The following is a 115,343-nucleotide window of genomic DNA, read 5'->3' on the forward strand; positions in this document are numbered from 1 at the left end:
ATTGTGCTTTCTCCTCACTTTGCTTTTACTTCCCATTCGATATGATGCAAATCCGAGAACGACTTTAATCTTTCACTCATAAGATCCAGCGGATAACGATTCATCAATCGCGAGAACACCCAGTTTGCGCCTTTTACAGATTCCACGATGATATAACCCGGTTGCATGGTGATTTTGCGAATTTCGGTCGGGCGTAAGGTTTTGTATCCTGAGAATTTGCGTGTCTCAAGAGTATCGCGAGTAACCGCTAAATAGGGCCGTCTCATGTAGTAGAACAATCCAAGCACAATATAACAGCCGATCGTGACCCAGAACATCGTCGGATCTTGCATGAAGCTATTCGACCAAGGTTGCGCCAAAGTGATGTATAACAAAATCAGCATGAACAACAAAATCGGTACGATATAATTTCTTCCTTTGAACCGGTCAACCTGTGGCGCATTGGGACTAATTGATTTCTTTCCGTCCTTCTTGCGTCGTTTGTTTATTTGTTTTGAATTTTTCAGTACCATTCGTTCCCAAGACCGGGACATGTCGTTCCTCCTCATATTCAACAAAAATCAATGTTTGATCGTTGGCTCATCCACGATTTCGATACGTTCCAGTTCCTGACGGAAATTTTGCTTGAATATTTCAATATATTGCCGACGGAGAATCTCACGCTCTGCAAGCTCGTTTTCATTCAAACCTTCGGTTTTATTTTTACGGGAAAGTTCATTTATTCTGCTAAGCAATTTATCCATGTACATTCACTCTCCTTTCTTTACCTCCTCTACTTTGCCATTTCCGTAGATAGGTTGTCAAGGAGCACAGAACGCAAAAAAAGACCGGAAAACTCCGGTCTGGAAACATTGTCACAAATAGGTTAGGAAAGAATACGGGCAGGGATAATGATCGTCTGTCCTACCTTAACCTCTGAAGTAGATAAGCCATTACGTTTCAAAATGTAATCGATAGCCTGGCGCGTATCAATAGCATCCTTCTTGTACGTCTTGGCAAGTTGCCACAGCGTATCTCCGCTATCGATCGAGACAACTAATTCCCCGCTCGAAGCAGGCGAAACTTCACCTGTCGAAGCGAATGTATGCATAAGCGTTAAGCCGCTGAAGAGGACAAGAAAGGCGAAAAGGAAGAACAAGCTTCTAGCCATCTTCCAGCTAGACGTAACCGAAGCGCGAGGCTGTGCTGCACGTCCCGACTTAATAGAAGCCGAACGGTTATGTATTGAAGAAGCAGGAGTCGAGCCAGCCGTTACCCATGAATGCACCATTAAGATCACCCCAAACGTTTGTTCTGGTGTTATCGTAACACGAACATATGTTTCAAGTCAACAATTTTCGGAACATTTGTTCTGTAGAACGAATGTTTGTGCGAACTCGAGTTCTGTGTTATAATTTGTCATCATGAACTGATACTTAGGGGAGGGCTTGGCGTGTCCAAAATGTCCAATCGCCAAAATTCCATTTTAGAATTCATCAAAAACGAAGTGCGAGACAAGGGATATCCCCCTTCCGTCCGCGAAATCGGCGAAGCCGTCGGCCTTGCCTCAAGCTCCACCGTCCACGGTCACCTTGATCGCTTGGAGAAGAAAGGGTTAATCCGTCGCGACCCGACGAAACCCCGTGCTATTGAAATTCTCGGCGACGATGACGACACCATCTACAGCATCTCGTCCGCTATCCGCCAAGTTCCGCTTCTGGGAAAGGTAACGGCTGGCTTACCGATTACCGCTACGGAAAACATCGAAGACTACTACCCTCTCCCCGTCAACATGGTGGGTGACCAACCCGTATTCATGTTATCCGTTATGGGCGACAGCATGGTTGAAGCCGGGATCCATGATGGAGACTATGTTATCGTTCGTCAGCAGCCTACAGCCGTTAACGGAGACATCGTCGTCGCAATGACGGATGAGAATGAGGCAACGGTCAAGACGTTCTATAAGGAACGCGACCACATCAGGCTCCAGCCGGAAAACTCAAGTATGCAACCCATTCGGCTTCCGAACGTTAGCATCCTTGGCAAAGTCATCGGTTTAATCCGCTCTTTCATGTAAATCGTTGTTTTAGTTCAAAGAGGCGGCCCGCTCAGACTAATGTCTGAGCGGGCCGCCTCCTCGTTCTACAAGGAAATTGGAGTGAACACCTGCTTCCTGACGGTAACCCCTTCTGCACAGGAATTAATCGAATATTTCGAGCAACTACCTCCCGTTGACCCCTTCAACACAGGAATTGATCGAATTTTTCGAACAACTACCTCCCGATGACCCCTGATGCACAGGAATTAATCGAATTTTTCGAGCAACTCACTCCCGTTGACCCCACTAAACAGGAATGATCGAATTTTTCGTGTAACTCCTTGCAGAATACACCACATCACATAAATTTACTTACCTACCTAACAAGAAAAAACCGACCCAGTGCCGCCGTAAAAGCGGACAAAGAATCGGTTTTGAGTGATTCGATAGTATGGACTAGCTTTAATACATAGTCAAGTACTGATCGCGTTCCCATTGGTGAACTTGGGTGCGGTACATATCCCACTCGATTTCTTTAAGCTCGTAGAAGTGGCTTAAAGCATGATCGCCAAGAACGTCGCAAATGACGTCATCGCGCAACAACTCCGAAATAGCTTCCTTGAGATTGATCGGCAAGCTTGGGATTCCCGCGTCTTGACGTTCTTCCTCGCTCATAACGTAAATATTGCGATCAACCGGCGCTGGTATGGACAACTTGTTAGCGATACCGTCCAAGCCGGCTTTCAGCATGACTGCAAGCGCCAGATAAGGATTAGCCGCCGGGTCCGGATTACGAACCTCTATGCGAGTGCTAAGACCGCGAGAAGCCGGGATCCGAATCATCGGACTGCGGTTGCTTGCGGACCAAGCCACATAAACAGGGGCTTCGTATCCGGGAACGAGACGCTTATAGGAATTGACCGTAGGGTTCGTAATAGCTGCGATTCCGCGAGCATGCTTCAGAACGCCTGCCATGTAATGCCGAGCGACATTGCTGAGTCCTATCTTGTCATTGTTATCGAAGAACGCATTCTCGTTGCCCCGGAACAACGACTGGTGACAGTGCATACCGGAACCGTTCATTCCGAACAATGGCTTCGGCATGAACGTAGCATGTAAGCCATGCTGACGGGCGATCGTCTTAACGACTAGCTTAAACGTCTGAATTTGGTCAGCCGCTTTAATGGCAGGCGCGTATTTAAAGTCGATCTCATGTTGACCTGGCGCGACTTCGTGGTGAGAAGCTTCGATCTCGAAGCCCATCTCTTCCAGCATCAAAACGATATCGCGACGGCAGTTTTCACCTAAATCCGTAGGAGCCAGATCGAAGTAACCGCCCTGATCGTTAAGCTCCATCGTAGGGTTGCCTTTATCATCGGTTTGGAAAAGGAAAAATTCCGGCTCCGGTCCAACGTTCATCGTGGAGAAACCCATTTCTTCGGCTTCTTGCAACGTCCGCTTCAAGATTCCGCGAGGATCGCCAGCGAATGGCGTGCCATCCGGCATGTAAATGTCGCAGATGAGTCGGGCGACTCTATTTTCCGTAACCCAAGGGAATACGACCCAAGTACTCAGATCCGGGTACAAATACATATCCGATTCTTCGATCCGCACATAACCTTCGATTGAAGAGCCGTCGAACATCATTTTATTGTCCAACGCTTTTTCCAATTGGCTTACGGGAATTTCGACATTTTTAATCGAACCAAGCAAATCGGTAAACTGCAATCGGATGAAACGAACATTCTGTTCTTTAGCAATCCGGGTAATATCTTCGCGAGTATAGTTCAAGTTCATGACAGCCTCCTAGAATGCTTCATTATTGTCTTATTTGTTCTTGAAGAAACGAGAAAGCTCACCTTGGATGAGGGATACTTGACCTGGCCGCTTGCCGGTCATCAGCTGCTGCTTAAGCATCCTGTGAAGCTGGGAATCGGTCATCTCCCGACGTTTCACTTCGGACATTTCGTTGATAATCGTCCCATCGTTCTCGTCTTGTCCTACCGGATTCATAACCTGCTTAATTCCGGCAATATTTACGCCCTTCTCGATCAATGATTTGATTTCCATCAAACGCTCAACGTCATTAAAGGAAAACAAGCGTTGGTTGCCGTCTGTGCGAGCAGGCTGAATCAGTTCATGCTGTTCATAATAGCGGATTTGGCGGGCGGTCAGGTCGGTCAGCTTCATTACGATGCCGATCGGAAACAACGCCATATTCCTGCGAATCTCGTCGCCCATGTCATACCAACCTTCCAACTTAACTTGTTGTTATTGAAATCATATACATTGTACCCTCGCAGCAAAAACATGTCAAGGAATGTAAGGTTTTTATGTAAGGTTTATGGAGGCGAAACTCACAGATATCCGCGTTTCCGAAACTCTATTAACGCTTGTTTAACGGCATACTTCACATGAGCGTAAGTCAGCCCTCCCTGCATGTAAGCAATGTAGGGTTCACGAACCGGAGCGTCGGCCGACAATTCCAAGCTGCCGCCTTGAATAAACGTTCCGGCCGCCATAATAACGGGATGCTCATAACCAGGCATGTCCCATGGCTCCGGCACGACATGGGCATCCACCGCGGCTGCCTTCTGGATAGATTGCACGAAATGGATCAAGGGCTCCGCCCCGGTGAACCGGATCGCTTGTATGAGATCGGTTCTAGGTCCGTTCCAGCTCGGATGTGTTTCGAAGCCGAGCTTTGCGAACACGGACGCCGCGAAGACGCTCCCTTTGACTGCCTGTCCGACAAGCAGCGGCGCTAGAAATAAGCCTTGATAGATGGAACGCGTCGTTCCCAGCATGGCGCCGACTTCCCCGCCGATGCCCGGCGCAGTCATGCGGAAAGCCGCAAGCTCTACTAGCTTACTTTTACCGGCGATATAACCTCCGCTAGTTGCAAGGCCTCCACCGGGATTTTTGATCAAAGATCCCGCGATTAGATCGACGCCAACCTCCGTCGGCTCCCGATATTCCGTAAATTCGCCATAACAATTGTCCACGAACACGATTCCGTTAGGTTTCATCGCTTTTAAGCGAGGAACCATGTCCCCAATTTGATCCACGGTGAACGAAGGTCTCCAGTCGTACCCTCTCGAGCGCTGAATCGCGAAAACCTTCGTGCGTTCCGTCACCGCCGCCGCTACGCCATCCCAATCCACATTGCCGTCCGCAAGCAGCGGAACGATTTTCGTATGGACGCCCCAATCCGCCAACGAACCCTGCCCATCCCCCGGTTTGCCAATCACTTTATGTAACGTATCGTACGGTTTGCCGGTTACGAACAGAAGCTCGTCGCCCGGGCGCAAGCATCCGAATAAAGCGGCTGATATCGTATGTGTACCCGAAACCAGGTGCGGCCTAACAATGGCTGCCTCTGCGCCGAACACATCCGCGTATACTAAGTCCAATACTTCTCTTCCACGGTCGTTATATCCGTAACCCGTCGACGCGGCGAAGTGAAAATCGCTGACCTTATGCTTCTGAAAAGCTTGTATGACCTTCCATTGATTCCGTTCTACGATTCGGTCGATTAAGCGAAATTGCTGCGAAACCTGTTCCTCCGCCTCTTCCGACCATCGTTCCCATTGCTCCTCAAACTCCGTCATTTCAGTTGCCTGCATGCTGTTCTCCCCATTGCGATAAAAATTTACTCCGTCACGCGGAAATCTTCCAATGAGCGCCCATTTTTGGCCATATCGGCTGCATTCAGTCTGACGGTCAGAAGGAGCCAGTCATCCTCAGTCTCCTGCTCGGTCACTTCGCCGACGCGATAAGCTAATGCTGCCAAATCGCCACGGGATGCCGGAATGCGAAACTGCGCGACATCGCCGAGTATTCTGTCTTCGATAGCTTCGCGCAAACGTTCCATGTCTCGTTCGACGAATGAATTCACTCTGATCGTATCCGATCCGCCGGATAGCATAGATAAGGCTGACGCTGAGCTTAGATCGATTTTATTGTATACGATTAACGTTGGCTTGCCGCCTGCTCCAAGCTCTTGAAGCACCTCTTCAACGACTTTCTGCTGTCTCTCCCGCATCGGCGACGAGGTGTCGACGACATGCAGCAACAGATCCGCTTCGCCCGCTTCCTCTAACGTAGCTCGGAACGCGGCAACCAAATCATGCGGAAGGTTCTGGATGAAGCCTACCGTATCCGTCAAAATAATTTCCTTGCCGCTTGGCAAAATCAAATTACGCGACGTCGGATCCAATGTAGCGAACAGCTTGTCCTCCGCCAGCACGTCCGCCGCGGTTAGTTGCCGGAGCAGCGTAGACTTGCCGGCGTTCGTATAACCGACAAGCGCAACCTGCACGGCGCCGGCTTTACGCCGGCGTTCGCGATGCAGATTGCGGTGAGCCGTAACCGTGTCCAATTGACGCTTGAGCTCCGAGATCCGGTCGCGAATGTGGCGACGATCCGTCTCCAGCTTCGTTTCGCCTGGACCTCGCGTCCCGATGCCGCCGCCGAGACGCGACAAATTTTTCCCATGACCGGACAACCTCGGCAGCAAATAAGATAGCTGGGCCAATTCCACCTGCAGTATGCCTTCGCGGGTTTTGGCGCGGCCGGCGAAAATATCCAAAATAAGCTGCGTCCTATCGATGATTTTCATATCCAACGTTTCTTCGAGATTGCGTACTTGCGCGCCGGAGAGCTCCTGATCGAAAATCGCGGTCGTCGCGCCGGTTTCCTCGGCTAATGCGCGAATTTCCTGCGCTTTCCCTTTACCGACGAAATACTTCTTATCCGGGACGTCTAGATTTTGCATCAGCGAATCGATCACTTCAACGCCGGCCGTATCCGCCAACGACGCGAGTTCATCCAATGAATGCTCCGGGTCTGCGCCCGATCGTTTGACTTTATCGGTCACAAGGCTGACCAGCAACGCTTTCTCCCGTTCTCCGGCCCCTGTTTCGTATGTGCTCTGTCTCAATCGACACTACCTTTCTCTACTTCCGCTTATAGGCTGCGTATGTCTTCCGGACGAAGCGCCATCAGCTCCTGCCGTCCCGGAGAACTAGTCGGATGCTGGGAAAGCAAACGAACCGCTTGATAACGAATAGCTCTCTCCAATACATTACGTACATATCTTGCGTTGCTGAAATCGTAAATCGATTCCGCTTTCTCCTGGGCAAGCAACTGCCGCAGCTTAAACAAAGTTTGCGGAAGCAACGTATAATCCCGTTCCTTCGTCATCCCTTCGGCGATTTGAACGAGTTGATCGACCGTATAGTCGGGAAATTCCATCTGGATCGGGAAACGCGAAGGAAGCCCCGGGTTGGTCAGCAGGAAAGTTTCGATTTCAAGCGTATACCCGGCTAATATGAGCACGAATTGGTTTTTGTAATCTTCCATCGCCTTCACTAAGGTGTCGATCGCTTCTTTCCCGAAATCCTTTTCCCCGCCGCGCGCCAAGCTGTAAGCTTCGTCTACGAACAATACGCCGCCAAGCGATTTCTTGACCAGTTCCCTCGTCTTCTGCGCCGTATGGCCGATATATTCACCGACGAGATCCGCTCGCTCGACCTCTACCAGATGCCCCTTGGCAAGCAATCCCATCCCTTGGAACAGCTTTGCAAGCAGCCGGGCCACCGTCGTTTTCCCCGTACCGGGATTCCCTTTAAAAATCATATGATATACATGGGCCTGCGCCTGCAAGCTGGCTTCGCTGCGATACTGCATAATTTGGAGCAGGGCGTAAATTTCGTATACGAGCTCTTTCACATTGTCTAATCCGACCATCCGGTCCAGTTCCTTCTGCCATTCGATCCAAGGTCCGCTTTGGGGCAATACCCGCGCGCCCCCTACCGGTTCGGTCGTATTCGCGGCACCTGCTGCGGAATAATCCGCATTGCGGAGAACAACATTAATTTGCCGGGACGGCCTCTTCTGCGCTGCCGAAGCTTCCCTAACGTCCGATGTGCTCGCTTTAGCGTTCATCGCGCTTCACCCCATATGGCTTGTGTCGACGAATTTGCCGCAATACCAATGTATTCCGTTCGTCCGATCCCTAGTCATAGGAACAGTTTCGTAACCAACCATTTCGTATAAGCCAATACTTCACGGGTTTCATGATAGGACATCTTAAGTACTTTGGAGTCCGTCACGCTAACTTGAACGGGGCTGTATCCCAGCCTTCTCGCTATATCAGCCGATCTTGAACCATGATAATTATGCGTGATGATCACGGCGGTCTTCCAACCGTTTCGATCCATGATATCCTTGGCAAAAGACAAGTTTTCGTAAGTGCTCCGAGAGAGCCGGTCCATCACGACAGCCTCATCGGGAACTCCTAGTTCAAGCAAATAATTGCGCATCCCTTCCGCTTCGGTTAACGTCGCGCCGTTGTTGTCCAAGCCGCCGGTCACGATGAAGTGACTGAACGCTCCGGCGCGGTACAGTTCCAAACCGCGGTCAAGCCGCTCGCGCAAGCCCGGGCTTGGTTTATTGTCCCACAGCGTAGCGCCCAGCACGATTCCGACGTCGGAATTTTTAAGATTCCCCGACTTAGGGACTCCATTGAAATGCGTAATGAGGTAATAAAGCGACGCGCACCAAACCAAGACCGCCAACAAACCGATGCCTGCAAGCCAAGTGAATACCCTAAGCCACTTCGAACGCCTAGTCCGCACATATGTAGGCGGAGAGGAAGGAATCCTCCCTTTGGTAATGCCGCTCATTAAACGGTTCCTTTCTCCCAACCCAGCTTATCGAGCAACAAGCGCCTATGATTCAAACTCAGGTCAAAGTACGGGAATTTATTTTGGTTGATCAGATCCATGAGACGTCCGGCCGTTTTCTGCGCCATTGCGGAATCGCGCGGGGTGATCTGGCCTTCGTCCAACGCTTCTTCCAGCTCATCCTCGTCTAGCAGCAGTTTCTCGCCCGTCGGCAGCACGACGATGTCCAAGAACAGATCGTCGAACCACGGCACCTGTTGATCCGTCAGCCCTTGGATTTTGCAAATATCGATGTACCACTGAACGACTTGGCCTTTATCATCGAACATCGTCGTCACTACGAAATGCTCTCCTCTTGGAAAATGCTGCATCCAAAGGTACCCGCGATCCGCTAAACACATCCGCCGTCCATTGTATTCCTTCCATAGCGGATCCCGAAGCTCATGAATGCGATATAGGGTCACGAACCCCCTGAAATGCGGCTCATCCATCGGGATGCATGCGTAGCTCTTTTTCAATATGCGCCGCCAATTGGCGCGATCCGAAAATTTACGTTTCATGCCGACTTTCCTTTCCGTCCGTCCAACGTTAGAGTAGAAAACACGTTGCCTGCAAGGCAACTCCATATATTCAAAGCTTACCACAAGTTGCCTTCCCGAACCAGTTGGCACCTTCCCTAACAACGACAAAAAAGCAGCTGATCCTTTATTCCGGATCAGCTGCTTTTATCGCCCGTTCACCTCAAAACCTTAAGGCGAAGGGGAATTGCTCGGTGTTGGACTATCGGTAGGCGACGGGCTCGGAGACGGGCTTGTCGACGGATCCGGGCTTGTCGACGGGTCCGGCGATGGCGATTCGCCCGGAATGATAATATCTATCGGCGGTTCCGATGATTGTTCAGGCGGCGGACTTTCCCCGCCTTCTTCGGTTCCGGGAGACGGTGTCGCCTCCAAGCCGGTCGATACCGTGACCACGATTTGCTCCGACGGCTCGCTTTCCAATTTATTCTTCGCTTGGAACGCCGTTACGTAATAACTAAACGTCTGATCCGGCAATATCGCAAGATCGTCGTAAGCAGGGTCCGCCGTTTCCGCAAGCAACTTGAATTCGGCTTCTCCTTCACCTTTGCGGTACACTTTGTAGGTGATGCCTTCGCCTTCGACCGGCGCCCAGCTCAGTTCGATCGATACGAGTTCAGGCGAGTACACGCCGGTAAATCCGCTGACCCCCTTAAGCTTCTGCACATCCTGAACTCCCTCAGGTTTAGGGAAGTTCTTGCGATCCACCCCTTCGAGAGCTTTTGACATAACCGCTGAGAACATCGCGGCAGCCTGGCCGCTGCTTTTCTTCAAGTAGTGGTCTCTGTCGGTTTTGTCATAGCCGAACCATATCGCGGCTGTCCACTCAGGAGTGTAGCCGACGAACCATACATCGCGGTTTCCGCTTGTTTTGAAGCCCGGGATGCCGGCTTGCGTCGTTCCGGTTTTCCCCGCGATCGGACGGCTGCCGAATTTGGCTCTAACGCCGGTTCCCCCTTGCTGAACGACCCCTTGAAGAATGTCCGTTACGTAATAGGCCGTAAACGGGTTCATTACCTGTTTGGCTTTTGGCGAGTCATATTCATACACCGTATCGCCATTGCTATTCTTGATCGATAAAATGCTATGCGGGTCTTCAAGCTTTCCGCCATTGGCGAACGCACCGTATGCTCTAACCATTTGCAACGGGGTAACTCCATTCGTCAGGCCGCCAAGAGCAACGGACAGGTTGCGGTCGTCTTTGCCGAGCTTGATCCCCAGCTTTTCCGCGAAGGAGAGCCCTTTGCTTATGCCGATCTGATTGAGCAACCATACGGCCGATACGTTTCGCGACTCCTTAATCGCTTGCCTCATCGGAATGGCGCCCAAATATTGATTTTTATTGGAATTCGACGGGCAGTACTTGCCGTTATCGAAGCACTGTTTAACGTCCTGCACGGTCGTCCACGGGAAGAAGTCCCCCGTCTCGATAGCCGGACCGTAATCGATTATGGGCTTGAAGGAAGAACCGGGCTGGCGCTGCTGCGTCACGCGGTTCAATCCTTGCTTCTCGTAATCGCGTCCGCCGACCATTGCGATAAGAGATCCGTCATGCTGATCCATGATAACCATGGAGCCCTGCACTTGCCTTTCGTCTTTGCTTTTCTCGAACCTGTCGTCCTTGGCGAATTCAGCTTCCATTACGGATTGGGCTTTAGTATTGATCGTAGTTTTAATCGTATAGCCTGCGCTAAGCAACTCTTCCTCGCTTAGGCCGGTTTTTTCTTTCGCTTCGTCCACGACATAATCAACATACGTCAAATATTTGCCTTTCTGCCCAGATGATGCTACCGGTTTATACACCGCTGCAGCCGCCTTATCCTTCTCTTCCTGAGTAATGAGTCCTTGATCGAGCATAAGGCTAAGCACGACGCCCCGGCGCTCCATCGATTTCTCGGGATTAGCAATTGGGTTATACACCCCCGGTGCCTTCGGAATACCAGCCAACGTGGCGATCTGCCACAACTCTAATTTGTGAAGATCGGACACTCCGAAATAAAATTTAGCCGCCGTCTTCACGCCATATTGCCCTTTGCCGAAGTAAATCCGGTTCAAGTACAGCTCGAGAATCTCTTGCTTGCTTTTCTTCTGCTCCAAAGCCAGGGCAATGGATGCTTCCGTCCCTTTGCGGAAAACGGTTTTGTCCGCGTTCAAGAACAGGTTCTTCGCCAGTTGCTGCGTAATGGTGCTTGCGCCTTCCACGGCGCTTCTGGCGATAACATCTTTCACTAGCGCCCGTCCGATCCCGAGCAGGTCAACACCGTTATGCTCATAGAACCGCTTGTCTTCGGTGGCTATGAAAGCATCCTGTACCAGCTTCGGAATCTCGCCGAAAGGAACGAACTCCCGATTTCCTTCCGCTACGTACAGCTTAGCGACTTGATTGTCGTTCCGGTCCACGATAACGGATGCTTGATCCAAATTCAATTTATTGATATTCGCGCTCAGTATTCGTTCCCCATTTAGAATAACTAGCAAGTATCCCACGACCGCGCATACGATTGCGAACAACGCTACGAAAAATAACCAGATGAGTGCGGCTTTTTTTCTCCCTTTGCGGGGACCTTTGCCTTTGCCGTTCCCATTTCCCTTAGCTTTACTGGCCTGCTTAACCCGCCCGCCTGTCATACCTGCATTGCCTTGAACTTCAGGTTGGTTCATCTTGTTCTCCCCTTCTATCTAATACTCTCTCTAGTTTATAATTTACCCAAGTCCCGCGGCTTCACCCTGTTGCAGCCGGATATCCCATAAAGAAAGAACAACCCGGTGAAGGGTTGCTCAAGTTCCGGCCTATTCTGTTAGACGTTTGTTGCGATGGAAAAGTTTCGCGTTTCAATCCACGCCCCCACACGGGGAACGACACGACGCCGAATCAGTTGTCAGTTCCGTTGTCTTGCTGCATGAGGGACACATTGCGCTGTGGCATGAACGTGCTTATCGCATGTTTGTATACCATTTGCTGACGGCCCTCGCTGTCGATTACGATGGTGAAGTTGTCAAAGGCGCGAACGACGCCGCGGATTTGAAACCCGTTGGTCAAATAAACAGTGACCGGAATGCTGTCTTTGCGAAGTTGATTGAGAAATGTATCCTGGATGTTAATGGACTTGTTCATTGGCCGTAAACCCCCATCGCCACAAAAAATATTTATGAACAAATATATTCAAGATCAAGCGGAAACTTTCCTGCTATTATAGCACATATCTTCGCGAAAAGTTCGCTGTTTTTTGTTTCGCCTCCGATATCGACCCATTCCAAGGCTTTCATATGGCGAAACCACGACAATTGTCTTTTGGCAAAATGCCTCGTATCCCGCTTGAGAACTTCAACCGCGGAGTCATAATCTGTCTCCCCTGCCAAATATGCGGCGATCTCCTTATACCCGAGCCCTCGCATGGAAACCGCGTCCCGCGGAACGCCTTGTTTAAGCAGAGAACTCACCTCTTCTACCAAGCCATTAGCAAGCATATGATCCACGCGCTCTTCGATTCGGCGATACAAATCCGCGCGATCCATCGTCAACCCGATGATGCAAAGCCGATAAGGAGATGTTTTGTCGTCTCCGCGGGATTGTTCCTGCAAGGAGGATAACGGCTTACCCGTCAGGTGGTACACTTCGAGCGCACGGATAACTCTCCCTTCATCGTTGTAATGGATTTTCGCAGCTGCTACGGGGTCGATGGCGAACAATCGGTCGTGCAAAGCCTGCGGCCCCTGTTCAAGCGCATACGCCCTCATTTCCGCCCGGAACGGTTCGCTGGCGCCTATGTCCTGGAATTGAAACCCGTAGCAGACGGATTCCACATATAATCCTGTACCCCCTACGATGAAGGGTAAACGGCCCCGATTATGGATTTCTTGAATTTTTTGTGTACAAACGCTTTGGAACTCCGAAACGGAAAAAGGGTGCTCCGGCTCGCAAATGTCGATAAGATGATGGGGAACGCCTTCCCTGTCTTCCTGCATCAGCTTCGCTGTCCCTATGTCCATGCGACGATACACCTGCATGGAATCCCCGCTGATGATTTCCGCGTTTAGCGATTTGGCGATTTGCAGGCTGAGCGCGGTTTTGCCTACAGCGGTAGGCCCCACCAATACGAGCAGCGGTGGACGGTTATCCGTCTCGTCAGTCAATGTCTATCACCCCGTAAGCGACCGCTGAAGCTGACACCCGGACAAGGCGAAAGCCAAGCCGCTCGAATTGTCCGCTGTCGCGATGATCTTTAAGCACAACCTTCTTGCGCGCGATTCGAATCGCGTCTTTCACGGCCTCCGCGGACAGCGGTTCTCTTATTGCTTGAGACCTTAGCGGAACAATGGAACTGGACGTCGTTACCGGCTTCTCGAACATCGGATCGAAATAGACGACATCGGCGCTCTTATCTTCCATGCGTTGCAGGATTGACCGATGTTCGCCATGGACGGTCCGAATCGCGCGCATCGCTTCATCGATATCGGCCAAGCCCGTCTCATACGTTTGCAGCCCTTCCCTCACGATCGCGTGAAGAACCCTTGATGCTTCGATGGCGATGACCTTCCCCTGCGTGCCTGCCGCATAACTGAACACGAGCGCATCGGAGCATAGTCCCGCCGTGCAATCCAGCACCGTGTCTCCCTCCGCAACGCCAGATACCGTTAATAACGTATCGTTCCCGCCGGTTCTTAGTCTCTTCAGCCGAACAAGCGCCATACTCGGATGAAAATAAAACGGATGCTGCCCCTCCTGCAAAAGCCGGACTTCTCGTGGGCTCACGACTACGATTTCATCTACGGCCCACATCGCATACAGGGCTCGGATCGTCTTGTTGGAGCGTGGAACATAGGACGCATGCAGCTCATCCGCCAGCCGTTTGGCTCGTTCGACGGTATCCGCTTCAGGGCGTTCCGATGTCGTGACGATCAAGACATCACCCGCTTAAACATTTTTTCGAGCTCGTACGTGCTGAAGCTGACGACGATCGGCCGGCCATGCGGACAAGTATAAGGCTGACGACAAGCGCCTAGCCGCTCTAACAGCTTATCTCCCGATTCTCTCGTCAATGCTTGATTGGCTTTAATGGAAGCTTTGCACGAACACATAATCGCCGCTTTCTCCCTCAGTACGTGCAGATCCACGCTCCGTTCTTGAATGACCCATTCCGCCATCTCCCGAACGACGGCCGCCTCGTCTCCGCCCGGAAACCAATGAGGGACGGCACGTATAATAAAGGTATTTCCACCGAAGTCCTCCATGTATACGCCCGCGCTCTGAAATGCCGCTAAACGCCCTCGAAGGACCGAGCTTTCATCCGGAGCAAACTCTAGAGTTACGGGGAGGAGCAACTCCTGGCTCGCCTCGTCCGGTCGACCAAATTTGTCGTAGTAATACTCGTAATGGATTCGTTCGTGCGCCGCATGCTGATCGATTAAATACAAGCCGTTCGCGTTCTGGGCGACTATGTACGTGCCGTGAAGTTGGCCGATCCAACTGAGCTCCGGAAAATCGGGTACTAGCGGCTTTACTTCCGGTGCGGCAAAAGCGGATTTCCAAATGTCCTCCGGAATCCGATCGGGAGCAATTTCAGGAGCAGGACGCGCAAATCCCCTATCGGTTGAAAATGCGCTTTTTTCGCTCGAGTAGAATGTTTTATCAGGTGTACGTTCATTCCTATCGTTCGAATAACTTGTTGGTGACGTGCCCCAATCGTTGGAGCGTGCTGGCAGATCTGCTTTTGATTCATAGCCCGCTACAGCTTCCCTAACTTGAGCCTCGTCCAATTGAACGGTAGCAGCAGACTCTGCTTGAGCAGGAAGAGAGGCGGGAACCTGAAACCGGATTTGATCCTGAACCCAAGCATTCGGCTTCGCCGTGCGAACGGCCGCTCCTGACGGAATGTAAGCTTGGCTGCTCAACGCTTTCTTGATCGCATCCTCGACAAATGTCCTCAGCTCGTTCTCCTTGCTGAACCGCACCTCCAACTTAGCCGGATGTACGTTCACGTCCACCAGCGTCGGATGCATCTTCAGGTCCAGCACCGATAGTGGATAACGGTGCAGCGGCAACAGCGTATGGTAGGCCTGCATGAGCGGTTGTACGATCGCTTGGCTGCGAACGTATCTTCCGTTAACCAAGACGGTAACCGCGTTACGATTCGCCCGTGTTTCGATAGGAAGCGCCGTTAAGCCTACGATCGAGTAATCAGGGTTCTCTTCTTTTATATCCAGCATGGCTTTCGCCGAGGAGGTACCGTAAATGGCCGCAACCACCTGCCGTAAATCCCCGTTGCCGGGCGTACGGAGCAAATTATTCCCGTTATGGGCGAAAGTAAACGCGATGTCCGGCCTTGCGAGCGATTGGCGGTAAACAACATCGGATAGATGTCCCAGCTCCGTCTGTATCGTCTTCATATACTTGAGTCGGGCAGGCGTATTATAGAACAAATCCCTCACGACCATCTCGGTGCCTTTTGGGGCGTTCGTTTCCCTATTCGCAAGAATAGTGCCGCCTTCGATTTCGACGAATTGGCCTAGCCCGCTATCGTCCGTTGCACTCACGCATTTCACCTTGGCAACGGCGGCTATGCTGGGCAGAGCTTCTCCCCGAAACCCGAGCGTAGCAATCTGGAATAGATCCTTGCTTGTCGCAATCTTGCTGGTCGCATGGCGCTGGAAAGCCAGAAGCACGTCGTCGGCCTGAATACCCGTGCCATTGTCGGCGACGCGGAGCAGGTTGAGGCCGCCCTCTTCCGCGGCCACGTCGATACGGGTAGCACCTGCGTCCACCGCATTTTCTATTAACTCCTTCAGTACGGAAGCCGGTCGTTCGACCACCTCTCCGGCCGCGATCTGATTCGCCAAATGTTCATCGAGGGGGCGGATAATACCCATGCCGACTCACTCCTTCAGGACGACTGCGTCCCTAATCTATAAACTGTTATTTCGCCGCCGAAAGCTTTAACGTTTCTCCCGAACTCGAAAATGTCAAACCCGAATACCACTTGGCTAATAACCTTACGTCTATATTCGATTTACCTTCATTGATCTTCAGGTGATAGTCATTTGTCTTAATTGTATGTGTCTGAGTGCCTTTGACAAGTGAATAAGCATGATTTTTCGTATCGTAAGTCAGCTTCGCGCCAGCTATTGATGCGGCCAGCTTCAGATTGACGTACCATACCGTTTTGTCTTGCCAAGCCACGCCAGTCTGAGCGATCCGTACTCCGTTAACCGTAAGAACGCCTTTGCCGGAAGTTAACGTAACCCTTTGACCGCCCGCTAAACGATAAGCACCGATTAATTGTTCCGCCACGCCTTCTAATACGACGTCTGGCATTAAGCCGATTTTATTGACCTTATGGTCTAGAGGCGTGAAGTACTCTTGAATGGTTACCTTGAGCATTCCGCCGCTCTGTACGGGAATAATGGATTGCACGACGCCTTTGCCGAAAGTCTTGGTGCCAACCAGCTTTGCAACGCCGTAATCTTGCAATGCGCCCGCGAGCAATTCCGAAGCGCTAGCCGAATTGCCGTTCACGAGAATGACGACCGGATAAGATTTGGTATCGCCTTTAACCTCGAGCGGGTGATCGTTGCCATCGCGATCGCGCATATGGGCCAACACGCCGTCCTTGACGAACAAGCTGGCGATTTCTTGGGCCGTGTTCACGTAACCCCCGCCGTTATTGCGAAGATCGAGCACCAGGGAGGTGAGTCCGCTTTGCTCCAGCTCGGCCAATTGGCGTTTAACCTGACTGCCCGCATCGGAAGTGAAGCCGGACAAAGCCAAATAGCCGACGCCGTTTCCGAGCAAGCGAGTCGTCACAATGGGGATTTGCAACGATTTGCGCGGAATGTTGAATGTTAATGTTTTACCGCTGCGGAAAACGCTAAGGGCAACGATAGAGCCCGCTTCTCCGCGAATCGCGTTCTGAATGTCGGCAATGGACTTTCCCTTGAACGACTTGGCGTCCGCGGATACAAGAGCGTCCCCGGGCTGTACGCCTGCCGTTTCCGCCGGACTGCCGGGGATGACGTCCTCTACATAAACGGTTCCCTTCTCTTCGCTCATCACGATGCCGACGCCTACGAACGTTTGCTCAAGCGCCGAATTAAACGTTTTCCACTGTTCTTCGTCGAAATATTCCGTATAAGGGTCATGAAGCGACTCAACCATTTTATCGATTTCCGTAGCGCTAAGATCATCATCGTTAGGCTTACTTAGGTGATACTGTTCAAGGAGCTGGCGAACTTCCTTTATTTGTTCGGCGCTTTCCCCGAATACGGCAGGCGTCCAAATCGTGAATAGGGCAACCGATAACAGCAGCGCGAGCGATAGTCGTAGTTTCCTTAGAGTCTTCATAGATTGTCCCCGCTTTCCGTTAGTTGGTTCCTTGCGTCGTTTAACCACTCAAGCGCTTGCATCGGAGTCATCCTCATGACGTCAAGCTTGCGAAGCTTGTCTAACAGCTTATCGCTGGAAGTCGGCCTCGACGGTTTAGCAGGCTGGGCAGGTTCAGCGAACATCGATAATTGAATGACGTCGGTCGGCGCGGCTGTCGTTACAGACTGGCTGTAAGCTGCAGCCGTTTCCTTCACGGCAAAAAGATTGTTATTCCCGATCTGGAATGCGCCATTATCGTTAAGCAGCGTGTAAGCACGAGACACAATGGTTTCCGGCAATCCCGCTAACTGCGCGCAGTATATCCCGTAGCTGGAATCCGCCGCTCCCGGCACGAGCTTGCGCAGGAAAGTAACGCCGTCGGCGCCTTCCTTGACCGCCATGCACCCGTTCCGTAAGCCGGACAAAGAGCTTTCCAAGTGCGCCAATTCGTGAAAATGAGTCGATACGAGCGCTTTGCAGCCAATGTGGTCGTGTACGTATTCAATAACCGATTGGGCAATAGCCATTCCCTCATCGGTCGACGTTCCCCTGCCAAGCTCGTCGATAATGATCAAGCTTCTTGCCGTTGCCTGCTCCGTCATGACCTGGATGTCCTTCATCTCGACCATGAACGTGCTTTGCCCGCCGACTAGGTCATCAGCCGCTCCGATTCGGGTAAATATGCGGTCGACGAAAGGCAATACCGCGCGGCGAGCAGGAACGAAGCAGCCGATCTGAGCCATCATGCAGATCATGGCCACTTGCCGCATGTATGTGCTTTTCCCCGCCATATTCGGTCCCGTGATCAGCAATATCGAACCTTCCGACGCCGTTAAAGAAGTATCGTTGGAGATGAAGACGCCGTTCTCGTTAACCGACTCGACGACAGGGTGCCTGCCTTCTGCAATCGTCAGGTCATACCCGTCGCCATCGGTCCATTGAGGCCGGCAATATCTTCGTTCCGCGCTCGCTTCCGCGAAAGCTTGCAGGACATCCAAAGCGGCGACGCTTTCCGCTAAACGCTGCAGTCTGGCCATCTGCTCGGCAATTTCATTGCGCAAGGCGACAAAACGCTCATATTCCAAATCAAACATACGGTCTTCGGCTTCTAAGATAAGTGCTTCTTTTTCCTTGAGCTCGGGCGTAACGTATCTCTCCGCATTGGCTAACGTTTGCTTTCGTTCATAACGCCCTTCAGGCAAATTGGTCAGGTTGGCGCGGGTCACTTCCAGGTAGTAGCCAAACACTTTGTTGAAGCCGATCTTGAGCGATTTAATCCCTGTCGCTTCGCGTTCTTGCCGTTCTAATTCGGCGATCCATTGTTTTCCGTTCTGGCTCGCTTCACGAAGCTCGTCCAGCTTCGCATCGTATCCGGGGCGGATGATTCCTCCGTCCTTGAGAGATACGGGAGGCTCATCCGCTATCGCCCGCTCGATGGAATCGGCGATATCCATGCAAGCATCCATGCGGTCCGCAAGTATAGCCAATGGCGCCGAATCGAAACTTTGGCACAGCATTTGGATCGAAGGTATACGTTTGAGAGAATTTTTGAGCGCATTCAAGTCTCTGCCGTTCGCCGTACCATACGCGATTCTCCCCGCAAGACGCTCTAGATCGTAAACTTCGCCAAGCTCGTCGCGAAGCTCCTTGCGTTTAATCCAATCCTGGTTAAGCGCTTCTACCGCGTCCAATCTGCGCTCGGCCTCTTCTCGGTTAAGCAAAGGCTGGTCGATCCAACGCTTTAACAAGCGGGCTCCCATCGCTGTGCGCGTCCGATCTAGGAGGGATAATAAAGAACCTTTGCGCGAACGATCGCGAACGGTTTCCGTTAGCTCCAGATTGCGCCTAGTGAAAGCATCCAGAGACATATAGGATTCCGAGTCGTAAGCTTTAACGGAGCGCAGGTGGGCGAGCGATCGCTTCTGCGTCTCGTCCAAATAAGAGATTAGGCTCGCTACCGCTTTCTGCCGCACAATCTCGTGAACGCTCCAAGACTCGTCCGGAAATTGTTCAGCCAGCTTGGAGAGGTCCGCCGCTTCGCGAACGGTAGTCACTAGACTCCGAGTCGTAAGATTGATTTCGGCGATAATAGCGTTGATCGCTTTTTCATCCCCTACCGCTTCCGAAGGACGATACACGTTAAGAATATTCGTTATCGTATCCCGCGATTCGGCAAACGATGTCACGTAAAGCTCTCCGGTCGTCAAATCGCAGGCAGCGATTCCGAACCGACCGTTAAGCTGCGAGGCTCCCACGATAAAATTGTTGGATGCGTCTCCGAGCATTTTCGAATCCATGACCGTCCCCGGCGTGACGATACGCACGATTTCCCGCCTAACGACGCCTTTCGTGCTTGCCGGATCTTCCACTTGCTCGCAAACGGCCACTTTATATCCTTTGTCGATAAGTTTAGCTATGTATCCTTCCGCGGCATGGTGAGGAACCCCGCACATCGGAATCCGTTCCTCTTGGCCGGCCCCGCGACCCGTTAACGTAATCTCAAGCTCCCGCGAGGCGGTTATCGCATCCTCGAAAAACATTTCATAGAAATCGCCAAGGCGGAAAAACAACAGGGCGTCCGTCGCTTGCGCTTTAACCGATAAATATTGCTCCATCATGGGGGTATATCCAGCCATGTTTGCCTCCTGATATCGTAAGCGGTACATAATAAGTTCAATATCTCATTATAGCAAAATGAATGGAGCCCTGACAGGTTCCGACAAAAAGAAACGGAGTCTCGCTAGGAAAACCCGAACTGCCTACTATCACCACGCTTAAGGAATCGGTATGCGCCACTTTAATCGAATGTCGGCCGACTCATCCCAGCTTTGGCCTTTCGAAATCGACTCGAACAAGAAATCGATCGGCTCCCGATAGTTAATGTAACCCCTCGTTTGTTTGATAGCTTCGTAAATCGTATCCGCTGCCGAAAGAAGCAGTGTTCGATCGCCGATATAGAAAGCATCCCGATTTCGGTCATCATCCAACGGCCGATGGGAAGACAGCTCGCGCGAGTGCTCGGCTGCGACTTTCGCCAGCGCTAACGCTCCCAGAGCGAGGCGCGGGGATACGAGCCAGCTGGGCGGCGTCCGATATTCAAAGCCGCCGTGAGGCTGGCGGCGCACGTCCCCGAGCGAACCATACCGCGGACGTCTCATCGCGGCCATTGGCGGCTCTAGCAAACGAAGCGGGAGTCCTACGGCGCTGTCCAGCGCCCTAAGCCGCTCCCCCGTTAACGCTGCGCCGCTCAAGTGTACGTGACCGCCAAGCGGTAATCCGGGAACGGGCAACGCTCCGGCTCGCCACGATAGCTTTGCCCCGACTGTGCGCTTGGCAGCAACGCGAAGTAGCCGCCGCACATCCGCCGTTACTTGTGCGGGCTCGAATGACGGTCTCGGTCTGAGCTCGACTAGCGGCCAACGCTTCTCGCCGCGAATCCTTATCGAATCGCAGCCCGCATCGCCTTCCGGGGAGAAGTAGCGGGAAGCCGGAACGATACGCCCTTCCGGCGACAATAAAACAAACTCCGGATCTGCTCCAAGCGCGGCTTCTACGCCGTTTGCCGACTCTCTCGACCAATCCGCCGCGAACGATGATATCGAATCCGCAAGTTTGCGTTTCCCCTCCTGCCCGGCAATTTTCATAATCGGAGAGATTCCCGTTACCGTTAACTTCCCCTTATCGTTTAATAAGACATCCACTTGGCCGAAATCGAGGCCGAGCACGTACAATGCACGAACGGACAAGGTTGCCGCCGGCTTCCAGATCGCTTGATCTGCGGAATAAATAGTACGATCAGCGGCTATGCCGCCAATAGATTTAACCCCACTAAATATTTGTCCGCCTCCGGATTTTACTCGCCTTACTTCAACGGCATCCAATCCCCATACGGCTACCGTTATCGGCGTTGCGCTACCGCTTAGCTCGACTGCTCCGACACGCGCCGGCACGCCTTCCCTGCGAAGCCGCCTCTCCACTTCGGCCGTCGTCAAGTTGGACACTTCCGCCGCCCTATCGTTCAATAACCATGGAGACGCGCCAAACTTTGAACCTTGAAACTTTTTCGAAATTCTATCGACAGTTGGCGTCGGTGAATCCGCCAACATAACACAATCATTTGGCATCACATTCGACCAATCGCGTAGCACGGGAATTCCCGCCTGCTCGAACCCGGGAAACTGCCGCTTGCTGCCTTCAACGTACATCCACATCTTCCCTGAGTCACCGTTCATGTGCATTCCTCCTGCATAACAAGGGAAGGGCCGTCCCGCAGGCGGCGCGTAAACGCCGAAGCCGAATGACCCTTCCCTATGTTCGCCTCTGCTACAATCAGGCTTATCCCGCTGCTCCGACAGGGCATTCGCCCTCGACTTTTGTTCCGCTTCTGCATAGACTTAAGTACCGGCCGATGACCGAACCGATTACAAATCGTCTTCCAGTAAATCGGAATCAAGATCTTCAAAATCACCATCATCACCAAGGCCGAAGTCAACGTCTTTCCCATCGTCGCCGAATCCGTCGGGATCGACTACGACAACCACTTTTGTTTCAGCCACCATCTCCACGGCGAATTCCCGTTCGACGCGGATGATTACGGACGAACCATTGGCACTGATCGTTGCTTCCACGCAATTGGGTTCCTGCGTTGCATCCGCGGATACCTCTTCCGTGGAAGAGCGATGTTTCGGGTCTACGTACGATAAGGGAACGAGCTCAACATAGGAGACCGTCTCTTTCGCCACATCGGTTTGCGAGTTTTTGTTGTACGAATACCAGATGTTAATATCGTAAGACCCGATTACCTCAATGCCGTTGCCCGATTTCACCGATTCATACTGGTGATTGATAATCCACGCTCCCAATATACTGGTAGGGTGGTGCGGCGGCGTTACGGTGTGGGTAATCGTCGAGAACTTACGGCCTTTGCCGCAAACCGCCTTCGTGATGATTTCCCTGCGCTGCAGCCGTTTATCCGCAATAGCCATTTCGGTAGACCTCCTCCATACGATCAAGTCACTTAAAGTCTATGCAGGACATTCGTCTAGAGTGACAAAAATGTATTGTTGCATAGAGCCTTTACGTTTCATTGTATGATCGCGGGAGCAGAAATTGACTTCCGTTTTTTCTCGCGGCTTGCGATAGCCAAATATCGGCGTAATTCTCTTGATAGATGAAAGAGCGCGGAGCGAGTTTCGAACTCGTCCCTCGTTGCCGGCAAAGGCATCGAGCGGAAGCTCTTTTCCAATTCGGTCAGCATCCGTTCTGTTTCTCCCTCGTAATACTCGGATTTGACGTCTTCCGTCAGACGGTCGAACAGAACGGCAATAAGCTCGGCCTGCGGAACGTGCCTGGACACGAACGCAACGGATTCCATCATGAGCTGGATCGATTCCAACTGCTGCCTGCGCATTTGAAAATAAAGCTGCCACGGCTCGTCCTGAGGGATGAGCCGATTTTCGCGCGCGCGCTGCGACACCTCGATCCCTTCCTCGATAGCCGATTCCGTCCGCAGCACTTCCTCTCCATCCCACACCAGATCGGGATTTCGCAGATGCATGGCGAGATGCCGGAAAATTTCGGAGAATCCCTCTTCCGTTTTGTTGCGTAACGCAATCAATGCATTGCTTTCCTTAGGCATGTATATCAAGTTAAACACCGTCGCCCAACCAAGGCCGATGACGAGCAGCTCAAGCTCGGTAACAATGGCGTGCAAAGTAACTTCCCCGCGCGCGAATAAATGAAAGACGATGACCGAGCCTGTGATAATACCGTCCTTTAGCCCGGTACGGGCAAGCAAAGGATAAGCCAGTAAAATATAAACGGCAAGCACCCAAATATAGAAGCCGATGAATTCGAATAACGAAGAAGCCAGCAGCAATCCGAATATAGAAGCCATGAATCGCGCGAACACCGCATTGATTCCTCGCCAACGCGTCGTCTCCACGCCCAGGATAGCCAGTAAGCCGGCGGAAAGCGGGTTATCGACGCCGATGAGAAAAGCGGTGTAAATCGCCGTCAGCGCTGCAATTGCCGTTTTTATGACGCGAAAGCCCATGTAGAATCCCCCCGGCAGCAATCGCTCGCGGAAAAAAGGACGAAAAAGAGTTTCCCCTCCTTCGCCCCGCCCCACGAGCTATTCCAAACTATAGATGTCGCAATATTTGTTTTCCAAATAATCGCATAAATAGGACGACTGCAACGGTTGACCGCTAATGCGCTCGATAATTTCCGCCGGCTGCAGCAGCTTTCCGTATTGATACACCTGCTCCGTCAACCATTCCTTTAAGGGCAACAGCTGCCCAGCGGCCACCTGTTGGTCCAAATCCGGAAGCTTCCGACGGGCAATGTCCATCATTTGCGCTCCGTACATATTCCCAAGTGAATAAGAAGGGAAATACCCGAATGCCCCGCCGGACCAGTGAACGTCCTGCAAGACACCTTCCGCCTCGTTCGGGGGAGTGATGCCGAGCGCTTCCGTATACTTCTTATTCCATACCTCAGGCAAGTCCCGAGGCGACAAGTTTTCATTAAACAACATCTTCTCGATTTCGTAACGGATCATGATATGTAGGTTATACGTCAATTCATCCGCTTCGATCCGAATTAACGAAGGCTCAACGACGTTAATTCCCTTATAAAACTGTTCCGCAGTAACTCCATCCAGCTGTCCCGGGAAATGGGCTTGCAAGTCGGGCAAATACCGTTGCCAGAATCCAAGGCTGCGTCCGATCATATTTTCCCACAGACGCGACTGCGATTCATGAATGCCCATCGACGTCCCCGTGCACAGCGTCGTACCCGCAAGTTCCGGTTTGATGTTCTGTTCGTACAAGGCGTGACCGCCTTCGTGAATCGTTCCGAACAGCGCGCTCGTAATATCGTGGGGCAAGTAACGCGTCGTAATCCGCACGTCGCCCGGGCTTAAGCCCGTCGCGAATGGATGAACGCTTTCGTCCAGTCGACCGGCTTCGAAGTCGTAGCCCATATCATTAAGAATATGTTTGCTGAATTTCTTCTGGGCTTCCTTATCGAACGTACCTTCCAGGAAGGAAGTATCCGGCTTAAACGCCGAATTCGCGATTTGCTCGGCTAACGGGACTAACCGTGCTCTTAGCTCACCGAATAATCGATCCAACTCCACCGTCGTAAGACCCGGCTCATACATGTCGAGCAACGTATCGTAAGGGGTTGTTTTTACGCCCCATAGCTCGATAAACTGGCGGTTAAAGGCAATGATTTTCTCCAGATAAGGTACGAACCCCGCAAAATCATTGTTTTCCTTCGCTTCTTCCCAAGCGGACTCCGATTGGGAAGTAAGTACGACGTATTCCCGGTACATCTCCGGCGGTATTTTCCGATTCCGGTCATAGTCCTTGGACGTTTCCTCGACTAATCGGCGGTCTATCTCGTTAAGCAACGCCTTCTGATCCGGCTCATTCAATTTCGCTAGCAGCTCACCCATCTCTGTGGATGTCGACAGCTTAAACGTTTCGGCGGACAAAGCGCCTACCGCTTCGGAACGAAGCTCGATGCCTTTGCGGGGAGCGCCGGTTCTCATGTCCCAATAGACAAGGCCCAATATTTCCTCGTATTGTTTAATTTGACCCGTCAATTCCCTAAATCGCTTTAAGGGGGACGTTTGATCTTGCTCAAGGGTACTCATAGGGGGCACAACCTTTCCACGCTGGATATTGTCTCCTTGATCATACTCTCCGCAATATTTATAATCAACTTACTTGGTTTATTTACGGGCGCTTTTTCCCGGGGTTTAACGAGAGGAGAATCGACCAGATGATCATACAATGGACAGAGGAAGCCGTTAAGGAAGTACAAGCACGTTTCGGAGCGGATGCTAGAATGTGGAAGCTCGTTTCCGATTCGGAAGGCTGCGGTTGTTCCGTTGACGGAGTCGCAACGTTCTGGGCAATCAATGCCCCTGCGAACGGTGATTTGCAGGCGGGGAGCAATTCCTTCGAGGTATGGTACGAGCAACGTCATGAAGTTTTCTTCGACGACTTGATGCGAGTAAGTTATGATTCGGGCAATCGCGCCTTCAAATTGGCAAGCGACGGACAAATTTACAGCAACCGATTGAAATTAGAGGATAAGCGTGCGGAGAACGCCGCTGTGTAAGAAGATTGGAGGAGAAACCTGTGCGTAAAATCGATGAAATCATGGCCTATAACAAAGAGTTCGTTCAAAATAAAGGGTATGAAGAATACTTGACCAATAAATTTCCGGAGAAGCGGATGGTTATCGTAACCTGCATGGATACCCGACTGACGGAGCTTCTTCCCAAGGCGATGAATTTGAAAAACGGCGACGCCAAAATCATCAAAAACGCCGGAGCCATCATAACCGCTCCGTTCGGCAATATTATGAGAAGTATATTGATTGCCTTGTACGAGCTTAACACGAAAGAAGTGTTTATCGTCGGCCACCATGAATGCGGCATGACAGGGATCGATCCGAACAATGTCGTCTCGCACATGAAAGCAAGAGGAGTGGAGGATCACGTTATTCATACCCTGCGCCATTCGGGTATTAACTTGAATCGCTGGCTGACGGGTTTCGACAGCGTTCGGGAGAGCGTCGAGAACAGCGTCGACATCGTTCGCAATCACCCTCTGCTTCCGCCTCGCACTCCCGTTCACGGACTTATTATACATCCGGAGACAGGCGCGCTCGAAGTCGTCATTGACGGGGATCGTTACTTGGAATCTCACGGCTAAGCGCTTTGCGCTTAGCTGATTCCGCTCTGGCCAGCACGACCTCGCTCCGATCTCTCGTCCGGTGCCTGTGAATGACGCTATCCCCAGCCTCCATGCCACGAATTCCCCATGTGTAGCCCAATTCCCGGCAACGCTTCTGTGCGGCTTCAAGCAGTCCTGCGTCTTTGATCGGCAATTCTATATCCGAATAGGCGGCGTCTGGACTGTGCCATTCGCGGCTCGCTCGTTTGATCCTTTCAACCAATAGCGACCCGTCCAAGCCGAGCTTATCGAACAACTGCGCATCTGCTTCCTCCGCCGCTTTTCCCATAAGCTTAACCGCTCCCGTCCAATTGCCACGACGCGCATGGTACAAGCATACCGGGATTCGGATGAGTACCAGCCAACACGTCTTATAAGCGGAATACGGATGCTCTTTCCAATATTCCTCCATAATCTCATGGCATTCGAAATAATCGCGCGATCCATTATATTCCGCTAAATAATGTATATATTCCTCAGGATAGTCGAAGATTAGCATAAGCAACACTCCTTACCATGAACTTTCTAATATTCATTCAGCATACCTCAAAATAGATCAATGAGCATCCCCATTCGAAGTTTCGAGAAAAAATGAAACCGTAACCTCAGTCATACGTACTAAATAATCGTAAGCTATTACAACCCTTTCAGGAGGAATATAATCACCATGTGGAAAAAAGCATTGCTAGTGCTCAGCTTATTCGCTTTCACGATTGCCGTAACGGTACCGGTCGATAGCGCGGACGCAAGACCCCGTTCTTTCAGCGGCGGCAAAAAATCGTTCAGCAATACCCCATCCAAATCCCAAAGCGGTGTGAGCAACTCCACTACGAATAAATCTTCGACTTCGTCAACCGGGACATCGACAAACCGTGGATTGTTCGGCGGCGGCAGCTTCATGAAAGGCATGATGATCGGCGGCTTGGCCGGCATGCTGTTCGGAGGAATGTTCGGAGCCGGCGCATTCGGCAACATGATGGGTTTCCTTATTAACGCTATTGCTTTGGTCGTATTGTTTATGGTCATCAGAGGGATCTACGAAGCGATTAAACGCCGTCGCCAGCCCCAACAACAAGACCCTAATAACAATCGTCGCTGGTAATCGGCAATGCGGTTAAGTATGGATGAAATCGTCAACGCCGTTTGCCTTAACATGGCCGAGCGCCATGAGGTACCCGTAACTTCGGTTGAAGTAGAACTCCTATACGAAGAAGAACAAGGCTTCAGCGCCGAGGTTTGGATTCAAGGACGCAGTCGCTTTATTATTGAAGCTAACATTAAAGAAGCGATTATGCGCTACATGCTCACCGAGTACAACCAGCGAGTTTACCCTTCCCAGATTACGCTTGATGTCGAAGACGAAATGTGGGCGGATATATCGGAATAAAACAAAACCCCGTATCGGCAGAAACCGATACGGGGTTTTAAGTATTATCTCTGCGAAATCAGTTGAACAATTCGTTCCCACCTAGCTGGATGGCTCTCGTCTTTGTATACGGGCTGAAAACCCAACTTCAAATATATTCGGATAGCCGGAAGCCTGAAATCGTCCGTTTCCAGAAATGCAAGCTCGCAGCCCACTTCTCTCATCTTATGCAATGCCGCAATGGTAATGGCGAAGCCAAGTCCTTTGCCCGAATATTCGGGAAGTACGCCTACCATATGCAAATACCAACCCGAATCGTCCGCTTTATCCGTTTGCCAAGCCGTTGCCGTTGCTACAGGCTGCTCGCCTCTACATAGGAATAGAATTCGATCGGGGAATAATAGCGAGTAAGTTCCGATTTTCTGACCGAAGTCCACTTCCCTTGTGTAAGAAAGCCGTATAAGGTCTTCCCAGTTTCGTTCGTCTCCCGGCTCGAAATGCCGAATCCGGTATCCCGTCGGACAATGAAACGCAGGCAAATCGAATAACGTTTCCTTCTTCATGATCAATTTGGATAATGGCCCATCCACGTTCATCTCCATCCCTTCGACTTGAAATCAGGGATCGAGATCGTTTGCCCGCCTCTTTCGACCGACTCCATCGATAAGAAGAAAACAGAACTCCAAGTGACCGCGTCATAGACGTCCACCGCCGGAACACGATCCTCCTGGATAGCCGAAATGAATTCCTCCAGTACGAGAAAATCGCCTCCGCCGTGTTTGGTCTCGGCAGCGAATTTGCCCCACTGCTTCCACCTCGGATGATCGAATTCCGGCTGATAATTGCGCAGCGGTTCCCATAGTTCCGATCCGTCTTCTTCCAACTTCGGCGAACGGTTTTTGAACCAGATAAGATCGTCTTCCTGCGGGTGGCGTCCTGATACATAAGCGCCTTCCGTTCCTTGAAGCACGTAATGCGTCTTATTGTGCGGCCGAACGGACGTCCAATCGACCCGGAGGGAAATAAGCACTTCCTGTTCGGTTTGCAGCATCACGGTCGCGGAATCTCCTTGACGCCAGAATCCCGTCCGCGCCGCCGGATGATCTTTGCCGTAATGCTCGCCGAAATATTGCTGCAGAGATCTCGATTTGGAGACGAAGGCGGTAAGGCTCTTCAAAAGGTCTCCATCGGGCTTATTAAGATCGATCCATTGAGCGATGGGACCTATCGAGTGCGTAGGATAATTCATGCCGTTAAATTGTTGGTGAAGCTTGCCCCGTCAAGTCAGGGAGCCGTCCGGATAATGAATAAGATGCCGCAAATCGTGAATATATCCGCCTTCCAAATACGTAATTTCACCAAACAGCTTTTGTTCCGCCATATGTTTAACCGTCAGATTTGAACGCGAGAAACAATAATTTTCCGACATCATATATTTCATGCCTGATTGCTCTACCGTCTCGATGAGCTCCCATGCTTCCTCCAGCGATTGGATCGCGATGACTTCACTAAGAACATGTTTGCCCGCCTTTAGAGCATCGATGGACTGTCTGGCATGCAAATGCATCGGGCTTAAAATAAATACCGCATCGATAGACGAGTCCTTAAGCATCTCATGATAGTCCCGATAGGTGCGAATTTCCGGAAATTTGTCTTTCCATTGATTCAGCACCCACTCGTTCAAATCGCAGGTCGCGGTAAGATGAATTCGATCCGAGAGGGAAAATAAGGCATTCACGAAACTTGCCCCTCTATTCCCGCCCACGATGGCTAACTTCACAGGTTGACGCCTCACTTCTGGGCCACCCGCTTTCCGACGGTATGAGGACGGATGACGGTAAGCTGAATAGCATCCGCATCTCCTTCCGCATTCGGGAATGGTTCATAATCATATAGGCTTCCGGCAAAAACGGACGTCCAATTTGTTATCTCATCGTTTGCCAAGCTGACGGTTTCTACATTCACTTCGTTGTCATTGACGGTAACGATCCGCACCGCCGGAACATCCGGAATGGCCGCCGTTTGGATGAAATGCCAACGCTCTTTCCTAACAATCGAATGGATGTGGTTATGTCCGTTGAAGTAGAATCCGATACCCGGCCAATTTGCGAGTATCGGCCAAATATCCAATTCAGGGTCCATCGACATCATCTCCTCGGTTGACCTCGCCGTCGTTCCATGCAGCGGATGATGGCCGAATACGAGAAGCGGCTTGTCCGTCTCCCGATTCAGCTGCGATTTCAACCAAACGAGCTGTTCCTCGTCGATCGTTCCGCTCCAGTCCTCCCGGATTTCGCGCGCGGTATCCAGCAATAGGATAATGGCATCCGAATCCTCGATGATTCCGTAACGTTGCTGGCCCGTTAGCGCAATAATGTCCGTTTTCGGATGCGTATACGTATCGTGATTGCCAAGCACATGCAGGAAACGTCGGCGGGGACTGCTGCTTTCGACTTTATTGATTATATATTCGAATTCCGCAAACTCTCCCGCATGAGTCAAATCGCCGATCGAAATGTGATAGTCCGCATCGATGGCTAAAAATAAATCGATAAAACGTTCGAAAAAGGCATCCCGTGCTTCAGCGACCGTTTGATCGAGGTCCGTCAGTTGTTGCGGGTAGTGCAAATCCCCAATGATGGCAAGCTTCATGCTAATGATCCCCCTATCCTTTAATTCCGGAATTCATAAAACTACCGATAACCTGCCGCTGAAAAAGCAAGAAGCCGATCATGATCGGCGCCGATACGATAAGCGTCGCCGCGCTCACGTCGGACCACTGCGCGCCCGATTCGGTCGATTTCGCGAACATCGCCAAACCGACGGTCAGAAGGCGATTTTCCTCGGAGTTGGTCACGATCAGCGGCCATAAAAAATCATTCCAATGAAAACTGACGGATACGATAGCAAACGATACGTAAATCGGGCGAGACAAGGGCACATAAATGGTCGACAAAATGCGCAGCCGCGAAGCTCCCTCTACGCGTGCGGCCTCTTCCAGTTCATAAGGCAACTGCTTAAAGGACTGCCGCAGCAGGAAAACGCCGAAAGCGGAAGCAAAGTAAGGCAGCATGATCCCAACCTTCGTATCGAGCAGCCCCATCTCGTTCAGCACCTGGTAATTGGAAAAAATGAGAGCGTCGGGCGGCACCATAATTTGCACTAAAAACAACATAAACAAGAGGTTGCGGCCAACAAATCGAATCCGTGCGAACGCATACGCAGCCATCGTCAACGTAATGAGTTGGACGACGAGCACCCCTCCGGTTACGAATACGGTGTTCAGCATAAATTGACCGAACGGCGCGCCGTTCCATACATGGACGATATTGTTGAACGTCCATTCCGATGTCCATCCGGATCCGATGGCAGCCTCCTTCGGTAAAAAAGCGGTACGGATGACCCAGACAAAGGGAATTAGCCATATGGCGGCAAAGCCGAATCCGATTCCATACAGAGACAACTTTAACGAATTGTGCATGAACTCTGTCCTATTCGTAATGGATTTTGCGATCCCAACCAAAAAACTGCATGGACGAGACAATAAGCAGCAGCGCAATCATGACTACGGTCATCGCGGCAGCCATTCCCTGGTCGTAGTAATTAAAAGTCGTGTCGTAGATGTAGTACAGCAGCAAGTTGCTCGCGTTATTCGGCCCGCCTTTGGTCATGATCCAAAGATGATCTACAAGCTTAAAAGAATTCGTGATGGCTATGACCGCCACGAACAATGTCGTCGGCATCGTCAACGGAATCGTAATTCGCCGTATGGCCGCCATCGCGCCGACTCCGTTTACAGCAGCCGCTTCGTATAAATCTTTCGAAATTTGCTGCATTCCCGCCAAATAGAAGATCATGAAGTAACCGGCTTCCTTCCAGATCGTCATGACGATCAATGCACCCATCACCGTATCCGGCGTACCGAGTAAATTGACCGGCTGCTCTGAAATCCAAGAAGCGAACCTCGCAAACAATCCAAAATGAGGAGTGTACAAAAACAACCAAATGTTCGCCACGGCGATCATCGGGATCATATTCGGATAGAAAAACGCAATTCTCACAAGCGCCCGGCCTTTCAATGCCTTGTCGGCAAACAGCGCCATAACGAAAGCCAACACGATCGAAGCCGGTACGGTTCCAAGCGCAAATACGATATTGTTGTTGAATACTTTCATGAAGACGTGATCCTTCAACAGGCCCGCATAATTGCCGAATCCGACGAACAACGGTTCCGGCGTAGCTAGATTTTTCTCGTATAAGCTAAGCCAAACGGATTTCAGCATGGGATAATACGTGAACATACCTAGAAACAGAAGCGACGGCAGAACTAACCCCCATCCGAACCCGTTCCGTTTGAGCTTCTCGCTCCATATGGCATTCATTCCTTTCAGTCCTTCCCGATCAGACTCAATAGATTCGGGTACTTAGTGTACACCGTACGAAACGGAATACGTCAGGACAACCGGACAATGGTCATCCTGACGTACGTTCATCGTTTCGACCCGACCCGTATTACTTGTTGAATGGAGCGAGCGCCTGATCGGCTTCTTCCTGAGCTTTCTTGAGCGCGCCCGCCGCATCGATTTGACCGGCTAACGCAGCTTGAACCTGATTAGTAATGGCCGTCGACACCTTGCCATGATTATGGGTCGACAGTTCACGGAAAGCGTACTGCAGTTGATCTCTGGCTACAAGCGCCTGCGGGAAATCCGCCGTATACTTCTTCATCGCTTCCGTATCGTACGCGGATTTCCGGACCCCTACGTATCCCGACGAGCTGCTGAACAGCGCAGCCTGCTCCGGCGCCGTCATGTACTTCACGAATTCCCATGCCGCCGCTTGTTTCTCGGCGGACGTATCCTTGAAGATGTAGAGATTTCCGCCGCCTGTCGGAGAGCCGAACTGCTTCCTGGCTGGCGGGAACGCGGTGCCGAAGTCGAATTTGGCGTTATTTCTTACGTTCGTCAAGTTGCCGCTCGTATGCACCATCATCGCCGTTTTGCCTTGGATGAAATCGGTCGGCACGGTCGCCCAATCGATAACGCCTTCCGGCATCGCCTTGTATTTATGCGACAAATCTAACCAGAACTGCAAAGCTTCGATGTTCTCCGGAGTATTGAACGTCGCTTTTTTGCCGTCTGAGGACATCAGGTTTTGCTTCGGATCGGACGCGTTCTGACGAGCGAACATTTGCAGCATCCAATAGGAGTCGTCGTTGCCTGGAATCTCCAATCCGTTATGGCCGTCTTTGTTCAGCAGCTTCGCATCCTGGACAAGCTCGTCCCACGTCGCAGGCGGCTTCTCCGGATCAATCCCGGCAGCCTTAAACATTTCTTTGTTGTAGTACAGGATGATCGTACTCCGTTGGAACGGGATGCTGTAGGTTTTGCCTTCCGACTGAGTATCTTCCACAAAAGCGGGATAGAAATCCATCATGTTGATATCCGGATCTTTCGCGATAAAATCATCAAGCGGAACGATCGCGTTCGTATCCAGCATGCTGTACAACTCCGTCGACATCATGACAGCCACATCCGGCGGCTGCTTCGCTTGAACGCCCGCCTGAATTTTAACGGTATTGTCGCCGTAGTTGCCCGTGTACACGGGATTCACTTTGATTTCCGGATGCTTTTCCATGAACGTTTTGGCCATCCCGTCGATTACTTTCGTTAACGGACCGCCAACGTTGACCGGATAATAAAACGTTATTTCAACTTGACCTTTCGGCGATGCTGCCGCTTCTGACGAGGGCGGCTCGGATTCGCTGGCACTGGCGGAAGGTTGCGCGGAATTGATGTCCGTTTCCGATGCCGACGAATTTTCGTTCGACTTGCCGCAGCCTGCCAGCGCGATTAAACATACGAGCAACAGCAGCATCGATTTCGATTGCTTTAACATTTGGTTGATCCCCTTTTTCGGCAGCGACTTGGATTAAAGCGCGTAGTGGCGAAAATTCATACTGATGCGATTAGAGCCTACGTCGAGGATATGGAGAATCGCGCCATTAGAAGTAGGCAGAACGGCGATTCCTTGCGCTTCGGTGCCGCTCGGCAAATTGCGATCGAAAGCAACGGTCACGTTCCCGTTGTCCGGATCGATGCGATAGACGGTCTGGGTGCTATTATCCGAAGAAGCGTACAGGAAACCGTTATAGATCTCGGCGCCTTGAATGCGATCGATAGTTTGGGTTAGAGGGACTGTCTTGATCAGGTGCATATCGTCGAGGCTGAATACGTTCAGTACGGCGGCGTTGCTCCATTGGGCCGTATAGACTTGTCCACGCCCGGCATCAACCGCTACCCAAGGAACGCCTCCAATGTGAAGGTTGAGCGGCAGAGCGAATGAAGTTCCCGTGTATTCCAATGTATTCGCATCATAAAGGGCGATATAAGGATGCTCATAATGAGCTCCGTCTTCGATTGGAGCATAGATTTTACCGTCGTAGTAGGAAATATCTCCGATGTGATCTCCTCCTTGGGCGGATATCGCCGCAGGGATCGCCATCGCATTGCGCGCCTTCACGGTTTTGCCGTCAAGCTCCGTACGCAGAAGGCCGTAGGGGGAATTAAAGATCCATGAATTTCCGTCTGTAGCTACGCCTTGGCCTCTATCGAGGGCATCGAGCAACCAAAATGTTTGCTTGGATACTTGATGCCAAGACTCGGTGGCTGCAGTTGCAATTACGGCTGTGCTTCCCGTTCCCGTTGGCGACGCGGATGCTGCAACAGACAAGGAACCGACCGCAACAACTCCAGCGCAAAGCAAACTCAATGTTCTCCCTAATCTCATGTTTCTCTCCTCCAAATAGGTTTATAGCTTGGCATCTCACCGCCTAGCTTCAACCTTATTGTAGGGCTTGCCCTCTACTCTCCTATTGAACAAAATGCCTCTTTCATTGAACAAAACTATCATTCTAACCGAAAGCCTGCATCGCTTGTTTTCGATGAAACCTGATAAGCGTAAAGCTTCGGGGTAAGGCCGGTTTCGCGTTTGAACAATCTCGTGAAGTGTCCTTGATCGGCAAACCCGGCAAGAGCCGCGATTTCCTTTAGGCCGACTTTACCCGAACGGATGAGAAATTTAGAGCGCTCGATTCTTAAACGAATCAAATAAGTATGCGGCGTATACCCGGTCTGTTGTTTGAAAATACGGATAAAATGGGACAAGCTCATATTGGCCATAGAAGCCAGTTCGGTCAGCGGGATTTCCGCATCCAAGCTCTCTCGCATGTATTGAATGACTTGGAAGATTTCCTGATTGGCCAATGTTTTGGAGTTCGAATCCAGTGGAGTAACGACGGAATAATGCTGCAGCAGATGAATCATCAGCATATTCGACAAGGAATCGCTGTATATTTTTCCTTTGCGGCCGCCATTCTGCAGTTCCTCAAGCATCCAAAGCCCAAGCTGCAGCAGCTTGGAGTCTTTCAGATGAAATTTGCGTTCCAATTGAATATGCCCTTCCGCCATGAAGCCGGATTCGAGCGCGACTTGCTCGAGTACGGAAGGAGGAATTTCAATTTTCAGAAAATAAAGCGACGTTCTCCCCCACGGACAAAGGATGTTATCGTTGCACGGAATAATATGTATGGTGTAGTAGTTTTCATAGTATGCCGTGCAATGAATTCCGATTAAATGAGTAGTCGCCGGATTGGCACCGAATGCTTCATATGGACTATACCATTGCGATACTTGAAGCTTATCCCACCCGAACCTATCGCTGCCAAGTACGGGCTCTGTTGTCGTGTAGGACATTTCATCCTTTTCATACATAGCCATCACCCCTTATTTTCCAATTTAACAGTCTTCTATACGCTCCATATCAATAAGCTGTTAAAGCTATGTTAATATGCACTCCGTATTGTTCGATGCAACAAAAAACTTCCGATCTCAGAGTGATCGGAAGTTCAGTTGACTAACCGCTATGGAATTCAGCTACTGCCCTATCCACCGAAAATGGTAAACCCGACCAAGCTTTGCGGGATGTCCAGTCCGTTGCCGGATCAAGCCAGAAAGGATGTTCTGCGGGTAAGCCTAAGGGCAAAAATACAGTTGTACATAAATACAAGCTTCCGGTCGAAATGTAGCTCTCTCCAATGTCCGGTTGGTGACCGCAAAATCCGATCGTTAACCATCCATCATCCGTAAACGTCCCGGGCATCTCAATCATGTTCCGGATGACGGCGGTTAATGCTGAGCGGACTTGAGAAGGTGAAATCGCCTGTGGCAGTTCATTGCGCAACGCTGACATAGCCAAATGTTGAAAGGCGCCAAAGCGGTAAGCAAGCGATCTCCCGATAGCCGGAAACGTCCCTTCCGGGGAAATCAATCGCTCTTGAACTTCTGCATACCGCCGCGCTCTATGGTGAATCGTGCTTCGCAGCTTTTCCCAATCCTCGTATTTGTCCCCTACCCTGTCCACAATCTCAAGCAGCATCGGTTGGATGACGTAACTATTGTAGTAGTCCCAATGAAACTGAGGACCATCGCCGTAAATCCCATCTCCCAAGTACCACTGTTCATGCTGCCGGATCGCATAATCCACCCGCATGGAATCCCAGTCGGATTCTCCAATGGAGAATAGAGCCGTCTCGATGACGGCCGAGAAAAGCAGCCAATTCATGAAAAATGGCTTTCGCGTTCTCGTCTGCTTCAAGGCGGCAATGATATTACTCTTCACTCGTTGATCTAACTTCCCCCATAGCTCCGTGGGTGCTCTCATTATCGCATGCGCCAAGAAAGCGGCGTCTACAATCGGCTGAAAGCCTTCTTTGAAGTTCATATAATCGGGAGAAGCAGGATCCGTTCCGGCATCGATAGCAGAGCGGGCCCATGCAGCACATTGCTCTCTAAGCACACCCTCCTCTCCATCCCGGCTTCCCGTTTCAAGCCACGAAGCGATTTCCGCAAGCGTTCTCCCTAACGCTTCCAAATAAGCGAAGTCGGAACGAACCTCGCCTGATCCATTCATCGACGGCATTTTGATCTTGAGCTCACGATGATGAAGCGCTTCTAGAACAGGCCTTGCGATCCTAAGCATCGTCTGAAGCCAATAAGCGCGATCCGACACATCGTGACCTCCCCGAATCGGGCAATAAATTGCCCCCTTTGCACTCAAAATAAATCACGCCTCGTTCCGACCGTCGACACCGGAAAGGTAGAACTCAAATTCCATCTCCTTGTCCGCCGGAATCAAGTATTCATCATGCACGGGCGCACCCCAGCTGTCATCTCCGCCTACTCCCATCTGCCGGCCAGCCACGGTGACGACCGTGTAATGAACGTTCGGAAGCTCCCATGCATGATCCGCATGCTCCAGCTCGAACGCGGTATAAGGAGACAGATTCAGCTCTAAAGGCGCCGATGGATTAGCTTTAATCTCCAGACCAACACCCCTGCCGTTCGTCAGGCTCACTCGCCGGACACCGGTGCGGTTTCCGGATTCCTGCGGAACCAGATAACGGGATGGCAGGTCGATCACCTGACGCTGGAAAATTCCCAGACGGGCTCCGTGCGCGCGATCGATGTAGTTCTCCTCAGGACCCATGGCATACCATTCCGAATCGTTATAATCGGCTGGCAGCTTGAATGATACGGCCAAAATCGGAAGATTCGGCAGATCCGCAACTCCCTTGTAATGCGTCCGAACCCGGATGCTTCCATCCGAAAATACCGTATACGCGATGTTTACCGCTACCTCCGTACTTATGCTAAACCTGTAATCGAAGGCAACGGTTACACGGTCAGCCTCTTCCTTTAGTTGCAATCCAACGCATTTACGCGTCAAACTGGCGGAATACCAAGCTCCTGACTTGAAGCCTAAGCCTGCTCCCTTGTCGTTATCGGTCGTCGCACGCCAAAACAGCGGCGCCGGCGGGGCGGCAATCATCTCGCGGCTGCCATAGCGCAGCGAAACTAGAGTTCCCGCCTGTTTCGAGAACAGGACGGAGAATCCTTCTCCCGTAACGCCGATATTGACATCTCCTTCAACAAGCTTCAGCTTGCCTGAAGGCTGTTCCCGCGCTGATTTCTCTTCGATCATGAATACAAACTGGCCAAAAGCGACTTCGAATCCCGCTTCAGCCCACAAAGCGGCTTCCTTCAGCGTGAGCGAGGCATGAATGCAGTACTCTCCGCTTTGTCCGTTCACATCCGGCAGTTCGATGGGAACGAGCGCTTCGCTTTGCGGAGCTGCGGCTACATTCGTCTGCCCCGTGTAAACTTCCTTGCCTTCACGGTAAAGCCGGTACTCCAGAAGAAGCCCGTCCGTTCCTACGAACAAATTTTCGTTCATCACTTTAATCGCTGTGAGGGTAGGTTCGAGTTTAATGTTTTGATACAAAAATTTCACTTCCTGCATCTTGGGTGTCGCTTCCCGATCCGCATATACGATGCCATTGCCGCAGAAAGTGTAATCGGTCGGACGATCGTCATAGTCGCCGCCGTAAGCCAAATATTCCTGGCCATATCTGTTTTTCTTAAGCAAAGCCTGATCGATATAATCCCAAATGAAGCCGCCTTGGTACATCGGATATTTTCGTTCCAGCTCCGTGTATTTGTGAAGGCCGCCAACCGAATTGCCCATCGCATGCATGTATTCGCAACTGATATACGGTTTGTCCGGATTGCGCTCCAGGTACAATTCAATATCGGCTGGCTTCGCGTACATGCGGCTCTCCATATCGCTCGTATCATTGAATTTACGGTTATGGAATACGCCTTCGTAATGAACTAGCCGTCCCGGATCCGCTTCACGGAAATAATTCGAGACATTCAAGATGACCTCACCGGCGTAGGATTCGTTGCCGCATGACCAGATCAGAATCGAAGGATGATTTTTGTCCCGCTCCAACATGGAGCGTGCCCGATCCATCACGATCTCCTGCCATTCCGGCTTATCCCCCGGAATGTTCCAGGAAGGCTCAACGGCGCCCATCTTCTGCCATGAGCCATGCGACTCCAGATTCATTTCGTCAATGACGTAAATCCCATATTCGTCGCACAGCTCGTACCATAACGTCTGATTGGGATAGTGCGACGTGCGTACCGCATTGATGTTGTTTCGTTTCAGTGCCGCAATGTCCCACAGCATGTCTTGTTTCGTAATGGCGCGTCCCCGCCGGCAGTTGAATTCGTGACGGTTGACGCCCTTGAAGACGATCCGCTTGCCGTTCAGGTGCATCAGCTTGTCCTTCATCTCAAAACGTCGGAAACCCGCTTTCTGTACGATAGCCTCTACAAGATCGCCCTTATCGTTGCGGATGGAAAGGCAAACCGCATACAAATACGGATGCTCCGCGCTCCACGGTTTGACCTCTCCCGCTTCGAGGGACACGCTGAGTTTGCCTCCACGGAATTCACTTGTTTCCGATAATAACGTCCGGCCTTCGGCGTCTTTCAATTCCAACTTCGCGGTAACGGCCGCCGTTTGGTCCCCAATCAGCTCGAGCTCCGCCTTCAACATTCCTAGCGTGTAAGTATCGTCCAACTCGGCGCGGATGCGCAAATCCCGGACATGCAGCTCCGGAACCGTATACAGGTATACATCGCGGAAAATGCCCGAAAACCGCCAGAAATCCTGATCCTCCAGCCAACTGCCGGTGCTGCGCTGGTACACCTCGACGGCCATCTTATTCGCCCCTTCCCGGATGTGAGGGCTAAGGTCGAATTCGGAAGGCGTGAAGCTGTCCTCGCCGTAACCGACAAATTCGCCGTTCAGCCAGACGTAAAAAGCCGACTCTACTCCCTGGAACGATATATAGACTGGCCGGTTCTTCATGTTCTCAGGCAACTCGAATGTCTTGACATAACTGCCCACCGGATTATGTTCCTGAGGTATTGCCGGAGGCCGAACTCCGTCAAGTCCGTCCCAGGGATACATCGTGTTGACGTATTGCGGCGTTCCCCAGCCCTGAAGCTGAATATGGCCCGGCACCTGAATGTCGTCCCATCCGGCACAGTTATAATCGAGACGGTAGAACGGCTCGATCCGGCTTGCCGGATTCACGGCGTAACTGAACTTCCAGCTGCCGTTCAGCCCATGCCGCATAGGCATCGGCAGTCCGGCCTCCGCTTCTTCCATTGTCGTATAATACCGGTGATCCGAATGCGGATCCAACCGATTTACCTTGAACACGCTCAAGTTGCTAAGCCATTCAAGACTTGGTTTCATTGTTGTCATGGCATGATCCTCCTCTGTTCAACCCATTTAGAAGTTTAACGCAATGAAAACGACAGCTTGATAAAATCCGTCAAAGACGGCGACTTAACAGAAAAATCCAAAGCGAAGCAGTTCACCCGATTTCCAAAATGGTCGACGTGAAGCAGAGATTCAGTCACCCAATCCAACTGTTCCGGATCGAATGCGATCGATAACAAGGAAGGGCCGTCGCGAATGACGAGAATACCTTCACTTGCAAGCTCCGGTGGTTGGAGAACGATGAAACGTTCGGTGATGGACCGGGGACTTTCCGCAAACGTATAACGATCCGCCAACTCCAACCGCAATTCTGTTTTAACCCAAGTGAACGTTCTCACAAGCTGCAGCAGTTGTTCCGTATCATAAGCACTGGACATTTCAATCGCGAACACGTCGTATTCCTCCGATATCGACGCTTCACGTATCGTTGCCATGGCATCCCGCCCCGGTTTTTGACAGGCACCATTGATGATCGGAACGGAATGGCCCTGAGATCCGTTGCAAAGGATATCGTACCTTGCCGGACCGAAATAATCCCGTGAATACTGGCCGCTTCCCAAATCAAGCATGATCGGGTTCCCGTTGACGGCCAATATGAACTGACCGATATCATTATGATTGTGCGGTTCGGCGTTATGGCCGCCTTTGGCGGCAAACGCATACCTGCCGTCACCTAATACGCTTCTTGAAACAAACCATTGCGTATTTTCCATGTAATAGGACATTGCCGGCCAAGGCGATCCCGCCTCGTTGCGAAGCCAAAGCAAATTCCGGATCGCGGGGACCCATCTGCTGCAATGGTCGTCGTTAAAAACGGCACGCAACGAGGCATCCGGCACGTGGACTTCGTCATATAAAGTTTTTAAATAATGGGTGAGACCTAAGTACACCCCGGACTCGGGTACCGAATCGGAGAAGTTGACCACTTTCCGGTCGTCCAAAAAGCATTTCTGCTGGAACAAAGCGATTTGACCGACCTTATCCAGAACGAAAAGGTTAATTCCCCCGGACGTACGTTGCTTCAACAAATCTGCAAAATAGACGAAAAAACCGAAACCATACTGCCAGTAAGAATAACCTTCGGCGCAAGCACCGTCTGTCTCGAAGCCCTGCAAATAGAAGTCCATTGCGCAGATGACCCGCTCCAAGAAGGCGGCTAACCTGTCCGTTTCCGTCAGCAAGTAAATGGCTGCCGCACCGATCGATCCCGCACATACGGAAGCCCAATTGTGCGTTGCCGTTTCCCAGTCATAGGGACCTTTCTTCTCGAAAGGCTCAAACACGCGATTCTCGATTTCCAGTATGACTCGCTCTCGAAGCAACTCCGGCAATCCGTCACCGTATAGCGCCAATATTTCGCTTAGCGCGAATGCCGTTTCGGCGACGAACAAATCGATGGACCACTCGTCTCGATAGTGCGCCGGAAGACACCATGTGGATTCGTCGCATATCGACCGGATGATCTCGCATAGGGCCTCGCGATAAAGGACATGGTCCGGCTCTAGCAAGGACAGGATTCCGAATACGGTCAACCTTTTCCTTCTACGGAAATAGAGCCGCTCATATTCGCTTCTCGATCCCGTTTCCTGAAATAATTTAAACACATGATAATGAAGCTCCGGTATCGTCTCTTGAAGCAGCGATGCGGCTTCTCTCCGGATTTCCCCTATCAAGGATTCATAATCATCCAATTGGGACAACCGTGTAAGCGTGTCTTGAAGAGAGACATTTTGAAGCAAATACCGGCAAGGATCCGGTGTTGCGGCGGACAGTTTGCTTAAAATAAAGTTCTTCTTCATTTCATCCCTCGCGAATGACAAGATTGCCCTCTTGCCGCAAGACAGGAATAGAATCGCCGAATCCAACGGACCATGGGGTATCCAAGGCTTTAAACAAAAAGACCGGTTCAGAATCTGTCCCTTGGAGATCGGGCTGAAGACGTACGGCATACATTTCCCCGTCTTTCACCTCTACCCATTCGCGGCAAAAGATCATCCAAGGCGTGCCGGAGTAATCCTGATATAATGTACCGTCAAGACATTCCCATTCGGAAGGGGTCAGCGGCGCTCCCAACGGCTCAAAAGGATCGGTCGGTCCATCGGCGACAAGAATGCCCGTTCCCCGGCACCGGCCTTCCGCTTTAAAGCTTGCGAACATGTAATAGCGTCCATTCAAAGCATGCACTTCAGGCGCCCAGTAATGTCTATCCGACCAAAAATCGGGAGATGGACGGAACGCCGGTATCGGCCCTTCCCATTGCTTCAAATGGATATCCTTTAAGGGATTAAGGGACATCTAATGTTTCCTCCTCCTTCATTTCTTATCGCCAATGCTTTTGCGATAATCGGTTGGCGTTAACCCGAAATGTCTCTTGAACATTCGGTAATAGTAAGAAGGGTTAGTAAATCCGGTTTTATCCGCGATTTCGGCAATCGGCTTATCCGTACTCTGCAACATCTCGGCGGACTTCTCGATTCTGACCCTGTTGATGACATCCAGCAAAGCGTGCATGGTGACTTGCTTATAAACTCTGCCCAGATAGCTTGGAGAGATGTCCATTTCCCCGGCTATCCCATTTAGGGAAAGATTGGGATCCGCATAATTTTTCTCGATAATATCGTTGATTCTGCGAATTAGATCTTCATATTTCATGCTGCGTTTGCTATCTAACTTCTCGTGAATCTCATCGAACATTTTATCGAAGAGCTTCTCGAGCTCCCATATCGTTTCGAAATGCTCAATTGGCGGTATCGTTAAATCTTTGCCGGCATCGGATTCGATTAACCGATTTTTCAAAAACGCGTGAATGACGCTATTAATCGTGATCGTTAATCGGGATACCGTAGATTGAGCGACGCGAAGAGGAAAAGCGCTAGTCTCGCTCATAATGTTACGACAAACTGCATTGGCCTCTTCCATCCTGCCAGCCATCATGAAGTCAACTAATTTCTTCTCCTTGTCTACCGGAAAAACATAATTTTCCACTCTCACTAATTCGAAATCTTTAGCGCGTATGATCGCTCCATGACCGGCAAAGAATCGGTGATCGGAAGCCTCGTTCGTTTGTTTGAAAGCCGTATGCAATTGAAGCACCTGATCCTGAACGGGCGAGTAGGACAATGAAATGCCGATCTTCAAATGCTCCAGCACCGCTTGGCGGATTTGGAGGAGCAACGAATTAAGATAACCGTCATTGTCGAATTCAACGTCCGACGATTCGCCGACGATAAGCAGTACGCGGTCGCCTTCCAACTCGACGGTCTCGACGGAATAAGCTTGCATGGCAATCTCGGAACCGATATTCATCATGGCATACTTAAAAACCCGGAGATCCGAGCCCTTTTCTTCCGAAAATTCACGAAAGCCGTCTATCCGTAATAAAATAAGCCTGTACCTTTTTTGAAAATCGATGGATACGCCCCACTCGGCCATCTTGGAGCGCAATGATTTCATATTGATGGCTTCGGTCCCCAGAACCAAGCTTCGCAGAAACTGCTGGCGAATCGTATATAAGTTGTTCCTCTTCTCGCTCTCGAGCATATTCATCCGGTTGGCCATGTGGCCAAAAGGGACGTAAAGCTTGCGGGAAAGGAACCACGATAGGAATAAGCCTGCCACGATAATCCCGCCGGCAATCCAGATCGTCGTCCATAATATCGTGCTAACATTTTTCGTAATTAATTGGTAAGGGGTCACGCGAATGTATCGCCATTCCAGTGAATCCGGCCCGGTATAGGAAATAAACGACTTTACCCCTCCGACCTTCGCGATTCGGAAACCTGCGTCATCCGTTTCCAGAACCGGTTGGAGTATGGATTCGGAAATGCCGGGCTGAAGCTCCTGCTCCTCCCCGCCAAGGAGAACTCCGCGGTTGTCGATAATAAAGGATTGTCCCGCATTATTGGTCTTGCGATTTCCGATATCCTTGTTAATCCAATCGGCCGATATGTTCACGATAATGGCGGAGTTGACGCTCCCCTTGGCGCCGATCGCATCGTAGCATAAATAGGTGTAAACGCTTTTTTTCGCATTGTTGGCGTCCCCCGTTTTGTAAGTGCGCGGGATGGGGGTAAAAGGCTTATACTGTTTATAATTATTGATTAAACTTAATATAGCTTTGTCGGTTAGTTCATTTTTGGTGAGCAGGCCGTTTTGTCCGGAATTAGAGGCAATGTAGACGTTCGATGATTTGGGATTATATACATAAATCGACTCGATATAGGGCATGGAGTTCAAATAATTGGACAATTCGCCCATCGCCCCAATCGTATCGTAAATATTCGGATCCGAATAAAACAACAGCTTAGTAACGTTAATATTCCGGTAAATCTGAAACGTAAGCGATTGGGCGCTTTCCGTCATATTAAGAACTTCGCGGCTTGTTTGGGTTAAATTGTTCAAATCGGATTGGTAAACCTGATTAAGAACGATCCGGTTAAAAAACACAATTAAGACGGTGGAGGATACAGTTAGTGTCAAAGCGGTACACAAAACGATGCTAAGCAGTAGCTTGCTGTAGAAATTGCGACTTACACTTTCTTTTATTGGACGCAATCCGTTCACCACCTTACTAGAGGGTCGCATTCAGAATAAGAAAAGACCGGGTCCTAAGTCGCCATTAGGAGCCCGGCATTCCTATATTAAACCATAACTTCGCGAATTATTTAATGCCTTTGCTTGCGGTATACGCTGCCCACTGTTCTTTGTAAGAATTTTGCACTTTCTCGAGTCCGGCATTGTTCGCTTTGTCCATCGCCGTTTTAATTCCTTCGTCGATATTTTTAACAAGACCGGCGTACAGCGGGTAGAAATATTGCTTCTCCACTTGCTCCAGAGCTGCCCTTTCCGGTTGATAAGTAGAATAATCCTCAACAAATCCAGTAAACAAATCCGGTTTTGCAACCGCATCAAGCCTATCGAAGATTTCTTTTACGCCATCATAACTCTTATCGAACAACATGTATTCCGGATTTCTCCAAGCCCAACCTTGCATGCCTTCACGCGGGAAGCCGTTGGACGTGCTGTCGCCGACCATTTTGTAGTAACCGTCTTCCACCGTATAGTTTTTGCCTTCGATTCCGTATTCCGTCAATTGATTGTAACGTTTATCGGTAACAAGCTTCTCATAGAAAGCAAGCGCTCGCTCCGGGTTTTTGCTGCTTTGAGGAATGGCAAAGCCGTTATGAATCGGATGCACCGGCGTTGCGAAACCTCTTGTTTCGGCGTAAGGCGTGTAGCCGAGCTTCCACTCCGGGTGCGTGGACAGCATTTTAATCATCGTATCGTTATAGCGATTTGGATTGTCGCCGAGAATGGCAGCAGCTTTACCGCTCGTAATCGGATCTTGCAGCGTGTCTTTAACATTCAGAACGTTTTTCGGGAAGTATCCTTTTTGCTGCCAGCGTTGAATCGTTTCCAGATCCTTCTTCTGTTCATCGGAACCCCAGTAGGAATAAACTTCCGCCGGTTTGCCGTATTTAATGCCGATTCCGTAAGGAAGAGGTCCGCCAATCGTATCGTCGTTGATCTCCCGGAAAACATCCATAAAGTTCGTCTTGACATCGGAGTTCAGCGACAACGGTTGAATATTGGGTTCATTTTTCTTGATACCGTCTAGATACTGTTCAAAGCTAGCAATGTCTTTGGGCACCGGAAGATTGTACTTCTCGCGAAGATCTTCGCGATAGACGAATCCATTGTTTACGTATTCTTTATATGTTGCAGGAACCGTGTAAATTTTGCCGTCAATCTTAACCGCTTCCCACATATCTTGAGGAACGAATTGTTGCAGCTTCGGAGCGGCTGCGGGAAGAAGCTCGTCAAGCGGCAGGAATGCTCCGCTCTTGGCGTAGGATTGATATTGCGTCCAGTCCGCAGTAAAGATTAGATCCACCGGCTGACCGGAGGAAAGGAGCAGCTTATACTTCTGATCCCAGTCGGTCCATGAAGTGAAGTTGAATTGAACCGTTGCATTGAGCTCGGCTTCCGCCATTTTGTTGATCTCGGCTTGAATGGCCGGCAAATCTTTAGGAGCATCGCCAAGCATATAGAATTGAAGCTCAACCTTTTTTGAAGTGTCTAATCCCGTGCTGGATGACTCCGCAGGCGCCGATGCGGACGCAGATGGGGATTTCGATGTTTCATCGGACGGAGAAGCGCTGGAACTGGCGTTATTGCCGCTATTAGCGCACCCTGCTAAAACCGATACGAACATAATACTTGCCAAGATAGAAGTTAAGATCTTTCCTTTCTTTTTCATGTGAATCCTCCCTTTTAATTAGTATTTCATATATGTCAGCCGTTGTGGAGTAGTTTGCCCACAAAGGTACTAACCTTTAACCGCGCCTATCGTTAAACCCTTGACGAAATAACGCTGAACGAACGGGTAGAGAAATACGATAGGTCCTGTTGCGATAATGGCCATCGCCATCTTGGTCGATTCCGTCGGGATATCGCCGCCAAGCGAGACTCCTGTGCCCGCACCCATCTGGGTAATGAACTGAATCGTATTGATGACGTTATATAAATAAAACTGGAGCTGGTACATATCTTGTTTGTTAATGAACAGCGACGATAGAAACCAATCGTTCCAATAGGCTAGCGCGAGAAACAAACCGACGGTAGCGATGCCGGGCATCGACAATTGGAGCACGATTCGATAGTAGATCTTAAAGTCGTTCGCACCGTCGATTTTCGCCGATTCGATGATCTCGTCAGGCACTGCGGATCGGATAAAATTTTTCATCAATATGATAAGGAACGGAGTCATTAATCCTGGGAAAATCAAAACCGTATACGTATCCATCAGATTGAGGTACTTCGTCATCATGATGTACCAGGGCACCAAGCCGCCGCCGAATAAGGTCGTAAAGTAGATAAAAAAGGAGAAAGCATTGCGATATTGAAAGTCTTTGCGCTGCAGAACGTAGCCGGCCATCGTAATGAACAGCAATCCCAGCAACGTACCCACGACGGTTGTGAGCACCGTCACCCCGTAAGCATTCAAGATATGCTCGGGAAAACGAAAGACGAGCCGGTATCCCTCAAGGGAGAACACTTTGGGGATAAGATGAAATCCGTCCTTGACTATGGAATCGTTCTGGGTGAAGGAAGCGGAAATGACCAGTATGAACGGAAATAGACAGGCGATGGTTGCCAATAGGATTACGGTATACGCAATTGAATGAAATAATCCCGTATATTTTTCGTCTTTGATTTTCAATGTCGTCCCTCCTTAGAACAGCGCATAATCTTCATTGACTTTACGAATGATGTAATTAACGGTAACTACAAGCACGAAACCGAACAACGATTGGTACAAGCCGGCCGAACTCGCCATACCGATATCGAAGGTCACCTTGAGAGAACGATAGACATAGGTGTCGAGTATATCGGTTGCATTGTAGAGGACGCCGTTGTTCCCGATTAATTGGTAGAAAAGATCGAACTGGCCCTTCATGATGCTTCCTAACGCAAACAGCAGAAGTACGACGAAAGTCGGTTTCAACATCGGAACCGTAATGTACCAAGTCCGTTGAAAAATATTAGCTCCATCGATCTTCGCAGCTTCATAGTACTCGTCGCTGATTCCCGTAATCGCCGCTAAATAAATGATCATGCTATAGCCTAGGTTCTTCCATATATAGAAGAGAACGATGAGGATGACCCAAGCCCAAGGCGTGTTGTACACGTCGACGGGTTCGATGCTTAAAGATTTCAACAGCGTATTGAGAAAACCGTTCTCGTAACTGAACACGTTATATACAATGACACTAAGTATGACGAAAGAGATGAAATAGGGTAAGAACATGATGGATTGCGTTAATTTCTTGAACCATTTGATTCTCAGTTCACTTAATAGAATGGCAGTAACAATTGCCAGCACGTTGCCGATAATAATGAATGCAAGATTATAACCGAGCGTATTCAGGGTCAACTTAGTTAAGATGCCTGACTTCCATAGAAATTCGAAATTTTGTAACCCTACAAATTCGCTATTAAAAAGGCTTCTCTTAAAATCGAATTTAGTAAAGGCGTAATAGACTCCAACCATCGGAACATAAGAGTTAATCAGAAAAAAGGCGATCGTGGGCAACAGCATAATGAACAAAATGCGGTTGGTGATGATTTCTTTCAGTAAAGTTCGTTTGGTCGCCATAGGACGTTATTTCCTCCTCAATCGGTCAACTGTGATCCATGACCCTAGTCTAATGTCGATCCAGATTGTCGGGGTAGAGCAACATTACGAAAAAGATGAACAAATACACGAATTTCACAGTGAACAATTTCGTTATTTATGACAAAAGAACAAAAAACGGCGACCTCTTACCGATTGAATACCGGTAATGAGGTCGCCGTAGCGTAAATTATTAATTATATTACCAAGCGTATGCTTTAGGAGCGGATCCGCCCGGACCCGGGAAAATTTCATCCAGTCGAATGAGGACGGGCTCGTCAAGAACGATATCTACGACTCGCAATGCCGTTTGAAGCTGCTCAAGCGTTCTTGGCCCAATGATCGGAGCGGTCATGGATGGCTGAACCAATGTCCAAGCCAGTGCGACGTTCGCTTCGCTCTCGTCGAGCTCTCGGCATAACGCTTCGAATGCGTGCAATTGATCGCGATGCTTCTCCACGCGCTCCGGATTGTTCGCTCTCTTGGAGCCTTCGATCGGTTTGAGGGCATGCCCGCTTAGCAATCCGCCATCAAGCGGACTCCACGCAATTACGCCGATGCCGAGCTCTTCCGCCGCTGGCAATACTTCCAGTTCGGGCAAACGACACAGCAGGCTGTACTTGTGCTGCTCGCTTACCAATCCAAACATGCGGTTCGACTTCGCCTCGTATTGGGCTTTGACCAGATCTCGTCCCGCGAAATTGCTGGAACCGACATATCCGATCTTCCCTTGATGCAGAACGACGCTGAACGCTTCCCAAAGTTCGTCCCAAGAAACATTGCGGTCGACGTGGTGCATCTGGTAGAGCTCGATATGATCGGTTTGCAGCCGTTTAAGGGATCCTTCCAAGTGACGGCGGAGTTTGTATGCCGACAATCCGGACTTATCGTTAGGACCGTCGAATTCCCCATTCATCTCGCCATAGAATTTTGTCGCGAGAACGACTTTCTCCCTGCGTCCTCCGCCTTGAGCGAACCATCTGCCGATAATTTCCTCGGTTCTTCCGGCATTTTTCCCCCATCCGTAAACGTTCGCGGTATCGAAGAAGTTAATGCCGGCATCCAAGGCAGCATCCATGATACGGAACGATTCTTTCTCATCCGTATCGACGCCGAAATTCATCGTTCCGAGACATAACTTGCTTACTTTAAGACCGGATCTTCCTAATGGGCTGAATTTCACTCCATCACACACCTTTGTCATAAATTCCCCCTACCCTATTAATTGTAACGGAATACCCGGTCAAAACAAAATCAGGCGCAGGGTAATGACCCCGCGCCTGCGCTAATCTACAAAGTAAATTTCCGGACGATATTCTGCAAATCTTTAGCGATCCCGGATAATACTTGAGAGGAATTCGTGATTTCTTCGCTCGAAGCCAATTGTTCTTCCGTCGTTGCCGCCACTTGCTGTGCCATCCCTGCGGTTTGCTTGGCAATATTGCCCATGTTGGCGATCGACGCCGCCACTTCTTCGGAGCTTGCGGCAAGCTGCTCCGCGGCTGCGGCCGCTTCTTGGACCCTGCTCGACACTTCGCTCGTGGAGATCACGATTTCCTTAAACGCTTGTTCGGCATGCTCGACCGCTAGTACGCCTTCTTGAACGTCCGCCAAGCTTTTCTTCATCGTGGCCGCTGCCGAAACCGTGTCCTGCTGGATCGAAGCAATCAAATCCATAATGCCTTGGGAGGATTCATCGCTCTGCGAAGCCAATTTGCGTACTTCGCCCGCCACGACCGCGAAGCCTTTGCCATGCTCCCCGGCTCTGGCGGCTTCGATTGCGGCATTAAGCGCAAGCAAGTTCGTACGCGCGGCGATATCGCCGATAAGAGCGGAAATTTCACTGATTTTTACCGACTGCTCTTCGAGCTTGCGAATCGTATGACTTGCATCCTCTACGGATTCATACAGCTTCTGCATTCTATCTGATACTTCTACTATTTTCTCGGAACCGTTGTTTGCGCGAATTGCGGCTTGCTGGGACAGTTCGGACACCTCGCCGGTCGTCTCTGCGATGCGCTGAACGCCTTCTGCCATTTCATCGATGACACGTCCGCATTCTGCAGCGGTATTGGCTTGATCGTCCGATCCGACGGCTACGTGTTGAATGGATTCAGACACATGTCTCGCCGCTTCGGAATTTTGTTCGGAACTGGCATACAACTGCGCAGAAGCGGTTGCCACCGAGTTCGAAGCCGTCTGCATTTGTTTAACCGATAACTGCAAATTGGACACGGTTTTGTTGACTGAATCCATCATCACGCCGAATTCATCCTTGCGGTTAATAACCATCGGTTCTACCTTGAGGTCACCTGCGGAAATGCGGTTCATAATCGCGGTCGTTGCTTTTAAAGGCCTTGTCAGGTTAACGATAAGCGCCCAAGCCAGAAGACCGACAACCAATAAAATCACGATGCCGATATAGAAGAGATCTGCGGAAGTACTGCGATAGATATCATCGCTATCCGTCTGGCTTTGTGTGGCCCCCTCGTGGTTGTATGTAATTAACGAGTCTACGGAAGCTCTTAAATCCGTAAATGCTTTAACGATCTCCTCCGTTGCTTTCGCCACTTCATCTTTGCTGGCTTTTCCCGAAGAGGTAATCGCTAGTCCGGATTGGAATCGTCCCCAAGCGTCCGTAAGCGCTGCATAGTTCTTCTTGTCTTTCTCGCTGGAAACCGTCTCGCTGTATTTCTTAATGCCTTTATCAATGGAAAGTACAAGGGATTTACTTGTCTCGTTCAGCTTTTTCAATTGTTCGGGGTCTTTGGTAGTCAGCGTTTGATAATAATTGCTCAAGTACTGTTCGATGTTCATGTTCACTTGGTTAATCGTCTCGATACCGAACATCCAATTGGAAGTGATCTCCTTAGCGAAATTATCCATTTTCTTGATTTGCGTTAATCCGTTTAACCCAAGCACCGTCACAAATACCAATACGATGAAAAACGATCCTAGAAGTTTTGTCCTAACCGATCTCATGATAATCCCCCTGATGTTTGTCGAATTCACACGATTGCCATTAGTTCACCCATATCTTGAACACTCCCGCCACCTGCATTGTTGCGCTGAAGTGGGGGATTCTTGGGTAATCGTACCTATCGGTCCGAACTTGACCAAGCGATCCCTGCCGTCCCGGCAGTTCAGGCAGTCATCGCTGCCAACTGCAATCCTTCTTTCTCAATGTTCAGGCTGGCGTTCTTATCCCGATCGTGGTGGCTTCCGCATACCGGGCAATCCCACTCCCGCAGCGACAATTCCTTCACTTCCGGATTGCGATGCCCACAGCTAGAGCACAATTGGCTGGACGGGTAATCTTTCGCCACCACGCTGATCGTGCGTCCGTACCATTTTGCTTTGTATTCCAGCATCTTCCTGCACATTGACCACGATACCTCGGATATCGCCTTGGCTAATCTTCCGTTTTGCAACATGTCCGATACTTGCAAATCCTCCAGACAGATCGTTTGGTTTTCGCGTATCCATCGGGTGGTGATTTGATGCAGGAAATCATTTCGGCTGTTCGCGATTTTCTCATGGATCATGGCTACTTTCCGCTTGGCACGGTGCCAGTTGGCTCCTCCTGGTATGCGGCGCGACAGGATCCGCTGCCAGTGGGCCAGCCGTCTCTCCCGCTTTCGCAAATGTTTGGGATTAATCTCATCTTCCCCGCGGCTGCAAACGGCAAATTTCTTCAGCCCAAAGTCGATTCCAATGGCAGTGTCCAGCTTGGGCAGTGGCGCGATGTCCATCTCGCAGACGATGGACACGAAGTACTTGCCCGTTGCGCTCCGTCTTACGGTAGCCGACAAGATACGTCCTTCCACTTCGCGCGATTTCGCAAAACGGACCCATCCGAGTTTGGGCAGTTTCAACTCTGCATCCCGGATCGCAATATTGTCGTTCGTGTATCTCGTGGTGTAGGATTGAACCGGATTTTTGCGGCTTTTGAAACGGGGAGCCTCGTTTTGTTTGCGGAAGAAGCGGTCGAACGAATCCGCCAAATGGCGGACGGAAGATTGAAGAGCAATACTGTCTACTTCCTTGAGCCAGTCAAAGGATTGTTTGAGCGCAGGGATACCTGTCGCACATTTGTGATAGGACAAACCTGTTCCCGTATCGTTGTAAGATTCATTCCATTTGGCGAGAAAGTGATTGTACACAAAGCGGGAACACCCGAACATCTTGTGAATGAGGGTCATTTGCTCGGGCGTCGGATAGAGGCGAAAGCGAATAGCTTTAGGGTGCAACATAAGAGCTTTGTTCACCTCTTCCTACGTAGATATTTCACCTCTCTATTATAGCACGTATGTTCCCATATAAATGCAAATAGCAAAGCTTAACACCGCCGATTCATCCCCCTCTTACTTCGTAGAAGAGGGAGTCTTCTCGGCCATATCATAATAAAAGCTGGGCCAAAAAACTATAATAAATAATAGACTTTCTGTTAAATAAAGGGTTTTCATAAATGGTTATTTATTTCTATTTGCTTATTATCATAAAAAATTCTGAAGTCAGATTGATTGCCTATGTCACTTGGCTAAAGGAATCTATTTCTTAAGACCTACAAACATAGTAAAATAGACATAATAATCAGATCTAGGAAGTGGTTACCTCATGTTTCGATATATGATTGCCAACTTCGCGTTGTTGACAGCATTCCTCTTTCTCTTCAACCAGCTATTCCGCCGTTATTTGAAAGACGGTCCTCGTTCCCTTAGAATTAGGCTGCTTATTGGAGCCATGCATGGGGTCTGCGCCCTTCTCCTCCTGTTATTTAGTTTCAGGGTTAACGAGACTGCCGTTATCGACTTTCGGCATATTATCGTGATCTGCTCCGCTTACTTCGGAGGTTTCCCTGCCTCTTTGGTGACGGCTCTCTTCGTAGTGATCGGCCGAGTATCTTTCTTCGGCGGACTTACCCCTTCGGCCACAACGGCAAGCGTCACTATTATATTGGTGGGCATCGGAAGCGGATTGATTATGCAGTATGTCGGACAATATTGGCGACGCTGGCTTCTCTCTTTGCTGCTTAGCATGACTCTCATTACCATAATGTCATTGCTCGTGTGGGGAATCAATGTGGACATGACTCTCTATTTGACTCTCATCGGTTCGGGCGGACTGCTCTCGGCAGCGCTCATTGCGTTTTTCTCCACTTCCAATCGGCTGGCACAAGAACTGGAAAACAGCGAGAACAGGTATCGCTCCCTGCATACGCTTCAGGAGGCGATTTTTCAATCTGCTGTAGGCACGGCGATTACGGTCTGCGATTCCGAAGGACGGATCACTCATATCAATAAAGCGGCAGAAAAAATGTTCGGGTATCAGGCCGACGAACTGGTCGGCCGGGAAACACCGCTGATCTTCACTGACCCCAAGGAAGTAAGCGCCTATGCCGAGGAATTATCCAGAATAAAGGGTAAACCGTTTAGCGAATCAGACGTGTTTGTTTACTGCGCGATGGAAGAACCCTCGGAGGGGCGGGAATGGTCGCATATTCGGAAGGATGGTTCCCGCTTGACCGTATTGCTTACCGTGTCACAGCTTGTACTAGACGGGGAACCCATCGGTTTTATAGGCACGGCAACAGACATTACGGAGCGGAAAAAGATGGAGGAGACGCTGCATCAGTTGTCATTGCTAGACGGACTTACGGAAATCGCCAACCGCCGCTATTTTGACGAAACGTTGATGAAGGAATGGAAAAGGGCAGAACGGAGCGACAAGCCGTGCGAATTGTCGCTCATCTTGTTCGACATCGATTGTTTCAAGGCTTACAACGATGTCTACGGACACCTTGTCGGAGACGATTGCTTGCGGAAGGTCGCGGCGCTTGCAAAAGGCATTGTCGGACGTCCATCGGATACGGTGGCCCGTTACGGAGGCGAGGAGTTCGTCGTTATCCTGCCGGAGACGAATGTCATAGGGGCGTTGAGGATTGCGGAAAAATTGCGGTTTGCTATCGAAAGAGAAAGCACTCCCCATGTAGGATCGACAGTCAGCGCTGTCGTCACGATCAGCGTCGGTGTCGCTACGTTACAGCCGAATGGAAGCTTTTTACCGGAGCGCTTAATCGCGGAAGCGGATCGGGCGCTCTACTATTCCAAAGCGAACGGCCGTAACAGGGTGACGGATTACCATACGATGGTGAAGAAAAATGCAGACGAATACCGGTCGAGTTAAAAAAGTGGAACAATACGTCCTCGGTGCGGGAAATAAACCCTATAACTAAATACTACCCATTATCACCGTGCGTTGGCAAATGGCCTCGATGTCCTTGATATCATGGCTCACAAGCAGGCACGTCATCCCGGCTTTGCGTAATATATCGTGCAGCTCGCTTCGAATTGTCGCTCTGAGGTCCGCGTCCAAATTGCTGAAAGGTTCGTCCATTAACAATAGAGTTGGCCTTGGGGCAAGCGCCCGGGCCAAGGCGACGCGCTGCTGCTGCCCTCCGCTCAGTTCATGAGGATACCGCCTCTCATACCTGGTCAGTTGCACCAGCTCCAGCATCTCCCGCGATCTGGCATCACGTTCCTTCCTGAACAACCGGTGCAGGCCGAAACCGATATTGTCCGAAACCGTCAGATGCGGGAATAAAGCGTAATCCTGAAACACCATCCCTACGCCGCGGGTTTCAGGCGGTACGAACGTCGCATCGTCGACCACCGTTCTCTCCGAGATGGTAATGGAGCCGCCTGAAGGTGACTCCAGCCCGGCTATGAGCCGCAGCAAAGTGCTTTTTCCGCTTCCGCTCGGACCCAGAACGCCTACAATTTCTCCTTTCCTCATCGAAAAAGAAAATCGCTCGATCACTGACTTCTGATTGGAAGAATATGTGAATGAAAGATTAGTGATCTCGACGATATTCATAGCTCCAACTTCTTCCCTATTTGATGAAATAAAATGACGGAGATCATGCTCACACTTATAATGAACAAGGCAGGCACCGATGCTTCATAAATGCGTTCGTCGCTGGCATACTGGTACGTCTTGGTGGCCAGAGTCTCAAAATTAAAGGGGCGGAGCAGCAGAGCAAGCGGCAATTCTTTCATGATCTCCACAAATGTCAAAATGATGGCGCTAAGCAGCGATCCTTTGATCAGAGGAAGCTCCGCCTTGAAAAACGTTCGGGTCATGCCAAGACCGAGTAGGCGGGATGCCTCCGTATATTTCATTCCGATTTTCTCGTAGCCGGCTTCTATGGCATTATAACCCGTCGCCATGAATCGAACGACATAAGCAGCAATCAACATTACAATCGACATGCTGAGCACAAGCGGAGCTTGTCCACGACCCAACATCGCATATATCGGCGCCAATAGGCGATCCAGCCCGATGAACAAAGAGAGCACACCGATGGCGATAATCGTCCCTGGAACGGAATATCCGGCCGTCACCGATCGGGCAAGGACATAAGCAAACGTACCCTTCATACGGTTAACGTTCGCTGTGATAATGGACAATAACAGGATAAAAAACGTTGCAGTGAAGCCTACTCTAACCGTGTTAAAAGTCAACGTATAGAAAGCCGGCGTAAGTACATCACGATAGCTCCATGTCGCCCAAACGATCAATTGCAGGACAGGGATCAAGAACGATATGGAAAAAAAGAATCCGCAAAATAAACACGCTGCCGCTGCACGTATTCCGCGAAGCTTCATTGGCGCCAGCTGTCTGGTTTTGCTTGTGGAAGCGGCATAGTTGCGTCGGTGGCGCAGCATCCGTTCGAAGACGAATAAACCTATCACGCCAGTCATCAGCCAAGCAGCCAGCCGGACCGCGGAATCAACGTCATACATCCCGAACCAGGTTTGGAATATCGCCACCGAAACCGATTGAATGCCGTAATAACTCGATACGCCGTAGTCGCTCAGCACCTCGAATACGACTAGCATAACCCCGCCGACAATTGCCGGCCGCGAGATCGGAAGAACGATTCTAAAAAAAACGGCGGCCGGCCTGCGGCCGAGCAGCCTTGCATTCTCGATATAGGATCCACTCTGGCGTTCTAAAAACGATTTTGCAATTAAATAAACGTATGGAAACAAAAACAGGGTAAAAATGAAAATCGCACCCCGCATGGACATGATTCCAAACCACTTTGGGTCGGGCGTCCACCCGAACTCGTTGCGCAGCGTCGTCTGTACGAAACCGGTATAACTCGTCATCGTGCTGTAGGTATACGCAGCAATGTAGGGCGGAACGGCCAAAGGTAGAGCAAGCGCAAAGCTGAAAAAACGTTTGAACGGAAAATCGAAAGCCGCGACAAGCCAAGCGAGCGTAACACCGAGCAGCATCGTGAACAAGCTTGAAAATAGCACAAGCCAAATGGACTGGATTACATAGTCCCGCAGCAAAAACTGCTTGATTTGCAACCAATTTTCATTTGGCGGTTGAAACAAGGAGATGAATAAAATAATCAGGGGCAGCAAAATAGCTGCGGCCCCGAGAAGGCTGGCGTAAAGCCAGCCGTTTGCATATTGCCGGATGCCTCTAAGCACTTTAACCAAACGCATTCTTATTTCCAACCTACTTTGTTTGCAATCTCGATCGCCTGTTTGTTATGTTCTCCAAGCTTGGCGAAGTCCAACTTTTGTGGCTTAAATTTGCCCCATGATTTCAGCAACTCCGGATTTTCCGTTAAGGGGTTGACCGGGAACTCGAAGTTTTCTTTAGACATCAGCGCCTGCGCTTCCTCGCCCGTCAAATACTCGACAAGCTTTACGGCATTGTCTTTGTTTTTGCTGTTTTTGACCAGCCCGGCTCCGCTGATGTTGATGTGTGTACCTGATGTTTGCTGGTTCGGGAAAAAGACGCCTAACTGCTGTGCGACTTTCACTTCTTCCTGATCCTTGGAGTTCAGCATTTGTCCAAAATAATAAGTATTCATGATCGCTACGTCGCCAGATCCGGCCACGATGGCTTTGGCCTGGTCGCGGTCGCCGCCTTCCGGCGCACGTCCCAGGTTGGCTGCGATGCCCCTTGCCCACTCTTCCGCTTTTTGCTCGCCGTTCAATTCTATTAAAGAAGCGAGCAATGATTGGTTATATAGGCTCGTGGAAGAACGGACAAGCACTTTGCCTTTCCATTTGTCAGCAGCCAAATCTTCATACGTTGAGAGCTGCTCCGGTCTGACACGGTCTTTGGAATAGACGATCACGCGTGCACGGGTGGACAAGCCGATCCACTGGTTGTCTGTATCCCGAAACTGCTTCGGCACATTGTTATCGATCGTCTCTGATTGAAAAGGTTGCAGCACGCCGTTCAGTTTGGCGTTGTTGAGCACGCCTCCGTCCACCGTGATAAATAAATCCGCAGGCGTATTTTGACCTTCCCGCTTCAGCCGTTCGATCAATTCTTCAGCTTTGCCTTTGATAACATTTACTTTAATGCCCGTTTTTTCAGTAAATTTACCGTACAGCACGTCATCTACTTCATAATGCCGTGCTGTGTAGATGTTGACAACCTGTTCTTTCTTCGCTTCCATAGCCCCCGTCTTGGAATCCTGCGGCTTTCCTTGCTCCCCATTTTGCGGTGTCGAGCCGCAGCCTATAAGCAGTCCCAGACCCAAAACAGCCGCCAATACAGATAAAACTTTACGGTGGTGTTGCATTTTTCTATATTCCCCCTTTTTATATGATAATGATAATCATTATCATATATTACGATTTTCATCTTATCATCCGCTCTGGTCATCTGTCAACCATAGGAGGAATGGGGCGAGGGAATAACTTTGAAGCTTGTTGGACCTCTCGAATACCGGACATTAGTTTCTCAAAATCTCCAAGGTCAAGCCAAACTCCTTTACATTCCGGACAAATGTCTATCATTACACCTATAAAAATACGAGTTGGAAACCAAAGCGTTTCATAGGGATCGGCACGTTCTTTGCTTTATCCATACCGTTTGAACATTTTGTCGCGGAAATGTTCTTTAAAAGCCTATAGTTGGGCGGTATTCCGGTACAAACTGCTGAATCTTCCATTTGCGAATCTGCGTCATACAACTTATGCCCAGTTGACACGATTGTTGAGCCCATAAAAAAGAATCATTCCTCATCCATCGAATAAACCCTTAATGTACAAGGGCAAATCGGCTAGCCATTCTTGGAGTTGGGTGGTCGGATCGGTTAAAGGATAAATCAAAAAAAGCAATGGAGCCGTCCGTTCCGACGGCTCCATTGCTTTTTTTGCTCCTAACCGGCTATAGCGGTCGGCTAACTTGTAATCGGATTAAGCCAGCTTGGGAAACAGAGGCCCTTCAATGCGGTCGCCCTTCTGCAGCCCCTGACCATCGGTCGCCACATGAGCTTCCCCGCTGTAGAGCGTGCCGTCCTCAAAGAAGATGATCGCAAGGGCGCGCCGCGGCTTATCCGTGATGTTCGCATGCGCATAGTGAAAAGTCATCCCGTCGTGAAAGGTGCAGCTGCCCGCTTTCATTCGGACGATTGCCGCCGTGTTCCGATCGAGCTCTTCCGCGCCTTTTTGGGAAAAAATATCTTCCGGCGTGACCAGGTCGACCGCCTTCAGATTTTTAATCTTCTGCGATTTCGGAACGAACTTCATACAGCCGTTATTCTCGTCCACGTCGTCAAGCGCGATCCAGATCGAGAACGCGTTTAACGCTTTCGTTTCATCGTTCATTGGCCAATAAGGCTTATCCTGATGCCAAGGCGTCGGCTTGGAGTCTCCCGGCATTTTCAAGAGCGCGTGGTCATGAAACAAACGAACTCCATCGAATCCGGTCAACTGCTTGCCCAAATCGGCGAACCGGTCGCCCAGGACGAACTTTGCCATGCCGCCGTGATCTCTCCATGTGTTCACGCGTTGGTTAAGCACTTTGAAGTAATTGCCCCCGCTTGTGTCCGTTTGCAAAGAGTTGCCTCCCTTGTTACCCATCGTCTCATCCAAGTAACCCCGCAGCTCTTCAAGTTCCCCCGGCGACAAAACGTCGTTGATCTGCACGAAGCCGTTCTCGCGGTAAAATAGGATTTGTTCGTCGGTTGCCTTCATTTTCGTATTCAACATTTTCAGCAGCTCCTTGTAGTCGATTATGTCTTTACTTTACACCCGATACCGACTACAATCTTGGGGGATATGAGGAATAAATAAGACGATCTGCCAAAATTGGAGGAAGCTAAAATGACTGTCTACGAAGGCCGGCATTTTTTCGACGATCCGCAGTTTCCCTTCTATATAGACCGTTATACGATCAGACGGACAGAGAACATCTTGCCGCACGCCCATGATTTCGTCGAATTCGTCTATGTCGAAAGCGGCTGCGCCGTACACGAATGGTCGGGCAAAAGCCACCCGCTGGCTCCCGGTGACGTGTTCGCAATCGAACCGAATACCTATCACAGCTATATCGGCGCGGAGGACAAGGATACCGTCGTGTACAATATTCTGTTCGAGCGTAGGCTGCTTCAGAACGAAATGGAAGCCTTGCTTCGTTTTCCCGCCTTCATCGACTTCTTCTATCTGGCTCCTTTCTTGCGCAACAACGCATCGTTCGTCCCTTACACCCCGCTTAAGGATTACCAGCGGATTCAAATGGATATCCATCTGCGTACGATCTACGAGGAATACCGCGAACGGCGGGAAGGGTATCAGCTTATTATCAAAAACCGCTGGATCGAGTGCATGGTTTTGTTAAGCCGTTTTCATGGAGAAAACCGTGAGGAAAGCCCTCGTCCAAAGGAGTTGACCAAAGACGATTGGATTGCCTCCATCCGCAGCTTCGTGGAGCAAAACTGCGACCGCGAGCTCTCGCTTACGCAGTTGGCTCGAACGTGCGGTATGAGCGTCTCCTCGTTTACTTCCAAGTTCAAGCAGGCTGCCGGACTCAGCCTGCTGGACTACAAGCATGCCGCCCAGATCCGCCGTGCCTGCCGTCTGCTCGAGGATCGCGACCATAAAATCGCGAGCATCGCTTACGAGACCGGATTCAACGATGTCAGCTTCTTCAATCGCATCTTCCGCAAGCATATGGGCATGACGCCCAAGGATTACCGGAAATCGTGAAGAATCCCAATGCTGACTTACTCGAAAAAAGGATTTAGGATTTCTAATGTAAAAAATGGTTGAGCGGAGGCCTGCATCTGCTCAACCATTTTTCGTGTTTGATCGACTGCTGCTTTTTCAGCCTCAGGCTGAAGCACGACAAATCCCATTTCATGTAACGTTCGCAAATGTTTAGAAGTTTGCGGCTCATTCCGAGGGTTGATAGGATAGAAGGGCTACTCCCGTTGTCGTCGTCTTGACTCCTACAAGCTTCAAGCTTCTTTGACCCTGTTCCGTAAAGAGTCTTTTTCCCTTGCCCAATACGACCGGATGGACCATAAAGCGATACTCGTCGATCAGATTGTGCTCCATCAAGGTGCGAATCAATTGACCGCTGCCATAGATCAGAAATTGTTGATCCGTTTCCTGCTTAAGCTTGGTCACTTCTTGTGCAATGTTGTTCTTGATGAAACTGGCGTTCCATTGGGGCTCTACCAGCGTGGTGGTAGCCACATACTTGGGCATAGCATTCATCTCGTCGGCCCCCTCCCCCTTCATCTTGGGCCACGCTGCGGCAAAACCTTCGTAAGTCACTCGCCCCAGAAGAAGCGCGTCGGTTCCGTAAAACACATCGCGTTGGAAATTAGCCATTTCATCATCCCAATAAGGCATGTGCCAAAGCCCCGGCTCTTCCATGATTCCGTCCAGAGATAGATAGATCGATGCTGTGATTTTTCCCACTTCTCATTCCCTCTTTCCTATTATAGTTTTCTTATGATTTTAATATACTACATAGAGAATATTCCTGTAAAGGAATATTCTGATTTTCATCAACCTACGTCAAACTACCTTTTTGACGCCGGGGATCCGCCGAATGAGCGAGGCTGCCGTGTAGCAGAGAATGACCGCGGAACTGCCGACCAATGCGAACTTGACGATAGGATGCCAATCCAGGTCACGAAGCGTATAGGACACATAGGTCACAAACAGCGCATGAATGATATAAACGAGAAACGCGTTGGCGGACAGCCATCCGGTAGACTTGGTTGCCGAGCCGTTCCAACGCTTGCGAAACCATACGAGCAGTACGTAGGAGATCCCCAGACCCATTAGGGGATCGATTATCGCATAAAAGACCGATTGCCAGCTCATTCCCCCCATGAACGCGGAAATATCGCCTTCCATTGCTCCTCCGAGCGCCATCCCGGCAGACATTATGACGATTAGCAATATGACCGTCGACTTCCACTTTCGGGCCGCGTTATCGGTAAGTTGCTGAAGCCAATTCCCGCGATAAGCCGCAATGCCCGCCATGAACAGGCCGATATAGGCCGGAAAATAGCCCAATTGTAAATTCAGCAATTCGGTTCCGACGGGGTATGCCAAACGCACGATGAAATTCGCTGCCGCGACGATTACGACGTAACCTGCCATCAGGCGCGGCGTCAGTTCGAGAGGTTTACTACGGGATTTGCCTGCGGTCAACAGACGGAATCCGGCATACCCGGCGAAGAACAGCAGCAGCGCTTCCAAATACCATAACGGCCCTACCGCAAATTCGGTTACTCCTTGGAGCGGATGAGAGAATACCTCCTCCTTGATGAAGACGCCTAGCGAACCTTTATACCAGGAGGCTACATACCAGAGTAGAGGAGCGATGAACAGCATGTAGAACAACAGCGGAATTCCGAACCGGAACAGACGTGCCTTCAGGAAATTGAAGCCCCCATGGCGATCATAGGAAGCAGGTGTTACAAAACCGGAGACGAAAAAAAACAATCCCATAAAAAACGATTGGTTGACAGCCGTAAACGTCGACAGCAACGCGTTAACCGCAACATTGTCCTGATGCTCATAATAAAACCATCCACCCGCTCCGCCATAAGTAATCGCTGTATGATGGAGTACTACCAGCACTGTCAAAAATACTTTTAACCGATCAAGATAGATCAACCGCTTCTCCATTTTTCCACCCCCTTTCGATCTCATGCTCCTACGGTAACATCTCATCCCAAAAATCTCACCGAAAGAACGAGGAGAAACCGCGCAAAACTTTTTTCGGTACCGAAGAGGTTTCTTTCTGTCTCGCTGCTTACAGTTGCGGTGCATTAAAGCGGCCGATATAGTAAGGTAAGGTTAGGTTATTCTTAATGGAGAGTTATGGGGGAATCCGATGTGAAACATATTTTATTGGTCGACGATCACCGTACTTTTTTGGTTGGAACTGCCCTCATACTCGAAAAACATGGCTTCTGCGTAACGACTGCGTCTAACGGAGCGGACGCGCTGGAGCGGATGGAACAAACCATTTTCGATCTGTTCGTGTTTGATCTGAAACTGCCGGAGATGAACGGCTTCGAATTGACGGAAGCAACCCTGCAGCGTTATCCGGAAGCCACTATCGTCATATTGACCGGCGAGGACATCTCGGAGCACTACGACAGGCTGATTGATATCGGGGTAACCGGCTTTCTGGAGAAATCTCTCGGCGAACAGGAATTTATCGGCAGTCTTCGATTGGCCTTGCAGCAATTAACGGTTCTTCCCATTCATCTAGCCAGAAAACTAAGAACCAAAGAAAGCCGCTACGTCGGCCAAGTCTTGGAGGCTGGGGGAGCGAACCGGACGTTATCGGATAAAGAAGTGGCCGTCTTGAAGCTGATCGCTCAGGGGCATAAAAATAAAGACATTGCGGATCGGCTTTACATGAGTCAACGCAATGTCGAATATTTAATTTCTCATTTATTCGAGAAATTGGGTGCGGCCTCCCGCCAAGAGGCCGTCATGAAGGGAATTGAGTTAAAGTGGCTTAACCTCAACGTGTAGCCAGTTAGGGTGAGCTCTGAATACTAATCGCGTTTCATCCGCTAGACCGGCACAGAACACCGGACTTTGACCCCTTGACCGGGCTCTGATTGCACAAGAACTTCCCCGCCCATTATGCGAATCCGCTCTGAAATGCCTCTTAATCCGAGTCTATTTGCGGAAGAAAAAACAATGTCGGTTTCCATGCCTTTTCCGTCATCCGAATATCCGATATGTAAAGCCCTTTCCTGCTGCCCGATCTCCAATGTCACCCGGCTCGCTTCCGAATGCTTAACCGCATTGTTGATGAGTTCCTGCACGACCCTATAGATCGCCGTAACTTGCTCGTCGTTGAGTGAAGCGTTTAAAGGCAAAGCATGGAAATCCAGCTGAAAATCAACTCGCAGCCGGGTTTTCTCCACAAGCCTTGAAATCGCGTGCAGGACTCCATGATCGGACAGAAACGACGGCATCAGTTCGCGGCATGTTTCCCTGATCATAAACTCGGCGTTATCCAATCCAAGTCTTATGTGCTCATTGTCTTCATGCAACCATTGTCCGGCTGGCGTCCGATCCAATATGCGACGGATATGAAGCAGTTCCTGCAAAACTTCATCATGAAGATCGGAAGCCAACCGTTTCCGTTCTTTCTCCGCGATCTGCATGAACAACTTGGACAGCCAAGGTGTATTGTCCGCTTGCCTATACTCCATTTCCTTTAATCGACTCTCAAGCAAATGAAAGTATTCATAAAATATCGATACATATTTCGACATGAGCAATAAAGCGAACTTGTCCCTTTCTTCAACTATGATCGAACCGCCATCTACGGCATATACCGCCAAAAAAAGCCTTATCTCGCCCGCGCCCCCCGCAGACCCCAATACCATCGTGGAGGTAATAATCGCTTCTCCGGATGAAAGTCGATTCCCTCTTAATCGCAAAGCTTCTCTTATGTCCTCCTCGTGAGACGAAAGACCATCGGCTCCTTCGAAACGAACAGAACCGTTCGCTTCATCAACCTTCACCAATACAAAGGTGTACGGCTGGAAATATCGCCGTCCTTCCCGGATAACGCTTTGCTCCAGATCGGCAACCCGATAGGTTCGCAGCAGCACGGACAACAGTTGATCCAACCGCTGCCGGGTATCCACTTCCTGCTCCAAGGCGTCGTTCTTCGATTGAAGCTCCTTGGTAACGGCCCGATTGTCATTAATCGTCTGGACGAACCGGCGGAAAAAAACGACCCCAAACACCGTCAATAGCGAGAGCAGAGCCCACGGGAACGTATCCTCCAGGCATTGCTCCCAATACACCATACGGTAACCGAGACTTCGCCCCTGGATATCTTCCAACATATCTTTCAATGGATCAGGCAACAGGACGAGTGCAAACAAGAAGAACCCTGCCGTAATCCACCGGAGTTCCGCTTGACGCTCCTTACGGCGTAATAAAGATAAAAATTGCCATATGCAGAGCGTCATGTTTAAGAATACGTGAACCAAGAACAGTCGGTTTAGGACGATAAGCGTAGAATCGTCGACCGACAGTAACAAAGCCGCAAAAATCATCGCCCAAAGTAATCCACCCGCCCAGAGAAGCACGCTAGTGATTCGGTTATTTACGGTTTTCAGCAGGTAAGCAACAAATAAGAAGGACAGGAAAGTAATTCCGCTTTTGACGACCAGCGAGCCGTATGGAATTTCCGGAAAAGGTCCGAACAATAACACTTTGCCATCCCAATCCCAAAACAGCTGCAGCGATGTCAGAAACGAGATCGTCCCAAGATAAAGATAACCGCGCTCCCGGGGGAGAACGGCAAACATCGCCCAAAAGACGACCGCTACAAAAACAAACAGCAGAATGAATACGGCATCGTCCAAGTGATGGCGCAAACGGTTGAACGCGTCCGATCCGCCTTCAAGCGGTTTCATCAACGCATAGTTGATCAGACCGTTCATCCCGAAGAGTACGAACGCTGCCCCTGCCACTTTCGCCATAGATTTCAACATCGTCATGTGTTTCACCCTATGTGGCTGGATTCTATTTACAAACATATCCTACCATATATTCGTTAATGATTTATTGCTTGAATACGATACAATTTGGGAAGTATATTTGATTCTATAATTGTGAATGGTACAATGAAGTGGGCTTCCAATCATTAACCATTAAAAACAAGGAGTGAATGAATTGGCTATTGACGTTTATCTTAATTTTAATGGAAATTGTCGTGAGGCAGTAGAGTTTTACGAACAGGTATTTGGAACGCAAAAAACAATCTTTATGACCTTTGGAGAAACGCCGCCGAACCCGGATTACCCTCTTCCGGAAGAAGCTAAAAATTTAGTCATGCACACGCGACTTAACATTAGCGGAAGCAATGTTATGTTTTCCGATGTTTTCCCCGGTATGCCTTTTATTCAAGGAAACAACGTAAGCCTGTCGTTAGTCAGCAAGAACGAGGATGAAGTTAAATCCGCATTCAATCAGCTGAAAGTAGGCGGCAAAGTAGTCATGGAGCTTCAAGAAACATTCTGGAGCAAATGCTACGGTAGTTTGACGGATAAATTCGGAATCGAATGGCAATTTAACTACGACAACGGCGAAATGGCCATGTAATTCGTTGAAAAATATATAAAATAAAAGGATGTGGAACTTTTCTGCTAAAGAAAAGGTTCTATATCCTTTTTTGTATCCTGAATTTTCAAAAGAGCTGAACGTTTCGCCTTTGGGCCTTGCAGCTCTTTAGCCAAAATCTCCTCAACCTGAGCTTTCGTCAGCCGAGTTACATTTTCCTGAAGGTGCGACAATTCGTCCATGAACTAAATATTACTTTGACACGCAGAGTAATGTATGATAAATTTACTCCATCAGATAGAGCTATGTGTGATAGAGTACTGTCAGGTAGAGCAATTCTGCAACAAGGAGGATCATGAATGATTCGAAGCGATATTATACGCGGGCATTTAGACGCCATTATTTTGCGGCTCATATACGAAGAAGATCGTTATGGCTACGAAATATCCAAAGAAATCGGATTACGGACGAACGATCGTTTTCAAATTAAAGAAGCTACTTTGTATGCCGTCTTCCAGAGGCTCGAACGTAAAGAGTTGATCGAATCTTATTTGGGCGATATTTCGCATGGCGGAAAACGTCGGTATTACAAAATCACGAAGCTCGGCAAGGCTTATCTGAAGGAAACGGTTGAAGAATGGAATGAAATCAAAGACATTATGAACATTTTCATGGAGGGATTAGGATGAAGAAGATTACAAAACACGTTGAGGAATGGTTTCGCGATATACCGGAGAACGAGCACAACCAGAGAATCAAAGAAGATATTATTCAGAATCTGGAGGAAAAAGTTCAAGATTTAATGCACGAAGGTAAAAGCGAGGAAGATGCGATCAATAAGGCTATCGTAGATTTCGGCGATATCGGAGATATCAAAGCGGAGCTCGGAGTGAATACGGAAAAACCTAGAAATCGGTTTAATTTGCATCTAGGATTTTCCCTCTGGGGGAGCGGTCTTATCATAGCTTTAGTTTTGTTCGCTAACTTCTATTATACGCCTCATATCATTTGGTTTGTTTACCCGACGTTCGCCGTTGTCTGGTGGCCTCTTGCCATGTTCTACAAATGGCTCGGGATGAAGTAAGGAGGCAGCGAAATGACAAATAAGCAATTTGCGTTTGCCGTAACGGGAAGCCTGATTAGCATCTTGTTCTTTATTATCGTTAATTACCTCACGACTCCAGGTACGATTTGGTTCATCTATCCTACATTGGCGCTCATTCAATGGCCGATCAGCATTTACTGTTTCTCTCGCGGGAAAGTAAAAGAGTACTCGCTTGTAACCAGCCTGTTATTGATCTTATATTTGAACTGGGAAAATCAGATGCACTCGCCCGAACACCTTTGGTTCTTGTATCCGGCTTTTGCGATCATATGGTGGCCTATTCTCATGTTTGCGGGCCACTATGCAAGAACGTTATCCATGGCATTGATTGGAAGCCTAGGCGTCATCGTCTCCTACGGACTGCTTAACGCATTGGTCTCTCCACAGTTCCCTTGGGCGATATTTCCCGCTTACGCCGTTCTTTGGTGGCCGCTTGCGATTTATTTCAGCAGTAAAAAAAAGTGGTTTAACTTTTCCGTTTGGGCTGCCATAATGAGCGCCGTTTTCTTCATTACCGCAAATACGATAACTACGACCGACATCTGGGCAATCTATCCCATCTTCGCGCTGACATGGTGGCCGCTCAGCATGCACTATTACCGCAGGGCGCGTTAGAGATGCCCTTCAATGAAAAGGTGAGGTTACGTAACGAACCATCACCTCCGCGCTTTGTTTAAGCTCCTCGTCGCTCAACTGCGGGACGTGATATACGATAAACGGAGGCAAATAACGCATTTCAGTCAACAAGATGGTAGCTTGGAGAGGCAAGAGCAACTGTTCCATCGTATACAAGCTGTCTCCTTCGGGGCTGTAGGATTGTTTCGCTCTTCCCACCGAGACAGCTAGCATGTATTCTTTCTCCCGCAGCTTATTGCCTGTCCCATACCCGAAGCCATACGTATAAACTTCATCCTGCCATTTCTTAAGCAGGGATGGCGTACTGTACCAGTAGAACGGGAACTGAAGCACGATACGATCGTGCTCCAGCAGAAGATTCTGTTCCAGTTCCACATCTATCCTATCGTTCGGACAGCATTGATACAAATCATGCACCGTCACGCTTTTTTCCTGCTCCAATCTCTCTTTCCACGTTCGGTTAGCGCGAGACTCCTGTAAATTCGGATGCGCAACAATGACAAGCGTTTTCATTACAGGTCCCCTTTGACATCATTCCCACGGCATTCTGGCCGGTGATCCGATTTTTTCCATTCGGAATGCTTTCTTCCCTTTTTCCGATAGCTGCTCGTAGGTGTCTCCGGGAATCTGAATGTAGGAACCGCCGCCGTACCAGCTCTTGCTGAAAATCATCGCGAGATTCGTTCTGCGATCACCGGAATGGTTCGGCGTCCCACGGTGCCACATCCGGATATCGCGGATGACGATGGAACCGGCGGTCATGATCACCTTCTCGGAATGCATGTGCTGCGCAGCACGCACAATGTGCAAATAAGGATTAATACTGCCGTCCAGCGTGTCGTGATTGGAACGGTCCGGATTGTGATGCGTTCCGCCGGGCCAAACTTCAAGCGGTCCGTTATCTTCTGTAACATTGACGAGCGGAATGTTGACGACCAGGCTGAATATGGGCAGCGGCACCGATAAATCAGGAAACAGCGGCATGACGTCGGAGTGCACGTTCTGATAGGCAGAACCTGGCATTGCCGTATCCGAAGCGAAATAGGTGCAGCGATTGTCGTCTCCAAGAATACGATCCAGCACCGCCGCAGCGATCGGATTACAAATAACATCCTCATCGATAAACGGCTGAGTGAAGGGAAGAAACATCTGGGCGCGATTCGTTCCTGTATTGTACCCCTTCCGGCTTACGTATTCGTCGAACAGCGGGTCGAACGATCGGCGAATTGTCGCGATCTTCTCATCGCTGAGCACTTTGTCGAAGAGGATGTAACCATTGGCCTTAACTTGTTCCACGGCTATTTCCAACGTTTCCGGGTGCAATTGTTGCGTTGCCAACTCTTGCTCGGTCAACTTGATTTTCACTGTAAGTTCCTCCATTTTGTTGATGATTGAGATTTAGCGCCGTTCAAACCGTTAAAGCTTGGGGAAATACTCATTGTTATAAGGCTGTCCTTCTGCCGGTCTCGGTCCGAGCAGCCGAATGTTATCGACATTGTGTCCCCGGTTCTGATAAACCGTATCCCCAGGCATCAGGTGGGCAACGACTGACAGCCTGGGTAAATCGGAGTGGTTCGGTCCGGAAGCATGAAACGTATAGGCATGATGAAAGCTGGCTTGGCCCGCTTTCAGAATCATCGGCGCTTCATTCCATTCCCGCCCTTCCTGAGCAAACTGCTCCTTCAACGATTCCAAATCCGGATTAAAGAAAGAATCGCTGGTCGGGACGAGTCCCCACTTATGCGAGCCGGGAACGGCCAGCATGCAGCCGTTTGACAGATCTGTATCCTGTAAGGCAACCCATGCCGTCACCAGATTGGTTTTGTCCGTGCATTGCCAATAAGCGTAATCCTGGTGCCAGCCCACATTTCCGGATTTCACGGACTGCTGCTCACCGATACCCGGTTTATAAATAACTTGGTCATACCACAATCGCACCTCGTTCGTTCCCATCAACTGGGCTGCAATTTGCCCGAGCAAAGGATGGGTGACCGCAGCTCTTATTTCATCGTTGGCCCACCAGGCATTATCCATTTTGCGGAGCTGATTGGGATTGCCGTTCGAATGCCATTCCGACAGCGGGAACCCGTCCCCGTCATATTCGCGAGCCCAAATGCGATCATGCGCCTTGCGAAGCTTGTCGATCTGCTCATCGTCAAAAATCCGATCGCTGATCCAATACCCGTTTTCCTCGTAGAACAAGATATCCTCGTCCCGCAATTTGTATCGTTCGTTCATCTCTCATCCTCCGTAATGACTTATGAATGGCATATCGGTTCGCTGAGGCCGCTCTTGTCTATTCCTTGACGGATCCGAGCATGATCCCATGAATAAAAAATCGCTGCAGGAACGGATAAACAAGGAAAATAGGCACCATGGCGATAACCATCTTCGCCGCGTTTAAAGTTTGATTGGACAACCTTTTCAATAGCTCGATTTGTTCGCTGGAAGATACGTTTTGCGTACTCGTCTCGACGACAAACTGTTGAATGTACGTCTGAAGCGGATAGTTCTCCATGTTGCGCATGAAAATCAGCCCGTCGAAAAAGGTATTCCAATGCGTGACTATACTAAATAGCGTAACTGTAGCCAGCGCCGGAGCAGACAACGGAATGTATATCTTCACCAGCATGTACCACGGACCGGCGCCATCCATATAGCCTGCTTCCGGCAGCTCCTTGGGGATACTCCGGAAAAAGTTGATCAGCAAGATGACGTTAAATACGGGTACTGCAGTTGGGAGCACCAATGCCCATAGGGAGTCGAACAATCCCAGAAACTTTATCAAAATGTACAGCGGAATAACGCCCGCGCTGAACAGCATCATCGCAATAAGAAACCACATGTACATGTTCCGGCAACGGAACTCCGACGCCTGTCGTGACAGCGGATAAGCCATCAACACGGTCAGCAGAAAATTGATAACGCCTCCCAGCAGCACCCGATTCACCGATACGATAAAAGAGCCGAGAAAATTCCGGTCATACATGATCGTTTCATACGCAAGGGTGTTGAAGCCTACAGGCCACAACGTTACTTTGCCGGCCGCTGCCACCGCCTTGTCGCTGAATGATACGGCAATGGCATGTAAAATCGGCGCCAATGAAGCAATAGCAATAAGCGCCATGAGGACATACAAAGCGATGATCCATGTGCGTGATGTCCATGTCTTATTCCGAACCATGGATCTCCCCCCTTTTATCCGGTTAAAAAATGCGATAATTTGCAAATCTGCCGGCTAATTGATAGGAGATCACAATCAACACCATGGCGATAACCGATTTCATCAAGCCTACTGCGGTAGCCAAACCAAATTGCGCTTGTACGATTCCGACGCGATACACATACGTATCGATAATGTCTCCCGACTCGTAAACGAGGGGGTTGTACATATTGAATATCTGGTCAAAACCGGCATTCAGTATATTTCCGATGCTTAATGTCGCGAGCAAAACAATCGTAGGCGTAATTCCGGGCAAAGTTACATGCCTTACCTTCTGCAGCCAGGATGCGCCGTCGATATCAGCAGCTTCATACAATGGCGAACTTATTCCCGTCAGCGCCGCGAGGAAAATAATCGTATTAAACCCGAACTCCTTCCATACGTCGCTCGAAATCACAATGAACGGGAAGTAGGCGTTACTGCCAAGAAACATCACAGGATCCATGCCCAGTTGCTGAAGCGTCTTATTGACAACGCCTCCGAGCGACAGAAGGTCGATAATGATTCCAGAGAGTATAACCCATGACAAGAAGTGGGGTAAATACACGATCGACTGCACCCAACGCTTGAAAAGCACATATCGTACTTCATTCAGCAATACGGCAAACACAAGCGGGATCAGGAGATTGGCGACTATTTTCCAGAAAGCTATATTCACCGTATTGAAGAAAATAGATCTGCTGTCCCGCATATCAAACAAGTATTTGAAGTTTTCCAAACCGATCCATGGCGATCTGGAAAATCCAAGCCCAATCTTAAAGTCCTGAAAGGCGACCGCTATACCCGCCATTGGGATGAAGCTGAACACGATAAGCAGGATGATTCCCGGTAACAGCATCAGATGGTAGTGCTTCTGGAAAGTGCCGTGATTCATCGGACTTTACTCCTCTTCAGCGCATGGGCTTATTTCTTGAGCTCTTCGCCGATTTCATTCAGAATCGTATTTCCGCCTTCGGCTTTCCAGTCCTCTACGAACTTGTCGAAAGCGTCCACGTCCAGGCTTCCCATCACGATTTTGAAGAACGTTTCATTCTCAAGTTTGAGCAGGTTCGCCCAACGGCGTTCCATCGTTGGAGTCGTCCCGAAGTATACGGGCTCAATCTTATTCATTTCCTGCTTCAGCACGCCCGCGCCTACCAAATACGCCTGCGGAGCCGCCCAATCATCGGGATTTGCCCTCGGGTTTTCCTTATCCCTAAGCGCCTGCTCGTAAACCAGCTTCATCTCTCCGTCAAGCTTATCCGGTTCGATCTTTCCTGCCAGCGCATCAAGCAGAAGAAGATGTTTGTTCGTTGCGGCTTCCGGATAATCCGTTATCAATTGCAATGGCCATAAGGCGTCGCCCACAATCAGTTTCTTGCCTGCTTCATCCGGAGTGTGCGACACTTCATCATACATGTTGGCATACACCACGGCAGCTTCCGGATGTTTGTAGCCTTTCTTGACGACAACATAAGACTGGGCTGCAGGCAAAGAAGAAATGTTGATCTTGCCTTTTTCGTCAGCAATCATGTAAGCCTGCCAATCTGCGTTTTTATCGTTTTTCACCGAGCCGGTAAGCACCCACGGCGTCCACCATGGGCCGAACATGGTTCCGGATTTGCCGGCTGCTATCAGTTCGTCCGGATTTTTGCGCAAGGCGAATTCCTTGTCGATCAGACCCTCGGCATACATCTCGCGAAGCGTACCGAGCGCCTGCTTCGTTCCCGGCGTAGTGGATCCGTATACGGTATTGCCGGACTCATCCTGCACCCAATACAGCGGGTACGAGTTGAACGCATTAAAGATGCCCTTAAAATCGTGCAATCCGTTAACCTCGGCAGAGAGAGTTGTGCTGTTGCCGGTTAAGCCGACGGTGTCAGGCTTGCCGTTTCCATCCGGATCTTTATCAATAAACGCTCTTAACACCGTTTTCAATTCCTCGATGTTCTTGGGCGGCTGAAGTCCGAGCTTGTTCAACCAGTCCTGGCGAATCCAAAGCATCGAAGGGGCATCCGCCTGAATCCCAACGCTTGGCAGCGCCAGCAGTTTCCCGCCGTAGGTGGACATTTCCAATACTTTGTTGTCGGTTGACTCGTAAAATTTTCGGATTTCCGGCGACACATACTGCTCGTATACTTTCGTCAAATCCTCAAGCTGATCCGCCGCAGCCATCGCCCTGAACGTTTTGTAGTTGACCACCATCATGTCCGGGATATCATTGCTGGCAATGGATAGCTGCATCTTCTGATCGTAGTCCGTATTGGATGCGTACCACAGCACTTTGGTTTGAATATTGGTTTTATCGAATACGTAACGCGTATACTCGTTTTTCTCGATCGTATCGCCTTCCTTAAACGTCATACCCGGGTACACGGACTTGATTACGTTGATTTCAACGGGCTCCGGCATACGGAAGCGATCCACCTGTACGCTTTCCGTCGACTGCTGTCCCGGTGACGGCTCGCCGTCTGCAGTCGTGCTGTTATTGCTCTTATTGCTGCTGCAGCCTGCGAATACAACAGAGGCAATAAGCACCACACCGACGATTTTCCGAATATTCATTTTCAACACCCTTTTTGGATTTATTATTTTGTTTACGCTTTCAATTATAAAAAAAATAACTCCCCATCGGGAGTATCCAGCGTCCTCAGTATAACGCACGATCGTACTTTTCTAGCTCTCATTAATCATAATAGATAACAATTGCATCATGCGTAGCGGATGATTGTGCGCTAAGTAATGGACAATTGTGCACCATTTTGCCGCTCCAGGCGGTATTCGGTCGGCGTCAAACCGGTTTGCTCGCGAAACAGCCTGCTGAAGTATTTCTCGTTGGGATACCCGGTTTTCACTGCGATCCGGTTAATCGGCATGTTTGTCTGCGTGAGCAAATGCTCTGCTGCGGCTATGCGTTGATCGCGGACATATTCGTTATAAGGCTTTCCGATAATGTCCTTGAAACACTGGCTGAAATAACTGCGGCTCATATTCACGGTTCGGGCCATTTCAATGAGGCTGATTTGCTGCGTAATATCTTGCGTTATCAAGTTGGCCGCCTTTAAGATGCTGTCTACGATGGGCCTGGAATACATCGATCTGTTCGTTATTTCATTTATTCTGCTTCTCATTTGTTGCAGCCACTCTATCCACTCATACCAATAGGACAAACTGCCGACGGGCTTGCTGCCTGAGAGCAATTCGGCGGACAGCGTTCGTTCCCATTCCCGTCCGGCGGAGTAGAACAGGCTCTCTAGCTTGGCTTTGGAAAGGCGAAGCCGCTTTAATTCCGTTAACCACTCGTGAAAGACAAGGTTATTATTCACCCAACTGAGTGACGACCACCGGTTATACATGTCATGCACATCGTTATCGAATACCAGCGGCCAGCTTTGCTGCTCTGCAACGATGGATACTTCATATATCCGCTTTCCCGGTTCAAGCTCGTACAGCAACCCCCGGTTCCGGAACTCTCGCAGCCATCTGATGACATCGGCCTTGTCAATGCCTTTGATATCGCATAACCTCACGATAACGATACGGGAATCAATCTTCAGACGTTCATGCAGATCATCGCCAAGTAGCCAGACGGTGTCTCCGAAATCGCGAACCCACAGCCATCCCCCTTGATCCGCTTCAGTTAAGTAATCTCCCGGCTTTACAGCCAGTCGACCAGCCCATTGACTCTCTATCTCCGGCTGCAAGGCTATTAACGCCAACCCGCAGTCGCTTTGAAATTGAATCTCCTCCTTCTCCTCCACTACTCTCCCGTTCATATGCGAACGATTCCCGCTCATCTCGGTTATCCGCCCCATAATACGTTGAAGGATATCTTCCATACTTTCTTTATCGAGTTGTGTCTTCACAATATAATCGATTGCTCCGAGCCTGAGCGACTCCTGGATGTATTCGAAATCCTGATGAAACGTCAGGACAACGAGCCATATCTGAGGGTAGTGAATGCGAACGGTCCTCATCAATTCAATGCCCGACATGACCGGCATCGCCAGATCGGTAATGAGCAGATCGACCGGATTGTCTTTCAGAAGTTGGAGCGCCGCCTCGCCATTGGCCGCTTCGCCGATTACCTTCAAGCCAAACTGCTCCCAGGGCATAAGCACCATAAGCCCTTTGCGAACTAATTTGTCATCATCGACTATGAGCACGTTCAAATGAAGTCAACCCCTTTCGAGATCGGAAGCCTCAGGATCACGCTTGTTCCTCCGCCGACCTTGCTTTCCATTTGCAACGTGGCTTCCGAACCGTATCGCGAGAAGAGAATCCGTTTGACATAATTGATTCCGATTCCGAAGCCCATTTTTTTATATTCTCCTCGTTCATTGTGCAGCAGCATATGAATGGTTTCCTCCGTGAGCCCGTTTCCATTATCCGTTACGGTTAGGACAACATGAGACTGTCCTTCAAGGCCGACCTGCACTTTGATCATCCCGTCATCGCCCAGCCCATGATATAAGGCATTCTCGACAAGCGGCTGAAGGATAAACCTGGGGATTTCCAGATCCCGGACCGTAACGTCGGCTTCTATCTCTACTCCGAATTGGAAATCGTAACGAATTTGCTGCAGGGTCAAATATTCTTTTAAGGCGCCAATCTCTTGTTGAATGGTCGTCTCCTGACCTTGCTTGTCCAGATTGTAATGAAGAAGCTTGTTGAGAGAAGTGGCCAGACGGTCGATTTCATCTTGACCGTTAAGGCGGGCCAGCCAGCACATGGTATCGAGCGTATTGTACAGAAAATGGGGGTTAATCTGGTACATAAGCTTCTCGACCTCAAGATCGGCCCTTCGTTTCTCTTTCTGCTCGACTTCAACAAGCAGCTCCCATATTCGTGTGCGCATTTGCCAAAATTGGTGCAACAAATGATCGAATTCGGGGATGTGCATGCTCTTGATCGGGGAATGAAAGTTGTTGTTCGCAAGCTGTTTAATTTCCTTGTTAAAGTTGGTGAGCGGCACGTATACCATACGCCAAAGCAGCCAAGCGAGCAGCAAACTGCCCAGTATGGAAAGCGCCGAGAAGCCAAGGAATTGCCTGACCCAACCCGATATTTCCTTGTTGTATTCACTCTCCCGAATGACCGAAACCACGCTCCAGCCCTGATTGCTTATATTGCGGAACAAGTAGTAACCCTTATGCTTCAGTGATTTCCCCGGTATATTCCCATCGGGATACGCCATGCCGACCGGATAATCCGTTTTATTCTCGCTGTAGCTGACCATCCCTTTGTCGTTCACGATCAGATGATCGACGCGCATGCCGTATTGATTGTTTTGCAATATTTTCTCGGCTAATTTAAATCCCGTCTCCACGTACACATATACGTCATCCCTGTCCGCGATATTTGCTTTGCGCAATACGGATATGACATTGTTATCATCGAATCGATTGCTTGCTTTATGAGGGCCGTAATAAGTGATGCCGCCATATTGCTGCATAACCGGCAAGCTTTGCAGATCGAAATTTTCTTTGACTTGAAAGTTCTGAAATAAAATTCGATGGTCATTCTTAAAATAATAAAAAGTGAGCCCGATCGAAGGATTAGCAAAATTAATGATGTTCAATTCATTGGTGAGCGCCTTCTCCAATCGCGACTTCTCATAGACGCTCTTGCTGTTCAAGTATTGCTGCAGATCGTTTACGATGCTGCTATTAAACGCGACTTGCTGCGTCACATGGTTCAAATTGGATAACATATTATCCAATGTGAGAGAAACCTGCTGCAAATTATTTTGAACGCCGGACTCGATCTTGTTCTCTAGAATGGAATAAATCGTATAGTACGAGAGAATACCTACCATAGACAAAGGAATCAGCGAGCTTGTGAGAATGACGATAAGGAGCCGGTTCCTCAGCGACAGCATGTTCAATAGTTTGCGACCAGACAATACATTCCTGCCCCCTCACCGGAACACGTATATCGACCCCATCGCTTCAGAAAGCAGCCCCTTCCACGGCGGCTCGTGAATCCGCGTCCGTTGCTCTATTATTTTCACCAGTATACCATCTCGGACATGAAGTCACATCAGGCAGAAATGACTTCAACCCAAGAAAAATTAGGTTTTGCGATTAATCCATTATTCTCCGTTGATCATGTCACACGCACTAGAATCTGCATGTACAAACATTCCTCTCTTCAAATCCAAATACAATGTTAAACATCGTTGTTTCGTTCAAAAATGGCAAACGGACACAGATTAACAATGAGAAACATCTCTATTGCATCGATGGAGAGTCTTTTAGGCTACAAAAAGTATGAATAGGGATATTATTCATTCTACTTGCGATTCCAGATCAGTTTAGCTAGATACCACCCTAACCTAACGGTCCAAAAGGCCGTTTCGCGAGCGGAAATGTATTGTTCATACGTCGAAAAGGTGTAAAAGGCCGTTTCAGTGGACAATCGACTATCGAATGAGGCAAATGGAGCATTGAAACGATCAATTTGGCCTTTACGGCACAACGTAGCTTTGTAAACAGTACTGTAACGGCTTATTTGATCGTTACAGAGGCTGTTGAGTCACTGCTCACCAACGCTCGGTACTCTAAAGATAATATCGAGTTTTCGGATGCCATAATAAACTGGAATACTTTGCTCATGCGTTCTCGGTTTAAATGGCAGGCGCTTAAGGCAGCTTCGTCATACATTTGATCCTATAAACAACAAGGGCTGTCCCGAGAAGATCAATCATGATCTCCTTGGAACAGCCCTTCTTAGGTCATAAGCAAATATGAGACGTATCTACCCTCAATCTTTTTTGTTCGCCGCGATGACGAACATTTCGAAGAAAGAATCATCCTCTTCCATCCGTTCATCTACCGCCTGAATTTCCTCTTCACTCCCGGGCTGGCTCAAGAAATTCAAGGCATAGCTCCAATTGTTTCTTCCATTATTGCTTTGCAGAGTAACTTCATAAGGCTGCTTGTGCCCTTCGACTTCAAAATGGACGTTGCCCACAAAACCTTCTTCTTCGCTTTCGGTCATTTTCGCGCTAAGTATATTCACATTCATACGCTCACCTCCTCAAAAAGATACAATATGTATCCACTATTTACAATTTATATTTATTTTCCAGTATAAAACAACAACAAAATAAAGAAAACGTTTCCTAACTACTTGACACGATACATTTTGTATCATAAATTACTTATAGATACGTTATCTGGTGTCAAGGAGATACTTATTATGAATATGGGAGAACGTCTGCGAGAATTGCGACTTCGCCGTAAAATCTCACAGGAAGAAGTCGCCCGCCATATCGGAATTACCCGTTCGGCTTATAGTCATTATGAGATAAACAACAGACAACCCGTTTACGAAACATTGATCAAACTGGCTGCTTATTTCGACGTGTCGTTAGATTATATTATCGGCGGCACGCAAACGAAAGCCAAATCTGAGCTCCCCGTCACATCGGACGCTAAAGAAATTTTATCATTGCTGCAGCACATGAGCCAGGAACAAAGAAAAAAATCGATTAATTTGATTACCGACTTGATTCGCCAAGAACACAGAGTCGACGGCAGCGGTTAGCTGGACATAGGCAAAATCATTTCAAACACGCTGCCGCCCTCCTGTGCGTTGTAAGCCCTGATTTCTCCTCCGTGAAGCTCCACGATTTCTTTGGCGATCGACAGTCCTAATCCGCTGCCGCCCGTAGAAGAATGCCGCGATTTGTCTTTCTTATAGAACCTATCGAATAGGTAAGGCAAATCTTCGGGATCCAGCCCCGCCCCGCTATCCTCAACGACAATCTCCACAGCACGTTGATCCGGTAACGTCGTCATCGTTATGGCGATGCTTCCGCCTTGCGGCGTAAACCTGACCGCGTTATAGAGAAGGTTCGCGAATACCCGATCCATCCGGCGAATATCAATCGATACCGTCGTGCCCTGACTATAATCGCCTGCAAGCTCGCAATGAAACGAAATCTGTTTGGCCTGCATTTCCAATTCGTATTGTTCCATTAATCTTTCTTTCCAATCGGTCAGCGGAATATCCTCGAGTGTAAGCTCAACCTTGCGGGCTTCGAGAACCGAAAGATCGAACAAATCCTGTATGAGCGAATTAAGGCCTTCCACCTTCGTCAGCATAAGACGGATCGTATTATCTCGCTGCTCGGGCTCGGAAATGACTTGATCTCTCAACGCTTCCAAATAACCTTGCAGCAACGTAATCGGCGTCCTAAGATCGTGGGAGATGTTGCTGACCAATTGCGTGCGGGACTTCTCCATCCGTTCCAACTCGATCGTCGCGTTTTCCAAAGTCACATTGGATCGTTGCAGTTCGTCCGTACGTTCCGCAATCCGCTCCTCCAAGGAGTTGTTCCATTCGGTTAATTCCGCCGACATGAGTTCCGCACGTTCGTAGGTGAGAGAAAATCTTAAAGAAATAATGAATGAGTTCATGACAATGAGAAACAGCAATCCGAATGGAACGAGATCAGTAGATCGCCACCAGCCGTTATAGAACAGCATGTCGTTCACTATGGTCAAAACCAAACCCGCCACGCCGATTAACGCAAGTTTTGCTCCCTCCCGATGCCTAAGCCCCGATAAGACTAACCCCGCCAATACTCTCACGCTGAACAATATAATGTACAATTGAAACGCCAATATCCATGATGTAAAAATCAAAGGCGGGACAGTTAGAACGCATAAGATTAACAATGCAGCGATTGCGCTTGAAATCTTAAACCAGATCCGCTTGATTTCGAGCGGGTACATCGCTTGAAAATAACCAAACCCTGCCCAGCCGCTCATAACGAAAGCGATATATTCAAATCGGGTTGCCAGGTCCCAATTAAACGCTTGTATCCACTGTACGATATATCCTTCTCCGATAAGTCCCATCCGAAGCCCGACGAACAAGCACAGCAAGGCGAACATCATGTTCGCAACCTCTTTGCGCCTGAGTATATACAAGCCCAAGTGATAAAATCCGATCATGATCAAGCAACCGAGTATGATTAATTCTTGCGCGGCATGGCGGATTTGCAGCTTCTGAATGTGATCGGCATTACCCATGACAAGCGCCGTTCGGATTCCTCCGCGTCTATGATCGAAGTTGGCAACGACGAGCTTAAGATCGGTTTGGCTATTTTGCGCTTTGAAGTATACGGTAGCCGGAAGCTGGAAGGGCAACGTTTCACTAGCGCTTTGACTAATATGCCCACGGGTAATTACGATTTGATTATCAATATACAGCTCATATGCCGTAGAGATATTAGGCAGCCGAATGGCCATCATGTCTCTTTGGCTCTCATGCAGGATGCTTAAACGATAAATTCCGTACCCCTGATCTTGCAGCGGGAAGCCGTTTCCCGTCTTCATACTGCCCCACGTCCCTGGGACCTCCAGAGTGGAAAGCACCGAGCTTGATTTCGGATTATCATTCCCCGAGGGCGGAAACCATTCGAATTTCCACTGGCCGTCCAGCGGAACGATGCCGTCTTCATTCCAAGACCACTCTCTTAAGTCGATGACTCCCTGCTCCGCTTTAGGCATTGGACGAACGTTGGAAGAAGCCATGCAGCCGCTGGTGACGGCCAATAGGCTCAGCGTAACAATCATCCATTTACTCCATCTCCACAACGGTGCTAACGCGAAACGGGACTTCACATTTTCCTCTCCCCTGATAACTCTGAATCAACCTGTCGCAATAAGCATTCGAACGTCATTGTAACGGTGCATTGATTACTCGTCAACGCTTTCGTTATAATAAGTCATCAAGACTCTTCAATATGGGGGGAAAATAATGAAGAGTTCGGAAGCCGCTATACTCGTCGTAGACGACGAACGGGAAATAACGGGGTTGATAACCCTCTATCTGCAAAGGGAAGGATTCACCGTTCATACATCGGATAATGGGGAAGATGCCCTGCGAATAGCGGAGACGCTCATTCCCGATTTAATCTTGCTGGACGTTTCTCTAGGCAGAACTGACGGAATCGAAGTATGCCGAACGCTGCGCCAAGGCGTATGCGCGAATGTCCCTATTTTGTTTCTGAGCTGCAAATCGGAGGATCGGGATATCGTCCGCGGATTGTCCGAGGGCGGCGACGATTATATTACGAAGCCATTCAGCCCAAGCCAGCTTGTGGCAAGAGTGCAAGCGCATATTCGCAGGCGCAGAACACGCGAAAGAGTTAACGAGGAACAAATCGTAAACATAAACTTTCCCGGGCTTGACATTGATTTTCGAAGCATGGAGGTACGTCTGGAAGGCGAACTAATCTCTCTTTCGGCCAAAGAATTCGAGCTCTTATGCGTGCTTGCCCGACAGCCGAACCGGGTTTTTCCTTTGGAAGAGCTTTACCAACGCGTATGGCATTCCGATAGTATGGGAGATACGCGTACCCTTATGGTTCACATCAGCAATTTGAGAAAGAAGATGGAAATCGATCCTTCCCGCCCGCGATGGGTACAAACGGTCCGCGGCTTCGGCTACCGCTTTTGTCCCGACAACAACTGCGAAGAACGATCCTCTATCCCCAATTGACGACAAAAGGACGAATTCACACTTATGGAAATGGCACGCGATTGGCAAGATTACGAACTATTGGACACCGGCAATGGAGAAAAGCTCGAGCGATGGGGAGATGTAATCCTGCGACGCCCCGACCCGCAAATTATATGGCCTCTTAAGTCGGAGAACGCGGAATGGAAGCAAGCGGACGGTCATTATCATCGCAGCGGCAGCGGCGGCGGACAATGGAGCTATAAACGCACTCTTCCGGATAGATGGAGCATCTCTTACGGCCCCTTGAAGTTCCACATTAAACCGACCAGCTTCAAGCACACGGGCTTATTCCCGGAACAAGCGGTTAACTGGAGCTGGATGATGGATAAAATACGCACGGCAGGACGCCCTATCCGGGTGCTTAATCTGTTTGCCTACACTGGCGGGGCAACCGTTGCCGCTGCTTCTGCAGGCGCTGACGTATGCCATGTAGACGCTGCCAAGGGCATGGTTCAATGGGCCAAGGAGAATGCCGAGTTATCCGGCCTTGGATCGGCGCCAATCCGCTACATTACGGATGACGTATTCAAATTCGTGCAGCGCGAAGAACGGCGCGGCCGTCAGTACGAAGCCATCATTATGGATCCGCCTTCCTATGGCCGGGGACCGAACGGCGAGATGTGGAAATTGGAGGAAAACCTATTCCCCTTTCTTGAATCGTGTATGTCGATTTTATCGGACAAGCCGCTATTCGTCCTTGTAAACTCCTATACGACGGGACTCTCCCCAACCGTGCTTAACAATTTGCTCCACCTTTCGTTCCGTCGCAAGTTCGGCGGGAAGCTGGACTGCGGAGAAATCGGTATACCTATTACCCGAAGCGGCATGACGCTGCCTTGCGGAATTTACGGACGCTGGGAAAGCGAAACTTGATTGGCAAGCAGCATGCTGAGGGATGTGTGATGAAAGTATGAAACGGTTATTTTCTTTGATAAGCATTGGGCTGTCAGCGATGTTGCTGACAGCCTGTTTGAACGTCCCGCCTTCCGACACGTCTTTATCTCCGTCGCCCGTACATTCCGAAACCCTCATCGCAGCAAGTCCTTCCCCTTCTTTGGAGCCGATTAACGAACCTGAACAAAGCGAAGCGACTTTACTGGCCGTTGGAGACGTTATGGCTCATATGCCGCAGCTGCCGGCTTATTATAATAGCGCCAGCAAACGGTACAGTCTTTCATCCTGGTTCACTCAAGTAAAACCGATCCTTCGGCAAGGAGACTGGGTCATCGGCAACTTAGAGACGCCCATTGCCGGCCGGGATTTGAAATATTCCGGTTTTCCGCGCTTTAATGCGCCTATTGAATTAGCCGAAGCGGTTGCCGATGTCGGCATTCAACTGGTGTCCACCGCCAATAATCATGCCATGGATCGGGGGTTCCCTGGTGTAGCGCGCACGCTGACCAATGTAAGGAAAGCCGGTCTGATCCCCGTAGGAACGTCGGCTTCCGCACAAGAACAGCAGCGGATCGTGATCGAGGAAAGAAACGGAATTCGCATGGGTTTCTTAGCTTATACGTACGGCACTAATGGGATACCCGTCCCGGCAAACAAAGCTTTCGCAGTTAATATGATCGATGTGGATGTCATTAAAGAAGATATCGCGCGACTGCGGCAGGCCGAGGCTGATATCGTGACCGTATCCTTGCACTTCGGCGTAGAGTACCAGCGGCTTCCCAATAAAATTCAAACCGGAGTTGTTCGCGAATTATTTAAATCCGGAGCCGATATCGTTCTTGGTTCGCATCCCCATGTCGTTCAGCCGTACGAAGAAATCGACATACCGGCTTCCGAGAGCCATGACGGATTGGCGCACCGAGGCATCGTTATTTACTCATTAGGCAACTTCATATCCAACCAAAAGGGCAATTGGAAAGACGTCGGACTCATTTTCGGCGTTCACTTGATCAAAACCCACCATTCCGACGGTACCTCCTCTACCAGGTGGGACAAAGTGACGACAGAGCCAACCTGGGTGCATATTTTATGGAAAAATCAAAAACGCTATTATACGGTCATCCCTCTAAGAAGCGCATTGGCGAATAAAAATATTCCGAATCTGACCGCCAAAGACTATGACAAGATGAAAACTCTATTGAAGGGCATCGACAGACATCTTCTTAAGTTTCACGGTTAATGATTGGATTTAAGGAACGCAACATTACCATCAGTTGTTAACCGCACAGAGTGCCGCTATCATGAAATCGACATCTCGCAACCCAAGGTCTTTAGCCGAACACCAAAAACGCCCCTGACGGCTGCCTAGTCAGGGGTGTTGCTGCTTATTTAGATCGCTGAAGTTTCAACACTGTTATCCTGTGACTCCTTGGATGGCTCCGATGTCGATGGTTTGGTCTCTCTTGTGCCGGCGACCTTGCTGATCAAGTAAACGAGCAGCTGCCGATTGTGGCTGGATACGTTGTCGAGTGACCGATTAACGATTGCGCTTCGTACGGCTAACCCTCGTTCTACTTCCGATCGTCCTAAATCCGTCATCGTGACCCACACGATGCGGCGATCTCCCTCGTCCCTGTTCCTCTCGACAAGTCCGCCCCGTTCCATGCGGTCAAGCAGCGTCGTAATCGCCGCCGGCGTCGTTTCCAAGTGCGGAAGCAGCTCGGAAGGTTTCATAGGCTCATGCTCCAGCATCAACTCGAGTACCTCCAGCTGTCCAGCCGTAAGCTGCGGAGCTAATTCCGCTTCCATCTGCGCGTTCCATTCCTTCGTGAGTTTCGTCCAGCTTTTCACAAATTCCGCCGCATTATCCATAGGTATGCCCCTTTCTTCCCGAACATTGCCTTCTCTTTTATTATACTCAGGGGCTATGTCGAAAGATAGATTAATGCAATTAAATATTTACGACATAAATCCGCACGATAGTGAACCTGACGACATTTCGTGACATATACTAGTTACGAAATATGGGTAAATGCGGAGAAACATGCTTGGCTAGGAGGCGAGGGCTATATCCTCTACAGAACAAAAAATTAAAATGATCGGCCAAATGGCGCAGGATGCCGGACTAATAGAAGACCCTCAGTGGCTGGAACGGCTCAATGAGCCGGCGCCTCTGTGGGTCGTGTTGGATCTTTTGTTAAGATGGATGGATCGAACGGAGCCCAACGGCGGCCCTTACGACTGAAAGGTAAGGGTTGTTTACGTGGATAGCGGCTTTTTGAAAGCTTCCGCGAGAACGTCTCCGCGTTCCACGGCCGTCATCAGCTTGCCCTGCCCTTTGCGGTCATCGATCGGAGCACCCTCCGAGGTAAATTCCGAAACGGACCCGCTTGCAGTCAAAGCAAGCAAATTGACGGCTTCTTTGACATGGAATGCGGCGATCAGCTTTGTTCCGTTCGGGCGTACCCGTTTGCCTTCTTTGAACTCGAACGTCTGAATTCCTTTGCCGCCTCTTCCTTGCTGCGGGTAATCCAGCAGCAACGAACGTTTGGCATAGCCATAGTCGGATAGAACGAGAACTTCCCCTTCGTCTCCCGCAACCGGGACAGCATCGGCCAACTGGTCGCCTTCTTTAAGAGTAATGCCTCTAACCCCGCCGGCGACCCTTCCTTGGGGGCTAACTTCGCCCTGGTTAAAGCGGATGCTCATGCCCTGCTCGGTGACAAGAAGAAGATCATCCGGATGGTCTGATCGAAGCACCTTGATGATCTCATCGCCGTCAGCTACTTTGCAGGCGGCGATAGCCGTGCTCCGGCTCGTCGTGTATTCGAACAATGGCGTTCGTTTCACTTGACCGCGTCTCGTGACGAAGACGAGCATAGGTCCGCTCTCACCCGCTCCTCCATCGCCTGAAGGCGGCGTAAGCTCAGCCGTCTTTGCCGTTATGATTCCGACTATCCGATCATCCTTGGCAAGCGGCAGAAGATTTACGATAGCCGTACCGGTTTCCTTCCATTTGAATTCCGGAATTTGATGGACGGGAAGCAGGAAGAAAAAGCCTTTCTGAGTGAAGAGCAGAAGCGGATCCAACGTATTAAGGCCCATGCTCCATCGGATGACGTCGCCTTCTTTCACGCCGGCGCTGCCCAATTCCCCGCCAGACCGCGTGAACGACAGCAAGCTGGTCCGCTTAACGTATCCATCCCTGCTAAGCGTAACGAGAACCTCTTCGGCGGGTACGGTTACTTCGAGATTCACTTTAATCTCTTCTACTTCACCCTGGATGAGTGAGCGGCGGTCGATTCCGAACTTGTCGCGGATTTCCGTCAATTCGTCTTTGATGACGTTAATAAGCTTACGCGGATTTTCCAGTATCGCCCGAAGCTGGGCGATTTTCTTCATCGTTTCGGCATGTTCCTTCTCAAGCGAGTTAATTTCCAAGTTGGTCAAGCGATACAATTGCAACGTTAAGATCGCATCCGCTTGCCGTTCGGAAAATCCGAATTTGGCAATCAGATTGTTCTGCGCGTCCAGACGGTTTTTCGATGCCTTGATCGTTTCGATGATCTGGTCCAGCAGATTAAGCGCTTTGACGAGCCCTTCCAAGACGTGCGCGCGGTCTTCCGCCTTCTCCAGGTCGTATTGGGTGCGGAAAGTAACAACTTCCTTCTGGTGGGCAATGTAGGCTTCCAGAATCTGTTTGATTCCCAGTTGACGCGGCGCCTTGTTGACGATAGCGACCATGTTGAAATTATATGCCGTCTGCAGATCGGTTTTCTTAAGCAAGTAAGCGAGAATGCCTTCGGCGTCGACATCCTTCTTCAGTTCGACGACAATGCGTAGTCCGTTCCTTCCGCTCTCGTCGCGAACTTCGGCAATGCCTTCTACTTTTTTCTCCATGCGAAGGTTATCAATCGCGTTTACGAGCTTGGATTTGACGATCTGATAAGGAATTTCAGTAATAATGATTTGCTGCTTGCCGCCGCGTAAATCTTCGATGGCAGTTTTGGAGCGAATATAGATTTTACCTTTGCCGGTCTCGTAAGCTTCTCGGATACCGTCTCCGCCCATGATCGTTCCGCCGGTAGGAAAATCTGGGCCCTTAACGATTTCCATCAGATCGAGAACGGTCATATCCGGTTTGTTCATAATGGCCACGCAAGCATCGATAATCTCGCGTAAGTTATGCGTCGGAATTTCCGTGGCGAATCCGGCGGAAATGCCCGAAACCCCGTTCACGAGCAAATTGGGATACCGAGAAGGAAGAACGACGGGTTCTTTGGTCGAGTTATCGAAATTGTCTTTGAACAGAACGGTTCTTTTCTCGATGTCGCGCAATAGCTCCATTGCGATGGAAGACAACCGCGCCTCCGTGTAACGCATCGCCGCCGGCGGATCATCGTCCATCGAACCCCAGTTGCCATGTCCGTCGACGAGCATGTGCGCCATCTTCCAAGGCTGGGCCATACGGACCATGCCCTCATATATCGAGGCATCGCCGTGCGGATGATAATTTCCCATGACGTCCCCGACCGTCTTCGCAGACTTCCGGTAAGGCTTGTCGGGAGTGTTGCCCGAGTCGTACATCGCATACAGAATCCGCCGTTGGACGGGTTTTAGTCCGTCGCGAACGTCGGGAATCGCGCGGTCTTGGATAATATATTTAGAATATCGTCCGAAGCGGTCGCCTACGACCTCCTCCAGAAATGCCGGTAAAAACTGCTCTAGCATGCCCACTTAAATACCCCTCCAAATTTTACGAGTAGGAACATTAATCATTTATTCCTCATACTCCGTAAAATCAACATTCTCGATAATCCAGCGTTTACGCGGGTCAACCTTGTCGCCCATAAGCGTAGACACGCGGCGTTCCGCTTTGGCGGCGTCTTCGATCTGGACTTGCAGGAATGTACGAGTCTCGTAGTTCATCGTCGTTTCCCACAGCTGATCGGGATTCATCTCGCCAAGACCTTTATAACGCTGAAGTTCCGCGCCTTTGCCGATTTCTTTCATGTAATTGTTCAGTTGGTCGTCGGTCCAGGCGTACCGAACCGTCTCCAGCTTGCCGGATTTCCTAGTTAGCTTGTACAGTGGCGGCTGTGCGATAAACACTTTGCCCGCATCGATCAAAGGCTTCATATAGCGATAGAAGAACGTGAGCAATAGCACTTGAATATGCGCGCCGTCCGTGTCCGCATCGGTCATGATAATAATCTTCGAGTAATTGCATTCCTCTACGTCGAACTCCGATCCGATGCCCGCACCGATAGCGGAGATGATAGCTTTGTACTCGTCGTTCTTCAAGATATCGACCAGCTTCGATTTCTCCGGATTCATCGGCTTGCCCTTTAGCGGCAGGATCGCTTGGTACTTCGAATCCCGCCCTTGCTTGGCGGAGCCGCCCGCGGAATCGCCCTCTACGATAAACAGTTCGTTGCGCGTGCTGTCTTTGGATTGCGCCGGCGACAGCTTCCCGCCAAGGCTTGCGCTCTCGCTTCTCTTCTTGCCGCTGCGGATTTCCTCGCGCGCTTTGCGTGCCGCTTCGCGCGCTTTGGAAGCCTGCACGGACTTCTTGATCAACAATTGCCCGACCTGAGGATTTTCCTCCAAGAACACGGTCATCTTGTCCGTAACGATCGCATCGACCACGCTGCGCGCGGAGGCGCTGCCAAGCTGATCCTTCGTCTGGCCGACGAATTCCACTTCCGACATTTTAATATTGATGACGGCCATTAAACCTTCGCGAAGATCATTGCCCTCGAGATTTTTCTCTTTTTCCTTAAGCTGTCCCGTCTTGCGGGCATATTCGTTCATTACGCGGGTATACGCGGTTTTGAATCCCGTTTCGTGCGTACCGCCGCCTCGGGTAGGAATCGAGTTGACGAAAGAGGCTAACGTTTCCGTATAGCCGTCGTTATACTGCAAAGCCACTTCTACCTCGATATCGTCTTTCTCCGCGGCAAAATGGATGACGTCATGCAAAACGGACTTTTCCTCATTCAGGAACTGAACGAATTGACGCGCTCCGCCCTCGTAATGGAAAGTATCGGTTTTGGCGTTTCTCTCATCCTTGATATTCACCTTTAATCCCGAATTCAGGAACGCGATTTCCTGCAGCCGCTCCGATAACGTATCGTAGTTCATGCTCACATGGCCGTGGAATACTTTCGGATCCGGCTTAAACGTCACTTTGGTGCCGGTTCTATTCGTATTTCCGATAACCTGCAATCCGCCGACGGGTTCCCCGACATGCTCGACGCCTTTCGCATCAACCCATGTCTCGAACCTTTGCTTATGTATTTTACCTTCCCGGTAAATCTCGACCTCCAGCCACTCCGACAGAGCATTCGTTACGGAAGCGCCGACTCCATGGAGACCGCCGGATTTCTTGTATCCTCCGCCGCCGAATTTTCCGCCCGCATGGAGAATCGTATACACGACGACAGGTGTAGGAATACCCGATTTATGCATGCCCGTCGGAATACCCCGCCCGTTGTCGACAACCGTCACGGAATTGTCGCTATGCACCGTGACGTCGATACGCGTGCAGAATTTAGCCAGATGCTCGTCCACGGCGTTGTCGACGATTTCCCACAATAGATGATGAAGCCCCGAAGCCGTCGTGCTCCCGATGTACATACCCGGTCTTTTGCGAACCGCCGTTAGGCCTTCGAGTATTTGAATGTCGTCCGCGCCGTACTCGCTGCCCGCGATTACCGCGCTTTCAGTGAACAGATCTATTTGTTCGGTCACGAATGGACCCCCTTGCTTGTCTCTTGCGCCTGCGCTTGCAAACGCACTACGCTATATTCTAATTCAAGATGTCTTGCTTCGTAAAGACGGTGAATGAAACGATTAATGCGGCGACTCCCCAAATGCCAAGAATCGCAAGGGAAAAACCGAGCGTCATTCCTTCGATCGGCGGGGGAGTTCCTCTTAAATAAGAGGATAATTCCAAGTTCACGTTAAACAAATATTTGGCGCTATGCCACGAGGAGGCCATGTTGGCGAGTATCGTACCCGCTATAATCGTGGCCATCATCGTCACGAAGCTCGCTGCCGTGCTTCGAACGAGAACCGACACCATCAAGGCGATTATCGCTACGACCATCGCGGAAAACCAGATGAGACCGGACTGCATGAGCAAATAAATCCCTTGCGTAACCGCATGCACGCTCGTCGTGTCCACGTCCGCTCCCTTCACTTGAAAACCGACGAAAACCGGCTCGCTCCAGCCCGAATATCCAAACACAAGCCCGGAGATCAAATAACAGAGTAATGTCGTCGTAATAATAATTAAGGAGACATATAAGGTCAGGGTTGCCAACTTAGCGAATAAAATGCGCCATCGCCTGACCGGACGGGTAAGCAGCATCTTAATAGTACCCGTGGAACGCTCCGACGAAACGAGATCCGATGCGATTGCAAGCACCATTAAAGGGATGAATAGAGAAACCGCATTATCCAGAAAAGTACGCGTAAACGTTACGGCATTGGGAGTTTGCGGATTGATGTCATGATCGAGATAATATTGCAGCTGTTGCACGAGCGCGCGGCGCCACTTCTTCCATTCCTCCGGAATTCGTTCGCTGCTGAGGGCATTGGTGTTGTCGGTTATCCGGCTTTGCAACTCTGATCGCCAATCCGTATTAAATTTCTCCCGGCTGTTCTGCGCGATTTTCATTTGAGCATATACGAATACGGGGATGAGAATAAGCAGAATAAGCACGATGACGGCAAACCGCTTCTTTTTCCAAACCTTTAAGGTTTCATTCTGTAAAAGAGCCAGCAAATTAGCCAATCGTTTCACCCTCCGTCAGCTTCAAAAATAATTCCTCAAGCGAGGGAGCTACGCGTTGAACGGAGTGTATCCCGATGCCGACAGCGACGAATTTATTCACCCAGCCGCTAATTTGATCTTCGTTCATGATCGTAATGATCGGATCCTGAAGCGTCGACAGCAGCGATTCATCTATCCGGTGTTCATTGCTTCCGATCATTTGAACATCAGGCTGATCCAACAGCATCGCCCTCGCATCAATTGGACGATCCACTTGCCAAACTGTATAAGTGCCTGCTTGCGATACTAACACGTCCACTTCTCCGACCGCAATGACTTCACCATGCGCGATAATAGCGACGCGATCGCACATCAACTGAATTTCGCTCAACAAGTGGCTGGAAATAAACAAGCTCATTCCGCTCTCCGCCAGCTTGCGAATAAATTCGCGCAACTCCTTGATGCCTTTAGGATCTAATCCGTTCGTCGGTTCATCGAGGATAAGCAGCTTTGGACTGCCAAGAAGCGCCTGTGCTATGCCAAGACGCTGACGCATGCCCAAGGAATAGGTTTTGACCTTGTCGTGAATTCTCTGATCTAGCCCTACGATATCTACCACTTCGGAAATTCTCGTAGTTGTGATGCCGGCTTGCATGCGGGCAAAGTGCTCTAAATTTTCCCACCCGGTCATAAAAGCGTACATTTCCGGATTTTCGACGATACAGCCCACGTGCGCAAGAGCACGTTCGGGATGCCGATCGATATCTTCTCCGCACACGATAATTTTACCCTCTGTCGGCTTGATCAGATCGACGAGCATGCGGATCGTCGTCGTTTTGCCGGAACCATTAGGTCCCAAGAAACCGAATATTTCTCCCGCGAACACGTCGAACGATACGTTATGAATAATCGGCTTGCGGCCGATGTTTTTCTTCAGTCCTTGAACTGACAATACGATTTCTTTAGCCATAGTCTGCATCTGCATAGATGCTTCAACCTCCCTCCGTACTAGTGCAGCGCCTGAACGATTCTCTCCGATATCCGGTCATAACCTAGTGCATTAGGGTGAAAATGATCCGAAGAAAGGTACTGCTTCAGGTTAAACTCAAACAAATCGTAGGTAGGGACAACCGTCGCGTTGCCATCCGCCTCAGCGAGGTCGTGAGCGAATTCATTCCACTTCGCCACCACCTCGCTGGCCGGCCTCATAGCCGGTAAATCATAAAAAGCGTTATACAATCCAACATAGATAATCCGTGCCGTCGGATTTAACTTCCTAACTTTGTGAAATACGGTTTCTAGACTTGGTTTCGCCTCCGGCATCCGCTCTAATAGCAGCTTCGGCGATAAATCCCCGCCCTCGGCCATCGAACCGCCGTTCTGGGCGATCCGGAACAGGTCGTTGCCGCCGATTGTCATAAGAATAATATCAGCCTTGCCTATGGAATTCTTATAACCGCTTTCATCCAGACGTTTCACCAGTAGATCCGCTCTCAGCCCGTTAATCGCCAAGTTATTAACTAAGTAGACAGGCTTGTCCATTTCTTTGGATAAACGGTCGACCACACGCGCGACGTAACCTTCTCCCGTTGAATCGCCTGTTCCTTTGGTCAGCGAGTCCCCAAGCGATGTGACGTATAATTCCGCTTTATCGCTCCAGTTCCCTCCGGTTGCCACCTCAGGCTTGGAAGCTTCCGGCAGGGAAAGCCCATCCTTTGGAAACCAAGTGTCCTTCAAAGCCCAAGCAAACCCCGTAACCATAATAAGCAAACATATAAATGTCGTTAATCCTAATATTCGCCACAGCCAGGAAGACGATTTCATGCGATTCCCCCTATTCCCGATTACTCCGGCAGCCAAGCCGGATTTTTCCTGCTGTGTTCCACGATAACGGTTCTGACGACAATTTTCAAATCGGTTGGCTAAGAAAAACCGGAAGCTTTGCCAGCTTCGCCTCCAGTCCTTTTACTTTTGGCGGATATCCGCAATAAAGCAATCGTACCCCTGAACTCCTTTATAATCTAAGGGGATCGACCGTTCTGACATTATTCCTGCCTGCAGTTGTTCGCGAAAGGTACCATTATCCCTTCGTGTCAGAAGGAGAATAGGACCACCGCAGCCTTCCCTACCTCCTTTCCGCGAAACATACCAGTATCCCTGCCGATCAGGCGGAGAACCCTTGTTCATGCTCTTGAAAACAAACCCGGAACGTCGAAATTTTATCGAGCTAATTGCGATGTTCAAGAAGCCCAGCAGCCGCTGTTGGTCGGCGGATCCCTCGACGAGCGAGATGAACCTAAGCAGGTCAAAATCAAACAACCGGATCTCAGCCATGTGAATAACGCGTCGAGAGTGCTTTGAACCTAATAAAGCGGAATGTGACCGGGTGGCTGAACTTTACGTTTCATGGCATCGGAGTCAAACATCTGCAGGCCTAATTAGACGAGTTTTGTTTCCGGTTGAACTTAAAACTCCCCCATGCCCCGGTCTTCAGCCACCTGCTCCATCGGTGTGCTGCGACGCTAACTTTGACTTACAAAAAACTAACCAGCAGCAGACCGGTTCTCACCGTTCCTTGGGTTGTCTGGGAAAGCAAACGAAGTGGAAAAGAAAATATCTCAGCCGTGCGTGGTATCACGGAATCCGTTGATTGCAACTCAATTCTGAAGTAAGGGGATAATGGTACGATTTCTCCGAAATGGCACGGAAATGAGGGGTCGATTTTTCTATTTCTCTGACGCTTCGGGATAATGGTACATATGAAGAAAAAACCTACAACGCCTAGATGTCCATAAAACTTAACCTTTCTCAAAAGAAAACCGTCCGGTCAGCTTAATCGCAGCTGACCGGACGGTTTCATCATCTTAAATCCCTTATAAGTTAAGCGGATAAAAACCGGTACTGCGCATCGACCAAATTCCGATAATGGCCGGGGCGTTTCATCAATTCCTCGTGACTGCCCTGATCGACGATCTCCCCATGATCTAGAACGACAATACAATCTGCGTGACGGATCGTTGACAATCGATGGGCAACGATGAAGGAGGTACGACCCTGAAGTAAAGTAGCGAGTGCTTCTTGGATGCGCAGCTCCGTTTCCGTATCGATGCTGGCAGTCGCTTCATCAAGCACCAGAATACGCGGATTGGCGAGCAACGCTCGGGCGAAGGACAAAAGCTGACGTTGGCCGACCGAGAGCGCATTTCCCCGTTCTTCGACTTCCGTATCGTATCCGTTAGGCAAATCCACGATAAAATCGTGCGCCCTTACCGACCGCGCGGCAGCTTCGATTTCCGCATCGGAGGCGCCGGGACGTCCATATCGGATATTTTCCCTGATCGTACCCGAGAAAATAAACGTATCCTGCAACACGATGCCGATTTGGGAACGCAGGCTTTCGATCGTTACGTCTCTTACGTCGATACCGTCCAGAAGCACACGCCCTTCTACCGTGTCGTAAAACCGGCAAAGCAGGCTAACGATGGTGCTTTTGCCCGAGCCGGTGTGGCCGACCAATGCAACCGACAAACCCGCTTTCACGTCGAGATTGATGCCGCGAAGCGCTTGGCGGTCCGTTTCGTAGCCGAAGGAGACGCCTTCCAGTTTTACGTGCCCTTGCAGTTCGGGCATTTCGATGGCGTTGTCTTTCTCAGGAACGGCCGGCTTCTCATCCATGAATTCGAATATCCGCTCCGAAGAGGACATGGAGATCAACAGCTGCGAATACATGTTTCCAAGCCTCGTAATCGGCTCCCAGAAGCTTCCTACGTAAGTAATAAACGCAACTAGAGTACCGACGGTCATCGCATCTGATTTAATCAGATAAGCCCCGTATAAAAGCAGGATCAGCGTCCCGACGGCGGAAGTGATTTCAATGACGGGGCCGAACAATTGGTTAAGCGCCGAAGCCCTGTTCCAAGAACGGATATTGCTTTTATTCATTCCGTCGAAATATCCGATATTTTCCTTCTCTTGCGCGAATGCCTGCGTCACCCTAATACCCTGTATGCTTTCGTTAAGATGGGCGTTAATCCGGGATTGCTTAATCCGGACGGTTTGCCATGCGAAACGAATTTTTTTGCGCAGCGCGGAAGAGACAAAGAACATTAAAGGCACCGTAATCATAATCGCGAGGCCTAGCTTAGGCTCCATGACTAAGAGAATAATCGTAATCCCGAACAATTGAACGATGTCGATAACCGCGTTGATGACCCCGTTCGTGAACATATCCTGCAAGGAGTTAACGTCATTCGTTACCCTTACAAGCACGGATCCTGCCGGACGTTTGTCGAAAAACCGAAACGACAGCGATTGGATGTGGCGAAATAACGCCGCCCTTAAGTCGAAGATGACCTTCTGGCCGATTTCGTTCGTTTTTTGAATCGTATACTGCTGGGCCCACCATCGCATACCGTACATAAGCAGCATCGCGACGACCAAACCGGTCAGCAAGGATACGCTGCTATTGCCATTCTCCGGATGAATGGCACGGTCAATGGCCATGCTCATCAGGAAAGGAATGGCCAGCCGGGATAACATCCCGAACACCGTCATGACGAACATGACCCGGGTGACGCTCGCCTTATACGGCTTAATGTACGCGAACAGCCGTCCGATCTGCTTCCAGTTAAAAGGCTTTTCAATCAATTCGTCATCTTGATAGACAAAATTGCGGCTCATCCCGTCACCCGTCTTTCTGCTGCGCTTGCCGACTCGCTTACGGCATCATCCAATTCGTCTGGACGGTCCGCATACTGAATGCGGTACGTTTCGCGGTACAAGCCTGGCTGTCGAACGAGCTTCTCATGAGTACCCCGCTGGATCGTATGTCCCCGATCGAGAACGATGATCTCATCGGCGTGCCGTAAAGTCGATATTCGATGGGCGATCATGAATACGGTGCGTCCCGCCATAACCGACCGGATGGCGGTTTGGATTTCGTGCTCCGTCTCCATGTCCAGCGCGCTGGTCGCATCATCGAGAATCAGGATTTTCGGTTTGCTAAGCAAGGCGCGCGCAATCGCTATCCGCTGCTTCTGACCGCCGGAGAGCCCCATTCCCCGCTCGCCTACTATCGTCTCATAGCCGAGCGGAAGTTCGCGGATAAATCCATCCGCCTGCGCTAATCGCGCGGCCTCTTCGATGTCCTCCGCGCTTGCGTCCGGACAACCGTAGCTTATGTTCTCTTTAATCGTCGTAGAGAACAGGAACGACTCCTGGAAGACGATAGCCGTTTGGCGTCGCAGGCTTGCTAATTCGATATGACGAACATCTACGCCGTCCAGCGTGAGCGATCCCTCGCCCACATCATACGCTCGCATCAGCAACCCTATTGCCGTCGATTTCCCGGATCCCGTACCTCCCAGCAAGCCGATAACCGAGCCTGCCGGCGCATCCAGATTGAATCCTAGAAGCGCGGAAGGCAGATCGTCCCGGTTCGTATATCGAAAGCTGATGTCTTCGAAACGAATATGGCCTTTCACGGCCTCTTCATCCAGGACAAGGCTGTCCTTTGTATTTTTCACCGAAATCGGTTGATTAAGGAGCTCCAATAGACGCTCGCCCGATGCTTTGGATTGCGTATAGTTATTGATTTGAAACCCCAACGTCCATAGGGGGGCGACGATCAAGCCAAGCATACCCGAAAGCGCGACCAAATCTCCCAAAGACAATGATCCGTTGATGACGCGCCAACCGCCGGCAAACAGCAATGCGGCAACGCTCAAATTCGCGATAAATTCGATCATCGGGAAGTATTTGGCCCAGACGCCTGCCAGTTGAAGATGATTATCGCGATAATCCACGTTTTCCTTAACGAATTTCTTGATCTCGAAAGGCTCGCGGGCAAACGATTTAACCGTTCTCACGCCCGTTATGTTCTCTTGCACTCGCACGGTCAATCGACCGACCGCAGAGCGGATGGAACGGAATACGGGATGGATATTTTGCTCGAAACGGATCGCGATGTAACCGAGTACAGGGATAATCGCCAATGTCATCAGCGTAAGCTTCCAATCGATGAAAAACATCATCGTAAATCCGAACACGAGCAAAAATGCGGTGTTAAGCAATTGGGCGAATCCAAAGCCGATAAAATTGCGGATACCCTCGATATCGGCGGTTAGCCGCGACATTAGGTCGCCAGTTCGAGCCGTGTCATAATAGGAGAAGGATAATTGCTGGAGCTTCTCGTAGCATCCATTACGCAGCCGATAGGCAAGACGATTGCCCAATCGACTCCCGCTAAAACCGTGAACGTACTGAAAAGCCGCTTTTACGAAAATAATACCGACCGCGGCTAACGACAATCCGAGCACGCCTCCGAATTCACCTGGAATAATCATGTCGTCGATCAACGTCTTGAGAAGCAGCGGGTACACCAATCCAAGCGCTGTCGCGACCGCGAGTCCAGCCACGGAGCCCCAAAGAAAACCTTTGTCTTGCCAATAATACGCCTTCAATGCCCGAAAAATATCCAAAAATGGTCCTCCCTTTCTCTGCTTTCTACGGCAGTGTAGCGCAATAGAAAGTACCCGGCAACAACGCTATACGGTCCAAATCGACCCTCCAACGGAAGCTACGGACTTGAAGATGACTCATTCAACGTATTTCTCCGATATCGTCGCAAATCGTGCCATATATCCCCTGGTTTGCGTGTTTATTAAAGGGATTCAAAGACAAATAAAGAAAAGGCCTTCTCCCGCCCGTAAGACGATGGGAAAAAGCCTTTTTTGAATGTTATTGCTTGATTTTCCGCCATTGCTCTTGCAAATCCGTCAATAATCGTTCTTCCCCGGGCTCACTTAACGATTGGCTCATGCTGAGAGCAAATGCAGCGAGCTGTTCCGACCAGACGAGGGAAGCAGAACGGATCTTATCCAGAAGTGCTGTCTCCGTTGTCTCTTCCCACTGTTGCTGCAATGTCGCCAGCTCGCTGTCCATCTCCCGGAACAGCATGCCGTTAAGCTCTTCCCTAAGCGCCGTCGCTCCTTCTTTCTCGAAGAAATGTTTCGGAGAGCGGAACGCGCTCCAAAGCTGCTTAGAATCGAAGCGAGGTCCGTTTGCGAACATTTCAGGCAAGGGCAGCTCCACGACAACTCGTTCGGTTGGCTCCGGCGTAAACCCTTCGCGCTCCATCTCGGACAAGCCGGATAAGGATTGAAGAGCTTTCTCCGCCATCTGGTAGATCGTGCCTTCCAAGCGCAAGCCGGCAGCGCGAAGCTCCTGTAGCAAATCCTCGCTGAGCGAGCGTTTTAGATCTTCTCCGCAAGCTTGCAGCAATTTTTTCAGATCGCGACCGTCGTCTTGCAGCACGGATGGATGAAATGCAGCTTGAAAATGGTCCTTGAATCTGAATTTAAGCCTTTGACGCAAATGATAGAGCTGCTCGCCGATTTCCTGATGGAGAGGTTGCAAAGCCGCTGCAGGCGCATTCTCGGCGCTTTCGGCTCTCCACCGTTGCGCTTGCTCGCTCAGCCTCCGGGCTTTCGCATCTCTTGTTGCCGCATCCGCGTTAGCCGATTGCAGCCAGCTGTCGAGCAGCTTGTCGACCCGATCTAATTCCTTATGAGCGGCTGCTAGCGCGAGTCCCCCGAGCTCTTCTTCGGAGAAGGAACGAAAACGATTCTCGAACTCGGCAATGCCGGACGCCTGAAGCGATTCAGAGCTGTGTCTGAGCTTCGCCTCAAGACCAAGCAGGCTAGATACCGCGAACAGCCTTGGCTTTCGGATGCCGTGCTTGAGCAATTGCGCGCCAACGTGTTCCCGGACCGATTCCAATTCGGCATCGGAGGCAGCGAGATCGGCGGCGTTAATGACGAAAAACATTTTATCCAGCTCGAATACGTCCTTCACGCTTCCTAGCTGATTCAAAAACTCCCGATCGGCTTCCGTAAACGCGTGATTGTAATAGGTCACGAACAGGACGGCGTCGGCGTTCTTAATATATTGGAAAGCAACGCCCGTATGGCGGGCATTGATGGAGTCGGCTCCCGGCGTATCCACGAGCACGGCACCGCTGCGGGTAATCGGGGAATCAACGAACAAATCGATTTCCGCGACAAAACAAGAGGCTTGTTCCTCTGCAGCGAATCGGCGGTACTCCTCTTCCCCCACCGTCAACCGTTTTCCCAGCATAGCCCCGTATTCGTTCCACCCTTTCGCTGCCGCCGTCAGGAAAGCGAGATGCGGCCTTCCGCGCGGATGCAGATCATTTGCGGATATGGGATTCTTAAGCGATAGCAGCAGCGAAATGTCCGATCCGGCTTCCGCCATTGACTCCTTGCTGACGCCGATGCGTTTAAGAGAATGACGGATATCATCCGCAAAATCGCTCGGCGATTTCATCGTTACGAATGCGGTACCGTCAACTTGATCTCCGGAAGGCGCAACGATCCGGTTAATCGTTGCCGTTGTCGGGTTGGGAGATACCGGCAATACGGGCTTGCCAACGAGTGCGTTGGCGAAGGAGGATTTACCCGCGCTGAACGCTCCGAATAACGCGATCGTAAAGCTTCTTTTCTTGAAACGCTCCGCTTTCGCTTGCAAGCTCTCCGCCACGGTCCGCAATGCCGGTACCTTCGACAATAGAGCTGCAGAACGCTCCAGCATGTCTGCAGCCCCTCGAGGAGCGCCAAGGAGGTGCGGCTGCTCTTCGCTTGACGGGATCGTTTGCTGGGATAACTTCTCTAAGGATTGTTCCGATAAGGCTTGTTGCTGTTGATGTCGTTGTTGCAATAATGCTTCTGCCGAAATGTTATTGATCTGATTCTCGGTTAAATTTTCGGCGGAAGGGAGTTCGAATCCGGAATGATTGGTTTTGGGGAGCAGCGAGAGCAGCCTTTGCTCTTCGGCTTGCTCTTCCTCTTCAAGCTTCGCAATTGCCTTTGCAGCTTCGTCCTTCTTCGATAGCTCTGCTAACTGTGCTTGCAGAGCTTCGGCCTGCCCTTCAAGCTCAGGCTGACTTCTTTGTTGAAGCTCGTCTATCCAATGGAGCGCAGACTTACGGTACAAAGACTTCAGCTCCGCGCTAATCTCGGTCGAATAGTTTAACGTCGCCTGGCCGTCGGCACCGGCACCTGGTTTAACTAGCTTCTGCAGCCAATCCGCTGTTACCGGCTTAAATGCGGCAGTCATAGACAATTCCAACTGCTCGTCATCCCACCCGGTTTCTTCGGCTTCTTCGCGAAGCAGCTCCTTCAGATGACCGGTCACATGCGTGGACACTTGCCGGTTAAAGTCGTCCGCGAGCCGTTCGAGCCGTGCCATTCTCTCCGCTTCCGTCTTAGACGCACTAGCTAACCAGCCCACCTTGAAGCTCGTCTGAAGCGCCGCCAATACTGCGCTCGCTTTATCACGTGTTTCCGCGGGCGTCAGATTGGCATTTTGCAGCAATTTGTCCAGATCCGATCTTACGCGTTGCCTGCGCTTGTCGCCGGCCGATTGGACGTCGGAAAGACTTTGTTCTAATGAGCTTCTCAAGGATGCCCGTTGATCGGCTTCACCGTTCTCGCCAAGCTTATTAATAAGCAACTCTCTTTGCTCTTGATTCCGGGCATGCAAAGTATCGCGATATTGCTCGGCCAGGTGAATGGCGGAACGCTCCGCGCTTCTTAGCATTAAAGGTGCAGCTAACGGTTGAAGTGCTCGGAACAGATGAATCAATGACTCCCACTGGGATAACGGGTGGTTCGGATCCCTGAGAGATAAAAAAAGGGTTCCCGCAGGTTGGATATCCCAATTGCCCAAAGCTTGCGCAAGGCTTTCCCGGAAAGCCGTAAAAGCGATCTGGTCCTCACGGTGCTTATCGATTTGGTTTACGATAAGATAGGTCGGCTTGCCCCATCTCGCCATGCTGCGCAGAAAACGGAAGTTCACCTCGGATTGCACGTGGTTATAATCCGTAACGTAGAAGACGACGTCCGCTAGATGAAGCGCGGATTCCGTAGCCGCTCGGTGGGCACCGTCGGTTGAATCGACGCCGGGCGTATCTACGATGGCCATCCGATCTCCGAGCAGCGGAATGGGATAGGACACTTGGATCGAAGTGACGCCTTCTCCGTCGACCGCAAACTCATGAAGCTGTTCGACCGGAATATGGCGGGCCGGATGGATCGTTCCGTTGGAATCTCGGAAAATCGTTACCGCCGAAGGCTCTCCATTAATGATGGTCACCACGTTGGCGCTGGTCGGGATCGGAGATGCCGGCAGCAGCGTTGTCCCGCATATCGCATTCACCAAGGTCGATTTACCCGCCGAGAAATGACCGCAGAACGCGACTGTCAAGCGGCCTGTAGCGAGCTTGTCGTACAGCTCCCGGAGTTTCTCGGATTGGATGACGTCTCCCTGATCGGAAGCTCTGGCGGACATCTGTTCAAGAGAAAATCTGAAATCGGAAATATCGGATGATAGCTGGGCAAGGTTTGGATCAATTGTGTTAATTTGACTCACGAGGTAACGCTCCTTTTCTTCAATGCCGCTTTCATGCGGGTTTTGCCTTCTTTACAATGCTCCAGTAACGGACATACCTCGCACTTGGGATTTTGCGCTTTGCAATGATATCGCCCGAAAAAAATAAGCCGATGGTGCGTCATCGTCCACTCTTCCCGCGGAACTTTGCGCATCAGCTTCTTTTCGACTTCTAGAACGGAATCGTCGGCTTTCGCTATGCCAAGTCTCTTGGATACGCGTTCCACATGGGTGTCAACGGCAATCGCAGGCACGTCGAAAGCGTTGGATACGACGACGTTCGCCGTCTTTCGTCCGACTCCGGGCAGCTCCGTCAACTGCTCGTGTTCGCGAGGTATTTCTCCGCCATACTTATCGATGATCATTCGGCACAGCTTCTGAATGTTCGCCGCTTTGTTGCGAAATAGTCCGATTCGGCGAATGTCATTTTCCAGTTCTTCCTGCGGTACGTTTAAATAGTCCTGCGGCGTGCGATATTTATCGAATAAAGAAGCCGTTACCTTATTGACGGTTTCATCCGTGCATTGCGCGGACAGCAGGACGGCTATAGTTAGTTCAAATGGGTTGCGGTGGTTCAGCTCGCATCTGGCGTCGGGAAACATCTCGGCCATCGTGTCGAGGACGTGTCTTATCGTGGCAGCGTTCATGGGATCTCCTTCTTAAAAAGAAATTCATAACAAGTTTACCGGAAGAATGGTTTTGCGGCAACAAGGGGCGTTTGAGGGGGAGTTCTAAGTGCCGGTAGAGTGAATTGAAAAGTTAGCAGGGACGAGGGTATCTCCTTCCAGCCGCATCCTGTCCGCCCATTGCCTTGATGAGATTATAAGGTGGCAATGGGCTCCCAGAGGCGGACGTAAACTCTTACAGGAGATACCCTCTTACCCTCTTTTTCTTTTCTATTCCCTCCATTTAAACGAACGTCCCACCTCGCTTTCGCGTGCGGTAAAACATAACAAAATCGAGATTTACAGTTTAACCTTGTCCTATCCGATTAAACATCCCATAACAAACACAAATCCCATACTCGCTTCTACTCGTTAATTTCGAGCTACAACGCCTTGTCAAGTTCCTACATTAGTCTCCATCGATATAAACGAGCAAACAACTACCCTTCCATGCTCTCAGTAACTAAATACCTCTATTTGCCAACGTGCTTTGTACATCAGCGCGATTTGTTCAGCCGGTAACACCCATCAAATCGCTTCAAATCACGAAAGATGACCACACGGTGACGTTTCACCGAACGACACTGTGGCGTGCCCAGTTGACAGGTCAGAACCCGGAGGGCAGATGAATCATGGACGACTTGGCGGCGTAGCGAGCGCGGCTTTTCTAGATGAATATTGTCACGAAGTCTTATGACAAAGGATTGTCCCTCTGTTTTGTAACGATCCAAACGTTCTATTTTGCCGTAAGCCCGATCCATGACCATAATAAAGAAATTTTCGAGCCCTATCCTCATAACCAATCGTTTGGACAACGAGCGCGACTTCTTCAGGCGTTAATACGGATTGAAGGATAGATGGAACCGTGATAGACTTTTTCATGGAGTTGTCACCTTTCGGTTGATTTGTAGGGGTACAAACGATTTTACCGAGTTGACGACTCTTTTTCTACCATTTAGTGGTTAATCGACAGGCCTGGTAGAATGGTTTTACACGTTAGGTCGGCTTATAGTCAAAGCCGTTACGAATTTATAAACTGAACGTCAGAGAATAGGCGGGAAGAAATGAAAAATGGAAGTATTATGAATAAACAAGAGAGAATTGAAACAGTCTTTTTATATGGAGTTTTCATTTGTTACCTACTTTTTTTATTTAAATTATTGTTCTTATCAAGAGTTTCACTTTTGGATTTGTTAAATAATCAAAGGACTTTAGATAGGTCAATCAATCTCATTCCTTTTAATAGTATAAAGGAATATATATTTAGCAACTCTGCCACTATAAAAAATTTCGCTTTTGCTAATGTGGTTGGCAATATAGTTATCTTTATTCCTCTTGGCACATATTTGTCATTATTCAAAAACGATAAAAGAGTAATAACCAATCTGCAATTTATATTCATAGTGAGTTTATTTATTGAAATCATTCAGGGGCTTTTAGGCGTTGGAGCATCAGACATTGATGACATAATTTTAAATTGTTTGGGTGGATTAGTTGGTATTTTAGGGTATAAGTTTTTATTGTTTATATTACGAGATGAGAAAAAAGTACGTACTGCAATCACAATACTATCAGCAATAGGATTACTTGTTTTATTATATTTATTATTTGTGGTGAGATTGCGCCTCTGAATATCTTTATTGCATATGCAAGATGATACCCTACATAAAAGGAACGGTCTTATGACAAAGGATTGTCCATCTGCTAATATTCTTACTTTAATCGATAAAGGAAAGAGGGGATACATCCCCGCAAAAACCATAATCGATAGAAACAGTAAAGAAGCTGCCCATATGTCACTTATGGGACAGCTCCGTTCGTGTAGGATTACTTTTACTTGTCGATTACTTAGCGATTTCGACTACTTTGCCGCGGAGGACGTACAACGTAATGGCGTCGTCATTCTGCAAGTTCGTTAGGTTAATCGCAGTCGTTCCTTTGTGGATGTATACGTTTGAGCTCAAAGAGTAATAATTATTCGTTTCTCCCAGCGTCTCGATCTTCACATACAATAGCTGAGCCGAGTTGTCGTAACGCCAGAATATTTTGCTTAACGCAGGAATAATCGTAATGACCACGCGATCGTTCTCATCATTGCGGATTTCGACGCGATCGTCGGACTTTACGGATGACAGCGAACCTAGAACGGTACCGTCACGAACAACGAGCGGAGTAGCGCCAACCGCTTTCGTTTCGACCGCTCCCGACGAGGTGACGATATCGAGCGAAGCACTTGCCGTATTGACGGATGATACTTTACCGAATGTAGTAGAGACTGCCTTAACCTTGGTAGGCGAATTTCCTTGGAATGTGACATTAATGATGATGCCCGCGCTGAGCGCATTCAAGGTAATCGTCGAGCCGTTTTCATTTTGCAGGCTTATAGACGGGGCAATTGTCCACTCTTCAAAAACTCCGTCGGCGCGTTTGGCGCGAAGCTTGTTAGTGGCCGTATCTACGGATGCGACTTCGAATTGGGCGTTTTTCTGTACGAGTATGGAAGCCGCCTGATCTTGGTTTGCACTCAAGATTACGGTTACTACATTCCCGACCAGGATGTCGGAATAGGTTTTGCCGGTCTGTCCATAGATTTCAACAGACGGATTATTGTAAGTAATCGGAATGGTGTTCGTTGCGTCCAAAGCTAATTTGAGCGTTTTGGTAGTTACATTGTTCTCGGTAACCGTACCCGAGTATTTGGAAACGATGGAGATGACAAACGCGTTCTCGCCGCTATAGCCAACGTTTAACTTTTTGCCAGTTGCCGTGATGAGCGGAAGCGCCGCTTCCGGCGTCAACTTGGCACCATTCAAGTCGTATCGAACGTTACTGCCAAGGAAGAGGTTGCGTGCTTTTCCCGTGGCATCAATTAGGGAAAGGGTTTTAGTACCCGCAACGTAACCCGCAACTATTGCACCATTCAGCATTTGAACCGAACGGGCTGTAACCGTAATTAGAGTTACGTTCTCGTTCTCGTCAAGCGATAAAGTAACGGCATCGTCCTTGTAGAGATCATCGAAAGTAGCGTCGGGTAGCCCGGTGATGCTCACTTTCGTATTATCTAAAAAGTAAGCGACTTTGGGTTTATTGTCTTGTTTATACAGAATCGTTTTTTCCGTTTTACTGATCGACATGAACAATCCGGTCACTGACGGCTTTTCTGTCTTGGTAATAACGATGCTCGACACCGAACCCGTTTTAACCTCATAGGAGATCGTATCGCCAACCTTCAATTGGTCAAGCGCCAGGTTAGCTCCGTTTTGTTTGATTGTTGCATTGGCAGCCACAATGAAACTATCCGTCTTGCCGGTAACCGAGTCTTTGACCTGAAGGGACCGAGTTGCCGTGTCCCACGCAGCCACAGCGCCGCTTCCGGTCTTATTGATTACGGATTGTTTGACCGATACGGCCACGATCTTCCCATCCGCCCTTACGGTGTCCACGGTCAGCTTGACATCTACGTTTACGGGGAGATTAGCCAATGTGATCGTTTGACCATTCGTGTCCGTAATCGAAGGAAGATGCGCCGGGTCGTAGGTAAATGTCTTGTATTCATCATCAATTAGCACGGTTAATCTATTCTTCGATTCTGAAACGAGCGTTAAAGTACCTTCGTAAGTTTTTACTTTAGGCGTATCGCTCGTTTGTTCGACATAGAGAATGCTGCCATCGCTTTTGTTGATCAGATTAACTTCGCCAAATAGTCTTAAGTTAGCCAATGACGACACTTTTTCGGAATCAAATCGATAGATGGATGATGTCGGAGTAAACGTATAATCCTTCATGACACCGTCCGAGTGGAGCAAAGTGAGCTTATCTGCCGTAATAGCCAACAGAACTCCGGATACTTGACCAGAGTAAGCCACGGGAAGGTTGACTTCCGCACGGCTGAACAATGTAGAGGCCGTGGCGCGTGTTACTACGCTCTGCGGCTCGAATTTCTTATCCGTAACGCCTTTCATAAGTCCAGAAGATATTGCTACGTTCACATATCCTCTTAGTTTGGCATCGATTTGTGAGTCATCGCTAAAGGAAGTAGCTTGCGAGGCCGATTGCTTGGCATCGGCGTCTTTACCGATCGCACGAACGAGAAGTCGCGTCATCCATTCCCGCGTAGCCGGGCTGCTCCCCCATTGCTTGCCCGTTTCTTTGTTGGCGAGCGCTACTTCCTCGTCTACGACCAACAATTTCTTCTTAAGCGCTAAATTCAAATAATGCTTGTAATCATTCTTGATAACAAGCACGGAAGGAATAACGATAACGTCGGTAGGGCTGGCTTCAGTGTCGATGCCCATAAACCGGAGGGCGATAATGACCGCTTCCTGTCGGCTAACGGAGTTGTTCGGATTAAACTTCCCATCCGTTCCTCCTTTCAAAATTCCTTGCAGAGCCAGCTTATTTATATGCTTCTCTGCCCAATGTCCCGCAACGACGTCACTGAATCGCGTTGATGCGGCGGACACGGATGTGGTTGTCCATGATACCCCCGTCCAAATAAGTGATACTGCCATCATTCCGGAAATCCATTTCGATAAACGCGTCTTCATCGCCGCACTGTCCCCTCTCCCTAAATACACACATACCGGCCCCCCAGAGAGGGCCGGATTTCTTAAAATAATTTCAACTGCTGCTTAATGCCAGTTGCAATAGCTTGGGCGACCCGATTCTGAAAATCGTCCGTCCATAATTTAGGATCATCGATCTTGCTCGACAAGTATCCTGATTCAAGCAATACCGCGGGCATCTTTGTTTCCCTGGTGACTGCGAGGCTCTTCTGGCGTACGCCGTTATCCTTAAGCCCTGTCGCTTGAATAAGCAGAGAATGCATTAGGGTAGCGAACTCTTTGCTATCGGCGCGAGTGTAATAGGTTTCCGTTCCGTTGGTCGCCGACGTATAGCTATTGGCGTGTACCGATACGAACAAATCCGCAGCAAGAGAATTCGCTAGATTATATCGATCGGCAAGGGTCGGATAAGTATCCCCTTGACGGGTAAGCACGAGCTTTATCCGCTCATCCGTAGCTAGCAAGGCTTGTACCTTCAGTACGACGGAGATATTGTAATCCTTCTCCCACTTGCCGCTTATGCTCGGGGCTCCCGGATCCGAACCTCCATGTCCAGCATCCAGAACGACCGTAAATAACGACTTATCGGGCGTTGGCTGTTTTAACGCGATTCTCAGTTCACCCGTGCCCGGATCGTTCAGTAGCTCATATCCCCACGTTTGATTCAAGTCGAGCACAACGCGCGGCGATTTCGTTACGTCTCCGAAAAGCGAATACCGAATCGACTGCAATGCGGGATGACCTGTTACTTCCAGCTTCCCTTGCGTCCCTTTGACGAAATCGGTTACCGGCGTGAAATCCGTGGCATATTGCGCATTCGGCAAATCAATGACGAGACGTTTCGGATTGTCCAGTGGGGTGACCGTAGGTACCGTCAAGCCATCGTACTTTACGACAACCGTATCCGTCTCATAACGAACCTCATGAATATTGCCCGTTATTACGGGAGTTACAGGTGGTGTAACCGGATCCGTAGGAGTTGTCGGTTCAGGAGGCACAACCGTGCCGGGATCCTTCCCGCCTCCGTCGGTATTGTTCGGATCATCGACATTGCCGATCGGGCCTTCTGTCGGAGGTTCGGTATCCGTCGTATCATCCGGGTTCGGACTGCTGGAAGAATAAAGAAAGGCCGATTTGCTTTGGTTATCCCAGAATACTTGTACATCGAGGGATTCACTGAGAAATCTGAGCGGTATAAGTATGTTGTTGGATATTGATGTTGGCGGCATAATCATCTTCTTAGGTTCGTTATCGAGGTACGCAGTCGGTTTATTTAACGTCATGACAAGCTGCTTAGAACCACTCGATACTTTAACCTGTTTTTTCTTATTGTCGTAATCGACCTTGTATCCCAGACTTGCTGTCGCGATCCGAACGGGAATCATGACAGTCTTGTCCATGACGATCGGGGCAACTTGAGGCTGCAAGGTTTTGCCGTCCAAGATGAGCTTAGGCGTTAATACTTCCGACTTAGCGGCGTGAACGATGCCCGCGCTCAGGAACAGCATGACGGAGACGACGAACAACAAGGACAACCACTTCTTCATGCTTCACCTCGATGTAAAAAAGATTTTGCCGACAACGCCGGATTATGTAATTTGCTAGCGGCTTGTCCACGTATCATTAGACGGGATTTTACATGAAAAGTTGCGAAATAGAGGAAAAAAAGACCCATAGTCCCGAATTTTGCCGATTCGGGGACAATGGGTCCTTATTTCTGCCTTTTTCAACTATGCAATAGACTCGTTATTACGCACTAACTCCAGCAGCAGCACGTTTCGCTTCATAGGCGGTAATCGCGGCTTCATGCTTAAGCGTGAGTCCGATATCGTCCAACCCTTGAAGCAAAAACTGACGGCGATGCTCGTCTAACTCGAACGGAATGCTTAAGCCAGCATCATCGGAAAGAACTTTATTTTCCAAATCGACCTTAAGCGTATATCCTTCTTTCGCATTCGTGCGTTCAAATAAGTCGTCCACTTGCTCTTCGCTGAGCTTGATCGGCAAAATGCCGTTCTTAAAGCAGTTGTTGTAGAAAATATCCGCGAACGAAGGAGCGATAATGCAACGGAAGCCGTAGTCCAGAATTGCCCAAGGAGCATGCTCGCGTGAGGAGCCACAGCCGAAGTTCGCGCGGGAAAGCAAGACGGAAGCGCCTTGATAACGCGGCTTGTTCAGGTTGAAGTCGGGAATAACGTTCCCTTGCTCGTCCCATCTCCATTCGAAGAATAGATACTGGCCGAACCCGCTCCGCTCGATTCTTTTCAGAAATTGCTTAGGAATAATAGCATCCGTATCTACGTTAACCCGGTCAACCGGGGCGACAAGACCATTTAACTGTACAAAAGGTTCCATTGATTTTCCTCCTCTTACGCCTTCACTTCGGACTTGAATTCCCATGTGCGAACATCGACGAAACGGCCTTGAACCGCCGCTGCCGCTGCCATTTCCGGCGACACGAGATGCGTGCGTCCACCGCGGCCTTGACGGCCTTCAAAGTTGCGGTTCGATGTGGATGCGCAGCGTTGGCCCGGCTTAAGAACGTCGGGGTTCATCGCCAAACACATGCTGCAGCCTGCGTCGCGCCATTCGAATCCCGCTTCCGTAAACACTTTGTCTAGGCCTTCTTTTTCCGCCTGGATTTTAACGCGTCCGGAGCCCGGAACGACGATAGCCGTAACGTTAGGGCTGACTTTATGACCGCGGGCAACGGAAGCCGCCGCTCTCAAATCCTCGATGCGGCCATTCGTACACGAACCGATAAATACATAGTCGATCGTAATGTCCGTCATTGGCGTGCCTGGTTTAAGATCCATATACTCTAGCGCGCTGGCCGCCGCTTTGCGCTCGTTTTCCGTAGGAAGATTTTCCGGTACGGGGACGGATGAAGTAATGCCTGTTCCCATTCCCGGGCTTGTGCCCCAAGTGACTTGCGGGATGAGGGAATCCACGTCGAAGTCGATAACCGAATCGTATTCGGCGCCTTCGTCCGTGCACAATGCTTTCCACTGCTCAACGGCTGCGTCGAACGCAGCACCCTGAGGAGCATACTCGCGGCCGCGCAAGTAATCGAAGGTCGTCAGGTCCGGCGCGATCAATCCCGCGCGAGCGCCCGCTTCGATGGACATGTTGCAGACGGTCATCCGCTCTTCCATCGTGAGCGCGCGAATCGCTTCTCCCGTGTACTCCATAACGTAACCTGTTCCGAAATCCGTGCCGTACTTAGCGATCAAACCGAGAATCATGTCTTTAGCCGTAATGCCCGGTTGGCGTTTGCCGTTGAAGCGAATAACCATCGTCTTCGCTTTCGATTGCTGCAAGCATTGCGTCGCGAGCACGTGCTCGACCTCGCTCGTTCCGATTCCGAAAGCCAAAGCTCCGAAAGCGCCGTGCGTGGAAGTGTGGCTGTCGCCGCAAACGATCGTTTTGCCCGGGTGCGTTAAGCCTAGCTCCGGTCCCATGACGTGTACGACGCCTTGGTCGATCGTGTTCAAATCGTACAGCTTCACGCCGAATTCCTGGCAGTTGGTCGTTAGCGTATCAACCTGCTGCTTGGAGATCGGATCGGAAATGTTGAAGCGGTCTTTCGTAGGAACGTTGTGATCCATCGTTGCGAATGTCAGGTCGGGACGTCTTACTTTACGTCCGGACAAGCGCAAGCCTTCGAATGCTTGCGGTGAAGTTACTTCATGCACCAGGTGCAGGTCGATGTAAAGGATGCTTGGCTTTCCCTCTTCAGCGACGATGACGTGGTTGTTCCAAATTTTCTCGAACATCGTTTGTTTACTCATGTCTCTGTTCACCTCGATAGGTCTTCTTTTAGCTGTCCCTATCTTAACATTTATTCTTTCATTGTTCCAAGATATAATATCTATAAGGTTAATAGTTCCAGACTATGAGGAAGAGGTGTAAAACTTATGGAATTTCGCCAGCTTCTATATACGATTCAAATCGCAACGGAACGCAATTTCTCCCGTGCCGCCGAGAAACTGCACATTGCTCAGCCGTCGCTCAGCCAACAATTATCCAAACTTGAGAAGGAATTAGGCGTACTCCTGTTCAAGAGAAGCACGAATTCGGTAGAGCTCACTTACGCAGGATCCGTCTTCGTAGAAAAAGCGCAGCAGATCGTCGATATGACGGATCAATTGCGGCGCGAGATGGAGGATATCGCAGATATGCGCAAAGGCCGTCTGGTCGTCGGCAGCTTGCCGATGACGGGATCCCATGTGTTGCCGCACGTACTGCCCGCCTTTCGCGAAGCTTATCCGAATATTGAAATCGTCCTCATCGAAGAATCGACTAAGCGATTGGAGCAGTTGACCGCAAGCGGCGGAACGGACGTCAGCTTGCTGTCGCTGCCGCTCGTCGAGCCAACGCTCGCTTATTTGCCGGTGATCGAAGAAGAAATATGCCTAGCCGTTCCTCCCGATCACCCGCTCGCCGCACCCGAATATAAAAATGCGGTCATCCCCATCTCTGGACTGAAAGATGAACCGTTCGTGATGTTGAAGAAAGGACAGGGCTTTAGAGCCATCGCGCATGATCTGTGCCAATCCGCCGGGTTCGAGCCGCGGGTCGTATTCGAGAGCGGGAATATTGAGACGGTCCAATCGCTTGTCGCCGCCGGTATGGGCATTGCCTTCTTGCCGAAGATGGTAACCCGCAACGATTGGCAAGTTCGCGCCCCCGTTTATTTGACGCTTGAAGGGAAGCCGACCCGAACGCTCGTTATCGCCTATCGTAAAGGACGTTATCTGTCTAACGCAGCAGAAGCTTTTATTTCTACTTTCCGTGAAACCGTCGCCCATTTAAGCAAATAATCGCAATTTATTCGTATATCGTCGGCCTGCGATCCGCGAAGACGGGAATGCGGCCTCTCACTTCGTCGACTAAAGCAAGGTCGATTTCGGCAGAGAGGATCGCTTCCTCTTCCCCTGCTTCGGCCACAACCTCTCCCCACGGGTTAATTACCATCGAATGGCCGAAGAAGCTGGTTCCTCCGCTGTCGCCGACCGTGTTGCACGAGACGACGAACATTTGGTTCTCGATCGCGCGGGCTTGCAGCAGCGTCCGCCAATGATGGAGACGGGGATGCGGCCATTCGGCGGGCACGAACAAAATTTTGGCGCCATCAAGCGCCAGCTTGCGGGCTAGCTCCGGGAAACGGATGTCATAGCAGATCATGACTGCCGCCGGTATTCCATTGAGGTCAAACGATCCGAGTCGATCGCCCGCTTGCAAGTGCAAATGCTCGTTCATAAGCTGAAAAAGATGGATTTTGCTGTATTCGCTGACTTCGGCGCCGTCCCGATCAAAGACGTGAACGGTATTCGTTACCGTTTCTCCGCGCAGCTGCGCGATTGAGCCCGCTAACACGCCAATGCCGTGTTTCCTGCAAAAGGCAGAAATCACTTCCTTAGTTCGCAATCCGTCCGGATCGGCTAAGGAATGGATTTCCGGTAAGGCGTATCCCGTGTTCCACATTTCCGGAAAAACGATTAAATCGGGTTTAGGCGATTGAGCCGCAGCTTCCTCCAAACGCGCTTCGATTTTCGCGAAATTGGCTTCAGGTTTGCCCGCCTCTATATTCATCTGTATCAGTGCGAGACGCAAAGGGGTTGCCATAACAATCCACTCCTACGATTTATGTGTTTCTATGGTAATCATGGTACTCCATCAACCGCTGCACATCAACATTAGCCTTATTTTTCACAATTCCGACCCAATAACCCCGAATTTTCGTGAATCGTCCGTTTCATCCGTTGCCGAGTCCGATTCAATATGCTACATTCATCCTATCCTACGTATGACGGAGCGTGACGATTTAGCATGTCCTTTACCATTACTCCCGCCAAACGGCTTCAAACGTTACCCGAACAATTTTTCGCCGCATTAGTCGCCAAAGCGAACGCTCGCGCCGCTACAGGCCGCGATGTCATTAACTTAGGCCAAGGAAATCCCGATTTGCCGACGCCTTCCTCGATTGTCGAGCGGATGAAGAGTGCCGCTGAAAACCCTAAATACCACAAATATCCGCCTTTTCGCGGATTTCCTTTCTTGAAAGAAGCCGCCGCCCGGCGTTATAAGGAAGATTACGGCGTAGATCTGAACCCGGAAACGGAGGTAGCCGTCCTGTTCGGCGGCAAGTCCGGGCTAATCGAAATTAGCCAATGCTTGCTGAACCCCGGCGATGTATGTCTTGTTCCGAATCCGGGCTATCCCGATTATTGGTCCGGCGTCGCGCTTGCCGGAGCGGAAATGGCGTTCATGCCGCTTAAGGAAAAGAACGATTTTCTTCCGGATTACGCGTCTTTGACGCCGGAAGAGCTCAATCGGGCTAAGCTTATGTTTCTCAACTACCCGAACAATCCCACTTCCGCAACGGCGACACCGGAATTCTATGAACAGACGGTTGCTTTGGCGAAGAAAAACGGAATTGTCGTCGCCAGCGATTTCGCTTACGGAGCCATCGGTTTTGACGGCAAACGTCCGATCAGCTTTCTGGAAACCCCGGGCGCCAAAGAAGTAGGCGTCGAGTTCTATACGCTGTCCAAAACCTACAATATGGCCGGATGGCGCGTCGGATTCGCGTTAGGAAACCCTGAGATTATCGAGTTGATCAATCTGATTCAAGATCATATGTACTGCAGCTTGTTCGGGGGCATACAGGAAGCGGCCGCGGAAGCCTTAACCGGTTCCCAGGCCTCTGTCCGCGAACTCGTTGCCATATACGAAAGCAGAAGGAATGCGCTTTACGACGCATTGGCCGAGATCGGTTGGAAAGCGAAGAAACCATCAGGATCCTTTTTCTGCTGGTTGCCTGTACCCGCGGGATACACCTCCATGTCCTTTGCCGATTTACTGCTCGAGCAGGCGGACGTCGTCGTAGCTCCCGGATCCGGTTTCGGCGCCAACGGAGAAGGTTACGTTAGACTCGGCTTGCTAACGACAGAGGATCGATTGCGGGAAGTCGCCGCAAGAATAGGAAGATTAGGACTGTTCTAAGCGTGCCCCGACACGCCGTTCGTTCCTTTACAAGCCTTATAGCGCATGGTATTCTTAGGATAATTCGTCGCCGATCGGAATTCGGCGCAGCCATATGAACGCATTGAAGGGAAACGAAGCGGATCCGGACACGACCAGAGAGTAAATTTCCAGGCTGAGAAAATTTACCTTGTCCCCCGTCTCCCCCATCCCCGAGCGGACGGCGATGAGCCGTACAGTGCCTGCTGTTATCAGGCTCTTAAGAGGACGGATGCCTCTACCATTAAGGCGCCGTCAATGAAGGTGGTACCGCGGAAGTTATACTTTCGTCCTTTGCGAGGGCGAAAGTTTTTTTTATGGCTTGATAAGGGGTTGAGTTCTATGGGTAAACGCATCGTAGTTAAGATTGGAAGCAGCTCTATCGCTTCGGAAGAAGGAGGCCTTAACCGGCAAAACGTTCGTTTTTTCGCCGATGAAATCGCCTCGTTGCACGCCTTGGGTTATCAGGTGCTTCTCGTTACTTCGGGAGCGATCGCAACCGGCTTTCGCCGCCTTGGCTACACGACTAGGCCAAAGCTCGTGCATGAGAAACAAGCAGCGGCTGCCGTCGGTCAGGCCTTATTAATGGAAGCCTACCAGGAAGCTTTTGCGAACCATGAAGTCGCGATCGCACAGCTATTGCTGACTCGTCCAGATTTCAGCAATCGCAGCCGAGCGCAAAATGCGCAACGTACGATTGATGAGTTGCTGAAGCAGCGCGCGGTTCCAATTATTAACGAGAACGATACCGTCGCCGTCGACGAGATCAAATTCGGCGACAATGACTCCTTATCCGCGTTAGTCGCCAACCTGGTTAAAGCGGACGGTCTGTATATTCTGACCGACATGGACGGCGTCTACACCGGCGATCCGCGCAAAGTGCCTGACGCCGTTCGCATCGAACGCGTGGAAATTCTGTCCGACGAGTTATACCGAGTTGCGGGCGGTGCCGGTTCTTCCGTCGGTACCGGGGGTATGCGATCCAAGATCGAAGCGGCGCGCATCGCCATGCAAGGCGGAGTTCCCTTATTCGTCGGCAGAGTTTCGAAAGCCGGTGATCTTCGGTCCGCTGTCGACGGAACTGGCAAAGGCACTTATTTCGCTTCCTCCCTTCATTCGATATCAGCGAAGAAGCATTGGGTCGGTTTTCTGTCCGTCCCGCAGGGTCGAATCGTTGTTGACGCAGGAGCTGAAGAAGCTTTATTAAACAAAGGACGCAGCTTGCTGCCCGCGGGCATTACAGCTGCCGAAGGCGAGTTTCACCCGGGTGACGTGGTGGAGGTCGTGAATAAGGAAGGTCGAGTATTAGGCCGCGGCGTAACTCATTACGCGGCTTGGCAAATTACGGCGGTAGCCGGTTTATCCAGCGAAGAAGCGCTGCGACGGGTGGAAGTTATCCGAGTTGAAGTCATTCATCGGGATGAATGGGTTCCATCATCCATAGTCAAGGAGGCGAGTTCACATGAGTGAGGTTGTGACTAAAGCGAGCGCGGCCAAGGAAGCTGCCGCGGTACTGAACAGATTAACGACTGAAGAGAAGAACGAGGCGCTGCTTCTAATGGCCGATGCCCTTATCGTCGAGCAAGATCGGATCTTGGCCGCCAATGAAGAGGATCTCGTCCGCGGACGAGAGTTAGGAACCTCCTCTTCCCTTTTGGATCGTTTAAAGCTAACTCCTGCGCGCCTAGCGGATATTGCGGATGCGGTTAAACAAATCGTTGATTTGCCTGACCCTGTGGGCGATGTGCTTGAAACGATTCATCGGCCCAACGGCCTGTTTATCGAGAAAAAACGCGTACCGCTCGGAGTTATCGGCATGATCTACGAAGCAAGGCCTAACGTGACGGTCGATGCCGCGACATTGTGCTTAAAGACGGGCAACTCCGTTGTTCTGCGCGGAGGTTCTGCCGCTATCTCATCCAATCGAAGCATCGTATCCGTCTTGCGGGAAGCATTATCCCGTTCAGCCATTCCCGCGGATGCCCTGCAGTTGATCGAAGATTCGAACCGCAGCTCCGTCGATGAAATGCTCAAGCTCAATGGTTTGCTAGACGTCATCATTCCTAGAGGCGGCGCCTCTCTTATTCAAAATGTCGTGCAGAACGCGACCGTACCCGTCATCGAGACGGGCGCAGGCATTTGCCATACTTATGTTGATGATTCGGCCGATTATTCGATGGCTGAATCCATTGCTTTGAACGCCAAGGTACAGCGTCCTTCCGTTTGCAACTCCATGGAAACGCTGCTGCTTCACGAAACGTTCGCTCGGAAATACCTTAACGCAATCGCCGATAAATTCCAGGAAGCCCAAGTCGAGCTTAGAGGCAGCGGTATCGCTCGGGATATCGTCCCATGGATGAACACGGTGAGCGATGAAGATTACGCCACGGAATACAATGACTATATTTTGAACATTAAAGTAGTGAAGGATTTAGATGAAGCATTGAACCACATCCATCGTTTCGGTACGAAGCATTCGGAATGCATAGTGACGGAAACGGACGCGCATGCCGAACGTTTCCTTCAAGAAGTCGATGCGGCGGCCGTTTACCACAACGCCTCTACCCGCTTCACGGACGGATTCGAATTCGGCTTCGGCGCAGAAATCGGCATCAGCACGCAGAAGCTGCATGCGCGGGGTCCAATGGGGCTTCCCGCTTTAACTTCGACGAAATACCGGGTTGTCGGCTCGGGTCAAATCAGATCATAGGAGCGTGCAACGCATGGTCGGTACCACAACCTCTTCCCTTGGGGAAGTTACTCTTTGTTTCTACGGCGCAGGATCAATTGCGGAAGCGATATTGCGCGGCCTAGTTGAAGCTAAACTTAAGGATCCTAAGCATATTACCGTCGTGAATCGGCAAAATGCAGAAAGGCTGCTGCAGCTTGAGCAGCAATACGGGGTTGTCCCGGCGACGACGGATGAGTTGAAGAA

At 50.0% G+C, this 115,343-nt stretch carries 97 protein-coding genes and 2 pseudogenes (2 of these 99 cut by a window edge); 23 read left to right on the forward strand and 76 right to left on the reverse strand.

The genetic code is table 11. From position 1 onward, the window contains the following. The 4 genes from K7P76_RS04150 to K7P76_RS04165 all read right to left on the reverse strand — a co-directional run. Nucleotides 1–2, reverse strand: a 2-nt sliver of a protein-coding gene (locus K7P76_RS04150) for an HAD family hydrolase (protein ID WP_232183538.1). The gene continues 796 nt to the left of window position 1, outside the view; just 2 of its 798 coding nucleotides fall inside the window; the start codon is cut by the window's left edge — 2 of its three bases fall inside, at nucleotides 1–2; the stop codon falls past the left edge of the window. Nucleotides 3–14: 12 nt separating this feature from the next. Beyond that, nucleotides 15–533, reverse strand: a complete 519-nt coding sequence (locus K7P76_RS04155; RefSeq protein WP_232183539.1) for a hypothetical protein — start codon at nucleotides 531–533, stop codon at nucleotides 15–17. A 27-nt stretch (nucleotides 534–560) separates the two neighbouring features. Next, complete coding sequence (locus tag K7P76_RS04160; protein WP_309244727.1) at nucleotides 561–743, reverse strand: DUF896 domain-containing protein; 183 nt, start codon at nucleotides 741–743, stop codon at nucleotides 561–563. Between the two features lie 122 nt (nucleotides 744–865). Next, entirely contained in the window at nucleotides 866–1,270 is a 405-nt protein-coding gene (locus K7P76_RS04165; RefSeq protein ID WP_232183541.1) for a LysM peptidoglycan-binding domain-containing protein, read from the reverse strand. A 162-nt stretch (nucleotides 1,271–1,432) separates the two neighbouring features. Between K7P76_RS04165 and lexA the strand changes: the two genes are divergently transcribed. Next, nucleotides 1,433–2,056 (forward strand): transcriptional repressor LexA, encoded by a 624-nt coding sequence (gene lexA / locus K7P76_RS04170; RefSeq protein ID WP_232183542.1) that lies wholly within the window; start codon nucleotides 1,433–1,435, stop codon nucleotides 2,054–2,056. A gap of 423 nt (nucleotides 2,057–2,479) precedes the next feature. Here lexA and glnA read toward each other — a convergent pair whose 3' ends face one another. The 18 genes from glnA to K7P76_RS04260 form a co-directional block, all read right to left on the reverse strand. After that, nucleotides 2,480–3,808 (reverse strand): type I glutamate--ammonia ligase, encoded by a 1,329-nt coding sequence (glnA, locus tag K7P76_RS04175; protein ID WP_232184452.1) that lies wholly within the window; start codon nucleotides 3,806–3,808, stop codon nucleotides 2,480–2,482. Between the two features lie 36 nt (nucleotides 3,809–3,844). Further along, nucleotides 3,845–4,258: a MerR family transcriptional regulator gene (locus K7P76_RS04180; protein ID WP_232183543.1), complete on the reverse strand. Its 414-nt coding sequence runs from the start codon at nucleotides 4,256–4,258 to the stop codon at nucleotides 3,845–3,847. A gap of 116 nt (nucleotides 4,259–4,374) precedes the next feature. Beyond that, nucleotides 4,375–5,643, reverse strand: coding sequence for a methionine gamma-lyase family protein (locus K7P76_RS04185; RefSeq protein ID WP_232183544.1), 1,269 nt, complete (start codon nucleotides 5,641–5,643; stop codon nucleotides 4,375–4,377). 26 nt (nucleotides 5,644–5,669) lie between these two features. Next, a complete protein-coding gene (gene hflX / locus K7P76_RS04190) occupies nucleotides 5,670–6,959 on the reverse strand; it encodes a GTPase HflX (RefSeq protein ID WP_232183545.1) in 1,290 nt (429 codons plus the stop codon). A gap of 26 nt (nucleotides 6,960–6,985) precedes the next feature. Continuing rightward, nucleotides 6,986–7,966 carry an AAA family ATPase gene (locus K7P76_RS04195; protein ID WP_232183546.1) on the reverse strand — a complete coding sequence of 327 codons (981 nt, stop codon included), beginning with the start codon at nucleotides 7,964–7,966 and terminating at the stop codon, nucleotides 6,986–6,988. A 74-nt stretch (nucleotides 7,967–8,040) separates the two neighbouring features. Continuing rightward, on the reverse strand, nucleotides 8,041–8,706 hold the full coding sequence (locus K7P76_RS04200; RefSeq protein ID WP_232183547.1) for a YdcF family protein: 666 nt from the start codon (nucleotides 8,704–8,706) through the stop codon (nucleotides 8,041–8,043). Next, nucleotides 8,706–9,266, reverse strand: a complete 561-nt coding sequence (locus K7P76_RS04205; protein WP_232183548.1) for a ribonuclease FAU-1 family protein — start codon at nucleotides 9,264–9,266, stop codon at nucleotides 8,706–8,708. Before K7P76_RS04205 ends, K7P76_RS04200 begins: the two co-directional genes overlap by 1 nt. 189 nt (nucleotides 9,267–9,455) lie before the next feature. Continuing rightward, entirely contained in the window at nucleotides 9,456–11,945 is a 2,490-nt protein-coding gene (locus K7P76_RS04210; protein ID WP_232183549.1) for a transglycosylase domain-containing protein, read from the reverse strand. Between the two features lie 211 nt (nucleotides 11,946–12,156). Further along, nucleotides 12,157–12,399, reverse strand: a complete 243-nt coding sequence (gene hfq, locus K7P76_RS04215; RefSeq protein ID WP_232183550.1) for an RNA chaperone Hfq — start codon at nucleotides 12,397–12,399, stop codon at nucleotides 12,157–12,159. Between the two features lie 32 nt (nucleotides 12,400–12,431). Continuing rightward, nucleotides 12,432–13,418, reverse strand: coding sequence for a tRNA (adenosine(37)-N6)-dimethylallyltransferase MiaA (gene miaA / locus K7P76_RS04220; RefSeq protein WP_232183551.1), 987 nt, complete (start codon nucleotides 13,416–13,418; stop codon nucleotides 12,432–12,434). After that, nucleotides 13,411–14,187: a class I SAM-dependent methyltransferase gene (locus tag K7P76_RS04225; RefSeq protein WP_232183552.1), complete on the reverse strand. Its 777-nt coding sequence runs from the start codon at nucleotides 14,185–14,187 to the stop codon at nucleotides 13,411–13,413. Before K7P76_RS04225 ends, miaA begins: the two co-directional genes overlap by 8 nt. Further along, on the reverse strand, nucleotides 14,184–16,151 hold the full coding sequence (mutL, locus tag K7P76_RS04230; protein WP_232183553.1) for a DNA mismatch repair endonuclease MutL: 1,968 nt from the start codon (nucleotides 16,149–16,151) through the stop codon (nucleotides 14,184–14,186). The genes K7P76_RS04225 and mutL overlap by 4 nt, the downstream gene beginning before the upstream one ends. A gap of 46 nt (nucleotides 16,152–16,197) precedes the next feature. Then, a complete protein-coding gene (locus K7P76_RS04235) occupies nucleotides 16,198–17,622 on the reverse strand; it encodes a S41 family peptidase (RefSeq protein ID WP_232183554.1) in 1,425 nt (474 codons plus the stop codon). Beyond that, on the reverse strand, nucleotides 17,619–20,279 hold the full coding sequence (gene mutS, locus K7P76_RS04240) for a DNA mismatch repair protein MutS (protein ID WP_232183555.1): 2,661 nt from the start codon (nucleotides 20,277–20,279) through the stop codon (nucleotides 17,619–17,621). Before mutS ends, K7P76_RS04235 begins: the two co-directional genes overlap by 4 nt. Nucleotides 20,280–20,417: 138 nt before the next feature. Beyond that, entirely contained in the window at nucleotides 20,418–21,875 is a 1,458-nt protein-coding gene (locus tag K7P76_RS04245) for a putative amidoligase domain-containing protein (protein WP_232183556.1), read from the reverse strand. A 189-nt stretch (nucleotides 21,876–22,064) separates the two neighbouring features. Next, nucleotides 22,065–22,628, reverse strand: a complete 564-nt coding sequence (locus tag K7P76_RS04250) for an outer spore coat protein CotE (RefSeq protein ID WP_232183557.1) — start codon at nucleotides 22,626–22,628, stop codon at nucleotides 22,065–22,067. A gap of 98 nt (nucleotides 22,629–22,726) precedes the next feature. Beyond that, nucleotides 22,727–23,698 carry an aromatic acid exporter family protein gene (locus K7P76_RS04255; RefSeq protein ID WP_232183558.1) on the reverse strand — a complete coding sequence of 324 codons (972 nt, stop codon included), beginning with the start codon at nucleotides 23,696–23,698 and terminating at the stop codon, nucleotides 22,727–22,729. Nucleotides 23,699–23,776: 78 nt separating this feature from the next. Then, complete coding sequence (locus K7P76_RS04260) at nucleotides 23,777–25,306, reverse strand: carboxypeptidase M32 (RefSeq protein WP_232183559.1); 1,530 nt, start codon at nucleotides 25,304–25,306, stop codon at nucleotides 23,777–23,779. Between the two features lie 128 nt (nucleotides 25,307–25,434). Here K7P76_RS04260 and K7P76_RS04265 point away from each other — a divergent pair, with 128 nt between their 5' ends. Both K7P76_RS04265 and K7P76_RS04270 read left to right on the forward strand, forming a co-directional pair. Then, on the forward strand, nucleotides 25,435–25,776 hold the full coding sequence (locus K7P76_RS04265; protein WP_232183560.1) for an iron-sulfur cluster biosynthesis family protein: 342 nt from the start codon (nucleotides 25,435–25,437) through the stop codon (nucleotides 25,774–25,776). A gap of 20 nt (nucleotides 25,777–25,796) precedes the next feature. Further along, nucleotides 25,797–26,375: a beta-class carbonic anhydrase gene (locus tag K7P76_RS04270; RefSeq protein ID WP_232183561.1), complete on the forward strand. Its 579-nt coding sequence runs from the start codon at nucleotides 25,797–25,799 to the stop codon at nucleotides 26,373–26,375. On the opposite strand, the gene K7P76_RS04275 is transcribed toward K7P76_RS04270, so the two are convergent. Further along, nucleotides 26,338–26,895 (reverse strand): DUF309 domain-containing protein, encoded by a 558-nt coding sequence (locus K7P76_RS04275; protein ID WP_232183562.1) that lies wholly within the window; start codon nucleotides 26,893–26,895, stop codon nucleotides 26,338–26,340. The genes K7P76_RS04270 and K7P76_RS04275 overlap by 38 nt on opposite strands. 168 nt (nucleotides 26,896–27,063) lie before the next feature. On the opposite strand from K7P76_RS04275, the gene K7P76_RS04280 reads away from it, so the two are divergent. Continuing rightward, complete coding sequence (locus tag K7P76_RS04280) at nucleotides 27,064–27,498, forward strand: hypothetical protein (RefSeq protein ID WP_232183563.1); 435 nt, start codon at nucleotides 27,064–27,066, stop codon at nucleotides 27,496–27,498. A gap of 6 nt (nucleotides 27,499–27,504) precedes the next feature. Continuing rightward, the gene (locus tag K7P76_RS04285) at nucleotides 27,505–27,783 is read left to right on the forward strand and encodes a DUF2653 family protein (RefSeq protein WP_232183564.1); all 279 of its coding nucleotides are present in this window, start codon (nucleotides 27,505–27,507) and stop codon (nucleotides 27,781–27,783) included. A gap of 44 nt (nucleotides 27,784–27,827) precedes the next feature. On the opposite strand, the gene K7P76_RS04290 is transcribed toward K7P76_RS04285, so the two are convergent. The 19 genes and pseudogenes from K7P76_RS04290 to tnpB all read right to left on the reverse strand — a co-directional run bounded on the left by K7P76_RS04290 (nucleotide 27,828) and on the right by tnpB (nucleotide 52,389). Next, nucleotides 27,828–28,358 (reverse strand): GNAT family N-acetyltransferase, encoded by a 531-nt coding sequence (locus K7P76_RS04290; RefSeq protein ID WP_232183565.1) that lies wholly within the window; start codon nucleotides 28,356–28,358, stop codon nucleotides 27,828–27,830. Then, a pseudogene (locus K7P76_RS33610) lies at nucleotides 28,355–29,557 on the reverse strand (Gfo/Idh/MocA family protein). Before K7P76_RS33610 ends, K7P76_RS04290 begins: the two are co-directional and overlap by 4 nt. Further along, nucleotides 29,554–30,414 carry a metallophosphoesterase family protein gene (locus tag K7P76_RS04305; RefSeq protein WP_232183568.1) on the reverse strand — a complete coding sequence of 287 codons (861 nt, stop codon included), beginning with the start codon at nucleotides 30,412–30,414 and terminating at the stop codon, nucleotides 29,554–29,556. Before K7P76_RS04305 ends, K7P76_RS33610 begins: the two are co-directional and overlap by 4 nt. Nucleotides 30,415–30,427: 13 nt before the next feature. After that, nucleotides 30,428–31,243, reverse strand: a complete 816-nt coding sequence (locus K7P76_RS04310) for a carbohydrate ABC transporter permease (RefSeq protein ID WP_232183569.1) — start codon at nucleotides 31,241–31,243, stop codon at nucleotides 30,428–30,430. A gap of 10 nt (nucleotides 31,244–31,253) precedes the next feature. Then, entirely contained in the window at nucleotides 31,254–32,144 is an 891-nt protein-coding gene (locus K7P76_RS04315) for a carbohydrate ABC transporter permease (RefSeq protein ID WP_232183570.1), read from the reverse strand. Between the two features lie 130 nt (nucleotides 32,145–32,274). Then, nucleotides 32,275–33,660 (reverse strand): ABC transporter substrate-binding protein, encoded by a 1,386-nt coding sequence (locus tag K7P76_RS04320; protein ID WP_232183571.1) that lies wholly within the window; start codon nucleotides 33,658–33,660, stop codon nucleotides 32,275–32,277. Between the two features lie 33 nt (nucleotides 33,661–33,693). Continuing rightward, complete coding sequence (locus K7P76_RS04325; RefSeq protein WP_232183572.1) at nucleotides 33,694–34,551, reverse strand: DUF6923 family protein; 858 nt, start codon at nucleotides 34,549–34,551, stop codon at nucleotides 33,694–33,696. Nucleotides 34,552–34,670: 119 nt separating this feature from the next. Next, complete coding sequence (locus K7P76_RS04330) at nucleotides 34,671–35,534, reverse strand: AraC family transcriptional regulator (protein WP_232183573.1); 864 nt, start codon at nucleotides 35,532–35,534, stop codon at nucleotides 34,671–34,673. 142 nt (nucleotides 35,535–35,676) lie between these two features. Continuing rightward, the gene (locus tag K7P76_RS04335; RefSeq protein WP_309244728.1) at nucleotides 35,677–36,831 is read right to left on the reverse strand and encodes a DUF2264 domain-containing protein; all 1,155 of its coding nucleotides are present in this window, start codon (nucleotides 36,829–36,831) and stop codon (nucleotides 35,677–35,679) included. A gap of 54 nt (nucleotides 36,832–36,885) precedes the next feature. Next, nucleotides 36,886–39,942: a beta-galactosidase, LacZ type gene (lacZ, locus tag K7P76_RS04340; RefSeq protein WP_232183574.1), complete on the reverse strand. Its 3,057-nt coding sequence runs from the start codon at nucleotides 39,940–39,942 to the stop codon at nucleotides 36,886–36,888. A gap of 35 nt (nucleotides 39,943–39,977) precedes the next feature. Then, the gene (locus tag K7P76_RS04345; RefSeq protein ID WP_232183575.1) at nucleotides 39,978–41,780 is read right to left on the reverse strand and encodes a heparinase II/III family protein; all 1,803 of its coding nucleotides are present in this window, start codon (nucleotides 41,778–41,780) and stop codon (nucleotides 39,978–39,980) included. Continuing rightward, entirely contained in the window at nucleotides 41,761–42,255 is a 495-nt protein-coding gene (locus tag K7P76_RS04350; RefSeq protein ID WP_232183576.1) for a family 43 glycosylhydrolase, read from the reverse strand. The genes K7P76_RS04345 and K7P76_RS04350 overlap by 20 nt, the downstream gene beginning before the upstream one ends. Nucleotides 42,256–42,273: 18 nt before the next feature. Continuing rightward, nucleotides 42,274–44,514 carry an AraC family transcriptional regulator gene (locus K7P76_RS04355; protein WP_232183577.1) on the reverse strand — a complete coding sequence of 747 codons (2,241 nt, stop codon included), beginning with the start codon at nucleotides 44,512–44,514 and terminating at the stop codon, nucleotides 42,274–42,276. Between the two features lie 106 nt (nucleotides 44,515–44,620). Beyond that, nucleotides 44,621–46,219: an extracellular solute-binding protein gene (locus K7P76_RS04360; RefSeq protein ID WP_232183578.1), complete on the reverse strand. Its 1,599-nt coding sequence runs from the start codon at nucleotides 46,217–46,219 to the stop codon at nucleotides 44,621–44,623. Between the two features lie 69 nt (nucleotides 46,220–46,288). Then, a complete protein-coding gene (locus K7P76_RS04365; RefSeq protein WP_232183579.1) occupies nucleotides 46,289–47,182 on the reverse strand; it encodes a carbohydrate ABC transporter permease in 894 nt (297 codons plus the stop codon). A 12-nt stretch (nucleotides 47,183–47,194) separates the two neighbouring features. After that, nucleotides 47,195–48,118, reverse strand: coding sequence for an ABC transporter permease (locus K7P76_RS04370; protein ID WP_232183580.1), 924 nt, complete (start codon nucleotides 48,116–48,118; stop codon nucleotides 47,195–47,197). Between the two features lie 220 nt (nucleotides 48,119–48,338). Next, a complete protein-coding gene (locus K7P76_RS04375; RefSeq protein WP_232184454.1) occupies nucleotides 48,339–49,319 on the reverse strand; it encodes an aldo/keto reductase in 981 nt (326 codons plus the stop codon). 107 nt (nucleotides 49,320–49,426) lie between these two features. Then, nucleotides 49,427–51,118: a methyl-accepting chemotaxis protein gene (locus K7P76_RS04380; protein ID WP_232183581.1), complete on the reverse strand. Its 1,692-nt coding sequence runs from the start codon at nucleotides 51,116–51,118 to the stop codon at nucleotides 49,427–49,429. Nucleotides 51,119–51,279: 161 nt separating this feature from the next. Next, nucleotides 51,280–52,389, reverse strand: coding sequence for an IS200/IS605 family element RNA-guided endonuclease TnpB (gene tnpB / locus K7P76_RS04385; RefSeq protein WP_232183582.1), 1,110 nt, complete (start codon nucleotides 52,387–52,389; stop codon nucleotides 51,280–51,282). Nucleotides 52,390–52,753: 364 nt separating this feature from the next. On the opposite strand from tnpB, the gene K7P76_RS04390 reads away from it, so the two are divergent. Next, nucleotides 52,754–54,322 carry a diguanylate cyclase gene (locus tag K7P76_RS04390; protein ID WP_232183583.1) on the forward strand — a complete coding sequence of 523 codons (1,569 nt, stop codon included), beginning with the start codon at nucleotides 52,754–52,756 and terminating at the stop codon, nucleotides 54,320–54,322. Nucleotides 54,323–54,367: 45 nt separating this feature from the next. On the opposite strand, the gene K7P76_RS04395 is transcribed toward K7P76_RS04390, so the two are convergent. The 6 genes and pseudogenes from K7P76_RS04395 to K7P76_RS04415 all read right to left on the reverse strand — a co-directional run bounded on the left by K7P76_RS04395 (nucleotide 54,368) and on the right by K7P76_RS04415 (nucleotide 59,169). Continuing rightward, nucleotides 54,368–55,012, reverse strand: a complete 645-nt coding sequence (locus K7P76_RS04395) for an ABC transporter ATP-binding protein (RefSeq protein ID WP_232183584.1) — start codon at nucleotides 55,010–55,012, stop codon at nucleotides 54,368–54,370. Beyond that, entirely contained in the window at nucleotides 55,009–56,658 is a 1,650-nt protein-coding gene (locus tag K7P76_RS04400) for an ABC transporter permease (RefSeq protein ID WP_232183585.1), read from the reverse strand. The genes K7P76_RS04395 and K7P76_RS04400 overlap by 4 nt, the downstream gene beginning before the upstream one ends. A 2-nt stretch (nucleotides 56,659–56,660) precedes the next feature. Then, nucleotides 56,661–57,755, reverse strand: coding sequence for a Fe(3+) ABC transporter substrate-binding protein (locus tag K7P76_RS04405; protein WP_232183586.1), 1,095 nt, complete (start codon nucleotides 57,753–57,755; stop codon nucleotides 56,661–56,663). A gap of 130 nt (nucleotides 57,756–57,885) precedes the next feature. Beyond that, a pseudogene (locus K7P76_RS33615) lies at nucleotides 57,886–57,972 on the reverse strand (zf-TFIIB domain-containing protein); the annotation flags it as partial. A gap of 225 nt (nucleotides 57,973–58,197) precedes the next feature. Further along, complete coding sequence (locus K7P76_RS33045; protein ID WP_255678219.1) at nucleotides 58,198–58,323, reverse strand: hypothetical protein; 126 nt, start codon at nucleotides 58,321–58,323, stop codon at nucleotides 58,198–58,200. Between the two features lie 51 nt (nucleotides 58,324–58,374). Next, entirely contained in the window at nucleotides 58,375–59,169 is a 795-nt protein-coding gene (locus tag K7P76_RS04415; RefSeq protein ID WP_232183587.1) for a phytanoyl-CoA dioxygenase family protein, read from the reverse strand. A gap of 114 nt (nucleotides 59,170–59,283) precedes the next feature. Here K7P76_RS04415 and K7P76_RS04420 point away from each other — a divergent pair, with 114 nt between their 5' ends. Continuing rightward, nucleotides 59,284–60,165, forward strand: a complete 882-nt coding sequence (locus K7P76_RS04420; protein WP_232183588.1) for an AraC family transcriptional regulator — start codon at nucleotides 59,284–59,286, stop codon at nucleotides 60,163–60,165. Nucleotides 60,166–60,351: 186 nt separating this feature from the next. Here K7P76_RS04420 and K7P76_RS04425 read toward each other — a convergent pair whose 3' ends face one another. Together K7P76_RS04425 and K7P76_RS04430 are read right to left on the reverse strand one after the other, a co-directional pair. Next, nucleotides 60,352–60,885, reverse strand: coding sequence for a dihydrofolate reductase family protein (locus K7P76_RS04425; protein ID WP_232183589.1), 534 nt, complete (start codon nucleotides 60,883–60,885; stop codon nucleotides 60,352–60,354). A gap of 99 nt (nucleotides 60,886–60,984) precedes the next feature. Then, a complete protein-coding gene (locus tag K7P76_RS04430; RefSeq protein WP_232183590.1) occupies nucleotides 60,985–62,109 on the reverse strand; it encodes an acyltransferase family protein in 1,125 nt (374 codons plus the stop codon). 210 nt (nucleotides 62,110–62,319) lie between these two features. On the opposite strand from K7P76_RS04430, the gene K7P76_RS04435 reads away from it, so the two are divergent. Then, the gene (locus K7P76_RS04435; protein ID WP_232183591.1) at nucleotides 62,320–62,970 is read left to right on the forward strand and encodes a response regulator transcription factor; all 651 of its coding nucleotides are present in this window, start codon (nucleotides 62,320–62,322) and stop codon (nucleotides 62,968–62,970) included. A gap of 41 nt (nucleotides 62,971–63,011) precedes the next feature. Here the strand turns inward: K7P76_RS04435 and K7P76_RS04440 are convergent, their stop codons facing one another. Next, nucleotides 63,012–64,967: an ATP-binding protein gene (locus K7P76_RS04440; protein ID WP_232183592.1), complete on the reverse strand. Its 1,956-nt coding sequence runs from the start codon at nucleotides 64,965–64,967 to the stop codon at nucleotides 63,012–63,014. A gap of 175 nt (nucleotides 64,968–65,142) precedes the next feature. Here K7P76_RS04440 and K7P76_RS04445 point away from each other — a divergent pair, with 175 nt between their 5' ends. From K7P76_RS04445 to K7P76_RS04460, 4 genes are all read left to right on the forward strand, one after another. Next, nucleotides 65,143–65,571 carry a VOC family protein gene (locus tag K7P76_RS04445; RefSeq protein ID WP_232183593.1) on the forward strand — a complete coding sequence of 143 codons (429 nt, stop codon included), beginning with the start codon at nucleotides 65,143–65,145 and terminating at the stop codon, nucleotides 65,569–65,571. A 317-nt stretch (nucleotides 65,572–65,888) separates the two neighbouring features. Next, nucleotides 65,889–66,218, forward strand: a complete 330-nt coding sequence (locus tag K7P76_RS04450; protein WP_232183594.1) for a PadR family transcriptional regulator — start codon at nucleotides 65,889–65,891, stop codon at nucleotides 66,216–66,218. Next, nucleotides 66,215–66,613 (forward strand): permease prefix domain 1-containing protein, encoded by a 399-nt coding sequence (locus K7P76_RS04455; RefSeq protein WP_232183595.1) that lies wholly within the window; start codon nucleotides 66,215–66,217, stop codon nucleotides 66,611–66,613. Before K7P76_RS04450 ends, K7P76_RS04455 begins: the two co-directional genes overlap by 4 nt. A 12-nt stretch (nucleotides 66,614–66,625) precedes the next feature. Beyond that, nucleotides 66,626–67,249: a hypothetical protein gene (locus K7P76_RS04460; protein ID WP_232183596.1), complete on the forward strand. Its 624-nt coding sequence runs from the start codon at nucleotides 66,626–66,628 to the stop codon at nucleotides 67,247–67,249. Nucleotides 67,250–67,258: 9 nt separating this feature from the next. On the opposite strand, the gene K7P76_RS04465 is transcribed toward K7P76_RS04460, so the two are convergent. From K7P76_RS04465 to K7P76_RS04505, 9 genes are all read right to left on the reverse strand, one after another. Beyond that, nucleotides 67,259–67,783, reverse strand: a complete 525-nt coding sequence (locus K7P76_RS04465; protein WP_232183597.1) for an NAD(P)H-dependent oxidoreductase — start codon at nucleotides 67,781–67,783, stop codon at nucleotides 67,259–67,261. Nucleotides 67,784–67,801: 18 nt separating this feature from the next. Continuing rightward, nucleotides 67,802–68,635: a phytanoyl-CoA dioxygenase family protein gene (locus tag K7P76_RS04470; protein ID WP_232183598.1), complete on the reverse strand. Its 834-nt coding sequence runs from the start codon at nucleotides 68,633–68,635 to the stop codon at nucleotides 67,802–67,804. Between the two features lie 51 nt (nucleotides 68,636–68,686). Continuing rightward, complete coding sequence (locus K7P76_RS04475) at nucleotides 68,687–69,508, reverse strand: phytanoyl-CoA dioxygenase family protein (protein ID WP_232183599.1); 822 nt, start codon at nucleotides 69,506–69,508, stop codon at nucleotides 68,687–68,689. 58 nt (nucleotides 69,509–69,566) lie between these two features. Next, complete coding sequence (locus tag K7P76_RS04480) at nucleotides 69,567–70,454, reverse strand: carbohydrate ABC transporter permease (protein ID WP_232183600.1); 888 nt, start codon at nucleotides 70,452–70,454, stop codon at nucleotides 69,567–69,569. A gap of 22 nt (nucleotides 70,455–70,476) precedes the next feature. After that, nucleotides 70,477–71,367, reverse strand: coding sequence for an ABC transporter permease (locus tag K7P76_RS04485; protein WP_232183601.1), 891 nt, complete (start codon nucleotides 71,365–71,367; stop codon nucleotides 70,477–70,479). Between the two features lie 29 nt (nucleotides 71,368–71,396). Beyond that, nucleotides 71,397–73,037, reverse strand: a complete 1,641-nt coding sequence (locus K7P76_RS04490; RefSeq protein WP_232183602.1) for a type 2 periplasmic-binding domain-containing protein — start codon at nucleotides 73,035–73,037, stop codon at nucleotides 71,397–71,399. A 170-nt stretch (nucleotides 73,038–73,207) separates the two neighbouring features. Further along, on the reverse strand, nucleotides 73,208–74,596 hold the full coding sequence (locus tag K7P76_RS04495) for a response regulator transcription factor (protein WP_444880216.1): 1,389 nt from the start codon (nucleotides 74,594–74,596) through the stop codon (nucleotides 73,208–73,210). A gap of 44 nt (nucleotides 74,597–74,640) precedes the next feature. Next, nucleotides 74,641–76,377: a sensor histidine kinase gene (locus tag K7P76_RS04500; RefSeq protein ID WP_232183603.1), complete on the reverse strand. Its 1,737-nt coding sequence runs from the start codon at nucleotides 76,375–76,377 to the stop codon at nucleotides 74,641–74,643. An 860-nt stretch (nucleotides 76,378–77,237) separates the two neighbouring features. Continuing rightward, entirely contained in the window at nucleotides 77,238–77,501 is a 264-nt protein-coding gene (locus K7P76_RS04505; protein ID WP_232183604.1) for a hypothetical protein, read from the reverse strand. Nucleotides 77,502–77,675: 174 nt separating this feature from the next. Here K7P76_RS04505 and K7P76_RS04510 point away from each other — a divergent pair, with 174 nt between their 5' ends. Further along, nucleotides 77,676–78,023 carry a helix-turn-helix domain-containing protein gene (locus K7P76_RS04510; RefSeq protein WP_232183605.1) on the forward strand — a complete coding sequence of 116 codons (348 nt, stop codon included), beginning with the start codon at nucleotides 77,676–77,678 and terminating at the stop codon, nucleotides 78,021–78,023. Here K7P76_RS04510 and K7P76_RS04515 read toward each other — a convergent pair. Then, the gene (locus K7P76_RS04515; protein WP_232183606.1) at nucleotides 78,020–80,110 is read right to left on the reverse strand and encodes a sensor histidine kinase; all 2,091 of its coding nucleotides are present in this window, start codon (nucleotides 80,108–80,110) and stop codon (nucleotides 78,020–78,022) included. The genes K7P76_RS04510 and K7P76_RS04515 overlap by 4 nt on opposite strands. A 136-nt stretch (nucleotides 80,111–80,246) precedes the next feature. Here K7P76_RS04515 and K7P76_RS04520 point away from each other — a divergent pair, with 136 nt between their 5' ends. Genes K7P76_RS04520 through K7P76_RS04530 form a run of 3 tightly spaced genes read left to right on the forward strand, consistent with a single transcriptional unit; the run spans nucleotide 80,247 to nucleotide 83,145 of the window. Then, complete coding sequence (locus tag K7P76_RS04520) at nucleotides 80,247–80,990, forward strand: response regulator transcription factor (protein ID WP_232183607.1); 744 nt, start codon at nucleotides 80,247–80,249, stop codon at nucleotides 80,988–80,990. Between the two features lie 24 nt (nucleotides 80,991–81,014). After that, nucleotides 81,015–81,884, forward strand: a complete 870-nt coding sequence (locus K7P76_RS04525; protein WP_232183608.1) for a class I SAM-dependent methyltransferase — start codon at nucleotides 81,015–81,017, stop codon at nucleotides 81,882–81,884. 37 nt (nucleotides 81,885–81,921) lie between these two features. Next, a complete protein-coding gene (locus tag K7P76_RS04530; protein ID WP_232183610.1) occupies nucleotides 81,922–83,145 on the forward strand; it encodes a CapA family protein in 1,224 nt (407 codons plus the stop codon). Between the two features lie 149 nt (nucleotides 83,146–83,294). Here K7P76_RS04530 and K7P76_RS04535 read toward each other — a convergent pair whose 3' ends face one another. After that, on the reverse strand, nucleotides 83,295–83,777 hold the full coding sequence (locus tag K7P76_RS04535) for a MarR family winged helix-turn-helix transcriptional regulator (protein ID WP_232183612.1): 483 nt from the start codon (nucleotides 83,775–83,777) through the stop codon (nucleotides 83,295–83,297). A gap of 223 nt (nucleotides 83,778–84,000) precedes the next feature. Between K7P76_RS04535 and K7P76_RS04540 the strand changes: the two genes are divergently transcribed. Further along, nucleotides 84,001–84,150, forward strand: a complete 150-nt coding sequence (locus K7P76_RS04540; protein ID WP_232183614.1) for a hypothetical protein — start codon at nucleotides 84,001–84,003, stop codon at nucleotides 84,148–84,150. Between the two features lie 14 nt (nucleotides 84,151–84,164). Here the strand turns inward: K7P76_RS04540 and gyrA are convergent, their stop codons facing one another. The 9 genes from gyrA to nth form a co-directional block, all read right to left on the reverse strand. Next, the gene (gene gyrA, locus K7P76_RS04545) at nucleotides 84,165–86,642 is read right to left on the reverse strand and encodes a DNA gyrase subunit A (protein WP_232183617.1); all 2,478 of its coding nucleotides are present in this window, start codon (nucleotides 86,640–86,642) and stop codon (nucleotides 84,165–84,167) included. Nucleotides 86,643–86,684: 42 nt separating this feature from the next. After that, a complete protein-coding gene (parE, locus tag K7P76_RS04550; RefSeq protein ID WP_309244730.1) occupies nucleotides 86,685–88,658 on the reverse strand; it encodes a DNA topoisomerase IV subunit B in 1,974 nt (657 codons plus the stop codon). A 58-nt stretch (nucleotides 88,659–88,716) separates the two neighbouring features. After that, on the reverse strand, nucleotides 88,717–89,706 hold the full coding sequence (locus tag K7P76_RS04555; RefSeq protein ID WP_232183626.1) for an ABC transporter permease: 990 nt from the start codon (nucleotides 89,704–89,706) through the stop codon (nucleotides 88,717–88,719). After that, the gene (locus K7P76_RS04560) at nucleotides 89,699–90,664 is read right to left on the reverse strand and encodes an ABC transporter ATP-binding protein (protein WP_232184457.1); all 966 of its coding nucleotides are present in this window, start codon (nucleotides 90,662–90,664) and stop codon (nucleotides 89,699–89,701) included. Before K7P76_RS04560 ends, K7P76_RS04555 begins: the two co-directional genes overlap by 8 nt. Nucleotides 90,665–90,693: 29 nt before the next feature. Further along, nucleotides 90,694–91,509, reverse strand: coding sequence for a GDSL-type esterase/lipase family protein (locus K7P76_RS04565; RefSeq protein WP_232183663.1), 816 nt, complete (start codon nucleotides 91,507–91,509; stop codon nucleotides 90,694–90,696). Nucleotides 91,510–92,565: 1,056 nt separating this feature from the next. Further along, nucleotides 92,566–94,365, reverse strand: coding sequence for an ABC transporter ATP-binding protein (locus K7P76_RS04570; RefSeq protein ID WP_232183665.1), 1,800 nt, complete (start codon nucleotides 94,363–94,365; stop codon nucleotides 92,566–92,568). Beyond that, nucleotides 94,362–96,164 (reverse strand): ABC transporter ATP-binding protein, encoded by a 1,803-nt coding sequence (locus tag K7P76_RS04575; protein ID WP_232183667.1) that lies wholly within the window; start codon nucleotides 96,162–96,164, stop codon nucleotides 94,362–94,364. Before K7P76_RS04575 ends, K7P76_RS04570 begins: the two co-directional genes overlap by 4 nt. A gap of 259 nt (nucleotides 96,165–96,423) precedes the next feature. Further along, nucleotides 96,424–100,134 carry a dynamin family protein gene (locus K7P76_RS04580; RefSeq protein WP_232183669.1) on the reverse strand — a complete coding sequence of 1,237 codons (3,711 nt, stop codon included), beginning with the start codon at nucleotides 100,132–100,134 and terminating at the stop codon, nucleotides 96,424–96,426. Continuing rightward, a complete protein-coding gene (nth, locus tag K7P76_RS04585) occupies nucleotides 100,131–100,799 on the reverse strand; it encodes an endonuclease III (RefSeq protein ID WP_232183678.1) in 669 nt (222 codons plus the stop codon). The genes K7P76_RS04580 and nth overlap by 4 nt, the downstream gene beginning before the upstream one ends. A gap of 1,082 nt (nucleotides 100,800–101,881) precedes the next feature. Between nth and K7P76_RS04590 the strand changes: the two genes are divergently transcribed. Beyond that, nucleotides 101,882–102,448, forward strand: a complete 567-nt coding sequence (locus K7P76_RS04590) for a VanZ family protein (RefSeq protein ID WP_232183687.1) — start codon at nucleotides 101,882–101,884, stop codon at nucleotides 102,446–102,448. Nucleotides 102,449–102,661: 213 nt separating this feature from the next. Here K7P76_RS04590 and K7P76_RS04595 read toward each other — a convergent pair whose 3' ends face one another. The 4 genes from K7P76_RS04595 to leuC all read right to left on the reverse strand — a co-directional run bounded on the left by K7P76_RS04595 (nucleotide 102,662) and on the right by leuC (nucleotide 109,173). After that, nucleotides 102,662–105,364 carry an S-layer homology domain-containing protein gene (locus K7P76_RS04595; protein WP_232183689.1) on the reverse strand — a complete coding sequence of 901 codons (2,703 nt, stop codon included), beginning with the start codon at nucleotides 105,362–105,364 and terminating at the stop codon, nucleotides 102,662–102,664. Between the two features lie 62 nt (nucleotides 105,365–105,426). Next, nucleotides 105,427–106,929, reverse strand: coding sequence for an N-acetylmuramoyl-L-alanine amidase family protein (locus K7P76_RS04600; RefSeq protein WP_232183698.1), 1,503 nt, complete (start codon nucleotides 106,927–106,929; stop codon nucleotides 105,427–105,429). A gap of 202 nt (nucleotides 106,930–107,131) precedes the next feature. Continuing rightward, entirely contained in the window at nucleotides 107,132–107,737 is a 606-nt protein-coding gene (leuD, locus tag K7P76_RS04605; protein ID WP_232183707.1) for a 3-isopropylmalate dehydratase small subunit, read from the reverse strand. Nucleotides 107,738–107,751: 14 nt separating this feature from the next. After that, complete coding sequence (gene leuC / locus K7P76_RS04610; protein ID WP_232183709.1) at nucleotides 107,752–109,173, reverse strand: 3-isopropylmalate dehydratase large subunit; 1,422 nt, start codon at nucleotides 109,171–109,173, stop codon at nucleotides 107,752–107,754. Nucleotides 109,174–109,299: 126 nt separating this feature from the next. Here leuC and K7P76_RS04615 point away from each other — a divergent pair, with 126 nt between their 5' ends. Next, nucleotides 109,300–110,205 (forward strand): LysR family transcriptional regulator, encoded by a 906-nt coding sequence (locus K7P76_RS04615; protein WP_232183711.1) that lies wholly within the window; start codon nucleotides 109,300–109,302, stop codon nucleotides 110,203–110,205. Nucleotides 110,206–110,212: 7 nt separating this feature from the next. On the opposite strand, the gene K7P76_RS04620 is transcribed toward K7P76_RS04615, so the two are convergent. Then, complete coding sequence (locus K7P76_RS04620; protein WP_232183713.1) at nucleotides 110,213–111,010, reverse strand: carbon-nitrogen family hydrolase; 798 nt, start codon at nucleotides 111,008–111,010, stop codon at nucleotides 110,213–110,215. Between the two features lie 204 nt (nucleotides 111,011–111,214). Here K7P76_RS04620 and K7P76_RS04625 point away from each other — a divergent pair, with 204 nt between their 5' ends. The 4 genes from K7P76_RS04625 to proC form a co-directional block, all read left to right on the forward strand. Next, complete coding sequence (locus K7P76_RS04625; protein WP_232183715.1) at nucleotides 111,215–112,390, forward strand: pyridoxal phosphate-dependent aminotransferase; 1,176 nt, start codon at nucleotides 111,215–111,217, stop codon at nucleotides 112,388–112,390. Between the two features lie 360 nt (nucleotides 112,391–112,750). Further along, nucleotides 112,751–113,878, forward strand: a complete 1,128-nt coding sequence (gene proB, locus K7P76_RS04630; RefSeq protein WP_232183716.1) for a glutamate 5-kinase — start codon at nucleotides 112,751–112,753, stop codon at nucleotides 113,876–113,878. After that, nucleotides 113,871–115,118 (forward strand): glutamate-5-semialdehyde dehydrogenase, encoded by a 1,248-nt coding sequence (locus K7P76_RS04635; protein ID WP_232183717.1) that lies wholly within the window; start codon nucleotides 113,871–113,873, stop codon nucleotides 115,116–115,118. The genes proB and K7P76_RS04635 overlap by 8 nt, the downstream gene beginning before the upstream one ends. Nucleotides 115,119–115,131: 13 nt before the next feature. Next, nucleotides 115,132–115,343, forward strand: the beginning of a protein-coding gene (proC, locus tag K7P76_RS04640; protein ID WP_232183719.1) for a pyrroline-5-carboxylate reductase. 658 nt of this gene lie beyond the right edge of the window; only the first 212 of its 870 coding nucleotides appear in the window; it begins with the start codon at nucleotides 115,132–115,134; its stop codon lies off the right edge, out of view.

It is taken from the genome of Cohnella silvisoli (assembly GCF_021190915.1).
Lineage (GTDB): Bacteria > Bacillota > Bacilli > Paenibacillales > Paenibacillaceae > Cohnella > Cohnella silvisoli.

Coding starts and splice junctions, on each gene's coding strand:
- K7P76_RS04395 (WP_232183584.1), bottom strand. CDS start 55,012: ATGAATATCGTCGAGATCACTAATCTTTCATTCACATATTCTTCCAAT.
- K7P76_RS04525 (WP_232183608.1), top strand. CDS start 81,015: ATGGAAATGGCACGCGATTGGCAAGATTACGAACTATTGGACACCGGC.
- K7P76_RS04255 (WP_232183558.1), bottom strand. CDS start 23,698: ATGGGCTTTCGCGTCATAAAAACGGCAATTGCAGCGCTGACGGCGATT.
- K7P76_RS04490 (WP_232183602.1), bottom strand. CDS start 73,037: ATGAATATTCGGAAAATCGTCGGTGTGGTGCTTATTGCCTCTGTTGTA.
- K7P76_RS04460 (WP_232183596.1), top strand. CDS start 66,626: ATGACAAATAAGCAATTTGCGTTTGCCGTAACGGGAAGCCTGATTAGC.
- K7P76_RS04450 (WP_232183594.1), top strand. CDS start 65,889: ATGATTCGAAGCGATATTATACGCGGGCATTTAGACGCCATTATTTTG.
- K7P76_RS04560 (WP_232184457.1), bottom strand. CDS start 90,664: ATGCAGACTATGGCTAAAGAAATCGTATTGTCAGTTCAAGGACTGAAG.
- K7P76_RS04455 (WP_232183595.1), top strand. CDS start 66,215: ATGAAGAAGATTACAAAACACGTTGAGGAATGGTTTCGCGATATACCG.
- leuC (WP_232183709.1), bottom strand. CDS start 109,173: ATGAGTAAACAAACGATGTTCGAGAAAATTTGGAACAACCACGTCATC.
- K7P76_RS04155 (WP_232183539.1), bottom strand. CDS start 533: ATGTCCCGGTCTTGGGAACGAATGGTACTGAAAAATTCAAAACAAATA.
- K7P76_RS04350 (WP_232183576.1), bottom strand. CDS start 42,255: ATGTCCCTTAATCCCTTAAAGGATATCCATTTGAAGCAATGGGAAGGG.
- K7P76_RS04235 (WP_232183554.1), bottom strand. CDS start 17,622: ATGAAGACTCTAAGGAAACTACGACTATCGCTCGCGCTGCTGTTATCG.
- K7P76_RS04400 (WP_232183585.1), bottom strand. CDS start 56,658: ATGCGTTTGGTTAAAGTGCTTAGAGGCATCCGGCAATATGCAAACGGC.
- K7P76_RS04570 (WP_232183665.1), bottom strand. CDS start 94,365: ATGAGCCGCAATTTTGTCTATCAAGATGACGAATTGATTGAAAAGCCT.
- K7P76_RS04330 (WP_232183573.1), bottom strand. CDS start 35,534: ATGTATGAAAAGGATGAAATGTCCTACACGACAACAGAGCCCGTACTT.
- K7P76_RS04520 (WP_232183607.1), top strand. CDS start 80,247: ATGAAGAGTTCGGAAGCCGCTATACTCGTCGTAGACGACGAACGGGAA.
- lacZ (WP_232183574.1), bottom strand. CDS start 39,942: ATGACAACAATGAAACCAAGTCTTGAATGGCTTAGCAACTTGAGCGTG.
- K7P76_RS04165 (WP_232183541.1), bottom strand. CDS start 1,270: ATGGTGCATTCATGGGTAACGGCTGGCTCGACTCCTGCTTCTTCAATA.
- K7P76_RS04590 (WP_232183687.1), top strand. CDS start 101,882: ATGAAAAATGGAAGTATTATGAATAAACAAGAGAGAATTGAAACAGTC.
- K7P76_RS04275 (WP_232183562.1), bottom strand. CDS start 26,895: ATGCTAATCTTCGACTATCCTGAGGAATATATACATTATTTAGCGGAA.
- K7P76_RS04510 (WP_232183605.1), top strand. CDS start 77,676: ATGAATATGGGAGAACGTCTGCGAGAATTGCGACTTCGCCGTAAAATC.
- K7P76_RS04245 (WP_232183556.1), bottom strand. CDS start 21,875: ATGAACGGTGACTCAGGGAAGATGTGGATGTACGTTGAAGGCAGCAAG.
- K7P76_RS33045 (WP_255678219.1), bottom strand. CDS start 58,323: ATGGAGCCGTCGGAACGGACGGCTCCATTGCTTTTTTTGATTTATCCT.
- K7P76_RS04440 (WP_232183592.1), bottom strand. CDS start 64,967: ATGACGATGTTGAAATCTATGGCGAAAGTGGCAGGGGCAGCGTTCGTA.
- leuD (WP_232183707.1), bottom strand. CDS start 107,737: ATGGAACCTTTTGTACAGTTAAATGGTCTTGTCGCCCCGGTTGACCGG.
- K7P76_RS04480 (WP_232183600.1), bottom strand. CDS start 70,454: ATGGTTCGGAATAAGACATGGACATCACGCACATGGATCATCGCTTTG.
- K7P76_RS04285 (WP_232183564.1), top strand. CDS start 27,505: ATGCGGTTAAGTATGGATGAAATCGTCAACGCCGTTTGCCTTAACATG.
- K7P76_RS04280 (WP_232183563.1), top strand. CDS start 27,064: ATGTGGAAAAAAGCATTGCTAGTGCTCAGCTTATTCGCTTTCACGATT.
- K7P76_RS04615 (WP_232183711.1), top strand. CDS start 109,300: ATGGAATTTCGCCAGCTTCTATATACGATTCAAATCGCAACGGAACGC.
- K7P76_RS04540 (WP_232183614.1), top strand. CDS start 84,001: ATGATCGGCCAAATGGCGCAGGATGCCGGACTAATAGAAGACCCTCAG.
- K7P76_RS04635 (WP_232183717.1), top strand. CDS start 113,871: ATGAGTGAGGTTGTGACTAAAGCGAGCGCGGCCAAGGAAGCTGCCGCG.
- K7P76_RS04370 (WP_232183580.1), bottom strand. CDS start 48,118: ATGGCGACCAAACGAACTTTACTGAAAGAAATCATCACCAACCGCATT.
- K7P76_RS04625 (WP_232183715.1), top strand. CDS start 111,215: ATGTCCTTTACCATTACTCCCGCCAAACGGCTTCAAACGTTACCCGAA.
- K7P76_RS04265 (WP_232183560.1), top strand. CDS start 25,435: ATGATCATACAATGGACAGAGGAAGCCGTTAAGGAAGTACAAGCACGT.
- K7P76_RS04565 (WP_232183663.1), bottom strand. CDS start 91,509: ATGAAATCGTCTTCCTGGCTGTGGCGAATATTAGGATTAACGACATTT.
- K7P76_RS04325 (WP_232183572.1), bottom strand. CDS start 34,551: ATGAGATTAGGGAGAACATTGAGTTTGCTTTGCGCTGGAGTTGTTGCG.
- K7P76_RS04195 (WP_232183546.1), bottom strand. CDS start 7,966: ATGAACGCTAAAGCGAGCACATCGGACGTTAGGGAAGCTTCGGCAGCG.
- K7P76_RS04430 (WP_232183590.1), bottom strand. CDS start 62,109: ATGGAGAAGCGGTTGATCTATCTTGATCGGTTAAAAGTATTTTTGACA.
- K7P76_RS04210 (WP_232183549.1), bottom strand. CDS start 11,945: ATGAACCAACCTGAAGTTCAAGGCAATGCAGGTATGACAGGCGGGCGG.
- hfq (WP_232183550.1), bottom strand. CDS start 12,399: ATGAACAAGTCCATTAACATCCAGGATACATTTCTCAATCAACTTCGC.
- K7P76_RS04185 (WP_232183544.1), bottom strand. CDS start 5,643: ATGCAGGCAACTGAAATGACGGAGTTTGAGGAGCAATGGGAACGATGG.
- K7P76_RS04250 (WP_232183557.1), bottom strand. CDS start 22,628: ATGGCTATTGCGGATAAACGGCTGCAGCGCAGGGAAATCATCACGAAG.
- K7P76_RS04465 (WP_232183597.1), bottom strand. CDS start 67,783: ATGAAAACGCTTGTCATTGTTGCGCATCCGAATTTACAGGAGTCTCGC.
- mutL (WP_232183553.1), bottom strand. CDS start 16,151: ATGGGTATTATCCGCCCCCTCGATGAACATTTGGCGAATCAGATCGCG.
- K7P76_RS04405 (WP_232183586.1), bottom strand. CDS start 57,755: ATGCAACACCACCGTAAAGTTTTATCTGTATTGGCGGCTGTTTTGGGT.
- K7P76_RS04495 (WP_444880216.1), bottom strand. CDS start 74,596: ATGGTGCTTATGCCCTGGGAGCAGTTTGGCTTGAAGGTAATCGGCGAA.
- K7P76_RS04260 (WP_232183559.1), bottom strand. CDS start 25,306: ATGAGTACCCTTGAGCAAGATCAAACGTCCCCCTTAAAGCGATTTAGG.
- K7P76_RS04535 (WP_232183612.1), bottom strand. CDS start 83,777: ATGGATAATGCGGCGGAATTTGTGAAAAGCTGGACGAAACTCACGAAG.
- K7P76_RS04290 (WP_232183565.1), bottom strand. CDS start 28,358: ATGAACGTGGATGGGCCATTATCCAAATTGATCATGAAGAAGGAAACG.
- K7P76_RS04360 (WP_232183578.1), bottom strand. CDS start 46,219: ATGAAAAAGAAAGGAAAGATCTTAACTTCTATCTTGGCAAGTATTATG.
- K7P76_RS04505 (WP_232183604.1), bottom strand. CDS start 77,501: ATGAATGTGAATATACTTAGCGCGAAAATGACCGAAAGCGAAGAAGAA.
- K7P76_RS04305 (WP_232183568.1), bottom strand. CDS start 30,414: ATGAAGCTTGCCATCATTGGGGATTTGCACTACCCGCAACAACTGACG.
- K7P76_RS04160 (WP_309244727.1), bottom strand. CDS start 743: ATGGATAAATTGCTTAGCAGAATAAATGAACTTTCCCGTAAAAATAAA.
- K7P76_RS04595 (WP_232183689.1), bottom strand. CDS start 105,364: ATGAAGACGCGTTTATCGAAATGGATTTCCGGAATGATGGCAGTATCA.
- K7P76_RS04200 (WP_232183547.1), bottom strand. CDS start 8,706: ATGAGCGGCATTACCAAAGGGAGGATTCCTTCCTCTCCGCCTACATAT.
- K7P76_RS04205 (WP_232183548.1), bottom strand. CDS start 9,266: ATGAAACGTAAATTTTCGGATCGCGCCAATTGGCGGCGCATATTGAAA.
- K7P76_RS04320 (WP_232183571.1), bottom strand. CDS start 33,660: ATGTTAAAGCAATCGAAATCGATGCTGCTGTTGCTCGTATGTTTAATC.
- K7P76_RS04600 (WP_232183698.1), bottom strand. CDS start 106,929: ATGAAGAAGTGGTTGTCCTTGTTGTTCGTCGTCTCCGTCATGCTGTTC.
- K7P76_RS04485 (WP_232183601.1), bottom strand. CDS start 71,367: ATGAATCACGGCACTTTCCAGAAGCACTACCATCTGATGCTGTTACCG.
- K7P76_RS04620 (WP_232183713.1), bottom strand. CDS start 111,010: ATGGCAACCCCTTTGCGTCTCGCACTGATACAGATGAATATAGAGGCG.
- tnpB (WP_232183582.1), bottom strand. CDS start 52,389: ATGTTGCACCCTAAAGCTATTCGCTTTCGCCTCTATCCGACGCCCGAG.
- K7P76_RS04420 (WP_232183588.1), top strand. CDS start 59,284: ATGACTGTCTACGAAGGCCGGCATTTTTTCGACGATCCGCAGTTTCCC.
- K7P76_RS04530 (WP_232183610.1), top strand. CDS start 81,922: ATGAAACGGTTATTTTCTTTGATAAGCATTGGGCTGTCAGCGATGTTG.
- mutS (WP_232183555.1), bottom strand. CDS start 20,279: ATGGCTGGATATACCCCCATGATGGAGCAATATTTATCGGTTAAAGCG.
- K7P76_RS04390 (WP_232183583.1), top strand. CDS start 52,754: ATGTTTCGATATATGATTGCCAACTTCGCGTTGTTGACAGCATTCCTC.
- K7P76_RS04180 (WP_232183543.1), bottom strand. CDS start 4,258: ATGGGCGACGAGATTCGCAGGAATATGGCGTTGTTTCCGATCGGCATC.
- K7P76_RS04475 (WP_232183599.1), bottom strand. CDS start 69,508: ATGAACGAACGATACAAATTGCGGGACGAGGATATCTTGTTCTACGAG.
- K7P76_RS04415 (WP_232183587.1), bottom strand. CDS start 59,169: ATGTTGAATACGAAAATGAAGGCAACCGACGAACAAATCCTATTTTAC.
- K7P76_RS04380 (WP_232183581.1), bottom strand. CDS start 51,118: ATGAGATCGGTTAGGACAAAACTTCTAGGATCGTTTTTCATCGTATTG.
- proB (WP_232183716.1), top strand. CDS start 112,751: ATGGGTAAACGCATCGTAGTTAAGATTGGAAGCAGCTCTATCGCTTCG.
- K7P76_RS04310 (WP_232183569.1), bottom strand. CDS start 31,243: ATGCACAATTCGTTAAAGTTGTCTCTGTATGGAATCGGATTCGGCTTT.
- K7P76_RS04315 (WP_232183570.1), bottom strand. CDS start 32,144: ATGAATGCCATATGGAGCGAGAAGCTCAAACGGAACGGGTTCGGATGG.
- nth (WP_232183678.1), bottom strand. CDS start 100,799: ATGAACGCTGCCACGATAAGACACGTCCTCGACACGATGGCCGAGATG.